This is a genomic window from Halocynthiibacter styelae (assembly GCF_016123485.1).
Taxonomy (GTDB): Bacteria; Pseudomonadota; Alphaproteobacteria; order Rhodobacterales; family Rhodobacteraceae; genus Halocynthiibacter; species Halocynthiibacter styelae.
On sequence record NZ_JADCKQ010000011.1, the window covers coordinates 1 to 115,343 of the forward strand.

104 protein-coding genes, 1 tRNA gene and 1 riboswitch (1 of these 106 running past the window's edge) are annotated in these 115,343 nt (G+C 55.7%); of the genes, 38 read left to right on the plus strand and 67 right to left on the minus strand.

The features are described from left to right. The 14 genes from H1D41_RS13780 to H1D41_RS13845 form a co-directional block, all read right to left on the minus strand. Positions 1-2,138 (minus strand): pre-peptidase C-terminal domain-containing protein (locus H1D41_RS13780; RefSeq protein WP_228849460.1); only part of this gene is annotated, 2,138 nt, incomplete at its 3' end. A 71-nt stretch (positions 2,139-2,209) separates the two neighbouring features. Further along, positions 2,210-2,539: a hypothetical protein gene (locus H1D41_RS13785; RefSeq protein ID WP_228849461.1), complete on the minus strand. Its 330-nt coding sequence runs from the start codon at positions 2,537-2,539 to the stop codon at positions 2,210-2,212. 527 nt (positions 2,540-3,066) lie between these two features. Next, a complete protein-coding gene (locus H1D41_RS13790) occupies positions 3,067-4,266 on the minus strand; it encodes a glycosyltransferase (RefSeq protein ID WP_228849462.1) in 1,200 nt (399 codons plus the stop codon). After that, a complete protein-coding gene (locus H1D41_RS13795) occupies positions 4,263-5,174 on the minus strand; it encodes an SGNH/GDSL hydrolase family protein (RefSeq protein WP_228849463.1) in 912 nt (303 codons plus the stop codon). The genes H1D41_RS13790 and H1D41_RS13795 overlap by 4 nt, the downstream gene beginning before the upstream one ends. Continuing rightward, complete coding sequence (locus H1D41_RS13800) at positions 5,171-6,151, minus strand: Gfo/Idh/MocA family protein (protein ID WP_228849464.1); 981 nt, start codon at positions 6,149-6,151, stop codon at positions 5,171-5,173. The genes H1D41_RS13795 and H1D41_RS13800 overlap by 4 nt, the downstream gene beginning before the upstream one ends. 22 nt (positions 6,152-6,173) lie before the next feature. After that, positions 6,174-7,124, minus strand: a complete 951-nt coding sequence (locus tag H1D41_RS13805) for a hypothetical protein (RefSeq protein WP_228849465.1) — start codon at positions 7,122-7,124, stop codon at positions 6,174-6,176. After that, complete coding sequence (locus H1D41_RS13810) at positions 7,118-7,921, minus strand: SDR family oxidoreductase (RefSeq protein ID WP_228849466.1); 804 nt, start codon at positions 7,919-7,921, stop codon at positions 7,118-7,120. The genes H1D41_RS13805 and H1D41_RS13810 overlap by 7 nt, the downstream gene beginning before the upstream one ends. Then, positions 7,914-8,618, minus strand: a complete 705-nt coding sequence (locus H1D41_RS13815; RefSeq protein ID WP_228849467.1) for an acylneuraminate cytidylyltransferase family protein — start codon at positions 8,616-8,618, stop codon at positions 7,914-7,916. The genes H1D41_RS13810 and H1D41_RS13815 overlap by 8 nt, the downstream gene beginning before the upstream one ends. Continuing rightward, complete coding sequence (locus tag H1D41_RS13820) at positions 8,615-9,601, minus strand: Gfo/Idh/MocA family protein (protein WP_228849468.1); 987 nt, start codon at positions 9,599-9,601, stop codon at positions 8,615-8,617. The genes H1D41_RS13815 and H1D41_RS13820 overlap by 4 nt, the downstream gene beginning before the upstream one ends. Continuing rightward, positions 9,598-10,224, minus strand: a complete 627-nt coding sequence (locus H1D41_RS13825; RefSeq protein WP_228849469.1) for a NeuD/PglB/VioB family sugar acetyltransferase — start codon at positions 10,222-10,224, stop codon at positions 9,598-9,600. The genes H1D41_RS13820 and H1D41_RS13825 overlap by 4 nt, the downstream gene beginning before the upstream one ends. Then, positions 10,217-11,233, minus strand: a complete 1,017-nt coding sequence (neuB, locus tag H1D41_RS13830; RefSeq protein ID WP_228849470.1) for an N-acetylneuraminate synthase — start codon at positions 11,231-11,233, stop codon at positions 10,217-10,219. Before neuB ends, H1D41_RS13825 begins: the two co-directional genes overlap by 8 nt. Positions 11,234-11,243: 10 nt before the next feature. After that, positions 11,244-12,488, minus strand: a complete 1,245-nt coding sequence (locus H1D41_RS13835) for a polysaccharide biosynthesis protein (RefSeq protein WP_228849471.1) — start codon at positions 12,486-12,488, stop codon at positions 11,244-11,246. Then, a complete protein-coding gene (locus tag H1D41_RS13840; RefSeq protein ID WP_228849472.1) occupies positions 12,485-13,555 on the minus strand; it encodes a nucleotidyltransferase family protein in 1,071 nt (356 codons plus the stop codon). The genes H1D41_RS13835 and H1D41_RS13840 overlap by 4 nt, the downstream gene beginning before the upstream one ends. Then, positions 13,552-14,718, minus strand: a complete 1,167-nt coding sequence (locus tag H1D41_RS13845) for a DegT/DnrJ/EryC1/StrS family aminotransferase (RefSeq protein WP_228849473.1) — start codon at positions 14,716-14,718, stop codon at positions 13,552-13,554. The genes H1D41_RS13840 and H1D41_RS13845 overlap by 4 nt, the downstream gene beginning before the upstream one ends. A 184-nt stretch (positions 14,719-14,902) precedes the next feature. Here H1D41_RS13845 and H1D41_RS13850 point away from each other — a divergent pair, with 184 nt between their 5' ends. Genes H1D41_RS13850 through H1D41_RS13865 form a run of 4 tightly spaced genes read left to right on the plus strand, consistent with a single transcriptional unit; the run spans position 14,903 to position 20,415 of the window. After that, positions 14,903-15,859 (plus strand): GNAT family N-acetyltransferase, encoded by a 957-nt coding sequence (locus H1D41_RS13850; RefSeq protein ID WP_228849474.1) that lies wholly within the window; start codon positions 14,903-14,905, stop codon positions 15,857-15,859. A 9-nt stretch (positions 15,860-15,868) separates the two neighbouring features. Further along, positions 15,869-17,035, plus strand: coding sequence for a UDP-N-acetylglucosamine 2-epimerase (gene neuC, locus H1D41_RS13855; protein ID WP_228849475.1), 1,167 nt, complete (start codon positions 15,869-15,871; stop codon positions 17,033-17,035). Between the two features lie 3 nt (positions 17,036-17,038). After that, the gene (locus H1D41_RS13860) at positions 17,039-17,722 is read left to right on the plus strand and encodes a PIG-L deacetylase family protein (RefSeq protein WP_228849476.1); all 684 of its coding nucleotides are present in this window, start codon (positions 17,039-17,041) and stop codon (positions 17,720-17,722) included. A gap of 26 nt (positions 17,723-17,748) precedes the next feature. After that, entirely contained in the window at positions 17,749-20,415 is a 2,667-nt protein-coding gene (locus tag H1D41_RS13865; RefSeq protein WP_228849477.1) for a hypothetical protein, read from the plus strand. Positions 20,416-20,800: 385 nt separating this feature from the next. Here H1D41_RS13865 and H1D41_RS13870 read toward each other — a convergent pair whose 3' ends face one another. Continuing rightward, on the minus strand, positions 20,801-21,889 hold the full coding sequence (locus H1D41_RS13870; RefSeq protein WP_228849478.1) for an alpha-2,8-polysialyltransferase family protein: 1,089 nt from the start codon (positions 21,887-21,889) through the stop codon (positions 20,801-20,803). A gap of 106 nt (positions 21,890-21,995) precedes the next feature. On the opposite strand from H1D41_RS13870, the gene H1D41_RS13875 reads away from it, so the two are divergent. Then, on the plus strand, positions 21,996-22,766 hold the full coding sequence (locus H1D41_RS13875) for a glycosyltransferase family 2 protein (RefSeq protein WP_228849479.1): 771 nt from the start codon (positions 21,996-21,998) through the stop codon (positions 22,764-22,766). A gap of 18 nt (positions 22,767-22,784) precedes the next feature. After that, complete coding sequence (locus H1D41_RS13880; protein ID WP_228849480.1) at positions 22,785-23,684, plus strand: hypothetical protein; 900 nt, start codon at positions 22,785-22,787, stop codon at positions 23,682-23,684. A gap of 441 nt (positions 23,685-24,125) precedes the next feature. Here the strand turns inward: H1D41_RS13880 and H1D41_RS13885 are convergent, their stop codons facing one another. Continuing rightward, the gene (locus tag H1D41_RS13885; protein ID WP_267473696.1) at positions 24,126-24,929 is read right to left on the minus strand and encodes an ABC transporter permease; all 804 of its coding nucleotides are present in this window, start codon (positions 24,927-24,929) and stop codon (positions 24,126-24,128) included. A 53-nt stretch (positions 24,930-24,982) separates the two neighbouring features. On the opposite strand from H1D41_RS13885, the gene H1D41_RS13890 reads away from it, so the two are divergent. Both H1D41_RS13890 and H1D41_RS13895 read left to right on the plus strand, forming a co-directional pair. Next, positions 24,983-26,179 (plus strand): sugar transporter, encoded by a 1,197-nt coding sequence (locus tag H1D41_RS13890; protein ID WP_228849482.1) that lies wholly within the window; start codon positions 24,983-24,985, stop codon positions 26,177-26,179. 6 nt (positions 26,180-26,185) lie between these two features. Further along, positions 26,186-26,857 carry an ABC transporter ATP-binding protein gene (locus H1D41_RS13895; RefSeq protein WP_228849483.1) on the plus strand — a complete coding sequence of 224 codons (672 nt, stop codon included), beginning with the start codon at positions 26,186-26,188 and terminating at the stop codon, positions 26,855-26,857. 492 nt (positions 26,858-27,349) lie between these two features. Here the strand turns inward: H1D41_RS13895 and H1D41_RS13900 are convergent, their stop codons facing one another. The 3 genes from H1D41_RS13900 to H1D41_RS13910 all read right to left on the minus strand — a co-directional run bounded on the left by H1D41_RS13900 (position 27,350) and on the right by H1D41_RS13910 (position 34,952). Beyond that, positions 27,350-30,088, minus strand: coding sequence for a calcium-binding protein (locus tag H1D41_RS13900; RefSeq protein WP_228849484.1), 2,739 nt, complete (start codon positions 30,086-30,088; stop codon positions 27,350-27,352). A 168-nt stretch (positions 30,089-30,256) separates the two neighbouring features. Beyond that, positions 30,257-33,325, minus strand: coding sequence for a DNA translocase FtsK (locus tag H1D41_RS13905; RefSeq protein ID WP_228849485.1), 3,069 nt, complete (start codon positions 33,323-33,325; stop codon positions 30,257-30,259). Between the two features lie 295 nt (positions 33,326-33,620). After that, entirely contained in the window at positions 33,621-34,952 is a 1,332-nt protein-coding gene (locus H1D41_RS13910; protein WP_228849486.1) for an amidase, read from the minus strand. A gap of 49 nt (positions 34,953-35,001) precedes the next feature. On the opposite strand from H1D41_RS13910, the gene H1D41_RS13915 reads away from it, so the two are divergent. Then, a complete protein-coding gene (locus H1D41_RS13915) occupies positions 35,002-36,264 on the plus strand; it encodes a UbiH/UbiF/VisC/COQ6 family ubiquinone biosynthesis hydroxylase (protein ID WP_394355412.1) in 1,263 nt (420 codons plus the stop codon). A gap of 9 nt (positions 36,265-36,273) precedes the next feature. Here the strand turns inward: H1D41_RS13915 and H1D41_RS13920 are convergent, their stop codons facing one another. From H1D41_RS13920 to H1D41_RS13930, 3 genes are read right to left on the minus strand one after another with little or no spacing between them, the layout of a single operon-like run. Beyond that, a complete protein-coding gene (locus tag H1D41_RS13920; protein WP_228849488.1) occupies positions 36,274-36,471 on the minus strand; it encodes a Trm112 family protein in 198 nt (65 codons plus the stop codon). Continuing rightward, on the minus strand, positions 36,468-37,103 hold the full coding sequence (locus tag H1D41_RS13925; protein WP_228849489.1) for an LON peptidase substrate-binding domain-containing protein: 636 nt from the start codon (positions 37,101-37,103) through the stop codon (positions 36,468-36,470). Before H1D41_RS13925 ends, H1D41_RS13920 begins: the two co-directional genes overlap by 4 nt. Positions 37,104-37,129: 26 nt before the next feature. Next, entirely contained in the window at positions 37,130-38,047 is a 918-nt protein-coding gene (locus H1D41_RS13930; RefSeq protein WP_228849490.1) for a thioredoxin family protein, read from the minus strand. 167 nt (positions 38,048-38,214) lie between these two features. Between H1D41_RS13930 and H1D41_RS13935 the strand changes: the two genes are divergently transcribed. Next, entirely contained in the window at positions 38,215-39,639 is a 1,425-nt protein-coding gene (locus tag H1D41_RS13935) for a DUF2793 domain-containing protein (protein ID WP_228849491.1), read from the plus strand. A gap of 33 nt (positions 39,640-39,672) precedes the next feature. Here H1D41_RS13935 and xth read toward each other — a convergent pair whose 3' ends face one another. Continuing rightward, positions 39,673-40,461: an exodeoxyribonuclease III gene (gene xth, locus H1D41_RS13940; protein ID WP_228849492.1), complete on the minus strand. Its 789-nt coding sequence runs from the start codon at positions 40,459-40,461 to the stop codon at positions 39,673-39,675. A 336-nt stretch (positions 40,462-40,797) separates the two neighbouring features. Between xth and H1D41_RS13945 the strand changes: the two genes are divergently transcribed. The 3 genes from H1D41_RS13945 (at position 40,798) to H1D41_RS13955 (ending at position 44,356) form a co-directional block, all read left to right on the plus strand. Next, positions 40,798-41,931 (plus strand): TauD/TfdA family dioxygenase, encoded by a 1,134-nt coding sequence (locus H1D41_RS13945; protein ID WP_228849493.1) that lies wholly within the window; start codon positions 40,798-40,800, stop codon positions 41,929-41,931. An 84-nt stretch (positions 41,932-42,015) separates the two neighbouring features. Further along, a complete protein-coding gene (locus H1D41_RS13950; RefSeq protein ID WP_228849494.1) occupies positions 42,016-43,245 on the plus strand; it encodes an MFS transporter in 1,230 nt (409 codons plus the stop codon). A gap of 436 nt (positions 43,246-43,681) precedes the next feature. Further along, a complete protein-coding gene (locus H1D41_RS13955; protein WP_228849495.1) occupies positions 43,682-44,356 on the plus strand; it encodes a LytTR family DNA-binding domain-containing protein in 675 nt (224 codons plus the stop codon). A 57-nt stretch (positions 44,357-44,413) separates the two neighbouring features. Here the strand turns inward: H1D41_RS13955 and H1D41_RS13960 are convergent, their stop codons facing one another. Next, a complete protein-coding gene (locus H1D41_RS13960) occupies positions 44,414-45,100 on the minus strand; it encodes a response regulator transcription factor (RefSeq protein WP_107498392.1) in 687 nt (228 codons plus the stop codon). Positions 45,101-45,289: 189 nt separating this feature from the next. Between H1D41_RS13960 and ribA the strand changes: the two genes are divergently transcribed. Continuing rightward, on the plus strand, positions 45,290-46,381 hold the full coding sequence (gene ribA / locus H1D41_RS13965; RefSeq protein ID WP_228849496.1) for a GTP cyclohydrolase II: 1,092 nt from the start codon (positions 45,290-45,292) through the stop codon (positions 46,379-46,381). Continuing rightward, positions 46,378-46,890, plus strand: coding sequence for a L,D-transpeptidase family protein (locus H1D41_RS13970; RefSeq protein WP_228849497.1), 513 nt, complete (start codon positions 46,378-46,380; stop codon positions 46,888-46,890). Before ribA ends, H1D41_RS13970 begins: the two co-directional genes overlap by 4 nt. Here the strand turns inward: H1D41_RS13970 and H1D41_RS13975 are convergent. Both H1D41_RS13975 and H1D41_RS13980 read right to left on the minus strand, forming a co-directional pair. Then, a complete protein-coding gene (locus H1D41_RS13975) occupies positions 46,881-47,534 on the minus strand; it encodes a YggS family pyridoxal phosphate-dependent enzyme (RefSeq protein WP_228849498.1) in 654 nt (217 codons plus the stop codon). The genes H1D41_RS13970 and H1D41_RS13975 overlap by 10 nt on opposite strands. Positions 47,535-47,635: 101 nt before the next feature. Continuing rightward, positions 47,636-48,589: a porin gene (locus H1D41_RS13980; RefSeq protein WP_228849499.1), complete on the minus strand. Its 954-nt coding sequence runs from the start codon at positions 48,587-48,589 to the stop codon at positions 47,636-47,638. A gap of 288 nt (positions 48,590-48,877) precedes the next feature. On the opposite strand from H1D41_RS13980, the gene H1D41_RS13985 reads away from it, so the two are divergent. The 5 genes from H1D41_RS13985 to H1D41_RS14005 all read left to right on the plus strand — a co-directional run bounded on the left by H1D41_RS13985 (position 48,878) and on the right by H1D41_RS14005 (position 54,139). Then, positions 48,878-49,387 carry a DUF3576 domain-containing protein gene (locus H1D41_RS13985; protein ID WP_228849500.1) on the plus strand — a complete coding sequence of 170 codons (510 nt, stop codon included), beginning with the start codon at positions 48,878-48,880 and terminating at the stop codon, positions 49,385-49,387. Positions 49,388-49,483: 96 nt separating this feature from the next. Then, a complete protein-coding gene (leuS, locus tag H1D41_RS13990) occupies positions 49,484-52,042 on the plus strand; it encodes a leucine--tRNA ligase (protein WP_228849501.1) in 2,559 nt (852 codons plus the stop codon). Then, a complete protein-coding gene (gene lptE / locus H1D41_RS13995; protein ID WP_228849502.1) occupies positions 52,029-52,517 on the plus strand; it encodes an LPS assembly lipoprotein LptE in 489 nt (162 codons plus the stop codon). Before leuS ends, lptE begins: the two co-directional genes overlap by 14 nt. Beyond that, a complete protein-coding gene (holA, locus tag H1D41_RS14000) occupies positions 52,514-53,536 on the plus strand; it encodes a DNA polymerase III subunit delta (protein ID WP_228849503.1) in 1,023 nt (340 codons plus the stop codon). Before lptE ends, holA begins: the two co-directional genes overlap by 4 nt. Positions 53,537-53,545: 9 nt before the next feature. Then, positions 53,546-54,139: a glutathione S-transferase family protein gene (locus H1D41_RS14005; RefSeq protein WP_228849504.1), complete on the plus strand. Its 594-nt coding sequence runs from the start codon at positions 53,546-53,548 to the stop codon at positions 54,137-54,139. Positions 54,140-54,258: 119 nt separating this feature from the next. Here H1D41_RS14005 and H1D41_RS14010 read toward each other — a convergent pair whose 3' ends face one another. From H1D41_RS14010 to H1D41_RS14025, 4 genes are all read right to left on the minus strand, one after another. Further along, complete coding sequence (locus H1D41_RS14010) at positions 54,259-55,410, minus strand: TIGR03862 family flavoprotein (protein ID WP_228849505.1); 1,152 nt, start codon at positions 55,408-55,410, stop codon at positions 54,259-54,261. Then, a complete protein-coding gene (locus tag H1D41_RS14015; protein WP_228849506.1) occupies positions 55,407-56,744 on the minus strand; it encodes a mechanosensitive ion channel family protein in 1,338 nt (445 codons plus the stop codon). The genes H1D41_RS14010 and H1D41_RS14015 overlap by 4 nt, the downstream gene beginning before the upstream one ends. Before the next feature lie 76 nt (positions 56,745-56,820). Then, entirely contained in the window at positions 56,821-57,435 is a 615-nt protein-coding gene (locus tag H1D41_RS14020; RefSeq protein ID WP_228849507.1) for an enoyl-CoA hydratase/isomerase family protein, read from the minus strand. Next, complete coding sequence (locus H1D41_RS14025) at positions 57,432-58,187, minus strand: SDR family oxidoreductase (RefSeq protein WP_107498378.1); 756 nt, start codon at positions 58,185-58,187, stop codon at positions 57,432-57,434. The genes H1D41_RS14020 and H1D41_RS14025 overlap by 4 nt, the downstream gene beginning before the upstream one ends. Positions 58,188-58,486: 299 nt before the next feature. On the opposite strand from H1D41_RS14025, the gene H1D41_RS14030 reads away from it, so the two are divergent. The 6 genes from H1D41_RS14030 (at position 58,487) to lpxK (ending at position 64,790) form a co-directional block, all read left to right on the plus strand. Then, positions 58,487-60,025: a DUF2125 domain-containing protein gene (locus H1D41_RS14030; RefSeq protein ID WP_228849508.1), complete on the plus strand. Its 1,539-nt coding sequence runs from the start codon at positions 58,487-58,489 to the stop codon at positions 60,023-60,025. Between the two features lie 120 nt (positions 60,026-60,145). Continuing rightward, positions 60,146-61,492 (plus strand): TldD/PmbA family protein, encoded by a 1,347-nt coding sequence (locus H1D41_RS14035; protein WP_228849509.1) that lies wholly within the window; start codon positions 60,146-60,148, stop codon positions 61,490-61,492. Beyond that, positions 61,479-62,270, plus strand: coding sequence for an inositol monophosphatase family protein (locus H1D41_RS14040; RefSeq protein ID WP_228849510.1), 792 nt, complete (start codon positions 61,479-61,481; stop codon positions 62,268-62,270). Before H1D41_RS14035 ends, H1D41_RS14040 begins: the two co-directional genes overlap by 14 nt. A gap of 63 nt (positions 62,271-62,333) precedes the next feature. Then, on the plus strand, positions 62,334-62,579 hold the full coding sequence (locus H1D41_RS14045; RefSeq protein ID WP_107498374.1) for a DUF4170 domain-containing protein: 246 nt from the start codon (positions 62,334-62,336) through the stop codon (positions 62,577-62,579). 50 nt (positions 62,580-62,629) lie between these two features. Beyond that, positions 62,630-63,802 (plus strand): 3-deoxy-D-manno-octulosonic acid transferase, encoded by a 1,173-nt coding sequence (locus H1D41_RS14050; protein WP_324250288.1) that lies wholly within the window; start codon positions 62,630-62,632, stop codon positions 63,800-63,802. Continuing rightward, positions 63,789-64,790 carry a tetraacyldisaccharide 4'-kinase gene (gene lpxK, locus H1D41_RS14055; protein ID WP_228849511.1) on the plus strand — a complete coding sequence of 334 codons (1,002 nt, stop codon included), beginning with the start codon at positions 63,789-63,791 and terminating at the stop codon, positions 64,788-64,790. Before H1D41_RS14050 ends, lpxK begins: the two co-directional genes overlap by 14 nt. Here lpxK and H1D41_RS14060 read toward each other — a convergent pair. The 3 genes from H1D41_RS14060 to H1D41_RS14070 are packed head-to-tail and all read right to left on the minus strand — an operon-like array spanning position 64,780 to position 67,142. Continuing rightward, complete coding sequence (locus H1D41_RS14060) at positions 64,780-65,922, minus strand: CaiB/BaiF CoA transferase family protein (protein WP_228849512.1); 1,143 nt, start codon at positions 65,920-65,922, stop codon at positions 64,780-64,782. The genes lpxK and H1D41_RS14060 overlap by 11 nt on opposite strands. Beyond that, entirely contained in the window at positions 65,919-66,596 is a 678-nt protein-coding gene (locus H1D41_RS14065; RefSeq protein WP_228849513.1) for a DsbA family protein, read from the minus strand. The genes H1D41_RS14060 and H1D41_RS14065 overlap by 4 nt, the downstream gene beginning before the upstream one ends. A 12-nt stretch (positions 66,597-66,608) precedes the next feature. Continuing rightward, the gene (locus H1D41_RS14070; RefSeq protein WP_228849514.1) at positions 66,609-67,142 is read right to left on the minus strand and encodes a DUF721 domain-containing protein; all 534 of its coding nucleotides are present in this window, start codon (positions 67,140-67,142) and stop codon (positions 66,609-66,611) included. Positions 67,143-67,206: 64 nt separating this feature from the next. Here H1D41_RS14070 and mutY point away from each other — a divergent pair, with 64 nt between their 5' ends. Together mutY and H1D41_RS14080 are read left to right on the plus strand one after the other, a co-directional pair. Next, the gene (gene mutY, locus H1D41_RS14075) at positions 67,207-68,256 is read left to right on the plus strand and encodes an A/G-specific adenine glycosylase (protein WP_228849515.1); all 1,050 of its coding nucleotides are present in this window, start codon (positions 67,207-67,209) and stop codon (positions 68,254-68,256) included. A 49-nt stretch (positions 68,257-68,305) separates the two neighbouring features. Continuing rightward, positions 68,306-69,439, plus strand: coding sequence for an alkane 1-monooxygenase (locus tag H1D41_RS14080; protein ID WP_228849516.1), 1,134 nt, complete (start codon positions 68,306-68,308; stop codon positions 69,437-69,439). A gap of 56 nt (positions 69,440-69,495) precedes the next feature. On the opposite strand, the gene H1D41_RS14085 is transcribed toward H1D41_RS14080, so the two are convergent. The 8 genes from H1D41_RS14085 to H1D41_RS14120 form a co-directional block, all read right to left on the minus strand. Next, positions 69,496-69,708, minus strand: a complete 213-nt coding sequence (locus tag H1D41_RS14085) for a hypothetical protein (RefSeq protein ID WP_107498366.1) — start codon at positions 69,706-69,708, stop codon at positions 69,496-69,498. A gap of 130 nt (positions 69,709-69,838) precedes the next feature. Next, a complete protein-coding gene (locus tag H1D41_RS14090) occupies positions 69,839-70,525 on the minus strand; it encodes a YjbF family lipoprotein (protein WP_228849517.1) in 687 nt (228 codons plus the stop codon). Next, complete coding sequence (locus tag H1D41_RS14095) at positions 70,522-72,642, minus strand: YjbH domain-containing protein (RefSeq protein WP_228849518.1); 2,121 nt, start codon at positions 72,640-72,642, stop codon at positions 70,522-70,524. The genes H1D41_RS14090 and H1D41_RS14095 overlap by 4 nt, the downstream gene beginning before the upstream one ends. A gap of 123 nt (positions 72,643-72,765) precedes the next feature. After that, a complete protein-coding gene (locus tag H1D41_RS14100; protein ID WP_228849519.1) occupies positions 72,766-74,652 on the minus strand; it encodes a polysaccharide biosynthesis protein in 1,887 nt (628 codons plus the stop codon). 151 nt (positions 74,653-74,803) lie between these two features. Next, positions 74,804-75,412: a sugar transferase gene (locus H1D41_RS14105; protein WP_228849520.1), complete on the minus strand. Its 609-nt coding sequence runs from the start codon at positions 75,410-75,412 to the stop codon at positions 74,804-74,806. Further along, complete coding sequence (locus tag H1D41_RS14110; RefSeq protein ID WP_228849521.1) at positions 75,409-76,281, minus strand: NAD-dependent epimerase/dehydratase family protein; 873 nt, start codon at positions 76,279-76,281, stop codon at positions 75,409-75,411. The genes H1D41_RS14105 and H1D41_RS14110 overlap by 4 nt, the downstream gene beginning before the upstream one ends. Positions 76,282-76,449: 168 nt before the next feature. Beyond that, the gene (locus H1D41_RS14115) at positions 76,450-77,553 is read right to left on the minus strand and encodes a site-specific DNA-methyltransferase (protein ID WP_228849577.1); all 1,104 of its coding nucleotides are present in this window, start codon (positions 77,551-77,553) and stop codon (positions 76,450-76,452) included. Positions 77,554-77,659: 106 nt separating this feature from the next. Then, entirely contained in the window at positions 77,660-78,316 is a 657-nt protein-coding gene (locus H1D41_RS14120; RefSeq protein ID WP_267473702.1) for a ribonuclease HII, read from the minus strand. Positions 78,317-79,042: 726 nt separating this feature from the next. Between H1D41_RS14120 and H1D41_RS14125 the strand changes: the two genes are divergently transcribed. Beyond that, the gene (locus H1D41_RS14125; RefSeq protein ID WP_228849523.1) at positions 79,043-79,303 is read left to right on the plus strand and encodes a Hint domain-containing protein; all 261 of its coding nucleotides are present in this window, start codon (positions 79,043-79,045) and stop codon (positions 79,301-79,303) included. Positions 79,304-79,375: 72 nt separating this feature from the next. On the opposite strand, the gene H1D41_RS14130 is transcribed toward H1D41_RS14125, so the two are convergent. After that, positions 79,376-79,771: a hypothetical protein gene (locus H1D41_RS14130; protein WP_107498356.1), complete on the minus strand. Its 396-nt coding sequence runs from the start codon at positions 79,769-79,771 to the stop codon at positions 79,376-79,378. Positions 79,772-79,924: 153 nt separating this feature from the next. Continuing rightward, the gene (locus H1D41_RS14135; protein WP_228849524.1) at positions 79,925-80,545 is read right to left on the minus strand and encodes a hypothetical protein; all 621 of its coding nucleotides are present in this window, start codon (positions 80,543-80,545) and stop codon (positions 79,925-79,927) included. A 257-nt stretch (positions 80,546-80,802) separates the two neighbouring features. Here H1D41_RS14135 and H1D41_RS14140 point away from each other — a divergent pair, with 257 nt between their 5' ends. Continuing rightward, positions 80,803-81,084, plus strand: coding sequence for a hypothetical protein (locus H1D41_RS14140; RefSeq protein WP_324250285.1), 282 nt, complete (start codon positions 80,803-80,805; stop codon positions 81,082-81,084). Positions 81,085-81,156: 72 nt separating this feature from the next. Here H1D41_RS14140 and H1D41_RS14145 read toward each other — a convergent pair whose 3' ends face one another. After that, on the minus strand, positions 81,157-81,879 hold the full coding sequence (locus H1D41_RS14145; RefSeq protein ID WP_228849525.1) for a hypothetical protein: 723 nt from the start codon (positions 81,877-81,879) through the stop codon (positions 81,157-81,159). Positions 81,880-82,075: 196 nt separating this feature from the next. On the opposite strand from H1D41_RS14145, the gene H1D41_RS14150 reads away from it, so the two are divergent. The 3 genes from H1D41_RS14150 (at position 82,076) to H1D41_RS14160 (ending at position 86,337) form a co-directional block, all read left to right on the plus strand. Continuing rightward, positions 82,076-82,777, plus strand: coding sequence for a winged helix-turn-helix domain-containing protein (locus H1D41_RS14150; protein ID WP_107498352.1), 702 nt, complete (start codon positions 82,076-82,078; stop codon positions 82,775-82,777). Between the two features lie 531 nt (positions 82,778-83,308). Next, positions 83,309-84,352, plus strand: coding sequence for a LacI family DNA-binding transcriptional regulator (locus H1D41_RS14155; protein WP_228849526.1), 1,044 nt, complete (start codon positions 83,309-83,311; stop codon positions 84,350-84,352). A gap of 38 nt (positions 84,353-84,390) precedes the next feature. Then, the gene (locus H1D41_RS14160; RefSeq protein ID WP_228849527.1) at positions 84,391-86,337 is read left to right on the plus strand and encodes a CocE/NonD family hydrolase; all 1,947 of its coding nucleotides are present in this window, start codon (positions 84,391-84,393) and stop codon (positions 86,335-86,337) included. 30 nt (positions 86,338-86,367) lie between these two features. On the opposite strand, the gene H1D41_RS14165 is transcribed toward H1D41_RS14160, so the two are convergent. From H1D41_RS14165 to H1D41_RS14205, 9 genes are all read right to left on the minus strand, one after another. After that, entirely contained in the window at positions 86,368-87,378 is a 1,011-nt protein-coding gene (locus H1D41_RS14165) for a KpsF/GutQ family sugar-phosphate isomerase (RefSeq protein WP_228849528.1), read from the minus strand. A 27-nt stretch (positions 87,379-87,405) separates the two neighbouring features. Beyond that, positions 87,406-88,455 (minus strand): tRNA epoxyqueuosine(34) reductase QueG, encoded by a 1,050-nt coding sequence (gene queG, locus H1D41_RS14170; protein WP_228849529.1) that lies wholly within the window; start codon positions 88,453-88,455, stop codon positions 87,406-87,408. A gap of 75 nt (positions 88,456-88,530) precedes the next feature. Continuing rightward, positions 88,531-89,196 (minus strand): FtsZ-binding protein FzlA, encoded by a 666-nt coding sequence (gene fzlA / locus H1D41_RS14175; protein ID WP_107498346.1) that lies wholly within the window; start codon positions 89,194-89,196, stop codon positions 88,531-88,533. 57 nt (positions 89,197-89,253) lie between these two features. Beyond that, positions 89,254-89,919 carry a monofunctional biosynthetic peptidoglycan transglycosylase gene (mtgA, locus tag H1D41_RS14180; RefSeq protein WP_394355414.1) on the minus strand — a complete coding sequence of 222 codons (666 nt, stop codon included), beginning with the start codon at positions 89,917-89,919 and terminating at the stop codon, positions 89,254-89,256. Positions 89,920-90,220: 301 nt separating this feature from the next. Beyond that, positions 90,221-94,747, minus strand: a complete 4,527-nt coding sequence (gltB, locus tag H1D41_RS14185; protein WP_228849530.1) for a glutamate synthase large subunit — start codon at positions 94,745-94,747, stop codon at positions 90,221-90,223. A gap of 58 nt (positions 94,748-94,805) precedes the next feature. Next, on the minus strand, positions 94,806-95,507 hold the full coding sequence (locus tag H1D41_RS14190; protein WP_228849531.1) for a hypothetical protein: 702 nt from the start codon (positions 95,505-95,507) through the stop codon (positions 94,806-94,808). Positions 95,508-95,533: 26 nt separating this feature from the next. After that, positions 95,534-96,238, minus strand: a complete 705-nt coding sequence (locus H1D41_RS14195; protein WP_228849532.1) for a hypothetical protein — start codon at positions 96,236-96,238, stop codon at positions 95,534-95,536. Continuing rightward, complete coding sequence (locus H1D41_RS14200; RefSeq protein WP_228849533.1) at positions 96,235-96,690, minus strand: GFA family protein; 456 nt, start codon at positions 96,688-96,690, stop codon at positions 96,235-96,237. The genes H1D41_RS14195 and H1D41_RS14200 overlap by 4 nt, the downstream gene beginning before the upstream one ends. 154 nt (positions 96,691-96,844) lie before the next feature. Next, complete coding sequence (locus tag H1D41_RS14205) at positions 96,845-98,278, minus strand: NAD(P)-dependent oxidoreductase (protein WP_228849534.1); 1,434 nt, start codon at positions 98,276-98,278, stop codon at positions 96,845-96,847. Between the two features lie 213 nt (positions 98,279-98,491). Here H1D41_RS14205 and H1D41_RS14210 point away from each other — a divergent pair, with 213 nt between their 5' ends. Then, a complete protein-coding gene (locus H1D41_RS14210; protein WP_228849535.1) occupies positions 98,492-99,295 on the plus strand; it encodes an undecaprenyl-diphosphate phosphatase in 804 nt (267 codons plus the stop codon). Here H1D41_RS14210 and H1D41_RS14215 read toward each other — a convergent pair whose 3' ends face one another. Then, positions 99,296-100,279 (minus strand): complex I NDUFA9 subunit family protein, encoded by a 984-nt coding sequence (locus tag H1D41_RS14215; RefSeq protein ID WP_228849536.1) that lies wholly within the window; start codon positions 100,277-100,279, stop codon positions 99,296-99,298. Between the two features lie 207 nt (positions 100,280-100,486). Here H1D41_RS14215 and H1D41_RS14220 point away from each other — a divergent pair. After that, positions 100,487-100,573 (plus strand) — tRNA-Leu (locus H1D41_RS14220). Between the two features lie 221 nt (positions 100,574-100,794). Here the strand turns inward: H1D41_RS14220 and H1D41_RS14225 are convergent. From H1D41_RS14225 to H1D41_RS14245, 6 genes are all read right to left on the minus strand, one after another. Continuing rightward, complete coding sequence (locus tag H1D41_RS14225; RefSeq protein WP_228849537.1) at positions 100,795-101,913, minus strand: hypothetical protein; 1,119 nt, start codon at positions 101,911-101,913, stop codon at positions 100,795-100,797. 232 nt (positions 101,914-102,145) lie between these two features. Beyond that, entirely contained in the window at positions 102,146-103,636 is a 1,491-nt protein-coding gene (locus tag H1D41_RS14230) for a YfjI family protein (protein ID WP_228849538.1), read from the minus strand. Further along, positions 103,633-104,502: a DUF7146 domain-containing protein gene (locus H1D41_RS14235; RefSeq protein ID WP_228849539.1), complete on the minus strand. Its 870-nt coding sequence runs from the start codon at positions 104,500-104,502 to the stop codon at positions 103,633-103,635. Before H1D41_RS14235 ends, H1D41_RS14230 begins: the two co-directional genes overlap by 4 nt. Beyond that, positions 104,499-104,792, minus strand: a complete 294-nt coding sequence (locus H1D41_RS14240) for a hypothetical protein (RefSeq protein ID WP_228849540.1) — start codon at positions 104,790-104,792, stop codon at positions 104,499-104,501. Before H1D41_RS14240 ends, H1D41_RS14235 begins: the two co-directional genes overlap by 4 nt. 99 nt (positions 104,793-104,891) lie before the next feature. Then, a complete protein-coding gene (locus tag H1D41_RS18510; protein WP_394355413.1) occupies positions 104,892-105,068 on the minus strand; it encodes a helix-turn-helix transcriptional regulator in 177 nt (58 codons plus the stop codon). Positions 105,069-105,605: 537 nt separating this feature from the next. Further along, a complete protein-coding gene (locus tag H1D41_RS14245) occupies positions 105,606-106,886 on the minus strand; it encodes a tyrosine-type recombinase/integrase (protein WP_324250286.1) in 1,281 nt (426 codons plus the stop codon). A gap of 297 nt (positions 106,887-107,183) precedes the next feature. After that, positions 107,184-107,281, plus strand: a riboswitch (TPP riboswitch). A gap of 39 nt (positions 107,282-107,320) precedes the next feature. Between H1D41_RS14245 and thiB the strand changes: the two genes are divergently transcribed. From thiB to H1D41_RS14260, 3 genes are read left to right on the plus strand one after another with little or no spacing between them, the layout of a single operon-like run. Beyond that, positions 107,321-108,307: a thiamine ABC transporter substrate binding subunit gene (thiB, locus tag H1D41_RS14250; RefSeq protein WP_228849542.1), complete on the plus strand. Its 987-nt coding sequence runs from the start codon at positions 107,321-107,323 to the stop codon at positions 108,305-108,307. Further along, on the plus strand, positions 108,283-109,848 hold the full coding sequence (locus tag H1D41_RS14255; RefSeq protein WP_228849543.1) for a thiamine/thiamine pyrophosphate ABC transporter permease ThiP: 1,566 nt from the start codon (positions 108,283-108,285) through the stop codon (positions 109,846-109,848). Before thiB ends, H1D41_RS14255 begins: the two co-directional genes overlap by 25 nt. After that, positions 109,835-110,527: a thiamine ABC transporter ATP-binding protein gene (locus H1D41_RS14260; protein ID WP_228849544.1), complete on the plus strand. Its 693-nt coding sequence runs from the start codon at positions 109,835-109,837 to the stop codon at positions 110,525-110,527. Before H1D41_RS14255 ends, H1D41_RS14260 begins: the two co-directional genes overlap by 14 nt. A 55-nt stretch (positions 110,528-110,582) precedes the next feature. Here H1D41_RS14260 and H1D41_RS14265 read toward each other — a convergent pair whose 3' ends face one another. The 7 genes from H1D41_RS14265 to H1D41_RS14295 all read right to left on the minus strand — a co-directional run. Beyond that, positions 110,583-111,380: a cytochrome c1 gene (locus H1D41_RS14265; RefSeq protein ID WP_228849545.1), complete on the minus strand. Its 798-nt coding sequence runs from the start codon at positions 111,378-111,380 to the stop codon at positions 110,583-110,585. Between the two features lie 15 nt (positions 111,381-111,395). Continuing rightward, a complete protein-coding gene (locus H1D41_RS14270) occupies positions 111,396-112,718 on the minus strand; it encodes a cytochrome b (protein WP_107496426.1) in 1,323 nt (440 codons plus the stop codon). Continuing rightward, a complete protein-coding gene (gene petA / locus H1D41_RS14275) occupies positions 112,718-113,290 on the minus strand; it encodes a ubiquinol-cytochrome c reductase iron-sulfur subunit (RefSeq protein ID WP_228849546.1) in 573 nt (190 codons plus the stop codon). Before petA ends, H1D41_RS14270 begins: the two co-directional genes overlap by 1 nt. 173 nt (positions 113,291-113,463) lie before the next feature. After that, positions 113,464-113,994 (minus strand): DUF4166 domain-containing protein, encoded by a 531-nt coding sequence (locus H1D41_RS14280; protein ID WP_228849547.1) that lies wholly within the window; start codon positions 113,992-113,994, stop codon positions 113,464-113,466. A gap of 10 nt (positions 113,995-114,004) precedes the next feature. Next, on the minus strand, positions 114,005-114,607 hold the full coding sequence (locus H1D41_RS14285; protein ID WP_228849548.1) for a glutathione S-transferase: 603 nt from the start codon (positions 114,605-114,607) through the stop codon (positions 114,005-114,007). Between the two features lie 12 nt (positions 114,608-114,619). Continuing rightward, entirely contained in the window at positions 114,620-114,904 is a 285-nt protein-coding gene (locus H1D41_RS14290) for a hypothetical protein (RefSeq protein WP_228849549.1), read from the minus strand. 51 nt (positions 114,905-114,955) lie between these two features. Further along, positions 114,956-115,343 carry the 3' portion of an FMN-binding negative transcriptional regulator gene (locus H1D41_RS14295; RefSeq protein WP_228849550.1) on the minus strand. Its footprint extends 236 nt past the window's final position, so 388 of the gene's 624 nt are visible here — the last part of the coding sequence; its start codon lies off the right edge, out of view; the stop codon is at positions 114,956-114,958.

The window sequence follows — 115,343 nt, forward strand, 5'->3', positions numbered from 1 at the left end:
ATTTTGTCATAATTGTTCTGGAAATCCACGATCTTGTCGTCGCCGCTATTGGCGAAAAAGACAAACTTATCCGCACCACCCCCACCGCTGAGCAAATCATTCCCCGCACCACCATAAAGGTCATCGGTACCGACCCCGCCATAAAGCGCGTCATTCCCACCCCGACCGAACAGATCGTCGGAACCATAATGCCCCCAGATCGCATTGTTGGCATGATCCCCCAAAAGCGAGTCGTTGAAGGCAGAACCGTAAAGCCGTTCGATGGAAATATAGGTATCCCCGATGGCATTTCCCCGATTGTTGGAACTATTCAAAAGGTCAGCCGTTACGCGTGAGCCACCAAGGTATTGCGCGCGATCATAGCCGGCACCGCCGTTGAGAACATCGCCTCCCGAGCCCCCGACAAGGACATCATTGCCCGCGCCACCGTAAAGCGCGTCGTTGCCCCCTCTGCCAGAGAGGAAATCGTTACCATTGTGTCCCCAGATCGCATTGGTGGCATGGTCACCATACAAACCATCCCCAAAGGCAGTGCCGTAGAGACGCTCAATGGAAATATACGTATCCCCGCTCGCGGCACCCGTATTATTGGAACTGTTGAGAAGGTCAGCCGTGACCGCAGATGCCCCAAGATATTGCGCGCGATCGACGCCGGTACCACCGTTGAGAACATCGCCCCCCGAACCCCCGACGAGAACATCATTACCCACACCACCATAAAGCGTGTCATTGCCACCGCCGCCACGGATGATGTTATTCGCATCATTCCCGGTCACGGTATCATCACCAGCACCAGTTGTGGCATTTTCAATGACAGTCCCAATCGCAATGTTAAACGCGCCGATATGGGTTCCGTAATCTGAAAAGATCCCTTCATTGAGGTTCAGGTTAATGTCTGTGCCGCTGTCTGCGAAACTCAGGTCAACCAGATCTGTACCACCCTGATCATACAGGGTGAAAGCCATGCGGTTGCCCGTAATTACGTCGGACGTTGCGCCGGTCGCCAGCGCATCAAACAGCGTATCCATGTAATTGCCGAGGTTTGAATTCAGGCCAAAAATGGTATTTCCGGCGGTTACCCCACTGGAGCCCGGCGCACCGTAGAAATCCTGGATCGCAAGAATATCAGCGATCATTGGCCCGGCAACATAGGAAAAAGATGCATCTACATTCGGGTTTTCAGTCTGGCTGAAGTAAGACATGACAGACACCTGATAGCTGTCATTTGAGAAGTAATTGTCCTGCCCAAAAGTTGCAGTCCCGTTATAGGGACCAAGATGGTGAAGCCCCAGGATATGCCCGAACTCATGCACATATGTCTGGAACGCATAGCTGTCCATCGTTGTGCCAAAGTCAAACCAGCTTTCCGACACCATCATTTCAATGCCGTTATTATTCCCCTGCGCGCCGTAGTAAGCCCAGGCCTGATAACCGTTTGGATTATCAGACGTCACATCGTTCAGATCATCCACCGTAACCATCTCGCCGGAGGTAACAATCTGGAAATCCACCCCCGCAACCATTTCCCATGCTTCCATCGCCCATTGGGCCATTTGCTGTCCAAGGTCTGTCAGCGCAGAAATATTGACGGTCACCGTGCTGGAGGAAACCATTGTCTCTGCGCCTTCCCCCTGGCCTTCATTCTGAAGATATTCAGAAAGCTCTTCATAGGTGCCATCTGAACCTGAAGGCGGCAGGATACTTTCTTCGACCTGCAACTGATAGCTGCCAGTCCGGGTGGAGTAGTAGCTGTCGACCATAATATAATAGGTCCCGGTCGCTGATGCGGTGAAGACTGCAGACGCATCAAACCCATTGCTGGAAGTACCATCATTATAGGTAATCAAATTGCCTGAACTGTCATAGATATGCAGATCAGTATCACTAAGAGTTCCACCGCCGGTAGATGAACCAAGTGCTGAAATCAGATAGCCCTGACCTGCCTCAAGCGTAATTTCAAATACGTCCTGCTCGCCCCCGAAAGAGATCGTGCCCGAGGTTGTGTCCCCGACAGCAACATCAGTCGCACCTGAACGTTCAAGCGCGGTCAGAGAAGATGTGTCTTCGCCAGACAGTGGGTGATCAGGGCCATGACGCATAGGGTCAAAGGTCTGGCTAAGGTTACAAATGATGCACATTTTTCAAGTCCTTTTATTTAATATTCGCAGCCAGCAGCGTGCAAAATAAAGATGATGACATTTTTCCCATCTCAGGGATTTTCCATCGCCCGGGACAGATCCGGGCTGGCATTCGCTACGATTCGGCGGGCAAACTCGGCGTCACTTTGACCTGCCCGGGGCGTAATTTGCCCCGCACCACCTGACCAGAACAGCTGGCCATGACCAGCACTGTCAAGTTCAAGCTTCAGGTCAAATGATCCATTGGGTTTGCGATCGGGGTTCATCCGGTAAACATATCCGGGCTTCAAGTCGGCCAGCGACTGTACGATCTCCTGGCAGAGCGACAGGCGGCCTTCACAGGTCAGCGTAACAATCGGACGGATTGGCTGGCGCGCATTGGCACCTGGTGAAAAGGTCATAAGTGATACTCCGAACAGAACACATATCAGAAGCAACGCAAAATAGCGGCTGCGCAATCTGCTGCTGGTACTGTGTTTCAATAGTATGTCCTGCCCTCTGATTACACTGAATATCTCGCGGCGCTGAACCGGAATACTCTGACATTCAGACATACACGAAAGGGCAAATTAAATACACTAAAGATTCACGGAAGACAGTCACATGTGATCCAGCCAACACATTTCGGGCCTGGCCGTTCCATAAACCTCTGTCTGTATACCAAACTGTGGCACCAGCCCCTTCCTGATCCTTCAACATCGACCATGTGATGTTCGTCCCTTTTCCCGGACAGCGGGGTACTTTCCCCCGCCCATGAACGGAACACCGCATTGTAAAGAAACCCAAAACATACACAAACAAACATCAAGCAGCGACTGTTGCGCGAAGGTACACTAGGGACGCTTTCCACAACCGGCAACGTCGTCATTCAGGCATCGGGTATAAACCCCGGAAACAGGGAGGGGGATTTCTAAGCTGGTGGTGGCGTCTATGACAGGCAATCGCGCACAAGGGTTTCCCATTTCATCGCGATTTTTTCGGCCTGATAGGTCTGAGCGATTTTTTGGGCACGCTGTCCAAGCTTCTCCAGATGGGCCGGATCGCTCAGCGCGCTGTGCAGACTTGCGGTCAGGGCAGCTTGCGGGGTGGGTGCGGGATCAATCAGAAAGCCGTCATGCCGGGACGTGATCAGCTGATTGATGCCTGCGCAATCGGCAAACCCCATAGCGGGAATTCCGTGGGCCATTGCCTCGGCTACGGACAACCCAAAGCCCTCGAATGCGGCGGGATGGCACAGCAGTCGCGCGCGATCATAGATGGCGCCAATATCGGACGTCACCCCGCATAGTCGCACCACATCACCCAGGCCATGAGCGGTGATTTGGGCACTCAAATCGGCGCGCAGATCACCTTCGCCATAGATGTCGACGCGCCATTCGGGGAAATCCTCGTGCAGCTGCGCCCATGCACCTATCAGAAGATGATAACGTTTTATGTCCGTCAGACGTCCGACTGCCAAAACGATATTTTCGCGGTCAGCGGGCTGCACGGGAGACGGGGAGAGGCGCTGCACAGGGTTAGGCATCACGGTGGTGCGAGTCTGCTCCTCCGCCGTGAGCCAGCGTTTAAAATCCTCGAGCAACACTGTGATTTTTGTGGCTCCCGACAGGGCCGCGCGCGCACGGGTGCGGTAGACGGGATTTTGATCCCAGCGGGGGCTATCCAATCCAAAATCATGTTCGGGGACGTTATGGGTAGACGCAATTACTGGTATATTCAGCGTCGCCACCGCACGCACCGCCGCCGTGATCGCTGGCGGCAGGAATGCAATCACCACATCAGGTGTTGTACGTTTTAGATGTTTGCGCACTGCGCGCTCGAACATGCCATGGGTCATCGCCCATTTGAGATGCCCGACCGGACCTGAATGGGGTATGCGTTTGAGCCTGCCTGCGGTTTTGTTGCCCCCCTCACGCGGGGTGCTTGTGATCGGACAAAGGTTGGTTATCGTGAGACCGCCTGTGTCAAACTGCGGGGCAGCGGGCGAAGTGTCGTAGATGACCAGATCAATCTCCATCCCCAGTTTGGCCAGGGAGACAGCCGTCTGAAGAAACATCCGCTCTGCGCCGCCCGTCAGCCCCAAGAGCTTTTGAATGACAAAAGTGACGCGGATCCTGGGGCTGCTCATCGGATATACGGATCACACTTTTTGCAAAACAGATCATGCCCGCCTTCAGCCAGATGCATGCCGTCAGCATTAAGCACACCGCGGTTTTGGGCCTGCCAGATATGACGATCCATATCCAAAAGCAGTGCGCCATGATCATGCACAGCGTGCATGATTTCCATGTTATACATTGCAAAGTTGCGGTTTATCCCAGGGGTGCCAGGCCAGGACCGTGCAGGCGGCAGGATAATTGATGTCAGAATGATATGACCGACATTGCGCGCGCGCAGCAGATGCACGATGACATCCAGATTTTCACGAAACTGCACCAGCGGCACATAATGGTGCGGCGGCAGACCCAAAATGATTTGCCTGCGGTATTTGCGCGAAAAATCAATGATCTTGTTACGGGTTGCAGGTGTTAAAAACCCCAGCGCAAGGCGCTCTGGTTCCAGAAACATGCGGTTGGCGCAATCGTTCAGACCGACATGCAGGATAAAGTGGCTGTCACGGCCCAGATCAGGATCGGCTGCCAGTGCGTCACGGACGTCTTTGGTGGTAAAAAATCGCTGGCAAAAGCTATCGACCGACAGATCGGGATATGTCTGGTCGATCAGTTTGGAATATGTCTGGACCGTCCCGTCAGGATCATCGGGGCGAGGCAGGCCAAGGCTATCGGCCATGATCAGAACCTTGCGCGTGCCATCTGTTTTTGGCGTAATCCCCGCGCGGAAGCGTTCACGTTCGCGGGCATAAGCGGCCTTCTCCGACGCGATCCGATCCGCCAGTGCAGTTGCATCGGCCAGATACAGCACACGGCTGCGTACAAGGCTGAACTCCTGCACTGCGATTTCCATTGTACCTTCTTGCGCATAGGCATGTGCGGCATCAATCTTTTCAGCTACTTCAGGTTCATAGGCGACGCTCATGTCTTGGCCTTTGTGTAGGAAGTACCCTTTCGGATCGCCTCATAGAAGACCATGTTCGCGCCGTGGGCCTCAAGAGACACCAGCCGCTGTTCATCCGCCCCTGTCAGGAACGCCGCCGTCTGACGCAACAATCCAGGCTTGAAGCTCTGATCGCAGGCATCGTCGATGACGTGATCAACTTCAGAAAAACTATCGTGTGTCTGGATGCGAAGCTTTTCCAGCGGCTGCATGATAATCCGCCGCTCGCGAGTGAGGACCTCCAGCCCCCAACGACCAGGTGACACCCAATTGGAATGCCACGCGATCGTAGCCCCGTCTTCACTGGCGCCGAAACCTGTGAACACACCCGCCTGCGGGTGCCAGTCAATGCCATCTTGAGCGGCGACGTGCGCCTCAAGGGTGTCAGGCGGACCAAAGAAGTGAAAGGCCAGGTCAATCACATGGGTCGAATTGCCGTAAAACCACGTCGACAGCTCGCGTTCAGGCTTGCCCAAAGCGCCGATTTTGCGCGTAGGTTCCGAAAAGTCAAACTTCACGCTGACAATGCCGCCATCCAGATCGATCAGGCGATCTGCCTCGATCACCGACGACAGGAAACGGCGGTTGTAGGCCACATAAACTTCTGCCCCGACTGCAGTGGCAACAGATTGCAGGCTTGCCATCTCTTCCATGTCCAGGGCGGCGGGTTTTTCAACCAGGAGGCGCTTGATGCCATGCCTCATCAGAGTCTGTGTCACCTCAGTCAGGGCGTGCGCGTTCACAGTCACAATGGCGGTGGCGTTCGGATCCACACCTTCCAGCTGGGTCACCAGATCGCCCGTGCCAGGGGTAAGGCCTGTTGCCGCCTCGAACGCTGCCGCCGATGCGGGGCTGCGCCCCAAAACCCTGGGCGTGACGCCCATTGACGTGAGGACGGCAGCATAGGCCTGGGCCATGCCGCCCGCGCCAACCAAAAGAACCTGACCGATATTGCTCATAATATTTCCTGATTTTTGCAGATTAGCTAATTGGGATAAGTGTATCATTGCCCGAAGGCAAATTCAGATGATCACACATCGCGCCAAGGTAGAGACGATGTTGCCGGGCAGACGCATTGTAAGGCGTCAGACCAGGATCGTCCGTTTGCAGAGCATCATCATAAAGATAAGGCATCCCCGAAACAAACTTTGTCCCGAATGGGACCGTTTGACCGCCTTCTGTTTTCGTATTGCCAAGCTCGTCAATCTGGATGTTGCGGCCTGCGTGGCGCACGGTGATGGCAATGGCCATGCCAGGCTCATCCGCGCAAGTTACCGATAGCTTGCCGCCATTGGCTGTCTTTGCGCACAGGGTACCAAAAATCTCGACCAGCCCGTCGCGTTTGCTTTGGGCGGTATCACTGTTCAGTTGCGACAGATCCACCTCTTTGAGGGGGCTGCCGTTGAGGAACTCTGCCAGGTCGAGGAAATGCACCGCATTGGAGGCCAGACCAAAGGCACTGCCTGTTACAGTGATGTCTGTGGGTGTGTCGCCTGCAAATTCGGCGGCCATGGCGCGGTAGTTGTCAAATCCGCGGCGGCCGCAGTTCACGAACCCTGCAATCTTGCGTTGCTCCAGATCACGTTCTACGGTGTCGAGTGCGGTCACCGTCTGGAACAATATCTTCTCGAACAGGATAGACGTCACATCGTGGTGCGTGACGATATCCTCATAAACCGACTGACGCACATCGGCGCGCGTTGTGATCACAGCAAGGTCAAACGCCTCACGCGTTTGCGGTAGCGCACCCAACAGGCGGTAACGTTCAGCGCCGTTCGCTTCCTCCGAGGTGATGAAATCGGTAATACGAGCGTGGCCCTGCGCAAATGGCTCCACGATGGTGATATGGGCAGGCGTTTTGAGTTGCGCCAAGGCTTGCAGGTGGCGAAAACCGATGTTCCCGCAGCCGCACAAAAGGATTTTCTTCACCATGCTGTCAGCCCTCCGTCGACGATCAGGTTTTGCCCCGTGATGTAGGATGATCCGTCGGATGCCAGAAAGGCCACCGCATCTGCGATCTCATGTGGTTCTCCCATGCGGTCCATCATGGTGCGGGCAGAGTAGTTGTTGATGAACGTGTCGTTCTGACCGCTGAAAATTCCACCTGGCGTGACGGCATTCACGCGCAGCCCGTTCTTGCCCCAATAGCTGGCGAGGTATTTCGTCAACCCCCAAAGCCCTGCCTTGGATGCCGAATAAATTGCGGGCGTGTTGATCGCGCGCCCCTCATATACAGCGCCGTCATAGATGCGCTGATCAGGGGCGGCGATGCCATAGATCGACAGGATGTTGATGATCGAGCCTGCGCCACGTTTGGCCATATCCCCACCAAAGACCTGCGCGCACATGGCAGGGCCTGTGAGGTTCACGCGCATGACGTAATCCCAATCCTCAAGGGGGAAGGTCTCAAACGGTTCAAAGAAATTGTCGGATTTTGTTGCCGCACCGCAGATCAGCACATCCACCACGCCCAGATCGCGCTCGACTTTTGCCTTGAGGTCAACAAGTGCCGCGCGATCGGAGACATCACAGGCATACCCGATGGCACGACCTGCCGCATCGGCACCCGCAGCTGATTTGGTCGCGCTCTCAAGGTCGCGGTCCACCACTGCAACGGCGTGGCCATCGCGGGTCAGGCGCCGGGTCATGGCTGTTCCAAGGAACCCGCCGCCACCTGTCAGTACAATGATTTTCGCAGCGGTCGGCGTGGACGAGAGTGTATCAGCCATGGTCGGTATCCTTATTGCGGGTCTCGTTCATCAGCAGTTGGACCAGTTTGAAATCGATTTCACTGTCGATGTCGACCGACCGTTCATGGGGCATTTTGTGAATACGGGTACGGCCAGCCCACAGCCCACCTGCCAGCGTGGCGCGGTGCCAGACATAGATGGAGGCATTCATGGAGTACACTGCTGGTGCGGCCTGGCGCGAGAACACACCGCCCTCAAGGGTTTTGACCAGACGGATGTTACCGTCTTCCTTGGCCTCAACCATGTTAAAATAGGGGTTCTTCTCCGCGACATAGCCCGTGATTACCGCATCTGTATCCTCACTCAGAAGGTCAATCGCGGCATCAATATCAGATTGCAGTCGCAGCGGCGAAGTAGGATCAAGGTCTATCACACGGTCCACGCGCACGCCGGATGCTTCGATTTGTTCGATCAGATGGATGATCACCTCCAGTTTACCCGCCTCAGAGGTGGCAAGGACGGCAGGGCGTTTGAAGGGGACACGTGCGCCATAATCGCGGGCGACTTGTGCAATCTCGTCATCGTCCGTCGATACATAGACATCATCAATCTGGTCACAGGCCAGTGCTTGCTCGATGGTATAGGCAATCAGCGGTTTGCCACAGAGCTCGCGCACGTTTTTGCGCGGCACGCCCTTTGATCCGCCGCGGGCGCAGATGGTGCAGATGGTTGTCATTGGGAGGACCCTTTGTCTCTGATCTCAATCGCGAGGCGGGTGCTGGCAATCCCGTCCTCAAGGCTTTGGGGATGGGGGAAGGTTGTATCGCAGGCGATGGCGGCGGCCATACTGTCGAACATGGCAAGATAGGTCTGGGTCACGTCAAAATCCTCAGGCGCTTGCGCGAGAGGTGTCACGCCCTCAGGCTTCAGGTGCTCCAGAGTGCCTGACAGATCCCAATGCAGACCTGACGCATCGCCGACAATCTCATAGTGCCGCAACCGTCGGCGCGAAACATAATCAAGGGCGATTTGCACAAACGGGCCGCCCTGCGCGCCCGACAGTACGGCCAGCGATGTGTCGTTTGCCTGCAGTGTAAGGTGGCTTTGATGGCCGCCCTTAGCAAAATCCATTTTCAGATCACCAAAGAACCAGCGCGCCACGTCGATCTCGTGCACCAGATCCATTTCGACCCCGCCACCGCGCGCAGCATCAGCAGAATAGCCTTTGGTGTAATCCTGATCAGGTCGCCAGGCGGGCAACCACAGACCGGCCGTAAAGCTTGCTCTGGCGATCTGTCCAAGTGTGCCACTGGCAATCAGGGCCTGCGCTTTTTGCAGGGAAGGCAGGTAACGGAAATTAAACCCCGAGACCCGCACAGCCGCAGGGGCGTTCTGCAATGCCTTCAACACCAAATCGCAATCGGTCATCGTAGAAACGATGGGCTTTTCCACAAGCAAGTGACAGCCTTTGGCGATCAGACGAGGCAGCAGGTCAATATGGTTGGCCGAAGGCGTGGCCAGAACGACCAGATCAATATCCATCTCCAGGATATGACCAGGGTCGCTGTGCAGAGTGGCACCCATAGCGCTTGCCTCTGCATCCGGGGCATCGCGATGGCGTAATACATGCAGATCGGCATCGGGAAACCGCGTGGCCAGATTGCGCAGATGCCGCCGCCCAATAGATCCAAGACCTATGACAAGTGCAGAGCCGATCATGATTCTTGCCCCCGGCGACCGATAAAGACCGTATTCGGGGCCACATCCGACAGCACCACGCATCCCGCACCAACAACCGCCCCATCCCCGATGCGCAACCCCTGGCGTACCACGCAGGCTGCACCGATCAGCACGTTGTCACCCACATGCACGTTACCCGTAAGCCGCGCGCCCGTTGCGATATGTGCGTTCTGACCGATGGTGTTGTGATGCTCGACTATAGCGCCGGTGTTCACAATAGCGCCGCACCCAATGGTTACCCCGGTCGCGACCACGCTTTGCGCTGCGATAAAACACCCGGAGCCGAGCTGCGCATTAGGCGAGACGCTGGCGTCTGGGTGAATGATTGTAGCAAGAGTATCGGTGTCCAGCCCTGCCAGGATCGCTGCGCGCCGTTGCGCTGATGCTGCGTCAACGAACCCCAGACCGATGGCACACATAGCCCCCCCAGCAAGGTACTTGCCCAGCGCACTGTCATCCCCCAGCCATTCGCCAAGCAGCGCATCACCACCAGCCTGCGGTGCGACATGCCCCGCAATCTGCCATCCAGCCAAATGCGCGGCTTCGGCGACGACACAGGCATGGCCGCCCGAACCGATAAGAATGAGAGGCGTATCAGGCATGAATATCGCCTGCGACTATTGGTGTATCTGCGGCCACATCTCGGGTCAGCACTGAGCCTATGACAAAATCCATCATCCGTGGCGCAAGCCCTGTACCTGGTCGCACCACCTTGAGGTCGGCGGCGGTCAAAACAGTGCCCTTGGGCAAATCATGCACGGCTGTGATGGACCGGCGGCCAACAAGTGCTGTTTGCTTTTCCGCTTCCGTAGGCCCTTTGCGCCCCGTGCCAATGGCAGCTTCGATCCGGCGGATACCCGCGACGAACTCCGCAAAATCATCAGGTTCCATCGAAGCTTTGTGATCCGGGCCCGGCAGGGTTTGATCAAGGGTAATATGCTTTTCGATCACCTTTGCTCCGCGCGCCACCGCCGCCCATGAAATCTCTGGCCCCAGTGTGTGATCGGACCATCCCACGGGCAAGCCAAAAGCCTGCGCCATCGTGTCCATCGCCGCCAGATTACAATCCTCGGGGGCCGCGGGATAGTTGGACACGCAATGCAGCAATGAGACGTCAACATCACCCGCAGACTGAATGGCATTCAAGGCCTCTTCCACCTCGCCGATGGTTCCCATACCCGTGGACAGAATGATCGGGCGCCCCTGTTTGGCCATGTAGGACAGCAGATCAAGATGCGTCAGGTCGCCCGAGCTGACCTTATAGGCGTTCACCCCGATCCGAGCGAGGACATCGACGGCGTCCTCACTGAAGGGTGTCGACAGAAACGCAATCCCCCTTTGCTGACAATAGGCGTTGAGTTTGGCAAAGGTGTCCTCCGACAACTCAAGCGCTTTGAGCATCGCAAACTGACTGTCGTTATTTTCGGTATTCGCACTTTGATAGGCGGCTTTTGCAGCACTTGCAGTGACCAGATCTGTGGCACGAAAGGTCTGAAACTTGACAGCATCGGCCTTGCAGGCGACGGCGGCATCAATCAGTTCACAGGCCAGATCAAACGATCCGTTATGGTTCACACCGATTTCAGCAATGATATAGCAAGGGTCATCCATAATGTGCGTCCTACACACGGGCGTCCAGCGATTTTGCGCTGGCGCGGTGGCTTTGGGCAAAGGCAGGCTCGACCGTTGCGATTGCATTTTTCAACACCTCTTCGGTGAGCGTTGTTTGCGGCTGGTCGCTCAGGAACCCGCGCAAGGTCTCGATAAAAGCGGGAAAGACGGCCGCGTCGGCGGGCGGCAGATAACCAATCTGCTCAAGCGAGGTGAAATCTCCGCGCGTCACGCTCTCACCTGCACCGATGAATTCTTCATAGGGCTTCTCCCCAGCGGTATCGAGCGGTGTAAGCAGCAAGGGATATTCGCCACGCGCCTTGCAGGTCGCGACCATGCTGCGTGCCTCATCCTCGTCACGGGTGACCCACGGCTTGAGACCCTGAGCATCCAGATACCATGTGGCCACATCCTGGAGCAGCACAAGATGCTCGGCAGGGTCAAGGGCTGGCACAATGACACTGCGGTCCTGACCAAGGAAGGCGGCAAGCGTGCACAGATGACCTGATTCATCAAGCGAGACAAAGAAGCGACGGCAGCCTTCGGGGCAGGCCATCGGCTGACCCGCGGCCTGGCGCATTTGCCAGCTTTGCAGCAAGGAGCCGTTGGACATCGCCACATTGGCAAAGCGCGCAGAGGTGATCCGGGTTTGCTGGGTCCACGCCAGATTGGGCGCAAACAATGCATGCTCCATCAGCCTTTTGGTCGCCCCCATCATCGAGCTGGGGTTTGCAGCTTTGTCTGTGGACACGCAAAAAAGGCCCTTCGGCGCACCGATCCCCTCAAGCCCCTGCGCCAGATCCACCAGCTTGAGCACGTTGGTCTCGAGCATGGCCAGGATGGAATAGGGATCTTTCTCGGAACGGACATGTTTGAGGGCGGCGAAGTTCAGCACATAGTCGTAGGGTTTGCTTTGTGCCGCCAGCCAGTGTTTGAACGGCGCGCCACCATAATCGAATGGCAGGGTCAACAACTCGTCCACCAGTACAGGCTCAGGCGCAGACCGCAGGGCACGAATGACCTCGGCCAGACCGTTCTCGTTGTGGTCGATCACATGTACCACCGAAGGGGCAAACCGCATGACATTGCGCAGCGTATGAAACCCGATAGAGCCAGCCCCACCAATGACCAGAATGCGCGACCCTTTGATTTTTTCCGACAGGGTGTCGTGAAAACGCAGGGAATCTTCGGTGAAAAAGCTGTTCTGTCGTCCTACGATACGGGAATCCAGGGTGGGCAGATGAAAGGATGTCACGACGTTTTACCTTCGAAAATAGCGCGGGCGCGGGAGAGCTCAGCAATGTCACCGATGTCTATCCAGCGGCCTTCGTGTACGAATGTGCCGCCGTGCATGTCAGACTGCTGAAGGTCCGTGAACAGGGTGGGCAGGTCATAGAATTTGCCTTCAGGGACTTTTCTCAGCACCGATTTGGACAGCATGTAATAGCCAGCGTTGATCTTGAATTGGATGGTGGGTTTTTCCTGCGCCTCGACGAAATCGCCTTCAGGGGACGTTTTGACCAGACCATAGGGCACGGTGTAATTGAAATTGCGCACCACCATCGTGGCATCCCAGTTGTTGCTCTGGTGCTGAAGACGCAACCCGTCCACGTCGATGTCGTTGAGGATATCACCGTTGAGACACAAGAAAGGCTCGGACAACTCTTCGACATCCACAAGGCTGAGCGCACCGCCCGTGCCCAGTCGTTTTTGCTCGTGTACATAAGAGATCGAAACGCCCAGCTGCGCACCATCGCCAAAGTGGTTCACGATCATCTCAGACAGATAGTTTGTCGACAGGACAAAGCGGGTCACGCCCTGATCGCGCAGCCCTTCGATGATGTGGCTCAGGATCGGTTTACCCCCCAGTTCCAGCATCGGTTTGGGGCAATCGTCGGTCAGCGGGGCCAGACGTTTGCCCAGCCCGCCCGCCATGATCACCGCTGTCAGCGACTTGGAATCGGAAGCAACCCACAGCACGAACAACGCCTCGATCTTGTTGTTGCGCACCAACGGCATGTATTCGACCCCGTGGCGTATCATCATGGCGCGGGCATCCACCACGGAGATGTCGGCTTCAATCTTCACGGGCGATCTGTTGACGACCTCGGAAGTCGGAATATGCACGTCATCGTTTTCCGACAGATAGCGCCTGATATCACCATCCGCGATCACGCCGACAAAGTCACCACCCTGTGCGGCCACAACAGGGACCAGTCGCAGGCCCGCGTTGCTCATAATGCGCATGGCATCCTGTATCGTCTGATCCTCGCGCACGCACAGCGCGGCCAAATCGTCGCCGTTGTAATTTGCCAGTCTCATGCGCGTGCTCCGTGGTTGTCCCAGAACGCTGCAGCTGCAGCAAGAACGGTAGCCTTGTCAGCATCCGGGATATGGGTGGAGCAAGGCAGCGGAAAGATACGTTCCCAAAGGTCTCCGGTCACGGGCATCGGCTCGGCCCACGCATCGAGATAGGGAGTTTGAAGATGAAGCGGTTTCCAGAAAGGGCGCAAATCAATGCCAGCCGCTTTCATATGCGCGCGGAATTTTGCCCCAATTTCGGGTGTATCGCCTGTGTACCAAAAACCAGAAAACCAGTGGCCGTTCTGGCCGTGCGGCGGTTCAGGAAATGCGCTGAGCACGGCGGAATTCGCCGCAAAATTGGCATAGGCATCGCGGATCGATTTCTTGGCCGCAAGAAAATCCTCCAGCCGCTCTAGCTGGGCCATACCAACGGCAGCCTGCAGATTGGTCATGCGGTAGTTATAGGCCACTATATCGTGGTCGTAATTCGCACCCACACGTCCTGTCGAGCTAAGATGTTTGATCCGCGCTATTAGAGCCTCATCCTGCGCGGCCACCGCACCTCCGCCGCCACATGTGACGGTCTTGTTGCCGTTGAAGGAATAGCACACCGCATCAACGCCCGTTGCACCCAGTGGCACCTGTGCGCCATAGGTTGTGCCGATCGCGGCGGCAGCATCTACAATCACCCGCAGGCCGAACTCTTTCGCCAACGCAATCAAGCCGTCGAAATCAGGCACAGCCCCCATGACCATGACAGGCATAATGGCGCGCAGGATTTTGCCGCTGGCGCGGTGCAGGCGCCCGTCGGGGTGTGCATCAGTCTGGCTCTCGATAGCGGCGCGGGCGCGGGCAGTATCCAACATCCAGTCACTGGCACCTACGTCGACCAGCCACACATCCGCGCGCGCATGACTGACGGAATTGGCGCTGGCAATAAACGTAAGGGAAGGAACCATCACCAGATCCCCCTCGCCAATGCCCAACCCTTCAAGCGCCAGATGCAACGCTGTAGTTCCACTGCACAAAACAGCGGCGGTGGATGTCCCGCTTAGTGCTGCGATACGCTCCTCAAAATCGTTTACAAACGGACCAACCGTAGAAACAAAAGTGGAGGTAATACAGTCTTGCAAATAAGCAGCTTCGTTTCCATTGAGATTCGGGACGGCGAGGGGGATCATAATAACAATATAACCTTCGAATTCTTATATTTCGGGGCGATCCGCAGCGTGTCGTAAACGCCCGTATCACTCACCCAAATCCTTAACACAGATGCAACGAGCAGACCACCTTGATTGACATCCGGCTCGGCTTCCTGGATATCTGTTACCCGAAAGCCGTTACGATGACAAGGACGCCAGACATATGACCAAAGGCTATGATATCCGTCCCTGGCAGCCTGGTGACGAGCATGCCATTCTGGATTTGTTTCACGCAAGTTTCGGGCGCAGACTGACACCTGAGTTCTGGCGCTGGCGGTTTAGCGATCACCCTGCGGGCGGCCCCCTGATCATGCTGGCATGGAAGGGTGACAGGCTGGCCGCGCATTACGGCGCAAGTCAGGCACCTCTGTATTATGAAGGAGAGGTGATCCCCTCGGCCATGTCCATGACCACGATGACCCACCCCGACGACCGCGGCCTGGGGCTGGTCGAAACGGTGGGCCAGGCGCTTTATGACAGCTTGCGCGGCGATGGATATGCAGCTGTATGGGGCTTTCCCAATGCGATGATCAACGCCACACGACAGCGTAAACTGGCATGGCAGCCGATTGACGATATCACGTCGCTATCGATGGCAGTTAAAACCACGCGCGTCCCAAAGATCGACCCGGCACTCAAGGTCGAAACAGTTGACGTGATCGATGCACGATTTTGGGAGGTTAAAAAGCGGGGCGCTCAGGCAGGTACTGTGATGGGTTTGCGCGATGCGGCCACGCTGGGCTGGCGGGTTGATCGCAATCCGATCAACACCTACACCCATTATGTCATTCCTGCGGGCGCTGGACAAATTGCAGGCTATGCGATCACCAAATCATTCGGCGATGCTGCCGTGGACATCGTGGACATCTGCGGCACGCAGGGTGCTCACGTGATGGCCCTTCTGGCAGAAATCCGCCAGCGTGCGGCCCGGGACGGGATCAAGCAGATGAACTGCTGGTCCCAGCGGATGGACCCGGCGCGCCTGCATCTTGAGCATTTTGGCTTTGCGGCCAGCGCCCCCGTGACGTATCTGGGCGGCAGAAGCTTTGTAAACACGATTAAGGATTTTACGGACTCGCGGAGCTGGCGTATCGCCATGCTCGATTCCGATCTCTACTGAAAGGCCACCATGACACGCCACGTTCACTTTCTCACAGGCATCCGCTCTGAATACGATATCCTTGCGCCTGTGATCAGCGCAGTCAACGCGACCGAAGGACTTGAAGCCAGCGTGATCGTGACGGGCGGCCACTTGAGCACGCGTTTGGGCAATTCGGTTAGTCAGATAGAAGCGGACGGTTTTCGCATTGCGGCACGCATCGACACCCTGCTGGCTTCTGACGGACTGTCAGGGCGGGTCAAAGGGGCAGCACTGCAGATGGCAGGCATGACCGATCTGTTCGCGATGGAGCGGCCTGATTTTCTGGTGGTGATGGGCGACCGAGAGGAATCCCTGACGGGCGCCGTGACGGGCCTCTATCATCATATCCCCGTGGTGCATCTGGGCGGGGGTGACCACGCCGAGGACGGCAATGTTGATAACCCGATCCGTCATGCAGTCTCTAAATTAGCGAACTTACACATGGCCACCACACCACTGAGCGGTGCGCGGCTGCGTGCATTGGGTGAGGAAGGCTGGCGGATTAATGTGGTGGGAGCCTCAGGCCTCGACCGACTGATCAGCACACCGCATATGGACCGCGCAGCGGTTGAGGGTGCGATGGGGCTGGAGTTCAACGGTGCGCCCTATGTCGTGTTCCTCTATCACCCCACAATTACCGATTTTTCCGCCGCGCGCGAACATATGGCCACCATATCGGAGGTCCTGGAAAACAGCGGTCTCAACATCGTGGCGATGATGCCCAACACCGATCCGGGCAATGATGCTGTCGTGGCTGAGTTGACAGCTCTGTCGGCGCGATGTGACCGGGTCAGACTTTTCTCATTTCTTGAGCGCATGACATTCGTCAATATGCTGCGCCATGCGTCTGCAATGGTGGGCAATTCCTCGGCGGGTATTCTTGAGGCCCCTACGCTGGGCCTGCCCACCGTGAACATTGGCAAGCGACAGCGCGGTCGCGAACATGCCAACAACGTCATTTTCACCGATTATGACCCCGCCGAAATTTCCAACGCGCTGACCAAAGTCACCACCGACCAAACGTTCCGCGCGCAAGTGGCCAAATGCGAGACACCTTACGGCGACGGCACGGCCAGCGCACGGATCGCGCAAGTTCTGGCGCAGACGGAAATCAACGCGGAACTGATGCACAAACGATTTATATTAGAAGGTTGAGGCATGTTTTCAGACGATCAAAAGGGCCCCGTTCTGGTGCTTGCACCGCATCCTGATGATGAGACGCTGGGGGCAGGTGGAGCCCTGCTGCGCGCAGCGGCGCAAGGGCGGGCGATACATTGGCTGATCGGCACCAAAATGCGCGCCGAAGACGGTTGGCCCGCCGAAAAGATGGCACTGCGCGATAAAGAGATCGAAACGGTGACCGAAGCGTTCGGATTTGCAAGCGTGCATATCTTACCCTTTCCCGCCGCTCGCCTGGACACACTGCCCATGGGCGACCTGGTTGCAGCCATCGGCGCCGTCGTGAAAGAGGTTGAGCCCGAAACCATCCTGCTTCCGCACCGCGGCGATGCGCACAGCGATCATGCAGCCCTGCATGAGGCGGGGGCAGCCTGTGCCAAGTGGTTCAGATACCCGTCGGTGCGCAACACGCTTGTCTATGAGGTGCTCTCCGAGACGGACGCCGCAGTGCAGGATGGCGAGAAATTCGAACCAAACGTTTTTGTCGACATCACGGATTTCCTTGAACGCAAGCTGGAGATCACCAGCATGTTCGGCGCTGAAATCCAACCGTTCCCCTTTCCTCGCAGCCTTCGGGCCGTGCGGGCACAAGCCGAAGTGCGCGGCGTTGCATGCGGCACGGCCGCTGCCGAGTGCTTTATGCTGTTGCGGTCAAACCAGTAGATACGATTACATCCAAAGGGTGCATTATGCCTTTCATTTCCCGGATACGTGGCCTGTTCAAGCAGGTGCGGACGTTGCCTAAAGCCTTTGCGCAAGCTAAAAAAGGGACGATTAAGCGCAAGCTGGTCACTCCGTTCAAGCAAAATATCCGCAAAGCGCGGATCAAGGCGTTCAGGATTTGGCTCAATATCTCCGACCGTGCAGTCGGGCCAGAGGCCAGCAATGTAACATTCTGGCGGGTACGCGACACACATGAATGGCCCAACGTCGAGACACGCCTTTTGCAACTTGCAGAGCAGCATCCCGATGCGCTCGCGCATTTCGTCGAGCAAAGCTATCAGGCCGCATGCAACCCTCACGTGATCATCAATCTGGCCCGCTCCGAGCTTAGCAGGGATGCTCTGCGCACATGCTTGATGAATGAGACCTTTGGAGCAGATTCAAACGCGCAGCAACGCATCCAACGCAGCCAGTTGTTGCTGGGGGCATTCATCGCGACGGCCACCCTATTACTCCCTGAGGAGAAAGCTGCGGCGTTCGCAGCGCAGGCCACCGAAATCAACCCGCAGAAAACCAAGGTGACGCGCAGCTTCATTGACTGTTGCGGCAAATCAATCACCGCAACACCGCACACAGACGCGCGGCGATATCTGCCTGCCTCGGGGTTCAGATCGCCCAAATCCCACCGCCTGATCATCGCCGCCTCAAACCGCCATGTTCCCACGCTGCCACTGCTGTTTCAGGGCGCGGAGAAGGTCACAGTGTTTATTCTCGATGATCTCTACGGGCGGGTCAGCTTTGAAGATCGGATGCAGCATTGCGGTGACTGTCAGGTCGATGTCGAGCATTTGCGCAGCAGAATCACCAGATTCAGCCCCGACTATCACCGCGTGCACGAAGATACGCGCGCGGCTGCCGAAAGTATCGTTCATGCGCTGGACGAGAGCACCCCAGATGCGTTTCCCATGACCGACATCGCAGGTACTGAGATTGCACTGGCGGATACGCTCTTCTTCCCCTGCCTTCAGTTTGTTGCTTTGGAAAAGCTGGTCACTTCGCCGGAGTTTGATCACATTGTCGTCGCCATGGGCGGCAGCAACACGGCGACACCTAAGGCCAATAGTGACTTTGTGCGCATGCTGTCTGGCATCGAAGAGCTGCGCAGCGATAACCGGGTCGAGGCGGTCTGCCTGTCCCCGAACACAGCGGGGCTCAACGCCTTTGCAGACCTGATGAAAGTGCTGTCGACGAAGCCAGATTTAAGCGTTGAAGCAGAGCCAGACAAACAGCCGCTGCTGCCTGCCATCAAAGCAATGCAAAATCGCATACAAGCAGTTCTGCCAACCTTTCCTGAGTGGCCGGAGACGGATAAACCGCGTGTTTTGCTCGCCACATCACAAGTCGCGGCCTACAACAGGTCCTCGGCGGCGTACAGCGAAATACTTGCAGATATCGGAAATCTGAAAATCGCGTTTTTGGGTGGAAACCTGATGGCGTTCAGTCAGTTGACAGATGAACGGATCCGCCCTGATACGATTGTACCCATGCCGCAGAGCGCACATCAGAGCGACAGACTCCTGCATGCCTGGCTCACCGAGTTTCTGGAAGAATATGTACATCATGTAGGCCCGTCCTATGTCGCCCATGTAATTTTAAACCGCTTGCCTTCAGTCGCGCGTGACGGGATCCTTGCCTATTTAACGCATGCCACCTTGTGTGATGCATGGTTCACGCGCCTCAAAGCCAATGACCAACTGCCCAAAATCGCTGTGTTAACCCCCTTTCGCAGTGTGCGCGTCACGGCATTTTCCGAGGCTGCACGGCGTCATAATGTGCCCACTATCGCGGTTGAGCCGCACGGCCTGAATGCCAGCTATTGCCGCTACAGCAAAGTGACGGCAGACTTTTACGGTGTGATCAGCCAGTTCTTTGCACAAGCCGCAGTTGACGGCTTTGGCATGTCGCTTGACCGTGCACCTGTGGTCGGGTCCCCACGTCTTGAGGCACCTGTCGACTATGATCTGGCAGAGCGTACCGCAACTGTCCGCGCCGAGCTGTCCGAGGCCAACGAGATTACATTCCCGCAGGGCAAACCCGTCTTTTCCTTCTTCTCCCAGCCCTCCGACTGGAGCCAGATCTCAGAGGTCTGGAGAATTATCCTTGAGGCGACAGATAACATTGACTGCACGCTCGTCCTTAAAACCCACCCCGAGGAGACGGCAAGCCGTGTTGCGGCCTATCACGCTATCGTACAAGAACTGAACGCAACCGCGCGTGTCGTAGTTCTTGAGGCGGATGCGATTGCGGTGATCGAGGCCTCTGATCTGGTCATGTCCGGGTACAGCGCCACCGTTCTTGAGGCCGCATTGTACCGCAGGCCCGTCTTCTGTGTAACCAACGGCGATACCCAATACCCCTTGAACCAGCACGAGATTATTGGCGGCCCACTTTTTTCCGACGCGCCATCCCTGCGCCGTGAGATCAACGCGCTGATCGAAAACCCGCAGCCCTATCATGATCTATGCTCCACATTTTTGCAGCGTGAGCCCCAGCTTTTGGAAGGGTTCGAAGGGCCGTTCAAAAAGCTTGTCAGTGATGTGATCGCTCTCCCACCCGAACGCGCGTTGCGCTCGGACGAAGCGCGCCCGAAATCCCTGTTTATCGACGGTCCACATCAGGTCTTTAAAATTTAGGGTAGCCGGTGGCGTGCAACACTCAGGTGATCCGGTTTAATTGGCAGTGCACTGTCACATGGATGACGCCTGCCCTGTCAAAGCTGTGCTTTTCTGGTTGGAGCGCACCCCTTCGCGCGCGTCATAAAGCAGTCGCCTTTGACGTTCTTGCGTTCAAAAGGGTGCAAGACGTAGCGTCTTTATTTGCATTCCGATTTTCAAAGGAAAATTTAGTTAAAATCGACTTCAGTTTGGCCTCTGCCAGCGCTGAGCGATCATCACGAGATACAGCGGAAATCGTTTCAGAGCGGATCACCCCACAACCAACAGCCTTCAGTTTGGTTTTCAGGAAATCGCTTGAAAACGTATGGTTCCGAGTATTCGACGTGAGTGCAATATCAGCTATTCACAAATGCTCCGGTATTTGCTCGCTTTCGCACGCTCGGGCCAGGTGTGCCAGGTTCTCCGGAAGCCCCGCACGCCACTGTTTCAGCCCCTGGACGGTAAACGCATCTGGTGTGAGCAGCTGAACCGCCTGATGCGCGATAGACCTATCCCCCTCTATCAAAGAGGCCGAACATATGGCGACGGCCAGATCAAACGGCGGCAAGCCAAGCGGCGCCCAAAGTTCAATGGGAAAATGCGCCGACAGCACCGAAGTACCCTCCAGCGGATAGGTTTTTTCTCTGGGGTGGAATTTAACGTACACTTCATACCCAAAGCGTGCCAGCTCATCGGCAATGTGTTGGTAAGATGCCCGGTTCTCAGGCGTACTGCACAATGCAACACCGTCCAACGGTTGAGTCAACAGCAGTGCACGTGGCTTTGATCCGGTGCCAAGAACGGGCCGTTCGGGAACAAAGATTGATCCCAAAAGCGCCGCTTCGCGCGGCGTGAGTCGCCCGAAAACATCTGGAAATGTGAGCTTGTGCCCTTTGTGGCGCACCGCGTGGGGCAGGTGCCCGGGTTTTGACACCTCGATAGCGTCAACCCATCGTTCCTCGCCCCAGACTTGTCGAAACGCAGGCAGCCCGACCAAGCATCGTATCATGGCTTTGGGCCATGCGACGGGAAAATCGACATAGTTGTTCAGGCCAGATTCGCGCATCACAATACGATCACAGCTCACCGATGCCGCCTTGGCGCAGAAAAGCCCCGAATGGTAGATATAGCCCACATCAAACCGCGCGCCGTTCAAAATCGGCAGCGGCCAGCCAGTCGCAACTTTGATACCCCGCAAACCGTCAAACCTGAGATTTCGCCGCGTCAGCTCTGTGAAGGGCACCCCACCGAACCGCTTGATCTGGGACGCGTCGCAGTCATAAAGAATATCAATATGGCCAAATGCAGCGCGCAGCCTGCTTTTCAAATCCGCAGACAACGGTGTTTCATCTTCAAGATACAGGATGCGTGCAGTAGCCCCCCGCCCAACAATATCCGCTAAAGCAAATACCAAATGGCGCAGATTGTTGCACAAATGAAATTCCAGGGACACGCAGTGTTACCTTTCGACTTGATCCTGCCTTAGACCCTATCGGTGAGCAGGCCCCCTAACACCCTTCAGGTCTATTGCGCATAACGCCTGAAGCGCATAGACGTCAATGATCAAACCTTTCAAGCGTGCCATGATTACTGTCTCCATTCTGATGCCTGCCTTCAACGCCGCACACACAATCGATGCAGCGATTGCTTCGGTCTGCGCCCAAAACGAACGAGATTGGCAACTTTTGGTGATCGACGATTCCTCTACGGATGCGACATGCGAAATCGTCTCTGCGCGAGCCCAGACAGATCCGCGCATCCGGCTGTTGCACAACACAGGCCCGCGCGGTGCAGCGTTTGCCCGCAACACAGGGCTTGAGGTGGCAACAGGGCGCTACATTGCGTTTCTGGATTCAGATGATCAATGGTTGCCAGATAAGCTGACCCAGCAGTTTGCGCTTCTGAAAGAGACCGGCGCGCCCCTATGCTATGGCGGATATTACGCCAAGCGCGAAGCTGGCCCAGGCAACACCATCAACGTACCACCGCACGTCACCTACGAGCAGCTGTTGAGAGGCAATGTAATCGGGTGCCTGACCGCAATCTACGACACCAGGATCTGCGGCAAGGTCCCAATGCCCCCCCTGAAGCGTCGCCATGATTTTGCGCTGTGGCTGCAAATTCTGAAAACCCACGGCCCCGCCTGCGGCGTCACCCGCCCCGTCGCGGTTTTGAGATTGGCCTCAGGCACGCTTTCTTCAAATAAGCTTGTGTCCAGCTATGACACGTGGCGTATGTACCGCGATATTGAAAAGCTCTCTGCCATGAAAAGTGCCGTGTATCTTTTCCGTCACCTCACGCAGCGTGTCTGGCGATATCGCAAACTGTAACCAGAAGCAGGATCTCCAATGCCAAAGGCCATTTTACACATCGGGACCATGAAAACCGGAACCACCTCTATCCAGGCGGCACTGGCCAACAATTGTGATGTGTTGAGCGATTGCGGTTACAGTTTTTTTGGTCCCCCGATGCGTCATTCTTCAATGCTGCAACCCGCTTTGAAAAGCATTGAAAAAAACACCGACAATCTGATCATCTCCGATGAGGGGCTATGGCATTTCGCAAACACCAGGCGTAGCGATACCGCCAAACTCGCTGAGCTTCTGTCAGGCTATGACGTCACCGTTCTGATCTATCTGCGCAGACCAGACAGCTTTTTGAACTCATGGTTCCAACAAGGGCTGAAAAGCGGCACAGGCTCGGGCACAATGACCGAATTTCTCGCCTCTTCATTTGTGAACACAGGGCTTCAGTTTGAAAAGCTCATTGCAAACTTCGACATGCTCTTTGGTCGCGGCAGCGTTCGCCTGCGCCCTTATGAGCACCCACAGCTGCATGGGGGCGATGCGGTTTCTGATTTCCTTCACACTGTTGATCTGCCTATCGAACGCTTCAACATTCCTAAGCGCTCAAATGAGACGCCGGATACGGATGATTTGCTTTTGCGCAGCCTGCTTCGCAGACCAAGCGATCACACGCAAAAGATGTCCGCACAGCTGGACAAAGTTGAAAAGCACCTTGACCGCTATGGCTACAAAGGCCGGCGCTATAGCTTGCTGACCAGGGAAGAGCTGACTCGTTTGAACGACACATACAAGCCAATCTTCCGCACACTTCAGGAGAAATATGGCGGCGGTGACAATTCTGATTTTTTCCAGTCATGGGCAAATCCGGATGATGTCAACGAGGGGTTGCTTGGCCTGCGCAAGACCCAGGAAGCCATCATGCGGTTGGCATCGATTAGATAACACGGCCCTGTACACGACAGCAGGGGGTAGGAAATCGATATGTGATTGGATTCTTCAGTTTCGATGGAATGAATTCACCCCTGTTTCCGGACAAACTAGTTCTTGGTTCTATGCGGCCATTGCCTCATGAGCCCGCCCGTACTGAGCGCCAATAACGGCAGCCCATTCTCGGAAACCTTATGCCTAACCTGTAAGTATCGTCTGGAATGGTCGGGCCAGGGCTTCGCCACCAAAGCGGATATTCAAGCCCGCGTCCAAAACTTCGCTGTCTCGTACAACTGCGAAAACATGCACAGCGCGACCAGCTTTCCCCGCCGAATGCGCACCGCCCACAAATCGTGCAACTCCCCGCACACCAAATCCCCAGCGCTAATCAGAAAAGGTCCGAAACCGGCAACAAGCAGGCCTCACCCTGACAGAGCGCTTTTTGATCGATATGATCTAGTTGTTAATAATGAACTTATTGGATGACCGCAGATTCACAAGCCCGATTGTCATAAGCGCGAGTGATACCAGAATGACGTACAACCACGAAATATATGGTGCTTCGTACTCGGGGTAGAAACCGACTCGCAATGTGCCAACAATATGGATTAGTGGATTCCACCAAAGCAGCGCCTGCATATCGTCGGGTAAGGTATCAAACAGGTAGAAAATCGCAGAGATAAAGAACATTGGCCTGCTGAGGATGCGCCAGATGTTACGCCAGGATGGAAATATTTCGAACAATGTCGCGTTGCACAACCCAACGGACGTCCCAATCATCAGGGCAAGACCGAACCCCGCAAACACATATCCAAACTCTGCAACCTGTGAACCTGTGTAAACAAGGAGGCCACCAAATACAAAGAATGCAGTTGTCATTTCCGTCAGGGATATCAATACGAACCGGCCCAGGATCACATCCGTATACGTAACGGCGGGGTAAAACAGCAGCGCTTTGTTCTGTGAAATGGCGGCTGAAATCTTTCCCTGACAGGTATTGTAAATGCCAAAGGGAATATATCCTGTCGCGTAAAACAACGGGAAACTGTACCCAAGGGGTGGCTGCCGAAAGATCAGGGAAAATGCAACGGTGAATACCAGAATAACACCGATTGGCTCAATTACAGCCCACAAATAGCCGAGAGACGAGCGACCGAATGTCGTTGTCATTTCACGCATGCACAGTGCTGCAATGACCCTTAAGGTCTGAAAGGGAACATGCCTGCGCTGAACGTTTTTTGTGGAGGAAGTCTTTCTCATGGCGTAACGTTATAGGTAATTGAACTTGGACACAATTGTTGTAGATGTTGGTTGTGCGTTCTAAAAATAGGTGCTGGAGTATGACAGCCAATTCAACGAAACAAGCGGGTAATGAGCAGGTTCGTCCATCGGTTCCGCTTCCGGCCCGGAAGGTAAAAATGCAAAGCCGGCACAAATTCCTGATCTGGTCATTTATGCTCGTTGTTCAGTTGCCCGTTGGATTGCTTGCACTTTATCTGGGTGTGTTCGCCACGCCTCAGTTTGCATCATCAATGTCGTTTTCTATTCGCTCAGAAGAGTTTGCGAACCCGTTTGATGCACTGTCTGGTCTTGGCGAGCTATCATCGGGTACTTCATCTGATGCGCAGATTGTCTTTGACTTTATTCGCAGCCAGAAAATCGTGCGGACTATTGATGAACAGCTCGGCTTGCGGGCCCTGTATTCAGCACCAGACAATGACCCGGTTTTTACAATTTCACCTGACGTTCCCGTAGAGAAACTGGTCCAGCACTGGCATAGTATGGTTCAGATCAATCTGGACAAGGGCAGCGGAATTGTCCGGGTGAAGGCATTTGCATTTAGCCCCGAAGACGCAAGACGTATCAACCACAATATTTTACAGCAGTCGCAGGAGCTGGTAGATCAGCTGAGTTTTCTGGCGCGTCAGGATGCAATTGGTTATGCCCAGGAGGATCTTGAAAGTGCTCGTGAACGTCTGAAAGTTGCGCGTCAGGAATTGAGTGAATTCCGCTCTTCTGCGCGCATTATTGATCCTACGATTGCTGTTCAAAGTCAGGGCGGGGTATCAGCTGCACTGCAACAACAGCTGGCTGATGCCTGGATTGAACTTGATTTGCTGACAGCCGCCACCACGCGTGAAGATGATCCGCGGCTTACGCAATTACGTCGACGGGTTGCTGCGATTGAAGGGCGGCTGGAGGAAGAACGGCAGGCTTTGGCCGGGAGTGCGAACAGTGGTATGGTCGAAATTGTCGGTCGTTTTGAAGCGCTTCTTGTCGAACGCGAATTTGCCGAGCAGGCTTTTGTGTCCGCCGCTGCCGCTTTTGATGTCGCGCGGGCAGATGCCGGACGCCGTACAAAATATCTCGCAGTTCATATTGAACCGACGCTGTCGGATACTGCACTTTACCCACGTTCCTGGGTGATTATCCCAATTGCCTTTGCCCTATTGCTGCTTAGCTGGGCTGTTGCAATCATGGTGGCATATTCCATCCGCGACCGAGGGTGACCTACTGTGATTGTGCTCGAAAACCTGACCAAAAGCTTTCTTCTCGGCGGGCAGCGAAAATATGTGGCACGGCAGATAAATGCGACATTCCCTGCGCGTACATCTGTTGCTCTGATTGGGCGAAATGGAGCAGGTAAGTCCACCCTGCTTAAGATCATTGGCGGAACAATGCGGCCGGATGCGGGCCAGGTATTAAGCGAAGGCGCGATTTCCTGGCAAATCGGTTTTGCCGGGAGCTTCCATCCAGAACTGACCGGCCTGCAAAATACTCGCTTTATTGCACGTGTGTATGGCGTGGATACCAGAGAGCTTGAAGACTATGTCAGTGATTTTGCAGAATTGGGATCAGCATTCAGGGCACCCGTTCGCACCTATAGTTCAGGTATGAGGGCCCGCCTGGCTTTTGGCGTGTCTATGGGGATCCCGTTTTCTTATTACCTGATTGATGAAGTGACTGCAGTGGGCGACAGGTCTTTTCGTGCAAAATGTACCGACGTGCTGAACGATCGCCTGAGTCAGGCTGGTTCAATTGTTGTGTCTCATAGCGCAAGCACATTGCGGTCAATTTGCTCGGCTGGTGCTGTTCTGGAAAATGGTATCCTCAGATATTTCGATGATATTGACGAGGCACTGGAAGTACATCGTGAGAATATGGGAGAGGAACCCAAACGGAAATGAAGAACACCACGCTGCAATCTTCGACATCGCCCAATTGGCCTTGTAGCAGTTCCGTTCTGGTCTCTGAACTCACTTGCGACCTTTCGTTCGAATGCCGGGGGCATTTACCACCCAGCGATGAATGACGGCGACGTGGGTTATAAAAGTTGTTGATATACTGAAATACTACGCCTTCTACCTGACCATGTGCGTCCAACATTCAAGTGCAGTTCCAGCAACTCTCCAGTCATACACAGCCGCCCATAATTTTTCAGGCTGAGGCCACTCGGCTCGCGGATCTGATCCAGAATGACCATATCATCATGCTGTCCCCGCTCATACTTACACACAAGCACTGCCTACCAGTGGCTGGCTCATCGACCATTCAACCGCCGTTGCTTAACTTGTCACTGTAGGATATGGGTTTCTGTGCAATGGGGTGCTTCCATCACGCCTGCTGTTTCGCAACGGCTCCCGGCCCAATGTTGTTTAGGCCGGGAAGGCTCAATTCCTCTAGATAAATACGATATCGTCCGAGACCGCTGTGATGGTTGTGTTCTCAACCGTGATTGTGCCCGAGCCATAATCTATGGTGGTATCACCATTCGCATAGGACAGGGTGAGGTCCTCAAGCATCAGACCGGAGATCTTGAGGTGGATTTTGTCATAATTGTTCTGGAAATCCACGATCTTGTCGTCGCCGCTATTGGCGAAAAAGACAAACTTATCCGCACCACCCCCACCGCTGAGCAAATCATTCCCCGCACCACCATAAAGGTCATCGGCACCGACCCCGCCATAAAGCGCGTCATTCCCACCCCGACCGAACAGATCGTCGGAACCATAATGCCCCCAGATCGCATTGTTGGCATGATCCCCCAAAAGTGAGTCGTTGAAGGCAGAACCGTAAAGCCGTTCGATGGAAAAATACGTATCCCCGATGGCATTTCCCCGATTGTTGGAACTATTCAAAAGATCAGCCGTTACGCGTGAGCCACCAAGGTATTGCGCGCGATCATAGCCGGCACCGCCGTTGAGAACATCGCCTCCCGAGCCCCCGACAAGGACATCATTGCCCGCGCCACCGTAAAGCGCGTCGTTGCCCCCTCTGCCAGAGAGGAAATCGTTACCATTGTGTCCCCAGATCGCATTGGTGGCATGGTCACCATACAAACCATCCCCAAAGGCAGTGCCGTAGAGGCGCTCAATGGAAATATACGTATCCCCGCTCGCGGCACCCGTATTATTGGAACTGTTGAGAAGGTCAGCCGTGACAGCAGATGCCCCAAGATATTGCGCGCGATCGACGCCGGTACCACCGTTGAGAACATCGCCCCCCGAACCCCCGACGAGAACGTCATTACCCACACCACCATAAAGCGTGTCATTGCCACCCCTGCCAGAGAGGAAGTCATTACCCTTGTCCCCCCAGATCGCGTTGTTGGCATGATCACCATACAAACCATCCCCAAAGGCAGTACCATAGAGGCGTTCGATGGAAAAATACGTATCCCCGCTCGCGACACCTGTATTGTTCGAACTGTTGAGAAGGTCAGCTATGACCGCAGATGCCCCAAGGTATTGCGCCCGATCAATGCCGGTACCACCATTAAGAACATCAGCACCATCCCCCCCTACGAGGACGTCATTGCCCGCGCCACCAAACATTGTATCACCTTGATCACCACCAATCAGAATGTCATCAGCGTCCGACCCGATCTGCTCATTTGTACCGATAAGCAGCGGTCGATTTGGATCTGTGAATTGGTCGCCAAAGATATCTTCAATCGTAATCGATGTCTGGTTCAGGGTTCTTACATGGATCTGTTCATCATTGAAATTCAGCGTAATCCCCCAGTCTTCCACAACATAACTGATCTGCCCGATGTAATAGAGCCAGTTAAAATGACTGAGATCCAGTCGGTCCACGCCGGGTTCAAAGTCCTGAATGATGTCAGTCACCCCATCTGCCTCGAAGACAAAGATATCCGCCCCAGCTCCGCCCCAGAGCACATCAGAACCCGACCCATCATAAAGAATATCCGCACCGTCACCGCCGTAGATATTATCATCCCCCGGGCCGCCATAAATCAGATCATCCCCACTGGTTCCGGTAATACTATCTTGCAGTGCAGTGCCATAAATGACGTCTCCGTAGTTCGCGGCAGAAAGAGAAAACTGCGTCACACCTGATTCATTGCCAGAGGTTACAAAAACCTGCACTTCATCACCCAGAACAACTGCCGAGATGGACGCAATGTTATCAAGTGTCGTGTTCAGTTCATCAGCAATGCTCTCCAGATGCAGCAATGTCCCGTCCGGCAGGATGGTAAACAGGCTGATACCGTCATCCCCGCCACCAGCCAGGACAAAGCCGCGATCCCCGATGGTGAAAGTTTCAATCACCGAAGCATTCTGAAAGCGGGTGTGCGATGTATCAATGATATGATCCGTTACATTCAGAATGCCGTTTCCTTCCACCCTGAGTACGCTGAGAGAGTTGCTGAGCGCCGACGCCACGATGACATAGCTTGCGCTACCTACCTCCAGCAGTTCCATTGCAAGTGGTGTGTTTATCCCCAGTTCAAGCGCTGCTCCGACAGTGTCGGACAAGCTGAGCGCCCCCGTTGCATCGTCAATGCTATAGATGCTGATCCCGTTCTCACCCGCCGATGTGACCAGCAGGAATGAATTCCCCCCGACACTGATCCGCAGCATATCCGTGATGTTTGTGCCGTAGCTGTCCTCTGTATCTGAAATGCTCAGCTCTGGCCGGGCCGTGATCTCTGTGCCAATTTCGAAAACCTGTATCTCATCCCCCGAGGCAGAGACGGCGTAATAATAGCTGGCTTGTACTGGTACTGCCCCTTCCGTAAGGGCCGCGAATTCTGCGGAACTTCCATCTCCTGGTAACAAAACCGGGGCTGTAGCACTTCCGTCTTCTTCCAGCGCATAAGCGATCAGGTTCCCGGAAGCATCCAGACCCGTGATCGCATATTCTACATTATTGAGTTCCAGAAAGGATAAGTCGGATGCTGCGAACAGTGTGGTGGTTTCATCATAAACGGCAGACCCCGCAAGCACCGCGATCTGCCCCTGTGTCAACGCATAGCTGATCAGACCGCCATTGATGCCGGATGTACCATATAAATAGACGCCCAGAGATGTCACAGAGACATGCATGCCAGTGATATTCTGGTCGATCCCATCCAAACCAGGCAGGATGACGCCCGTCAGTCCCAAGTATGCCATATTCCACCTTCACCCAATTTCTGAAGGTAGTCTGGGAATACAATGAAGCCCGCCGGGTACCGGATTTTGTTTAAATCATGTCTCTTGTTTAAGATTCTGAGCGAACCTTAACTTTGTTGTTTACGGTCTGTTAGGAAGGCCAGGACAAGACCTTCCCCACCGTGCGGCTTAATTCTGCTCTGGCACCAGTATCTCGCGCTTGCCGACATGGTTTGCAGCACTAACAAGACTTTCTTCTTCCATTTGCTCTACCAGACGCGCGGCTTTGTTATAGCCAATCGCCAGTTTCCGCTGGATGTAAGAAGTCGAACATTTGCGATCTTTGATCACAATCGCTACCGCCTGATCATACAGCGCGTCTTCACCATTGGTGTTGCCACCTGTGTTCAGACCAAGCACAGCGTCGATGTTGTCAGCCTTGTCATCATCCGGGCCATCCACCACGCCGCCAATATATTCAGGCGGGCCAAAGGCTTTCAGGTGGTTGACGATTTCTTCGACTTCTTCATCAGCACAGAACGGCCCGTGCACACGGGTAATCTTGGACCCACCCGCCATATACAGCATGTCACCCATGCCAAGCAGTTGTTCCGCGCCCTGTTCACCAAGGATGGTGCGGCTGTCGATCTTGGATGTCACCTGGAAGGAAATCCGGGTTGGGAAGTTTGCCTTAATCGTACCGGTGATCACATCCACAGACGGGCGCTGTGTCGCCATGATCAGGTGGATACCAGACGCACGCGCCATCTGCGCAAGACGTTGAATACAGGCTTCGATTTCCTTACCCGCCACCATCATCAGGTCAGCCATCTCATCAACGACCACCACGATATATGGCATTTTCTCGGGTTTGTTTTCTTCGGTTTCAAAGATCGGATCGCCGGTTTCTTCGTCAAATCCGGTCTGAACCGTACGTGAGAACATTTCATTCTTCGCCAGTGCATCTTCGACACGGCCGTTATAACCCGCAATGTTACGCACCCCCATGCGCGACATCTTGCGATAGCGTTCTTCCATCTCACCCACGACCCATTTCAGGGCCACAACCGCCTTTTTGGGGTCGGTCACAACAGGCGACAGCAGATGTGGGATGCCGTCATAAACGGACAGTTCCAGCATCTTCGGGTCAATCATGATCATCCGGCATTCATCCGGGGACAGCTTATACAGCAGCGACAGGATCATTGTGTTGATGGCAACCGATTTACCAGAACCCGTGGTACCCGCGATCAGCAGGTGAGGCATCTTGGCAAGGTTCGCAACAACCGGCGCACCGCCAATGTCTTTGCCCAGCGCAAGCGGCAGGCTGTGGCTGCCATCGCCAAAATCACGACCTGACAGGATCTCACGGAAACTGACCATTTCACGTTTTTCATTGGGCAGTTCGATACCGATCACGGACCGGCCCGGCACGGTGGACACACGCGCAGACAATGCGGACATGGAACGGGCGATATCATCCGCCAAACCAATCACACGGGACGCTTTCAGACCGGGCGCAGGTTCCAGTTCATACATGGTAACAACAGGGCCAGGGCGCACAGAAACGATTTCCCCTTTGACGCCATAGTCATCCAACACGCTTTCCAGCATGCGGGCGTTTTCTTCCAGGGCTTCATCAGACAGGTGATGGCGTTCAATGGTATCCGGGCTGGCCAGAAGGCTCAGCGGTGGGTTTTCATAGGTATCAGCCTGCTGGTCAAACTGCAGTTTTGGCTGCGCCTCAGCCTGGGCCTGGCGGGACGGTTGAGCCAGCTTGTTCGGCGCATGTTGCACCACAGCTTTCTGAACAGGCGGCTGTGGGATCTGCATCGGTGCCGCCATCTGTGGTACAGGCGCGGCCACAGGTGCTTCATCTTCCCAGGGCTCTGCGAAATCATCTTCCTGATATGCAGAGTAATCTTCCGGCAGCTCTTCAATCACCACATCATCGTGGTAATCCTGCATTGTTTCTTCTGCCTGGAAGGCCGACCAGTCATCCTGTTCCATCGGCGCAGGTTCTGCCACGGGCATTGGTGCCTCAACAGGGGCACGCAGAACGGGCGCGACAATAGGTGCAACAGGCTCCATAACGGGTTCCTGGCGGTTCAGCTGTGGTTCCGCACGCGTTGCTGCCGGGCGTGGCGCGGTATTGGCTTTCAGAACCGGCACACGACGGCGGCGGGCCTGGATGGCATCGGTGATCCGGGACTTAATACGATCCCCACCATCTTCATCCACAGGTGCATCATAGGCCGGCGGCTGTGTTTCCACGAGTTCCGGTTCAGGTGTGCGACGCAACAGAGATGCCAGCAGCCCGGGCTTTTCGACAGCTTCCGGTACGGGTTCTGCATATTGTGGTTCTGCATAGGCCTGAACCTGGGGTTCCACATATTCTGGTGTTGCGTATTGTTGATCCGAACGAACAACTTGTGCCGCCGCCCGTGCAGGGACAACGGGTGCAACAGGTTCATAGGCTTCGGGACCGTCATGAATGACAACCTCTTCCTGATGCAGACGCGCGTTTTCCTGCCGGGCAAGGCGCGCCTCATTCAGGGATTGCGCGGTTGCACCGGCTTTTTGCACACCCCGACCGATCAGTTTCATCACCAGCGCATAGCCCATCACCGCCCCAATAAAGAGGAAGCGACCAAAGCTGCGCAGTTCTTCCCGGGTGAACCCCAGGACAGGCAGCAACACAGCAATCATTGCCAATGCAGAGAGGATAGAAAGCAAGTTTACCCAGACGGCCAGGCCACCCAGGCTTTGCATCACGGAAATAACCGCACCGGAAATGACGTCACCAATGACGCCACCGGGGCCAAAACTATGCACCCACAGATCAGACGTGCCGACAGATGATGCAAAAACAGAAATCGACGCATACAGAGAAATCAGTGCAATCGCGACAGGCGCGAACAGAATGCGTGGCATGATGCGTTCTTCGCCATAGTGCAGCACATATCGCGTGCCCCAGGTCAGCAGAACCGCAACAATGCCCCAGCCACCCCAGCCAACCAGCGTGTAAATCATACCGGACAGGTAGGCACCGGGTGTGCCGAACATATTCTGCACAGGCCCATCTGACGCAACAAACATGCTTGGATCAGAGGGCGAATACGTCCAGAGCATCAGCGTAACAATTAGGCCCGCAATGATCATTCCCACGCCCATCAGTTCCTTGCCACGTTTTTCAAGCGCAGCCTGGGTGTTGCTGTCGAAAAGAGGATCACGTTGTCTGATCTGATAAGACGCCATTTTACCTGTCCTTACACATTCTCAGCCGCTTCACAGGGCGGATTTATACTTATTGGGATGAAAACCATCCGTCATCACTACACTTGCGGACATGGGGAAACACCCAGGTGAAGATACACCTGGTGCGTGGAATTCTATCAATAAAGAAAGGGGCTGCGCCCGCTCTTCTGAAACCATATCTGCCTCTGTTCCGGGATCGTTTCGCCCCGATTAAGACCAGAATACGGCGCAGATGGCTGTCTGTCCAGCCCGTGATGTGACCGGCGGGCAGAACCCGCCGATCTCTGTGACTCTTTTACGCCAGCGCCGCCTCTGCCGCAGCGCCAAGACGCAGCAGGCGTTCTTCGGTATCCGGCGGTGTCATCAGCGTAATACCGCAGGAAGGAACCCCGGTGGGCAGGGTCAGCGCGGTCAGCCCCATCAGATTGCCGATCCGCGTATTGCGCAGGGCGAGCAGGTTTTCGGTAATATAATAATCATGATCCGACATCAGCCGTTCCGCATTTGGCGGCAGAATGGGGGATGTCGGCATGATCACTGCATCATATTGCGCCACAGCGCTCAGGTAGCCCGCCCGCAGTTTTTCCATCTTCTGCCAGGCCGCGATATATTCCCCGGCGGACCAGGACTGACCCAGTTGAAACCGCCCCAGAATTTCAGGGAACATCACATCCGGGTTGGCCTCGATCACGTCTTTCCAGGTGCCCCAGGCCTCACTTGTATAAAGAATGCTGGTCAGTTCCATGATTTCGGCAACTTCCGGGATGTCCCCACGATCCACCTGGGCCTCTGCGGCCTGAAGCCGTTCAACCGCGCTTTGGAACGCAGCACCCGGTGCGTCACGCACGTCATCCATCGCGACGGTTTCCAGCACAAGGAAACGTTTACCCGCCAGATCCGCACCACGCAGATCCGCAGCTTTGCCACCTTCCATCAACGCCAGCAGCTGGGCGCAATCTTCAACAGAACGCGCCAGCGGGCCAACCGTATCAAACCAGGCGCAAAGCGGAACGACACCTTCAAGCGACAGGCGGCCCGAAGTGGTTTTCAGCCCCACAAGGTCATTCCAGGCCGCGGGGATACGCACGGATCCACCCGTATCAGATCCAATCGCGGCAGGCGCCAGACCAAAGGCAACCGATGCTGCTGCACCAGAACTGGACCCGCCGGACACAGCATCATGATCATTCACACAGGGTGAACTTGCCGTGATCGGGTTCAGCCCCAGGCCAGAAAAAGCCAGTTCGGACATATGGGTTTTACCCACACAGATCAGCCCGGCAGCGGTGGCGTTTTTCAGAACCTCCGCGTCCTCATCCGGGATACGATCCTTCAGCAAAGCCGTCCCGGCCTCTGTCGCAACACCTGCTGTATCAAACAGATCCTTCCAGGAAATCGGCACACCATCCAGCGCACTCAGTCGCGCGCCGCTTTTGGCGCGATCAGACGCAGCCTTCGCCTCCGCTATCGCACGGTCCCGCGTCAGGCGGGCGTAGATGCGATCAGACATCTCATGCGCTTCGATTGCATCCAGCACGGCCTCTGTCAGATCCACCGGGTCAATCTCACCCGCGCCAATCATCCGCCCAAGTTCACTTGCGGTCTTATCCTGCCAGTTCAGTGACATGCCTGCCCTCCCAAAATCATTTTCCCGGACGGTAGCGGCACTGGGGCGCATGGACAATCCCCGCACAGTCACGATAGTGGGTTTTATGACCTGCGACTCAGATATCCTGATTGCAGGCGGCGGGCTGAACGGCCCCTCGCTTGCGCTTGCCCTGGCCGATGGCGGCCTGAACGTAACCCTTGTGGATGCTGCCCCCGATGGTGCGCGCGAAACGCAGGGGTTTGACGGGCGCTGTTATGCGCTGGCGCTCGCGTCCCAGCGGCTGTTTCAGGCGATTGGCGTCTGGCCCCTGCTGGACGGCAATGCGCAACCCATCCTGAACGTCAAAGTCACCGATGGGCGCGCGGGCGAAGGGCCTGGTCCCTTTGTGATGGGGTTTGATCACGCCGAGATCGAAGAAGGCCCGACCGGCTATATGGTTGAGGATCGCTTTATTTCCGGTGCCCTGCGCGAAGCCGTTGAAAGGCACCCGTTGATCACAAAGATTTCTGACGCAAAGGCTATATCGCAACAGGTTGACGGTGCGATTGTCACCGTGGGCCTGGATGATGGCACAAGCCACACCACCCGCCTGCTGGTCGGTGCGGACGGGCGCGGCAGCGGTGTTGCGTCACGCGCAGGCATCAAACGTAACGGGCACAGTTATCATCAGACGGCAGTTGTCTGTTCCGTAGCACATGAAAAGCCGCACAACGCCACCGCACATCAGTTCTTCATGCCCGACGGGCCGCTTGCTATCCTGCCCTTGCCTGGTGACCATTCGTCCATTGTCTGGAGCACATCCGATGACACTGCCGCCCGTCTTGCCGGGCTGAGTGATGATGACTTCATGGAAGAACTGCGCCCGGTTTTTGGTGATTTCCTGGGCGATATTTCCCTGTCCGGGGTGCGCTTAACCTATCCCCTCAGCCTGTCTCTGGCTGAACATTTTGTCAAAGATCGCCTCGCCCTTGTTGGCGATGCCGCCCATGGTGTGCATCCTGTTGCCGGTCAGGGGCTGAACCTGGGTCTGCGCGATGTCGGGGCGCTGGCAGAAGTCGTGATTGAAGCCCGCCGCCGTGGTGAAGATTTCGCCGCCGTTGATGTGCTGGCCCGTTATGAACAATGGCGCCGCTGGGATACCACAGTCATGAGCGCCGGGATGGACGGCGTTGTGCGCCTGTTCTCAAACGACAACCCGATCCTGCGGGCAGCCCGCGGCATGGGCCTGGGTATCGTGAACGCCCTGCCCACCCTGCGCCGCAACTTCATCCGCGAAGCCGCTGGCCTGACCGGTGATCTGCCAAAACTGATGCAAGGCCGGCAGATCTGATATTCGCGTTCAGTCGATCCGGCGGGCTTCGTCGATCAGCATGACAGGAATGCCATTGCGGATCGGGAAAGCAAGGCGCGCAGCGCGGGAGATGAGTTCCTGGCGCTTCGCGTCATATTCCAGAGGCTGCTGTGTCTGCGGGCAGATCAGGGCTTCCAGCATACGCGGGGAAAATTCGGCGTGGGATGTCGGGGTTTTGTCATTCATTGGATGACCTCAGTATCAGAGCTGCTGTAGATCGCATATTCAAGCAATGCGGTCAGGGTTCTGCGCCGTTCTGCAAGATTTAGCGCCTCAAGCAAAGCCTGTTTTTCTTCAATGGAAAACGGGCAGAGCATCGACAGGCTATTGACCAGCATTTCTTCCTCAGCCCCCTGGAGCTGTTCCCAGTCGGTGCTGAGATCGCGGAGATCAAAGTAACGCTGCAGCAGTTTCAGAAATCCGGTACGGTCAAAGGACGGATCTTTCGACATGCTGCGACTGTCGCCCTCAAAATCCCGCCAGTTCACCTGGGCTTTCTTATAGGGATTGAAGCCTTCCTCAATCTGTTCAATCCGAAAGCGCGACACACCGGACAAGGTGATCATATAGCGATGATCTTCGGTTTCAGTGAAGGATGTCACACGCCCCACACAGCCAATCCGATGCAGGGCTTCGCTGTCGGCTTGCATCGGTTGTACTATCCCGATCAGCCGGTGATCACTGCGCAAAGTATCGTCAAGCATGGTCAGATACCGCGGCTCAAACACATGCAGCGACAATTTCGCCCGAGGCATAAGGATCGCCTCGGACAAAGGAAACAGCGGAATAACATCAGGAAGGTCGGCGGGAAGTATCATGAAACCACCTTAACCTGTTTATCTGATTACGCAAATATCATTGATGACAGGCGACGGCGGCCGTTCAGAACCACGGGATCTTCCGGTTTCAGCGCTTCAAAAACGGTGAACAACTGCGCCTTGGCGGCACCATCATTCCAGTCACGATCGCGACGGAACAGATCCAAAAGCATATCAACTGCACCCTCAGGATCGCCATTCGCATGCATTGCAACGGCCAGATCCAACCGGGCCTGGTGGTTGTTTTCATCCGTATCAAGTGCGGCGCGCAATTCTGTCAGCGGGCCGGCATCTGCGGCCTGTTTTGCCAGATCAAGCTGTGCAGCGGCGACTTCGATTTCAGAAGCGTCAGAAATCTCAGCAGGCACACCATTCAACGCGGCTTCGGCCTCATCCAGCTGATCCATCGCCAGATGTGCGCGGATCAGACCGCCCCAGGCTCCGGCGAAATTGCCATCTTCTTCCAGAATCGCAGCAAACGTCTGTGCCGCATCTTCTGCAGCCCCTTCGGCCAGCATTTCTTCCGCAGCGGCCACAGCATCAGCCAGACCATTATCTTCTTCCGGGGCCATCGCAGCCAGTTTGTCTACGAAGGCTTTGATTTCAGACGGCGGCAACGCGCCCTGAAAACCATCGACAGGCTTGCCTTCAAAGAACGCATACACAGTCGGGACAGACTGAATCTGCAACTGCCCGGCGATGCCCTGGTTCTTATCCACATCCAGTTTCACCATGCGGACTTTGCCACCGGCATCAGCCACTGCAGCTTCCAGCGCCGGACCCAGGGTTTTACAGGGGCCACACCAGGGCGCCCAGAAATCCACAATCACCGGTACAGTCTGACTGGCCTCAATCACATCCTGCATAAAGGTGGCTTCTGATCCGTCTTTGATCAGGTCTGCGGGTGCTTCTGGCGCGGCGGTTTCATTTCCAAATTCTAACATTCTCTGTCCCCTCTGGGTTTCCTCTTAGATGGCGTGAAAACAGATCGGTTTCAAGCCCTGCGCGTCACCTGGTCGGTTAACAGAACCTTTACCCCACGTGCCCGCACACAGCGGAACTGAAAGGAATTTCAGTCCAGATTTGCGCATTCACAGCAGAGGCAGACCCAATGACCAACACGCCAATCCTTTCGATGCCCTATATCGCGCCATCCCAGGCGCAAAAACACGTCACCCATAACGAGGCCCTGCGCCTGCTGGATGTTCTGGTTCAGCTGGTGGCGGACAGTCGCAGTGACACCACCCCGCCCCCTGCCCCGTCAGAAGGGCAGTGTTTTATCGTCGCCCCCGGCGCCACTGGCGACTGGGCCGGTCAGGACGAACAAATTGCCCTGCACGAAAATGGTGTCTGGATTTTCATTGCGCCGCAAAGCGGCTGGATCGCCATGATCACCGATACGATGGAACTGGCGGTTTTTGATGGTGCGGCCTGGGGCCCGGTGAAGGCCAACCTGACATCCGATGCCCTCAACAATCTTGTGCATATCGGTGTGAACACCTCTGCGGACGCAACCAACAAGCTTGCAGTCTCCGCTGACGCCACATTACTGAACCATGCAGGCGGTGGGCATCAGCTGAAGGTGAATAAGAACACCCCTGGTGACACCGCCAGCCTGCTGTTCCAAAGCGCCTGGACCGGCCACGCGGAAATGGGGTTAAGCGGCAACACGGATTTCACTGTTAAAGTCAGCGCAGACGGCGGCACCTGGTTCACGGCTATGGAAACCGATGGCGCAACCGGGCGCGTCAGCTTTCCGTCCGGTGGCGTGCGCCTCATGCTGGCCGCTCCGACCACCTGGTATGTGGACCCGGGCAACGGCAATGACAGCAACAGCGGGTTGTTTTCCGGCACCGGTGCCTTTGCAACCCTGCAACGCGCGGTGGATGAGGTTCTGTCGATTGATGCAGGCGGCCATGCGGTGACAATCCAGCTAGCCGATGACACTTACAATCTGACAAGCCCCGTTGTGATCGACCAGCCCCTGGTGGGCGGCGGTGAGATCATGATCACCGGCAACACGGCCTCGCCTTCTCTGGTTGCGCTGAACAGCAGTGCGGGCGTGTTTGATGTGATCGGTGCGGTTGTGTCCCTGTCTGGTGTTGAACTCAGCACCTCTGCCCCGGCAGAGGTTTGCATCAATGGGGCTGAAAATGCCCAGATCACCCTGTCAGAAATCGAATTCGGCACAGGCGGCAGCGCCCATATCAGCCTGCAGAATGCGGAATGCGAAGTGGTTGGCGATGTTGAAATCACCGGCGATGCTGACCGTCACATTGCCCTGGACCACAAAGCCGTTTTCCGCATGGAAGGTCAGACCCTGTCCCTGACCGGCGCCCCCGATTTCCCGACCGCCTTTATCGAAGCAAACAACGGTTCCGCCGCCAGTTTTGATGGCAACAGTTTTTCCGGCACCGCCAGCGGCCCGCGTTATGACATCAGCGTGCTGTCTTCGGTCAACACCTATGGCGCCGGGGTTTCCCATCTGCCCGGCGGCAGCGCTGGCAGCACCAGTGATGGCGGAATCTACGCTTAAATCAAAAGCCCCGGCAGTGACCGGGGCTTTTTCTTACAGATCAAATGTCGCGAAAACCGGCGCGTGGTCGGATGGTTTTTCCCATCCGCGCACATCGCGCAGAACCCGGCTGCTGTGATGGGTATTTTTAATATCATCCGACGCCCAGATGTGATCCAGACGGCGCCCTTTATCCGCCGTATCCCAATCCTTCGCGCGGTAAGACCACCAGCTGTACAGCTTACCTTCTGTAATATCGCCGCGCGTCACATCATGCCAGCCGCCGGAGTTGCGCACGTCTTCAAACAGTTCAACCTCAACAGGCGTGTGGCTGACAACTTTCAACAGTTTCTTATGGTCCCAGACGTCATCTTCGCCCGGGGCAATGTTCAGATCGCCAACCAGAATGGATTTCTCCGGACGGTTTGCGTTGAAATAGTCCCGCATCTCGGCAAAGAAATCGAGCTTCTGACCGAATTTCTCATTCACTTCACGGTCTGCCACATCCCCACCGGCAGGGGCGTACACATTGTGAACGGTCACACCATTTTCCAGCCGTCCCGCCACATGACGCGCATGACCGAGTGAGGCAAAGTCCTGCATGCCCGCTTCTTCCATCGGGATTTTAGACAGGATTGCAACGCCGTTGTATCCCTTCTGGCCACTGGCAACCATATGTTCATAGCCAAGCGCCCGAAAGCCATCCATCGGGATTTTATCTACGGGGCTTTTACATTCCTGCAAACACAGCACATCTGGTGCGTGTTCCTCCATCAGTTTCAGCACAATCGGTTCGCGCAGACGAACAGAGTTAATATTCCAGGTGGCAAGTGTGAAACTCATAGCGGCTCTCTTCTCAATTCATCCGGTTCCGTGCCCCGGGCGGGACAGGCAGAATAGTCCGCCGGATACTGCCCTGAACAGCCTGAATTGACCAGAAAAGAAAATATCAAATTCCAGTGCGCTGACGCAATTAACGCTTGCGCCCGATGATCAGCGAAGGCACATCGGGCGAAATCTTTCTGACGAAGGCTGGATTCGGATGCTTGTTGTTCTGGGGCGCTTGCCCGGACATCCATACACCAAGGTCCACGACTGGTGGCCACCCCCCGCGCAGACCCTGCGCGGCTGAAGCCGTATCATCCACTTCCTTAAAAATTCCCGTGTCAGGAGACTTCCATGACCAACGTAACTCTGTGCGCCGATACGGCCACTGTTGAACTGACTTTCACAAGCGGTGCCAAGGCCGCTTTCCCTTACATCTGGCTGGCCGACAACGACCCGGCGGGCTTTCATCCGCAGACCCAGGAACGCATCACCGACCTGACAGCGATCCCGCTTGATATCACAGTGACAACAGCTGAGATCACCGACAGCAACCTGGCCCTCACCTGGAGCGATGATCGCCAGGCCAGCACATTCGATCTTTCATGGCTCGAAGCCCATATCCCCGGACAGCGCGCCGCTGACCCTGCCCGCACAGGGTTTCACCACTGGCGCAAAGATCTGGGAGCGACAGGCATTCCCCGCGTCAATGCCAATGCGATCCTGACCTCAGATGAAACCCTGACCGACTGGCTGAAGCAAACGCAGATCTATGGCTATTCCATCGTCGAAGGCCTGGCTGACAACACCGAAGCAGGCATGGATGTCGCCCGGCGCATCGGTTTTCTGCGTCAGACCAACTTTGGCGTGACCTTTGAAGTCCAGTCCAAACCAAACCCCAACAACCTGGCCTATACGCCAATTGCCCTGCCCCTGCACACGGACCTGACCAACCAGGAACTACCGCCGGGCTTTCAGTTCCTGCACTGCCTTGCAAACGAGGCCCAGGGCGGCGGATCTTTGTTCTGTGACGGCTACGCCATCGCAGAAGATCTGCGCCAGAACGATCCGGAAGCATTCGAGTTGCTTTCAACTGTCTCTGTGCCCTTCCGTTTCCACGACGAAGACACCGACATCCGCAACCGCAAACGGGTGATCAATCTGAATGAAGACGGGCAGGTGATTGAAGTTTGTTTCAACGCCCACCTGGCCGATATCTTTGATCTGGAACCCGCCCTGATGACGCGTTTCTATCGCGCTTATCGCCGTTTCATGCAGATGACCCGGTCTGACGACTATCTGGTCACACTGAAGCTGAAAGGCGGGGAAATGGTGGTCTTTGACAACCGCCGTGTGATGCACGGGCGCAACGCCTTTGACCCGCAGACCGGTTTCCGCCATCTGCACGGCTGCTATGTTGACCGCGGCGAATTTGAAAGCCGGCTGCGCGTCCTGGCCCGCCCTGCCAAAACACAGGCCGCCGCCTGATCTGAACAACAAAAGGCCGGGATCATCCCCGGCCTTTTCCATTCCCTATTTGCCACGCCCTGAACACTGTGTCAGGCTGGTCACATGAATTTATTACGTACGAACCGCAATTACCGCCTTCTTTTTTCCGCCTCTTCAATCAGCAATCTCGGTGACGGTATCGCCGCCATGGCATTCCCATGGCTTGCGACGCTTCTGTCCCGTGATCCAATGGCGATTGCCATGGTCGCAATGGCATCACGTCTGCCCTGGCTTTTCTTTTCCCTGCCTGTCGGGGTTCTGACAGATCGCCTGGACCGCCGCCTGCTGATGGTGCAGGCGGATATCTTCCGGGTGATCCTGACATTGGGTGTTATTGCCCTGATCTTTTCCGCCGGCCCGCTGCCGGCTGCCAACAGCGCACATCTGATCTGGCTGTTGGCGGGTGCAGCTTTCCTGATCGGCACCGCCGAAGTCTTTCGCGACAATGCCGCGCAAACCATGCTGCCCTCTGTCGTGCATAAGGATCAGCTGGAAACCGCAAATGGCCAGATGTGGAGCGCCGAGCAAATCGCCGGTTCCTTCATTGGCCCGCCCCTGGCCGGTTTCCTGATCGCTTACTGGGTGCCCCTGCCCTTTGGCATCAATGCGCTGGCCTTTGCCCTGTCCGCCTGGGCGCTCTGGTGTGTTTCCATCACCCGTGTCGCGCCACCTGTACGACGCAAATTTATGACCGAGATGATGGAAGGTTTGCGCTGGATGTGGGCGCATAAAGTCATCCTGCGCTTTGCCCTGATGCTGGGGCTGCTTAATGCGTTTGCCACCATGACCATCACAGTCTTTGTGCTGTTTTCCCAGGAAGTCCTGCATCTGAACGCAACACAACACGGGCTTCTGATGACCGCAGGGGCATTTGGCGGTGTGGCCGGCGGGCTGCTTTGCCCGAAGATCATCAATCGCCTGGGCGCGCAGCGCAGCATTCACCTGGCACTGGCTTTATTCCCATTGCCTGCACTGATCATTTTTTTCACAGCATCCCCCCTGATCGCAGCAATCGCACTGTTTGCAGAAATGTTCGTCGCAATTTTATGGAACGTCGTAACGGTTTCTTATCGGCAGCGTTTTATACCCGATGCATTGCTCGGACGTGTGAATGCGATCTATCGCTTCTTTGGTTGGGGCATGATGCCGCTCGGCGCCCTGGCCGCAGGCCTTGTGGTTGAATTTGCAGAACCAGGCCTGGGCAGGGAATTCGCCTTGCGTTTGTCGTGGTGTATTGCAGCCCTGGGCTACGCAATAATGTTTGTGTATGGTCTGTTCCGACTAAAAATCTGACGGACAGAAACATAACTTCAAGACAGGTTGCGTCTATCGCCGGGCCACCGATAAAACGCACATCAGGAACTCATAAACACAGCCCGAACAGAATCAATCCGACGCAAACAGCAGCAGCGAATTCGTAGGTCACACCTATTAACAAAACACTCGTAACCGAACCTGACAAAATCTTAGTGCCATGTCTGACCCAGTAAAAAAAGGTAATTGCCGCGAAGTGCACCTATTTGTCACGAATGGTACACGCCTCCGGACTGACCTGTCTTCAGCGACACATTTCCTTCTTGGAAAGGTCACAATCGGCTGCGTAATCGGTTTTGCGGTTTTCCTCACCTCGTTCAAAAATCTGAAATTTGATGCCGAGGCGACGCTCATTTTCCGATTCTCCTACTGGCTTATGTGCGCATCACTCTGTGTTTTCCTCTGGTGGGTATTCATGGCGATTCTTTCAGTGACCTTCTGGCGCAAATGGCCGGACCGGGCGCTGCCAAGCCTGGCAATTTCCACCCTCGTTTCCTTTTGCATCGTCTGGATTGCCATCAGCATGTTAATCCTGTTCGATGTCGTTCCGGATTATTCCGTGATCAGCTACATCGAATTTGCGCGAAGCTGGATCTTCGTCGTGGGGTTTGAATTCTGTCTCGTAGTTTTTGTCTGGCCTGTTTACCAAAACAACCTGCGCGCTACGATGACTGCGGAAATCCCAACAGAACCACTTACGCCCCGCCCTGCCATGCCGGAGCTGAAATCAACCGACAATTATCTTGTTCAGATCGGTGATCTCACAGTGGATCACCGGATGCTTCTGACCATTCAGGCCCAGGAACATTATGTTGAACTCAGCTGTATCAACCGCAGTGATATGACCCGCATCAGCATCAGCAAAGCCGTGAAAGCGCTGGAAGGCGTCGATGGAATGCAGGTTCACCGATCCTGGTGGGTCGCCCGGCGCGCTGCGAAGCAGTTGAAGCGCGAAGCAGGAAAACTGGTGCTTGAGCTGAATTCAGGCGAAAATATACCTGTTTCCCGCGGACGAAGCGCGACTGTACGCACCTGGATGAAAACCATTCCACATGACGCAGGCGCTGTCGCAAAAAAAGACCCGGCATAAAGCCGGGCCAGTCCATAAGGGAGAGAAGTGCCATAACCCGGGCACCACGGGATTTCATCAGCTGACCAGACGATAACCGCCGGACTCAGTCACCAGCAGACGTGCGTTAGAGGGATCAGGTTCGATCTTCTGACGCAGACGATAAATATGAGTTTCCAGCGTGTGGGTGGTCACACCGGCATTGTAGCCCCAGACTTCATGCAACAGCACATCACGCGCCACCACACCATCGGCGGAACGGTACAGAAACTTCAGGATGTTGGTTTCTTTTTCGGTCAGACGAATCTTGCGATCATCTTCCGTCACCAGCATCTTGGTCGCAGGTTTGAACGTATATGGCCCAAGCTGGAACACTGCATCTTCAGACTGTTCATGCTGACGCAGCTGCGCCCGCACACGGGCCAGAAGCACCGGGAATTTGAACGGTTTGGTTACATAGTCATTCGCACCAGCATCCAGGCCCAGGATGGTATCGGCATCTGAATCATGGCCGGTCAGCATCAGGATCGGGCATTTCACACCCTGTTTGCGCATCAGACGGCAAAGTTCCCGACCGTCTGTATCCGGCAGACCCACATCCAGAATAACCAGATCGTAAATCGCTTCCCGCGCTTTTTCCATTGCACCCGCGCCGTCACCGGCTTCGAACACGTCGAAATCTTCGGTCATCACAAGTTGTTCTGCCAGGACCTCGCGCAGGTCCTCGTCATCGTCAACAAGCAGGATTTTCTTCAGGTTGCTCATGTTACTATCCTTGTTCAAACCGTCTTAGTGCTGCGTTGACTGTTAATTGAGTATGGCACAGTTATTTCACAAGAGGTCGAAACATTTTCTCACGCCCTCGTGTTTGACATACGATTTATGTTTCAATTTCCCTGGGAATTTCTTTATGTCTCAGGCAGACCTGTAACAATATAACGCGATGGCAAGCCGATGAACGCGCTTTTCCCGACTACAACTGAACGACTCGCGCGGGCCCGCGCGGATCTGCGCATGGGCGTTGCCATTGTCCTGACCGATGGCGATCAAAGCTTGCTGGCGATTGGGGCAGAGAACGTCAGCGCCGATCGGTTGGATGAAATGCGCGCCCTCGGGGACGTCAGCCTGACCCTGACAGCGCGCCGGGCCGAAACCCTGAAAATCCGTGCGTATGACGGTGACCTTGCCCGCCTGCGCCTGCCATCAGACGCCGGTGTCGCCTGGATCCGGGCCACCGCTGATCCCGCAGATGATCTGCTGCACCCGATGAAAGGCCCCTGGAGCGAACTGCGCGGCGGCGATTGTCAGCTGGCCCGTGCAAGTGTGCAACTGGCGAAATCTGCGCAAATCCTGCCTGCCATGCTCTGTGTACCAATTGAGGATGGGCGTGGTTTTGCCTCTGCCCATGATCTGACGGTGCTGGACGGGGCGGCAACTGAACTGCTGTTGAAGAACGGACACATCCTGACCCAGGTCGTGCATGCCCGCCTGCCTATGACCGTGTCCGAGGCCGGGCGTTTGCATATCTTCCGCACGGATGATGGATCCAGCGAACATTACGCGGTTGAAATCGGATCACCTGATCGCGATCAACCCGTCCTGACACGCCTGCATTCCGCCTGCTTCACCGGCGATGTGATTGGCTCGCTGAAATGCGATTGCGGCCCACAGCTGAACGCAGCCCTCGCCGCTATGGGTAAAAACGGTGCAGGCATTCTGCTGTATCTGAACCAGGAAGGCCGCGGCATTGGCCTTGCGAATAAGATGCGCGCCTATTCCCTGCAGGATCAGGGGTTTGACACGGTCGAAGCCAACCACCGTCTGGGTTTTGAAGACGATGAACGCGATTTCCGCACAGGCGCCGAGATCCTGAAAAAGCTGGGCTTTAAATCCGTACAGCTGATGACAAACAATCCCAATAAAGTCGCGAAGATGGAAGATATGGGGGTCAAAGTCACGGAACGTGTGCCTCTGAAAGTTGGGGAAACAGAACAAAACCGCGCCTATCTTGCGACCAAAGCAAAGAAATCAGGGCATCTGCTGTGACCCCAGGTGATCTGATCCTCACCCCGCGCGGCGTACGTTTCATGGGGCGTTACTTCCCCTGCAGTATCGGCAAAGGTGGCATTTCAGCGAATAAGCGCGAAGGTGACGGTGCCACACCCACCGGTATTCACAAAATTGTCGGCGGTTTCTATCGCCCGGATCGCATCGCCCCACCGCGCACAGCCCTGCCCATGATGCCACTGCGGCTGAATGATCTCTGGTCCGATGACGTGAAAGACGCGGAATACAATCACCTGGTCAACGGGCATAACTATAGTTTCAGCCATGAGAAACTGCGCCGCGCCGATCCGCTGTATGATCTGGTGCTGGTCACATCCTGGAACTGGCCGTGCGCCACACCCGGCAAAGGGTCAGCGATTTTCATCCATGAATGGCGCAGGCCCGGTTACGGCACCGAAGGCTGTGTCGCCTTCAGCCGCACGGATCTGCATTATATCGTGGAAAACCTGCGCCCCGGTGCGCGCCTGATCGTACCCGATCAGCCGTAATCACGCGCCCCGAAGATCGCGGATCCCACGCGCACATGTGTCGCCCCCTGGGCAATCGCGCGTTCAAAATCTCCGCTCATCCCCATGGACAGACCATCCACACCATTGCGTTCAGCAATTTTACGCAGCAGGGCAAAGTGCAGCGATGCTTCTTCATCCGCAGGCGGGATCGACATCAGGCCAACAATGGGCAGATCCAGCGCACGGCATTCCTGAATAAACGCATCCGCATCCGATGGCAGAATACCCGCTTTTTGCGGTTCTTCCCCAGTATTCACCTGGATAAACAGCTCGGGACAGTTGCCCAGCTCCTGTACCAGTCGCGCCAGAGTATTGGCAAGTTTCGGGCGATCAAGCGAATGGATCGCGTCAAACAGCTCCATCGCCTGCCGCGCTTTGTTGGTTTGCAGCGGCCCAAGCAGATGAACCTCAACGTCAGAAAACTCCTCACGAAACCCCGGCCATTTCCCGGCGGCTTCCTGCACTTTGTTTTCACCAAACAGACGATGGCCTCCGCGCAGAACAGCTTCGACCCGTTCATCAGGCTGCACTTTAGAAACCGCGATCAGCTTTGTGCTGCCCACAGCACGGCCAACCCGGTTTTCTTCTTTTTCAATTTTCGCGGTAATTTCTGAAAGTGACATACGCAGCCCCGTTGTTTCCGGGCTGATCTAACATCGCTTTATAACAAAAGAAAAGGGCCGGTCGAAACCAGCCCTTCCCTTATAAGAAATGTTCTTCTGAATTAGAAGGACATCGCCAGGCCCAGAGACCAAGAAGCTTGCTCACCAGCATCAGCAGAGATGTCGTTGGTGTAACCGAACTGAACAGCTGCGCCACCCAGATCGTAGTTTACAGCAATCGCGTAAGCATCAGTCTTGGTGCCGCCTACAGTTTCGAACTCACCGTAGTTTGCGTGAACCAGCAGAGCGCCGGAAGTGTAACCCAGGCCGATAGCCATGTGGCTGTCGTTGTCAGCTGCCAGAGTGCCATCCAGATCAGAGTAGTTCAGGATTGCGCGCAGGCCGTTTGCGAAAGTGGTGTCAACAGACAGACCAGTGTGCGCATTGGTGCCGTTGTCCTGGTAACCCAGACCCAGACCCAGATCCAGACCGCCCAGAGCAACGTTGTACTTAACACCCAGACCGAATGTGCTGTCTTCAGCAGGAGTATCAGCCATCTGAGCAGACAGAGCTACGCCGAAATCACCAAAGGTGTTGTCGTAACGCAGTACGTTGCCGTTTGGTGTGCCGTCCTGGCCGGAGTTGCCGTTGTAACCAACGTGAGTGGTGTGGTCGTCAGCAATGGAAGAACCCATGCCAACTTCCTGCATTGCCCAGTCCAGAGCGCCGTCAGTGTCACCCATGGTTACAGTGCCGAAACCACCGGAGATGAATACAGCAGCTTTGGTGCTGTTTGCGCCATCACGACCGGACTGAGTAGCACCGGATTCGTCGAGATCGATGGAAGCACCGAAAGTCAGGCCTGCATCGGTTTCACCGGACAGAGTGAAGCGCACGTCAACACCAGTGTGGAACTGAGTTTCGCCAGCAAATACGCTTGCGGAACCGCCAGCATCAGTCGCACGAGCGTCGCCGCCTACGAGACCCATTTCAGCCCAACCGGACAGAGATACTTCAGCAGAAGCAACGCCAGCGGTTGCTACGAGTGCGGTAGTCGCGAGAAGAATTTTGTTCATTTTGTTTCCCTCATGGAATTCAAAGGTGCATCCCAATTCAGGGGAATCTGAACCGGGTATGCTGTTGTTTCCCCATTTTCCCCCTCCGATTCAAGAAAAGCAGACAGCGCAAACAGAAAGACCCGCATAATGGTGCAGCTTTGCCACACCTCTGTCACAGCCCCAACACAAGCTCCGGGCGAAGATTTGCGCATACACACATGTACCCGCGTTATAAGAAGTGAAAATCCTTGCTCGCCCGCACAGGCCCCTGTAACAGGAAAGCGCAGGAAATTTTGAGGCGAGACAATGAAAACCGGCAAAACCTTTGCAAAGCTCAGCAGCATTGCTGCGATTCTTGTTCTGACAGCCTGTGATAACACAGGTCCTTCCAAGCCTCCGGTCTCCACAGAGAACCGTAACAACACCCCTGTCGATATTCAGGCGCGTCAGCGCATCGCCGGGCAGGGACGTGAAACCATCTGGGACATCTTTGACAACCAGTCTGATTCCAACACCACGCTTGAGGTGAACAAATACATCTGGCGTGCCAGCCTTGAAACGCTGAACTTCCTGCCGATTCAGACCGCTGATCCGTTTTCCGGCGTGATCTCTACCGGTTATGGCACCCCACCCGGTGGCGGCCGCAGCTACCGCGCGACGATCTATATCACCGATCCGGCCCTGGACGCACGTTCCCTGAACCTGTCCCTGCAAACATCCGGCGGTCGCGCCGTTGATGCAGACACCCGCCGCGCTGTGGAAGACGCGATTCTCACACGTGCCCGCCAGCTGCGCATTGCCGAAGGCAAACTGTAAGCCATTATAACGTCCGCTCTGGACCACCGCCCATTCACCGATTATGACCACGCCGGGCCCACTCGCCCGGCGTTTTCACGTAAAGGACCACCTGACATGTCCCGCTACACTGCATCTGAACTGGAACCCAAATGGCAGAAGGCCTGGGAAGAGGCCGGTGTTTTCACCGCCACCCGTGATGATTCCAAAGAAAAATACTACGTGCTGGAGATGTTCCCATATCCATCCGGCAAGCTGCATATGGGTCATGTGCGCAACTATACCATGGGCGACGTAATTTCGCGGTATAAGATGTCCTGCGGTTTCTCTGTGCTGCACCCGATGGGTTTTGACGCTTTTGGCATGCCTGCAGAAAATGCCGCGATGGCCATTGGCGGGCATCCGAAAACCTGGACCTATGAAAACATCGACACAATGGTCGAACAGATGAAACCGCTGGGCCTGTCTCTGGACTGGTCCCGCATGTTCGCCACCTGTGACGTAGAATATTACGGACAGCAACAGGCGCTGTTCCTCGATTTCCTTGAAAAAGGTCTGGTCTATCGTAAGAACGCCATCGTGAACTGGGATCCGGTGGATATGACCGTTCTGGCGAATGAACAGGTTGAAAACGGCTGTGGCTGGCGCTCCGGCGCCCCCGTTGAACGTCGTGAGCTGACGCAATGGTTCTTCAAGATCTCTGATTATTCGGACGAACTGCTGACTGCGCTGGACGGATTGGAAAACTGGCCTGCGAAAGTACGCCTGATGCAGGAAAACTGGATCGGCAAGTCACGCGGTCTGCAATTCAGCTTTGAACGTGTGGATGGCGAAGAACCCATCACCGTTTACACCACCCGCCCGGACACGCTGAACGGCGCAAGCTTTGTTGGTATCTCGCCGGATCACCCGATTTCCAAGGAACTTGAGGCCGATAATCCCGAAGTCGCGGCGATTCTTGCAGAAATGCGCAAGGGCGGCACCACGGAAGAAGCCATCGAGACCGCCGAAAAGCTGGGCTATGACACTGGTATCAAGGCGAAACACCCCCTGACCGGTGCGGAACTGCCCGTCTGGATCGCGAACTTTATCCTGATGGATTACGGCACAGGCGCAATCTTTGCCTGCCCGGCCCATGACCAACGCGACCTTGATTTCTGCCGCAAGTACGACCTGCCGGTGATCGACACATTCTTTGCGCTCGACAACGAAACCCCGGTTGAAAACGAAGCCTTCGTTCCGATGAAGTCCGAAAAAGTGAAATGGGTTAACCATTTTGCAGGCCTTGATGAGGCAACCGGTGAAGACGCCATCAACGTGACCATTGATCTGGCTGAAAAAGATGGCTGGGGCGAAGGTGTGACCAAGTTCCGCCTGCGCGACTGGGGCCTGTCCCGTCAGCGCTATTGGGGTTGCCCGATTCCCGTTGTGCATTGCGACAGCTGCGGCGTGGTGCCTGAGAAGAAAGAAAACCTGCCGATTGAACTGCCATTTGATGTCAGCTTTGATCAGCCAGGCAATCCGCTGGACCGTCACCCGACCTGGCGCGACTGTGCCTGCCCATCCTGTGGCGCGCCTGCGAAACGCGAAACCGATACGATGGATACTTTTGTGGATTCATCCTGGTATTTCGCCCGTTTCACCGCGCCAGATGCCGAAACACCAACCGATATGGCTGAGGCTGAATACTGGATGAATGTCGACCAGTATATCGGCGGCATTGAACATGCGATTCTGCATCTGCTTTATTCCCGCTTCTTTGCCCGTGCGATGCAGATCTGCGGCCACCTGCCAGACAAAGCGATTGAACCGTTTGATGCGCTGTTCACGCAGGGCATGGTGACTCATGAAATTTATGAGAACACCACACGCAAAACCCCCGAAGGGCGCACGCTGTATCACTACCCGGAAGAAGTCGAAAAACGCGACGGCAACACCTATGTTAAAGGCACGGATGAACAGTTGAAGGTTACGCCTTCTGCGAAAATGTCCAAATCCAAGAACAATGTGGTCGACCCGATTGAGATCATCAATTCCTACGGTGCTGATACCGCGCGTTGGTTTGTACTGTCCGATTCCCCGCCCGAACGTGACGTGGAATGGACAGCATCCGGTGCCGAAGCCGCTGCAAAACACCTGAACCGCGTCTGGAACCTCTGTGATCGCATTGGTGAGATGGACAAAGATGCAGCGGGTCAGGGCGATGAAGATCTGCTGCGCGAGGTCCACAAGGCGATCCGCGACGTGACCCTGGGTGTTGAAAGCTTCGGCTTTAACGCAGCGATTGCAAAGCTTTACGGTTTCACCAACACCATCCAGAAATGCAAAGCCAGCTATAAAGCACAGCGCGAAGCGATCATGACCCTTGCACAGCTGATGGCCCCGATGACCCCGCATCTGGCGGAAGATATCTGGGCACATCAGGGCGGCGAAGGTCTGGTGATCAACGCGCCATGGCCGAAAGCCGACGAATCTCTGCTGGTCGAATCTGCTGTCACCATGCCGATCCAGATCAACGGCAAACGCCGTGCGGAAATCAGCGTGCCTGTGGATATGGCAAAAGAAGAGATTGAAAAACTTGCGCTGGCCCATGATGCTGTGGTCAAGGCGCTCGACGGTGGCGCGCCAAAGAAACTGATCGTGGTTCCGGGACGCATTATCAATGTGGTTGTTTAAACGCCTCACCTTTACTCTCATGCTCACAGCCCTCACGGGCTGTGGCTTCACCCCTGCGCTTGCACCTGGGGACAGCGGATCTGCCCTGCCGGGACAAATCGAGATCATGGCACCGGATGACCGCAACAGTTTTGATGTCACCCGCCGTCTGGAAGAACGCCTGGGCCAGCCCCGCGATGTGAACTGGGATCTGAACTATACGCTGACCACAGATGAAGAAGGCGTTGGAATCACCCCGGAACAGGTGACCACCCGTTTCAACATTCATGGACAGGTGCATTTCACCGTAACCCTCAGCGGAACCGATCAGCAGGTGTTCAGCGGCCAGGTCCGGAACTCCACCAGCTATGCCGCCACCGGCAGCACGGTTTCCACCCTGACCGCAGAGCGCGACGCCCGCCAGCGCCTGATGTTCATCCTGGCAGATCAGCTTTATACACAACTGCTGCTGAACAGCGATCAGATCGTGCAATGAAACTGTCAGCGCGCGAGGCAACACGCTATTTCGCACAGCCGGATCCCGGTAAAACCGGCCTGTTGATCTACGGGCAAGACGCCATGCGCGTTGCCCTGAAACGCCAGCAGGTGATTGCCGCGCTTGTCGGACCAAAGGGCGAAGAAGAAATGCGCCTGACCCGGATCAACGGGGCAGAGTTGCGCAAGGATCCCGCACAGCTAAGCGACGCCGTGAAAGCCGTGGGGTTTTTCCCGGGCGCCCGTGTGGTCTTTGTCGAAGAAGCAACCGAATTCGCTTTCCCGGCACTTCAGACAGCCCTGGACGACTGGCAGGCGGGCGATGCGCAGGTTGTCGTGACCGCCAAAGCCCTGAAGGCCACATCCAAGATCCGCAAATTGTTTGAAGGCCATAACAATTCCTTCGCGGTTGGTATCTACGATGATCCCCCGGGACGCGAAGAAATCGAAGGTATGCTGAAGAAAGCGGGCCTGGCGGATGTGCCGCACGATGCGTTTGGCGTGATCGAAGATCTGTCACGCAGCCTTGATCCCGGCGATTTTGGCCAGGTGATTGAAAAGCTGGGCCTCTATAAGTTCCGGGATAACTCCCCGGTCACAGCCGAGGATATCGACGCCGTCGCCCCAACCTCCACCGAGGCAGCGCTGGACGATATGTTGAACATCGTCGCCGAGGCCCGCACCGCTGAAATCGGCCCACTGATGGCGCGTCTGCGCAGCCAGGGCGTCCTGCCCGTGACACTTTGCATTGGCACCATGCGCCATTTCCGTACGCTGCACGCTGCCGCCTCTGACCCGGGCGGGCCGTCTCAGGGTATTTCCCGGTTGCGTCCCCCGGTCTTTGGCCCGCGCCGCGACCGTATGACCCGGCAGGCGAATACCTGGGGCCTGCGCCGCCTTGAACAGGCCTTACAGATGCTGACAGAAACCGATCTGCAACTGCGTTCGGCATCCACCGCACCCGCCAATGCCGCGATGGAACGCACGCTTATCCGCCTTTCCATGCTTGCCAGACGATAGGAGCCTCACATGTATGAAGTCATCGGCGCAATCCGGTCCCGCACCCGTCGGGTTCTCTGGATGCTGGAAGAAATCGGCGCATCTTACACCCGCAACCCGGCGTCTGCCCGTTCAGACACCGCACGTGCAGTGAACCCAACCGGCAAAATCCCCGCGCTGATCGTTGACGGCACTGCCCTGACCGATTCCACCGCAATTGTGCAGTTCCTGGCAGATCGCCACGGGCAATTGACCTTTGAAACCGGTACGATTGAACGCGCGCAACAAGACGGGTTCACCCAGCTTGTTCTGGATGAATTTGATTCTGTCCTCTGGATGGCCGGGCGGCATGAACATTACCTGCCGGAAGAAGAACGCATCGCGGGCGTGCGTGACACCTGCGCAAAAGAACTGGCACGTAATATGGCCGCGCTTGCCCCACGTCTGGAAGGGCGTGAATTCCTGTTGGGGGATGTCATAACCGTCCCGGATCTGATCCTGACCCATTGTCTGGACTGGGCCCGCAGTGCCGGGTTTGAGATCTCTGAGCCTGTGCTGGAAGACTATCGCAAACGCCTGCGCAACCGCGATGCTTATCGCCGTACGCTGGCAATGAAAGAGTGATTTCAAACCGGGATGCAGGGCAACCCGCGGATTACCTTGCGCCTTATTTATAAGGTTAAAAATGCATTAAGCAGAGCCTGTCCGGCAGGTTTGGCTCTGTTTCAGAATTAACGCTTTCCTCACTGTTGCGAAATCCAGGCCGCCGCTGCACGCCCGGCATGGCGTCCGGTGGCAAGGCAGGCGGTGATCAGATAGCCGCCGGTCGGGGCTTCCCAATCCAGCATTTCCCCGGCACAGAAAAGCCCAGGTCGGTCTTGCAGCATCAGGCTCTGATCAAGCGCATTAAACCGCAAACCACCTGCCACAGAAATTGCTTCATCCAGCGGGCGCGGGCCTTCGTGGGGCAGGGGCATATGTTTGATCTGCGCGGCAGTGAATTCAGCCCCAACCTCGCGCAGCAGCGCAATCTTCACCGGGCTTAGCCCAACCTTACGCAGGTGATTGGTCATACTGTTTTTGCCCCGGGGTTTGTTCAGGCGCGCCTGCAGTTTCCCAGCATCCAGATCCGGCATCAGATCCAGGAACAGTTCCGCACCTTCGCGCATGTCCCGGGACACTGCATAAATCGCACTGCCTTCCAGCCCACGGGCAGAAATCACAAATTCACCCTTCACCTGATGCGCCCCGGCTTTCAGAACAACTGGTTTCACAGGCCTGCCAAAATGTTTCGCCATATGGTTCGACCAGGCTTTTTCAAACCCCATGTTCGCAGGCTTAAACGGTGCAACATCGGCGCCCATATGCTGCGTCCAGGCCCCATCCGACCCCAGCCGCGCCCAGCTGGCGCCGCCACAGGCAAGAACGGTTGCGTCCGGTGTCAGAATGTCTTCGCCACCCGCGCTAACGACCGAAACACCGCCTGGGGTGAAACCGTTCCAGCGGGTGCGGGTGCGCAGGGTCACGCCCAGCGCATCAAGCCGCACCAGCCAATTACGCAGCAAGGGGGATGCCTTCATCACCTTTGGGAACACCCGCCCGGAACTGCCGGTAAACACCTCCTGCCCCAGATCTTGCGCCCATGTTTTCACGGCCTCAGGCCCGAAGTCGCGCAGAATGTCTTGCAACAGATCTGGCGCATCGGGGAAAGCATTCAGAAACGCCTGTATCGGTTCATCTTTAGTCAGGTTCAGCCCGCTTTTCCCGGCCATCAGGAATTTGCGCGCGGGGCTGGGTTTTGCCTCGATCACTGTTACGGACACACCCGCCCGCGCCAGTTCTTCCGCCGCCACCAGCCCGGCCGGGCCGGCACCGATGACAAGCGCCGTTTTCATGTGGAAGCGATGGGCAGGCCGCCCTTAATTTCCACCACACGGTGCGGATATGGAATTTCAATGCCCGCGTCTTTCAACGCGTTCCAGACGATAAACATCACATCAGATGTGTATTTGTTTTCGCCGTCATCAAAGCCGTTGACCCAGAATTCCACCGCGAAATCAACGCCACTGTCGCCAAACCCGCGCAGCTCACAATCCGGCGGATAAGGGGTATCCAGCACGCCTTCGTGTTTTGCCACCGCAGCCTCGATAATATCCGGCACTTTGTTAATATCGGTGTCGTAGCTGACGGAAAATTCAACTTCATAACGGTTGGAAGACCCCTGATCGGAATAATTCACCACGCGGGTTGTGATGAAATCCTCGTTTGGCACCACAATCCAGCGGCCATCAAAGGTTTCCAGAAAAATCGCGCGCGCCGTCATTTTCACAATGGTCCCGGATTCGCCGCCGTCCAGTTCTACATAGTCCCCCACGGTCGCCTGACCTTCCAGCAGCAGGATCACGCCGGAAATGAAGTTCGACGCAATCTTTTGCAGACCAAAACCAAGGCCCACACCAATGGCGCCCCCCAGCACTGCAAGGGCAGACAGGTTGATCCCCATGATGTTCAGAAGCAGCAGGAAGGCGAGGCCGAAGATGAAGATCTCGGACGCTTTCACCGCCAGCTGACGGGTGGCAGGACGCAGTTCTTCCTGTTTCTGGATGTAAGTTGTGCTCTGGTCATTGGACCAGCGGCCCAGCCAGAACAGCAGCGCTCCGGCAATCACACCGCGCACCAGCGACATGACAGAAAAGCTGATATTGCCCAGCTGAATGATCGTGTTTGACAGGAAATCAATGGCAGGGTTCAGCAGGCCAAGCGTGTGCAGGGCCATGGCGGGCAAAAGCACATATCTGCCCAGCATCTTCAGGAAAGAATCCTTCACGATGTCCCGCACAAATGCCCGCACCGCCAGGAACAGAAAAACCCGTTTCCCAAAAGCAATCACTGCGCCGGACCCGAACAGGGAACGCGTCACACCTTCGCCCGCACCCGTGAACGCATAAGCCAGAAGCGGCAGCATCAGGGGCAGATAGATCAGCGCATAGCGGCGCAGACGTGCGACGATGTGTGTTTGTTCTTCGGGCGGCGTGACCAGGCGGACGATAACAGGCGTTGCCTTCCGCGTTACATACACAGCCAGGCCAAAGGCCAGAACCAACAGTGCAAACTGTGTCCAGGCCGCAGGGGACAATAGCCAGTCGCTGGCAATATCCCAGACCCAGAGCGCATATTCCTGCGCGGTCTCTACAATCCCGCCCTGGTTTTCAGCTGTTTCAATACTCACAATACTCTCCGGTCCTGGCACTCAGAATTTATGTGTGCATACAGTTTTTCGGTGAAATCTCAAGCTGAACGATACGTTAGCGCAGCATGTCCTTGATCGCCGCAACATGTGAGGCATCCGCATGACAGGGAATATCCGCCAGGGTGTGCGCTTCTGCCAGCAGATCGTCAGGCGCAAGAATGCCATCAATCAGGCCAAAGTTCAGGGCATCATCTGCCTCAACCTTCTGGCCGCTCATCAGGATCAGTTTTGCACGCGCCGGGCCAACCAGGGCTTTCAGCCGTCCGGGATCTGAAGGTTGCGGCAGAAAACCCAGCTTCATCACCGGATAGAAGAACTTTGCCCCGGGCACAGCGATGCGCAGATCACAGGCCAGCGCCATCCCCATGGCCCCGCCCGCAAGCGTGCCATTCAGGGCCGCAATCGTCAGACAGGGCGCGGCAGCGACAGCAGCGGAAAGACGTTCCCACAGGGGCGACGTCGCCAGCCCTGCGCGGGCTTCATCCAGATCGGCACCGGCGGAAAAGACTTTGCCCTCACCGGTCAGGATAATCGCCTTTACCCCTGAAACAGAGATTGATTCAAAGGTATCGCACAGAGTTTCCAGCATCGCAGCCGTCAGGGAATTTGCCTTATCCGGCCGGTTGATGGTGACGGTGCAAAGCGCACCGTCATTCTTTACATCAATCATTCAATCAGCCCTGCTGCACGGCGAATACCTTCATCACGCAGGGAAACTTCTGCCCCCCACCAGTCGCGCGCATCATCAGAACACATCCACAGCAAAACCTTCGCAGGCCAGTCTGCCGGAACATGGTCTTCCCATTCCAGCTGACTGACCGCATTGATGCCGGACACTTTGATGTCCTTCTGCATCTGCGTCGCCACAGTGCCCGGTGACAGTCCCATGATCCGCACACCCTTACCGCCGCTTTCCAGATGCGCCGCACGTGTCAGCATCGCGGTGCCAGCTTTTGAGGTGCAATAGGCGCTCCAGCCTTCCAGCGCGTTATGGGCCGCACCAGAACTGATCGTGATCACCGTGCCACGGCCCCGGCTTTCCATCCCCGGAACAACCGCACGCATACCGTAATAAACGCCCTTGGTGTTGATATCGATCGCCTTGCCCCAGGCTTCGGGATCAGAGGTGTTCAGCATCCCGATGGGATCAATCACACCTGCGTTGTTGATCAGAATATCAATCGGGCCAAAATGACGTTCGGCATGGGTGATCGCATTGACCATGTCAGGCCAGGACGACACATCCCCTGTCAGCGCCAGGGCATTTTCGCCAATATCCGCCGCGATTGCATTCACGGCATCGCCGGACCGGGCAAACAACACAACCTTTGCCCCCTGATCGGCAAACAAACGCGCCGCAGCTTCGCCGATCCCCCGGCTTGCCCCTGTGATAAATACGGTCTTCCCGGAAACTGTGGTCATTTCCTGCCTCCTTTTCAGCTTTACGGATATGTTAGAGCGGCTTTCCGCCCGGCAAAAGCGATTTTCCGCGCAGAATGTCGCAGGATCTTGAAAGAAATGCCCTGAACCCACAAATTCTTCACATGACGCAGAAACAACCCGGAATTTTCCCTCCCCTTCACACTCCGGCTTTGACTGTTTCTGCGATAAGTTGTGCCCCGGCATAATTCCGTCAGCCCCCCGTGGTAAGGTTTCCCCTCCTTGACCCGGTGGGGGGCTGCACGATAACTGGTTTCCAAATCCATCTGAAAGGCTTCATAATGAACCGCATTCTGACATTCAGCAGCCTCGCTGCGACTTCATCCATTCTGATGACCACAACCGCCCTTGCAGATATCACTGCATCTGAGGTCTGGCAGGCCTGGCAGGAAGATGCCGCCGCCATGGGCATGAGCCTGAATGGCGCATCCACCACTGAAACCGCATCCGGCCTGGACGTTTCCGCGATGGAATACACTGCGACCATCCCGCAGTTCGGTGAAATGGAAGCACCCCTGGAAATCCGCGCCGATCTGGGCAGCATGACTCTGACCGATAATGGCGACGGCACTGTTGGCCTGACCATCCCCGATAACCACACCATCGTTGTATCCTTCACCATGGGCGAAGACGGCGGTGCGTTTTCTGTTGATGCCGCATCTGAAGGCCGCGTGACCACGATCAGCGGTTCAACTGATGAGATGGTCTATGAAACCGCCACAGACAAAATGTCCTGGGAACTTGCAGACTGGTCCTTCACCGGAGGTGATGTTTCCACAGAGGATCTTGCACAGCTTGTGATCGAATTTGCCATGGCGATTGAGGGCCAGAGCAGCACATACACCGTTGACCGCACAAACGGTATTTCTGTCAGCGGCACCGATAACACCGCACAGCTTTCCTACAACATGAAGATGGAAACACCCGATGCGCAGGTGAATCAGAACGATTCCCTGGTACAGACCGGGATTCAGACTGCCGTTAGCATGACCCTGCCTGCAGGTCTTGATTTCACCAGCCCGGAAGGCGCGATCAATGCGCTGAGGGGTGGCCTGGGCTTTGCAGTTAAATCCACTGCCGAAACCAGCGTTCAGGAAGGCAACCAGATGTCGCCGCTTGGCCCTGTGCAAAGCAAAATCAACGCCAATGATGTGGCATTTGATATGACCGCAAATGGCGGACTGGTGCAGGTGATCGCCAATTATGGCGTAACTGCAATTGATGTGATTACCCCCATGATACCGCCTGTCAGCCTTGCGGCAGACGGTATGGCTGTCGACATGACCGTGCCGCTGATTTCTGATGGCTCCCGCGCGCGTTACATGGTGGCGCTGAACGATTTCACCCTGAACGATGAAATCTGGGGCATGTTTGACCCGACTTCCGTTCTGCCACGTGATGCAGCGCAACTGACCCTGGATCTGACGGCTGATCCTGCATGGCAGATTGATGTGCTGGATCTGGCAGCATGGGAAAATGTAAGCGAAGCAAACCTGCCGGTGAAACCAACCGACATTCGCCTGGATGCGTTTGAGCTGACCGTTGCGGGCGCAAGCCTTACCGGGACTGGCGCAATGAATGTGGATTACAGCGGCTTCGCACCACAACCAGCAGGTCACATTGATCTGGCGGCTTCTGGCCTGAATGGCTTGATGGACAACCTGGTGGCCATGGGGCTTTTGCCGGAAGATCAGGTTATGGGCGCGCGTATGATGATGGGTCTCTTTGCTGTTCCGGGTGAAGATGAAGATACGCTGAACTCCCGCCTTGAGATGAACGAAGAAGGCCATATTTTCGCCAATGGCCAGCGCCTGAAGTAAACCAGCTTCGGTCAAATGCAGGGCCGTCCCTTCCCGGGGCGGCCTTTTTTGTTGCGGAATATTCCTTGTGCGAAAGCCAGCGGGCAATTACCTGTAGCTGAAACAATAGACAGGCCCGATATGACACAGACCCTTTCCGACATCACCGACGCCCTGATCACTGCTGCCCGCAAAGCCGGGGCAGATCACGCAGATGCGCTGGCGGTGGAAGGGCAATCCGTTTCCATTGACGTACGCGACGGCGCTTTGGAACATGCGGAACGCTCTGAAGGCACGGACATCGGCCTGCGGGTGTTCATCGGCAAACGCACGGCGGTGGTTTCCTCTTCCGATACCCGCACTGACACCATCGCGCAAATGGCCGAACGTGCCGTTGCCATGGCGAAAGAAGCGCCGGAAGATCCCTGGACCGGGCTGGCTGAGACAGGTGAATTTGCCGCGCGTTTTGACGTCAGCGCGCTGGAGCTGGAAGACACATCAGACGAACCGTCGCCCAAAGCCCTGGAAGAAGACGCCTGCCGTGCCGAAGCAGCGGCCCAGGCGGTAGAAGGCATCACACAGGTGCAATCCGCCAGCGCCGGTTATGGGCGTCACAGCATTCACCTTGCGACCAGCAACGGATTTGGGGGTGGTTACGCCCGGACAAATCGCGGCATCTCCTGCGTAGCGATCACCGGCGAAGGCACCGGTATGGAACGCGATTACTATGGCGATTCCCGTATTTTCCAGAATGATCTGATCAGCCCGGAAGAGATCGGCCGCATTGCCGCCGAACGGACAGTGGAACGCAAAGGCGCGCGCAAGCCCGCCACTGGCACCTATCCCGTGATCTTTGACGAACGCATTTCCTCTTCCCTGATCGGGCATCTTCTGGGTGCTTCAAACGGTGCCTCCGTCGCACGCGGGTCCAGCTGGCTGAAAGACAGTCTTGGCGAACCGATTTTGCCAGAAGGCCTGACCCTGCGGGAAGATCCGCATCGCGCCCGCGTCGGCGGATCCCGCCCCTTTGATGGTGAAGGCATGGCGACACGTCCGCGCAATATCGTTGAAAACGGCGTGCTGACCGGCTGGACACTTGACCTGGCCACCGCCCGGCAACTGGGTATGGAAAGCACCGCCAGCGCCAGCCGTGGCACATCTTCCGGCCCGTCCCCTACCGCAGGCAATGTGACACTAACACAGGGGAATAAGACCCTTGAGGACCTGAAGCGCGACATGGGCACAGGCCTGTTGGTGACCTCAATGATCGGGTCCACCATCAACCCGAACACCGGCGATTATTCCCGGGGTGCATCTGGCTTCTGGATTGAAAACGGTGAACTTCAATACCCGGTGAATGAATGCACCATCGCGGGCAATCTGCGCGATATGCTGATGCGGATTATCCCGGCCAATGATGCGCGTACCCATCTGTCGCGCGTTGTGCCTTCGCTTATGATCGAAGGGATGACCCTTGCCGGTAGCTGATCTCAACCTTCTACGTGACGCGGCGCTTGCCAGCGGTGATATTGCGCGCAAATTCTGGCAGAAAGACCCGGATGTCACCGACAAACCCGATGGCGCGGGCCCGGTGACTGAGGCTGATCTGGCGATTGACCGGATGCTGCATACCGAGTTGCGCAGGGTGCGGCCGGATTATGGCTGGCTGTCGGAAGAGACCGAGGATGACAGCGCCCGCCTGAACCATGATCGTGTGTTTATCATTGATCCGATCGACGGCACGCGCGCGTTTATTCAGGGCGAGAAAAGCTTTTCTCATTCCCTGGCGATTGCCGAGAAGGGCGAAGTCATCGCTGCTGCGGTTTACCTGCCGATCCGGGATGAAATGTATCTGGCACACCGGGACGGAACCGCCACACTGAACGGCGCGCCAATTCAGGCCACACCCGCGCCGATGCAGGGCGCGAAAGTTCTGGGCGCAAAGCCGAATTTCGCACCTGAACACTGGCAAAATGATGAAACCCCACCGATTGAACGCCACTTCCGGTCTTCCCTTGCCTGGCGACTGTGCCTTGTGGCCGAGGGGCGCTTTGACGGTATGATCACCAACCGCGCGACCTGGGAATGGGACGTGGCCGCAGGCAGCCTGATTGCCGAACTGGCTGGGGCACAGGTGACGGATCTGGCAGGCGGCAAAGCACGCTTTAACAACCCGCATCCGAAACTGCGCGGGATGCTGGCGGCAGGGCCAGAACTGCATGATGGTCTGATCACACGGATTAAGCCCACATCCATCCCGGACTAAGCCCTTTCACCCAGTCAGGCTTTGGCGTAAATTGCCCCAAAATTCATATAAACAGAGGTTCCTATGACCCAACGCCTGCACCTTGTTTTTGGTGGTGAACTGACCGATCCGTCCAAAAACGTTTTCCGTGATGTGAATGATATCGATATCATCGGCATGTTCCCGGACTACGACAGCGCCTATAACGCCTGGAAATCCGCCGCACAGCGCACCGTCGATAACGCCCACATGCGCTATTTCATCGCCCATATTCACCGCCTGCGGGATGAGGCCACCGCCGCTTCCCCAACCGAGGAACTGGGCAACTGAAACCCTCGCTCAGCCTGAAACTTTACGAGGCCCTGAACCGGCGCAAACATCTGACCGGCGGGAACACCGCAGGCGATGCGCGCCCGGCGGGGCCTCTGGTCTGGCTGCACGCCTGTACGGAAACCCAGGCCATTGCTTTTGCGGAACTGGTTCTGCGCCTGGCTGAGGATCGGAATGATCTGTGGTTTCTGATCACCACGCAATCGCCCCATGTGAAATCGCGTCTTGATCAGCACCTGAAAATCACAACTCTGCCGCAGACATATCTGCTGCTGTTTGCGGGCGATGACGCCCGGATCGCTGCCCATTGGCGGCCCGATGTCTGCATCTGGACGGGCGGGCCTTCCCTGCCCTCGATGCTCAGTGAAATTGCGCAACATGCCCAGGTGATGTTGCTGGCAGATGCCGAAGCCGTCGGCACCGGCCCCGCTATTCCCGGATTGCGCAGATCAGTCCTCAGCTGTTTTGATCGCGCCTTTGCGATAGATGAAGAAAACCGCACCCGCATGCTGGTGATGTATCCGGATGAAGCCCGGATCGAAGCCCCTGGCCCCCTGCGCGAAGGCGTCTGCCCGCCCCCTTGCAATGACAGTGAACGCGAAGATATGACCCGCGCCCTTGCCGCCCGTCCTACGTGGCTGGCGGCGCTTTGTGCCGATGAAGAATTCGAAGCCGTCCTGAAAGCCCATGAACGTGCCCTGCGGTCTTCCCACCGCCTGCTGCTGGTGATCTGCCCTGCCCGTGAAGAAGACGGGTTGCGGATCAAAACCCTGGCCGAGGCACGCGGGCTTGTAGCCGGATTGCGATCAGACGGCGATGATCCTGAACAGGAACATCAGGTTTACATTGCAGATTTTCCCGAAGAAATCGGGCTTTGGTATCGCGTCGTGCCTGTCTGTTTTGTTGGCCAGACCCTGGCGGCCGGCCAGGCCCCGCAAATATTGCCCCCGGCAGCGCTTGGGTCCGCGCTGATCTATGGCCCGCTCATTCATTCCGCCCGCGCCCTGACCGATCAGCTGGAAGAACGCGGCGCATCCCTGCGGGTGAAAAACCCGCGTGCCCTGGCCGAAGCGGTGGTGCTTCTGCTTGCCCCGGATAAGGCCGCGCGCATGGCGCATAACGCCTGGGAAGCCGTCACTGAAGGCGCAGTTGTGCTGGATCGCCTGATGGATATCGCCGGTTCGGTTCTTGATGGCGGAGGCATACCCGATGCAAACCCCTGATTTCTGGTCCCGCAAACCCGGTTTGAAATCGCTGCTTCTGTCCCCCCTTGGCGCGCTTTACGCAGCAGGCACAAAACGCCGCCTTGCTAAAGGTGCGCCAGAACGCCTGTCCGTACCTGTCATCTGCGTTGGCAATCTGAACGCGGGCGGCACAGGCAAAACACCGGTCTGCATCTGGCTGGCGATGGAATTATCCGCCATGGGGATGAACCCCCATATCGTGTCCCGCGGTTATGGTGGCAAGCTGGAAGGACCAGTCCGGGTCAATGAACAGCGTCACAGCGCAGATGAAGTCGGGGATGAACCCCTGCTGCTGTCCGCCTTCGCACCCGTGACCGTTGCAAAAGATCGCGCCGCCGGCGCGAAAGCCGCGATTGCAGAGGGCGCGGGGGTGATCATTCTTGACGATGGCTTCCAAAACCCCGCGTTAGAGACTGATTTCGCCTTTATCGTCGTTGATGCGAAGGTCGGTTTTGGCAACGGGCGTTGCATTCCGGCTGGTCCATTGCGCGAACCGATCAGCATGGGTCTGCCCCGTGCTTCTGCACTTTTGCGCATTGGCGATGCCGAGGCGCAGGCAGATTTTGACACGCACTGGCAAGATGACATCAATCGGATCACCCCGGACCTGCCGCAATATCAGGGGCACCTTGAAACCCTGCAAACGGGCATGGATTGGGATAGCATGCCCGTCTTTGCTTTCGCCGGAATTGGTCGGCCTGAAAAGTTCTTTAAAACCCTGAAAGGCCTTGGTGCAGAACTGATCCATGCAGAGGCCCTGGCCGATCATCAACCTCTGTCTGATCGCCTGATGTCGCGCTTGTTAAGTGATGCGAAGACCCACGGTGCGCAGCTTGTGACCACGGAAAAAGACGCGGCCCGCTTGCCACAAAAATACCGGCAGAAAGTGTTAACTTTGCCCGTACGTTTGCAGATTGAAGGCGCAGATGCCCTGAAACAGAGCCTGATTGCGGCGATTAATCCTTAACCGCCGCCCAAAGGTTCGCACGAATCTCCGCGCCATGTTCATCCAGTGCAGGTGATGGTTTTTTCATCGCAAGTTCCGCATCAGAAAACACAACAGGCGCACGCACGGTTGGCACACCGTCCAGTTCATCCTGCATCCAACGGGCCTGCACCTGCGGATCAGCAAAGACTTCGCCCATATCATTGATCGGCCCGGCAGGTACGCCATGGGCTTCACAAGCGGTCAAAAGATCGGCTTTTGTGCGGGCCAGGGTCTTTTCCGTCAGACGCCGGGTCATCTCATCGCGGTTCTTCAGGCGATCCGCGTTTTTCAGATAATCCGGGGCTGTCGCCATCTCTTCGAGGTCCAAAAGCTGACATAGCCGCTGATACTGCCCGTCATTGCCCGTCGCGATGATCAGCCAGCCATCGGCACAGTCAAACACCTGATAAGGCGCAAGATTCTGATGTGCGTTGCCGATCCGCTGCGGGGAATTACCGGTGGTCAGATAGTTCATCCCCTGGTTCGCACCAATCGCCACCGCCACATCCAGCAAAGACATATCAATATGCTGGCCGGTGCCGGTTTCATGCCGCTGATGCAGCGCCGCCAGTATCGCCGTGACGCCGTAGAGACCCGTGAAAATATCGGTGACCGCAACGCCGACTTTCTGTGGCTGACCTTCGACCGCGCCTGTCACGCTCATCAACCCGGACATGCCCTGAATGATGTAGTCATAGCCCGCGCGATGGGCGTAGGGGCCGGTCTGGCCAAAACCTGTAACCGAACAGTAAATCAGACCCGGATTCACCTGCTTTAGTGTCTGATAATCCAGCCCGTATTTCGCCAGACCACCCAGTTTGAAATTTTCAATCAGGATGTCGGCATCCGCCACCAAGTCACGTATAAACGCCTGATCCGCGTCAGAGCGCAGATCAACCGCAACCGAATGTTTGCCCCGGTTGCAGCTGTGGAAATAGGATGCGGATCCGTCCCGTTCAACAAAGGGCGGCCCCCATTGGCGCGTGTCATCGCCGTCAAAACTTTCCAGCTTGATGACATCCGCGCCATAGTCTGCCAGCGTCTGACCCGCCCATGGACCAGCAAGTACACGGGCAAGTTCAATCACTTTCAGACCTTTGAGCGGGCTCATTCTGCGGGCAGCTCTGCGTCAATAAGTTCCGCCAGATCGGCATAGTTCATATTGCCGTATTTGGTGCCATTCACCAGCAGGGTCGGGGTGGAATTGATACCATCCGCTTCAGCGTTCTGCTGATAAACCGCCAGCATCGCGCGTGGCATATTTTCATCGGCAAAACAGGCGTCCAGTTCCGCGTCAGAAATACCAGCAGATTTTCCGATACCACGCAGATTTTCCACGATTTTCGCTGGGTCACTGCCATCCAGCCATTCACGCTGGGTGTTGTACAGCACATCCTGGATACCAAAGTAGCGCAGCGGACCGCCACAACGCGCCAGCATACCAGCCCAAAGACCAAAGCGGTCAAAATACACTTCGCGATACACAAAGCGCACTTTGCCGGTCTCGATGTAATTTGCCTTCAGCTGCGGCATCACGCTGGCATGGAATGTCGCACAATGCGGACAGGTGTAAGATGCATACTCCGTCACAGTGACAGGCGCGTTTTCATCACCAAGGACCAGTTCCAGCACGCCGGATGTATCAATATCACCGGCGTCCTGCGCATTCGCAGCGGATATTGGCGCGAAGGAAGTTGTGCCGGGCTGTGACCCGCGGCTCAGGAAAAAGGCGCCACTGCCAAAAAGCGCTGCTGCGCCCGTACCAAGAAGCATTCGTCTTTGCATGTCCATTCCTCTTCAGGATTTATGTCTGGATAAGATGTTTTCACCAAGCAACGCAAGGGCATCGTGCAGGGCCTGGTTTTCAACCCCAGCGACAGCCTCGCGCGCATCGTCTTTGATGTCCTGGCTAATGACCCGGGCCGGTTTTGCGCGGGGTTTTGGCTTGAACTGTACCTGCCCTTCGGCAAAGCCGGTGGCAGCTGTCTGTGTGATCCGCACTTTTGAAATGGCCGCATAACCATAGCAGGTGTTCACTTTCTCACGGATCTTTTCCGCCTGCATCTGCAGCAGCGGCGCATTTGCACCGGTGGTCAGAATTGTCAGGGTTGCCCCAACGCCCCCGCGCCCATATCCGATTTTCACCGGCAGGGCGGTTGCGGCGGTGTCTTCGCCAACAATTTCAGACCAATGCGTCAGCAGGCGCGAAACCGTAAAACCACGCCCTTCGCCCACCTTCCGGATCTGCTTTTCCAGCAGCGATCCGGTGCGGGTGAATTTACGCCCTTTCCGACGATACGGCGGCGTCTTTTTCTGCGTGTGTTTTTCCATTTCACCTGTATTGTATCCCGACCCGGGAGGGGCACCAGCGAAAAGACAGCCAGGGGCATAAAACTTGCGTGATATAGCCGATTTAAGTGCTGAGTTGCTGGAATGGTACGACGCGAATGCACGCGAAATGCCCTGGCGCACCGCACCCCATGCGCGAAAAAACGGCGTGATGCCAGACCCTTACCATATCTGGATGTCAGAAATCATGTTGCAGCAGACGACTGTTGCCGCCGTTAAGGAATATTTCCTGAAATTCACCCGTCTCTGGCCGACAGTACAGGATCTGGCCAATGCGGCGGATGAAGATGTCATGGCGGCCTGGGCCGGGCTTGGCTATTACGCCCGTGCGCGCAACCTTCTGAAATGCGCCCGCGTGGTGGTGGCGGATCATGGTGGCACTTTCCCAAATGATCATGCAGCCCTGCTGAAACTGCCCGGCATCGGGCCTTATACAGCGGCGGCCGTGTCTTCGATCGCCTTTGATCAGGCGCAGGCCGTTCTTGATGGCAATGTCGAACGGGTGATGTCGCGGCTGTATCGTGTCGACACGCCCCTGCCGGCGGCAAAGCCCGAACTGATGGATCTTGCCAGCGCCCTGACACCCGATCTGCGCCCCGGCGATTATGCCCAGGCCGTGATGGATCTGGGCGCAACCATCTGCACGCCAAAATCACCCGCCTGCGGGATCTGCCCCTGGATGAAACATTGCGACGGGCGCAAAGCTGGCGATCAGGCCGATTACCCAAAGAAAACACCGAAGAAACCCAAACCCACCCGTCACGGCATCGCCTATGTCGGACAGCGGGAAGACGGGGCTTTCCTTCTGGAACGCCGCCCGGAAAAAGGCCTGCTGGGCGGCATGCTGGGCTGGCCCGGTGCGGAATGGGGCGATGTCGCGCAGGAAGCCCCACCGGCTGACACCAACTGGACACCTCTGAATGAAGATGTGCGCCACACCTTCACGCATTTCCACCTGATCCTGCAAATCCGCGTGGCGCAACTGCCCATGGATTGCCCCGGCCTGTTCATCGCAAAACAGGACTTCAGCCCATCTGATCTGCCCACTGTGATGCGCAAGTGCTTTAACCTTGCGAAAACCTATATGTCACATTGATTGTCCGGGGCGTTTGCGTTTCTCTATCCCCGACCCGGGAGTTGTTACTATGTTATTCACGCCAAATGTAAGCCAGTTCACCAAAGCCCTGCCCTTCTGGATGAGCCTTCTGACCGTGCCGGTCGCCCTGCTGGGTGCCATTCACGGCGACTGGACAGTTTACCTGATGCCGCTCTTTGCATGGTACTTCTTTTCGATCCTCGATGCCTTCACCGGGCTGAACCTTGAAAACGCGGACCCTGAAACGGGTGAAGCCGATCTGTTCTGGTATCGCCTGATCACCATGATCTGGTTTCCGGTGCAATTCGTGACGGGCTTTTTCGTGCTCTGGTATGTGACACATACAGATCATCATTCCGTCTGGGAAATGATCGTACTGTTCTTTGGTATGGGGGTGATGTGTGGATCCGTCGGAATCGTGTATGCCCATGAATTGATGCACCAGAAGAACAGGCTTGAACGCACCCTTGGCGATCTTCTGCTGGCCATGGTTATGTACAGCCATTTCCGCAGTGAACATCTGCTGGTGCATCACCGCTATGTCGGCACGCCACGTGACACGGTAACCGCCCGCTATAACGAAGGGTTTCACAGGTTCTTCATGCGGGTTTTGTTTGAATCTGTGCGCTCTGCCTGGCAGGCAGAAGCCGCGATGCTGGAACGCAAGAACCTGCCGAAAGGCCACGCAAGCAACCCGTTTTACCGCTACTGGGCGATCCAGGGCGGCATGTTGTTACTGGCGGTTCTGCTGGGCGGTTTCTGGGGGCTTCTGCTGTTTCTCTGGCAGGCCTATATCGCGATCTGGCAGCTGGAGCTGACCAACTACGTTGAACACTATGGGCTGACACGGAAACATTTGGGTAACGGGAAATATGAACACGTCAAACCGCACCACAGCTGGAACGCTTCACATAAAGCGACCAACTGGCTGTTGATCAATCTGCAGCGTCATTCGGACCATCACTATAAACCGGATCGCCGCTTTCCGCTGCTTCAGAACTATGAAGAGGATCAGGCCCCACAACTACCTTACGGTTATCCGCTGATGGCGGTGGCTGCGATGATTCCGCCGGTCTGGCGCCGCATTATGAATCCGCGGGTCGGGGCCTGGCGCGAGAAATACTATCCGGAAATCAAAAGCTGGCTGGCCTATAAAAACGGCACAAACCCAATGCCACGCTGACATGAAAAAGGGCCCCGAAACGGAGCCCTTTAACGTAAATTCAGTAAGCGTAAAGCTTAGTGGCTGCTGTCGGAAGCAATCGCGATAACGGCTGCAACGCCGAGCAGAGCCAGAACAGTACCGCCGGAACCGAAGCTGCCGATGGAGCTTGCTGGATCTTCTTCAACAACAACGATAGTGTCGTCTGCTGGCAGAACTGGGTTACCTGCATAAGCAGCGGAAGTGGCCATAACTGCGGAGATCGCAGCAGCTGTGAAAATTTTGTTCATTGTTACTCTCCAGTGCACAATTGTGTGAAGCGGTTATTGCTGCGTCAAATTATAATGTCAAACACCGCAAAGGCGAAGCTTTTTCTTTCAGGCAAAATTATCACAACTTCACCGCAAAAAGATACCAAAACTACCCCTTAAGGCGAAACAGTTCGATGTACCCGCCCTCTGACCCTAACCACTGACGGCTACGTAGAATTTTCCCCGCATCATTGCGGAAATAGTGGTTTTCAACGCTTAAACCTTCAGACGTGCAGGTCTCAGTATATCGACGTGCTGAAAAAGACCGCTGTGCGATCACAAAGCGTTCAACATTATCCCGTCTCATGCGGCACGTAAGCGATACATCCCTGAACCCGGACAAAGGTGTCAAAAAGCGCATAGATTTCTGATATTGACCACCGCCGCCGGCAGCAAGGGCACGAATCGTTCCTGACATGTCGCTTGCAAACAAATCACCGCCAATACCACGCGTGGATACAACAACATCCGACCGGAAACTCAGGCCAATTCCTTCAGATGTATGATAAGTATCATACCCCCGTGCAGAAAATGCCAGCGTCATGCCAGACCAGACATCCCGCGTCAGAAGATGCCCTGCCAACGTCGGAGCAGACATCGCAGCGATCTGTTCCGGCCCAAAAGTTTGTTCGATATTGAACTCATTTACTTTTTCGGCACGTCCACCGCTGAACATATTACCGGCATTCTCAGCGATTGCAGGCAAAAGGCCGCGATCACTGCCGCCGCCACCGCCGCTGCATCCGCCAACGGTCATAATCACAAGAGCACCCAGAATCTGTATAGATTTTTTCATCGCAGGAAACGCCCCCAGCTTTCAGCTACTTCAGGATTATGATATTCACGCACCCTTTCGTACAAGCGCCCCTGCACATTCAGACGGGCACCCCCATCACGGTTAAACGGGCGTAGTGCGAAAGCAGATGTATCGCGCGTCGCCTGACCCGTCAGCGCCCCCAGAGGAATAGTAACCCGGATCCCTTTATCAAAGGAACCATCGCCAAACTCTTCATAGGAAGCATCTGTACGCGTCACAAATGCCCCTACGCGCCAGCCATTGGCAAATTCGCGATCAAGAGACAGTGTCGCGCCAATATCCCCTGCCAGATACCGGCCCACATCCAGTTGCGCGTGGTAGCCATTGTCAAAGCGGTAGTAGCCGGACAAAAACGCTGTTGTCGTGTCATAATCCTGGAAACCGAACTGCTGGTCATAGTCACGTTTCATAACGTGGTTGATCTCAGCACCAAACGCCAGGCGGCTGCCGACCGGCTTCCATAGAAGTTCCGTGGAAACGCCCCCAAACATGCTTTCCAGATAGCCGGCAGAGAAACGACCATAAAAGTTGCGTCCCGGACGGAAGACATAATCAAGTGTCAGACGTTCAATCGCAGGGCTGTTGTTTGCCGCGTACAGGCTGCGATCTGTCCGGACAACCGGCAGTGACGTGGTTTCAATATCGCCTTCATCATCACCATTGCCGATCACAAGCTGTGTCACAGAACCGTTCAGGGACAGGCCTGGCGCAATATCAACAGACCCGGACAGGCGCAAACCCACATCCGCCAGCAAGGGATTTTCAAGGCCGAAAAGCACCGCATTCACATAGGGGGTAATCCCCCAGTTCAGGCGCGGATAAAGCCCTTCGGCGATCACACCATCTTCAAGGCCAGTCGTGGCCGGATCATAAAAGTTCACGCGGGAATACAGGCTTTCGCCGCCATCCGGCGCATGTTCTGCCGCTTCCAGATCAGCCCGGTTAATTTCCAGCGCGGACAGTTCCATGCCCTGATCAACCGGAACCAGCCGGAACGTTGTGATCCGCTGCGGCATCAGATGCGTCATAATACGGGCAACTCGACCAAAAGCCTGGCTTTCCACCATATATCCCGGGTTCCTGAACCGCACGGTCGCGGTGCGGTCGCCAATATGCAGGGCTTCAAGTTCCAGTTCACTGGCTTCGAACACAGGTTTCGCAGCTTCAACGATCTGGCTGGTCACCTCAGAAGGCAGGCTTTGTTGCGCTGGCCAGCTCATGGCGGCGGCGCGTGCAGCCGGGTTAACAGGCAGAGGCGCGCTTTCATTCCCGGAACCCATCGCTGGGTTCTTAGGATTCAGCAGAACATTGAAACGCACCGCCGCTTCTGATCCGTAAAGGTAGAACAGACCCAGATCTACCGAAGGGCGGATCTGATAGGATGCACCAAAGTTCAGTGGTGACTTGCGTTCAATCAGCCCGCGCCCGACCTCTTCGATGTACCCGTCAGAGGAATATTCCGCCATCAGCCGCAAGCGATCCGTTGCCTGCCATTCCACGCCCCCGAACAAAGCAGCAGGTCCGTGGAACCAGCGATCAAAATTAAAGGTGCCGCCGGTGGGTTCAAAATCTGTGGGCCGGTCATCCAGACCAAGAGGGTTTGAGAAGGAATTGTAAGACCCAAGGCGTCCCCAACCGATCCCGCCGCTGACCCTCACCCGGTCGCCGAAATGCTTACTGGCGACAAGATATTCTGCGGAATTCAGCCCGGTTCCGACGAAATCCTGCAAACCAATCGTCAGAGACGGGCGCCAGTTGGTTTCATCCAACAGACGATACCGCAGATCAAAACTGCGGTCGTAATAAGTGTTCACACCGTTATTCGGCCAGTCCCGTGTGGCCGAATAACGGAAACTACCGCTCATCCGGTCAGAGATCTGAAAGGTCAGTGTGTTGCGGGAAATATTGCCAAAATGCGCTGTTGTCACAGACAGCTGGCCGTCTTCCAGGCTGGCCGATGATGGCATCTCGATGACGCCGGGCACCCCGGAGGTATTCAGAGTTGCAGGAAATCGCAGCTGTTCCGCAAGGGTTACAGATGGGACCATCGCGCCCAGGGCAAGAACCAGAATCCCTGTCGTTTTACCTGTCATCATTTCGCTGCCACCCGTGTCCGCACTCTAATTTTTTCATCTTCTCTCAGAACTGCGGCAGATCTGACAAGCCGGGAAATAATTCCACCTGACACTGGTGCAATTTCAGCACCTTCACCACGGGCCTTATCCGGTTTCGCTTTGCGTCGTTGCAGGCTTGTTTTGATCAGAAACCACCTGCATCAGCGCGGAAACCGCAGCATCTGCCTCACCCGCATCTACATGCTGACGCAAAGTTTTCATAGCGGCCGCAATTTCGATTTCCGACAGGGCATCTTCGCGCACACGGAAGATCTTTTCATCGCGGGTGATGATATCGCCTTCTGAGATAACCAGTTCTTCGTGCATTTTCTCGCCCGGACGCAGCCCCGTCACGTGAATTTCGATGTCGCCTTCAGGGTTCGCCTGATCACGTACAGTACAGCCGGCACTTTCAATCATCTGACGCGCCAGATCGCTTACAAGAACGGGTTCGCCCATATCCAGCACAAAGACTTCACCACCCCGGGCAAAACCGCCCGCACGCAGAACCAGCTGTGCCGCTTCCTGAACCGTCATGAAGTAGCGCGTGACATTTTCATCGGTCAGCATCACAGGACCACCACTGGCGATCTGTTCGCGGAAAATCGGCACCACAGAACCAGAGCTGCCCAGAACATTGCCAAAGCGCACAATAGAAAAGACAGTTTCACTGCTGCGCGCGGCCTGGTCCAGAATCAGAAGCTCTGCAAAACGCTTCGTCGCCCCCATAACAGAGGCCGGGCGCACTGCCTTATCCGTAGAGACCTGCACAAACCGGCGCACCCCCGCATCAACGGCAGCTTTGATCAGTACTTTCGTGCCAAACACGTTGTTGTGAATGCCTGCCAGGGGGTTTTGTTCAACCAGTGTGACATGTTTATAGGCCGCAGCGTGCAACACAACATCAACGCTGAAACGCTCAAAAACAGACGCCACGAAACCCTGATCGGTTATAGACCCCAGCACAGGCACAATTTCTGCACCAATGACTTCAGCCATCGCCAGAAGTTCGCGTTCAATCCGGAACAGTGAGAATTCACAATTGTCCAGAACAATCAGACGATCAGGCCGATAGGCCAGCACCTGACGGCAAAGTTCTGACCCAATGGATCCCCCCCCGCCTGAGACAAGAATTGTCCGGCTGCTATATTCCGCAGCTTCCGCAGCAAGGGCCCGCATATGTTGTTCCCGCCCAAGCCAGGCAGAGGTCGGAAAACTGACAAGCTTATCTGCGACACCCCGACTGTCGATCAGCTGCATGAAAGTCGGCAGGGATTTGACTTCAACCCCCTCCTTTTCGATGCGCTGCGCAATCGCATTTCTGCGCGTATAAGATGCGGAAGGAACCGCCAGAAGAACCTCATCGACCCGAAAGGCGGCACAGATCCGGGTTGTATCCTGACCGCGCCAGACAGGCAGGCCGGTGTGTGACATACCCTGCAAAGACATATCGTCGTCAAAAAAACCGACAACCGTTACATCGCGATCCTGCCGCAAAGCAACCGCCAGCTGGGATCCGGTCTTGCCCGCACCGTAAATCGCAATACGGCGCCCGGAAGGCGCTGCGTTATAGATTCTGACAAGAACGGCGATCATCGCAAGACGGCTGATCACATTCAGAAGGAAAAACGAAAGAGCAAAAATAAAATGAAAACCAAGAGCCAGATTAAGCTGCAGAACGCCAGCAAGCACCGCACTTGCACACCCAATACCAATAGAAAGGGTTGCCGATTTCCCAACTGCTGCGCCTTCAAAAGATCCAAGCCGCACATGCGCTGCCCCGCTCAGGGCTGAAACTGCGGCCGCAGCGACCGCCAGAGGCGGCAACAACCATAAAACTTCTGCCAGCATTTTTCCAGGCAGAACAGAATTCGCCTGCAAAACCAGACTCAAATAGAGAGCCGGCATCACCAGAAGCACATCTACAATTGTCAGAATGGCACGTTTTTGCCCTCGGGTAAGTGCGGTCACGACCGGTAATACAGAGTTCATCTTCTCGAACACCTCAAAAAATCCGGCAACCAGGCCGGCCCACACACCCTGTCCGTTCTCTGGGTTCTGGTCAGAGAAAAGACACCACATTCTGCTTATAGTCCGGCACTTAACAAAATGCCAACGGGCAGAAGATTTCTTATTTCAACCGTTACTTAACGAACACGCGTTTCACGGTGTCAGCGATCAACACGCAATCAAAACAGATGCTCTGGTGCCGTTGGTAAATCAGATCAAGGCCTGCCTTACGTGGCACACAACGTTCAGAATAGACACGATCTGTTTCCGCCCTGCTCTGACATTCCGCCAGAACCCGGGCTTCAAACTGGTGCATATGTAATGTCGCAAGCCCGGTCACCCCTGGGCGGCTTCGCAAAACGGCACGATACAGATCCGGAAACCGTTCAACATACTGACGCAGGGGCGGACGCGGGCCAACAAAGCTCATGTCACCTTTCAGAATATTGATCAGCTGCGGCAATTCATCCAGCCGATACCGCCGCAGACGCGCACCCAATGGGGTTATGCGTGCATCTTTATCCCCACCTGATACCCCGGTGTCACTTTCCACAACCGTCATCGTACGGAATTTCCACAGCAGAAAGCCCTGATCCACAGTTTTCATACGTTCCGAAAAATAGAAAACCGGCCCGCCTCCCTGGATCAGCATGACAATACAGACCCCGAGAATAACAGGCGCAAGAAACAACAGCAGCCAGACAGAGAATACAATATCAAACGCCCTCTTAATAACTGTCATGTCACATTCCCTTCCACTGCCGCCTGCAGACGTTTCCATTCTGCGATCATCTGATCAGGATGTGCCGCGTTTTCCGGCATCGTCACCAGGCCCTCAATCCGTTTTGTGTCCAGAACAACACGCGGAATGGCCTGTTCCGGCGCCGGTCGGGGCTGAAAACTGAACCCGCCAGCCTGCACCAGTGCGTCCATTGAAACAGTCCCGGGTGCAGAAACATTTAAGATTTGCGGCAAAGCATCACCGGCCAGGGCCCGGTCAAACAGTTGCGTCAGTATAGAGGTCAGGGTGATCGGCCCCATATAGCTGCGCTCAGGGAAGCCACCGCCTGCGAACTGATCCAGACCAATCGTGGTGCCCTTTGTGGCCCCTCCTATCAGCTGATCAGCACCGACAATATTACCAATACGCAGAATGACGGATCTGATCGGGCTTTGCGCCCGCAATATATCCTCTTCCATACGCTGCTTCGAAACACCGTAGTCAGAGACCGGCGTCAGAGCTTCCTCTTCTCTGTGTGCAACGTCTGATACGCCGTAAACAGCAGCGGATGAAACAAAGAACACATGACGGATGCCAACCTGTTCAGCGGCGGCCAGTGTCTTATTTGCCAGCACACTGTTGATGCTCATCGATCCGCCGGTGGCAGGTGTCACACCCGCCAGCGCAAAAACCACATCCCGCCCCTTCATCGCATTTGCAAGGGCATCAACGCCATCATCTGCCAGTGGATCAAGACAGATCCCGCCCGGCAATGGCGTACGGCTTTGCCAGATCACGCGGTGTTCACCGGCGATCTCAAACCCGGCCCGCAACATTTGCCCCACACGGCCAGAACCGCCCAGCGCCAGGATCTTTTTTTCCAAAGCCATCACCATATCACCTTATATATCTGCCAGATCATAAACCAAAAAGGCCCCGCTACAACAGGCAGCGGGGCAGGTATGTGCCGCGATCAATGTCGCAGGCACAGGCGGTAACCAGTTATTCTGTATTTACGCCTGCAGGGAAAAAGGCCCTGCAGGCGATTTCTGTGAACCTCAGTTCATCTCTGCACGGATCTGCTGACGCAGCAGATCAATTGGCACGGTTTTACCGTCTTTCTTATAGCACCAGTAGGTCCAGCCATTACAGCTTGGCGCGCCTTCCAGCTGCGCCCCCACCTGGTGAATAGAACCACTTACATCCGGGCCACCCACCAGGGTGCCGTCTGCACGCACTTTCGCCTTATGGCGCATGTTCATGGAATACAGCTCTTCACCCGGCAGCAGCATGCCACGTTCCACCAGCTGGCCAAACGGCACGCGTGGCTGGGCACGTTTGGACGCGGAAACCATCAGGCTTTCTTTGTCAAACTTACGCACTTTGGACAGACGTTTCGCAGCAACCTTACGGTAAGCTTCTTCGCGCTCAATACCGATAAAATCCCGGCCCAGCTTTTTCGCCACAGCACCGGTGGTGCCAGTGCCAAAGAACGGATCAAGCACAACGTCACCCGGGTTGGTCGCGCCAACCAGAACACGGTGCAGCAGGCTTTCCGGCTTCTGTGTCGGATGGGCTTTCTCGCCCGCTTCATTCTTCAGACGCTCACCACCGTTACAGATCGGCAGCACCCAGTCAGACCGCATCTGCGTGCCTTCATTCAGGGCTTTCAGCGCTTCATAGTTAAAGGTGCATTTGGAATCTTCGTTCTTACCAGCCCAGATCATTGTCTCATGGGCGTTGGTCAGACGTTTGCCGCGGAAGTTCGGCATTGGGTTGGATTTGCGCCAGACCACATCGTTCAGGATCCAGAACCCCTGGTTCTGCAGTTCAGAACCCACGCGGAAGATGTTGTGATAAGACCCGATCACCCAGATCGCACCATTTGGCTTCAGCACACGACGCGCGGCCGCCAGCCAGTCCTTGGTGAATTTGTCATAGGCCGCAAAGCTGGAAAACTGATCCCATTCATCGTCAACCGCATCCACTTTGGAATTATCGGGACGGTGAAGGTCACCCTTCAGCTGCAGGTTATAGGGGGGGTCGGCGAAAATCAGATCAACAGAACCTTCAGGAAGGCTGTTCATGATCTCAATGCAATCGCCCGCAAGTATTTCGTTCAGCGGCAATTCGACAGCCGCTTTTCTACTGGTTTTCTTCATATCTGCCTCAATATCCGGGTGTCTTTGGCGCACCTCGTGATTACCGACAAGCATGAGTCATCCAGGATTCCGCGTCAAATAATTTATTGCAACCTGGGGATAAGTTTTATTCTTGATACAAGATATTGTGTACTGGCTTGAAGGAACGCCGATGATGTGGTGTCACGCCGATGTCTTTCAGCGCCTCCTGGTGCATTTTTGTCGGATAGCCTGCGTTCTTCTCCCAGCCATAACCCGGGTATTCCTCCGCCAGATCCGCCATCAGATCATCCCGCAGGGTCTTTGCAATGATCGACGCCGCCGCGATGGATTGCGATTTCGCATCGCCCTTCACCACAGCCGAACAAGGCAGACCAACGCCGCGCGGTATCATATTGCCGTCAATCAACAAATAGTCCGGCTGGGGGTCCAGAGCCTCGACCGCGCGCAGCATCGCAATATGAGACGCCCGCAGGATATTATGTTCGTCAATCTCATCAACAGAGGCCTCACCCACACCAATCCAGGCGCTGCTTTCAATCTGTTCCACCAGGGCGCGGCGCTTCTTTTCAGACAGTTTCTTTGAATCGTTCAGCCCCTCAGGCACGTTTTCAATGTCCAACACCACAGCCGCTGCCATCACAGGCCCCGCCAATGGCCCCCGCCCGACTTCATCCACCCCCGCAATACGCAGGAACCCCTTTTCACGGGCGGCGGTTTCATAGCTCAGGTCGGGGGCGGGTTTTGCGGTTTTTTCAGTCATAGCTTTACAAACGCGATTCAGGCCTGGGGCACAATGCCTATTGTCCTCGTTCAATGGATGTTTCCCCCCTAATCCCTGTGATTGTAAACAGCAGCAATCTGCACCACACAATCTGGACTAGTGCACCGCTGAAAAACGCACCGAATTTCGCACCCAGGTTGCAGTTATGCCCCTTATTTATAACAATATATTGCCACATGACGGGCGGCTACCGAAGGCACTGCCACAGTATATTTAGTAAGTTTCTGGGGGGGGTAACTATGGCGAATACACACGACGTAAATTTCATCACATTTGATCAACTCACCGCGACAGGGAATATAGCACACTCGGGCTCAAATTTCATGTGGGCAGGTAACGGCTTCTTGCCTCCCGGTGGGTCTGTACCTGTTAGTGGAGGGGGCTAGACCCAGGGCACCCTGACATTTCACAGCCATAATTTCTCAACCTTATCCATTCGGGACAACGGCCCGCCAAATTCATCCACCGCTTCTACGACGTCAACCCCGAACACAGATCAGTTCCTTGACGATGACGGCAACGCCAGCCTGCAAACCGTAACCAACTCTCTCAGCCTCACAGGGGTCTTCGACAACGGTGGCGGTGCGGTCAACTTCACGACCCAGCCAGGTTGGTACATTGAAAATGAAAGCCAGTTCGTCCTGAAAGATCCGGTAACCGGAAAAGAATATCTGATTTCGACACCTGCGGTTAATCCTGTCTTGACGAACCTGAACCAGCACTACCTTGTCGGCGTTTCTTTTTTTTGAGGTGAAGTATTTCCATCTTGTGTTTGAAAACCACGAAATCATCTATGCGGAAGGGGCCGAAACGGAAAGCCTGCTGCTCAGCCCTTCAGTCCTGCTAAATCAGACCCCGGAGGGGCGCCAGGAGATTCAGGATCTTTTCGGCGATCAGATCGGCCAGCCTGGCGAAAGCATGCCAGCAGCCGCGTTTATCCCGAAAACCTATGAACAGCGGATGATCATCCGCCAACTCGCCGCATAGATCAACGGCTGGGGCCTTATCGTAAAACAACCGGACGGCGCATCAGTCACGATGCCCCGCCCCTTTTCTTATTCAGCGACTGACAACGGTATAGCCGTCATTCAGCAGGCAGCGTTCCGGGAAATAGGTCACACGGTTGCCCCGGCGATTGCGACCGCGACGCGCGCAATGTTCCGGCGGTGTCACCTGGGCTGCATGATTGTTCAGGCAGCGTTCGCCAAAGCCATATTCCGCCCGACGACCGCTGTTGAACCGGCGCAGGCATTGTTCTGGCAGGCGTTTGCGCGCGGCTTCCCGGCGGGCATCGCGTCGGTCATTGCGGTTATCAATGGCCACGGCAATGCCACCGATAACAGCCAGGCCAATCAGGGCCTTTGTCAGATCGTCATTCCCGGCACGGGCCTGGGATGCGAAGCCGGTAACGGCAAGTGCGGCGCCAAGGGCCAGGGCGGTGAAACTGCGAAACATGATGTGTACCTCTTCGTGGTGCGTCGGTTTGTGAAACCAATCTGGGCGCCCTCATGTCAGACAAACAATATCGGGCAGATGTTATCAGATACGACCCTTTGTTTTTATGGGTTTGCGGGGTGGCCGGGTCAGACCCACCCCGTTCTGTGCGGCTTACTTCCAGGTGGTGTAACCAATCCGAAGGCTGGCCGGGCTTCCGGCGGCATAATCATTCATACGGAACTGGCTGACGCGGCCCTCACTGGTTTTGACGCAGATGTAAGATCCAACCGGGATCGCCCGCACAGGCACGCTGTCGTAAGAGAAAGCCGCATTGGAACAGCCCAGGAAACCGCGATTGGTCCGGTCCCCCACCGCAATGGAAGCCCCGTTCAGCGGCGTCATAAATTTGCGGGTGCTGGTTTCCGCCTGGAACCAGAGATCGCCTCTGCTGTCAGATGCCAGGCCACCTTCGTCGAGGTCCGCAACCCAGGTCTGCGGAATATCAATGCCACCGGTGGAATAGGTTACAGGTGTCACAGGAACCAGGGTCGCGATATCCACAGGCGGGATATAGATCGGCGGAACTCCCACCACGCCTTCCTCCGCGGGAACAGGTTCTGGTGCAGCTTCGGCCTCGTCATCGTCGTCCATTGCATTGGCGATACCGGCAATCACGGCACCCACCAGCAGGGCTTTCAGGACATCTTCTTCATCCGCTTTCACAGGGGCGGTTGTGGCCGCTGTCAGTGCCAGAGAAGAAGCAACGAAAGATGTGATAAATTTGCGTGTCATAATGTTTTCCTTTGATGTTCGGGTGAAGCGCCCCCAGGATGCCGCACCGGATGAAGGTGATGGGAAAACATTGCCTGTTGGGGGAAAGCCGCTCAATAACAGCGGAAAGTTATCGGTTTACATTTATGATTTCAGCCACTTAACAGGATTCACCCGAAAGCCACAGTTTCAGACTGTCTGAAACTCTGCCTTTGCAAAATCCCCCGGGATCGGGTCTGATATTGAATAACGGCCCCAAAACACACATTGATCAGGATATGATGAAAACACTGACACTCACCCTTGCGCTGCTCAGCGCCACGCCTGCCACTGCGGGATGCTTTGCCGACTATAAGGCCAAGCAAGAAGACCCGCTGCGCCTGCATTATGGCGTGATTGAACTGCCTGCGGATGCCTGCAACGCCAATGCAGCGCAATCCATCATCTCTGGTCGGATTGGCCGGGACGGCTGGCAGTTGCTGAATGTGATCTCTGTCTTTGATGACAGCGGACTGGGTTCCCGTCAGTCAGAAGCCGCAGAATTCTATCTGCGTTACTGATCCTTTCAGCACGACAAAAGAAAACGCCCGTCAGGTTCCCCCGGCGGGCGTCTTTATGTTCGTGAGGCGGGATCAGTTCCAGGTGGTATAGCCCAGCACCAGAGAATAGGGCGAACCACGGCGGATCTCGTTCACACGGAATTCCGAAATCCGCCCCTCGCTGGTACGCACACAAATCCAGGATCCGACATTCACGCGGCTCATCGGCAGGCGGTTGCTGCTGTACCCCGCAGAAGCACATCCGTCTTTGCCACGACCGCGGTTACGGGCGTTTGAAATCTGCGCCCCATTGCGCGGTGTCATATAGCGTTCCGACGCTGTCACTGCCTGCAGCCAGACATCGCCCCGGGCTGTGTCCAGACGTCCACTGTCCAGATCAATCACATAAGTGCCCGGCACCTCCACACCGCCTGTCGAATGCACCGGAGGCGTAGCCCGGACAACGGCGCGCCCCTGGCAGGCAAAACCGCGGTTGTTCGCGGTGCAATCTTCGCCTTCCGGTTCATAACGCTGAATGGTCCCGGCCGCGCCATATTCACAGATCAGCGCATTCTGCCCGCCAATCCGCCCGACACGCGTGCCGCTTAACCGTTCCCCAATCGGGGTGGTCCACCAGTCAGACGGCAGCCGGTCCGTAATCGTCCGGTTCGCCCATTCCAGCGGGCAATCCATCGTATAGGCCTGGGCCCTCACAGGTTCCGCCGCCAGCACTGTCAAACCGGCCACAGTCGCCATGCCCAGAACCATTGCTTTCAGCGTGGTAAGTTTCCCAAAATGTAATCTCAACTTTGTCATCTCAATTTCCTCTGCTAAATAGTGCGGATTATCCGCAAGTCCGGGATCAGAAAAATACATGCCCGGCGACCGCTCAATATCACTCTGATGTTATCATATATCAGGCCCGTTTTAAACATTTGTCCGCCGATGCCCCTTTGGCGAGACTTGATTTCCCCGGTGCTTCGCCGGACAATATCCGTCAGGAGGGCAGTTCATGCCAAAATCAGAAAAAATCGCCAAACTGCCCGTTTCCGGCACTCAGGTCGTCACCATTGGAATCAGCCTGATTGTGCTGATCCTTCTGATTGTTGCGGTGGTTCTGTTCTATAACCTGCCCGACGCCAACGCCTTCAACGCGCGTGTGGAACGGATCTTTGTGGAAAACACATCCCTGACCGATCCCGGCGATATCCGCTTTCTCGAAGTCCTTGCGCAATCCGGCACCGCCTTCCAGGAAACTCTGGGATCTTACCGCAGCGCCATCTTTGTGCTGCTCGTCTTCGCCACCGCCATGATGATCGCCGCCCTTGTGTTCCTCGTCACCATCGTCGCCCTGAACCGCCGCCTCTCTGCGGTGGAACGTGCCGGCATTCAGGTGTCATCCCTGATGATTTCCCGCGAAGAAAACACGGTTTATCTGAACAATATGGAATTCAAACTGACCGAGGCCGCGCTTGAAACCATCTCCGTCCTGGCCGAAGCCCGCATGGATGACGAAGTTCTGTCCGGCGCCGAAATCGAAGGCATGATTTCAGGCCGGTCCCCATCCGACTGTGAAGAAGCCGCCGGTGCCACCCGCATCAAACGCCTGCGCGACACGCTGGGTAATCAGATGGTCAGCGACCTGCTGGTCAAAAACATCGCCCGCCGTGGCTATATGCTGGCCATCGAAAAAGACGTGATCCGGATGGTGTAACCCCCTCTCGACGCCCTGCCAAAAACCTGAGGAACCCGATGCGCATTCTAAATGTATACCCGCCTGCTATTGTGATCACACTTTGTACAGTGAACTCATCTCCAGCAGCGTGCTATGATGTCGCGTCACCCTCCTTCCCCCTTTCAATTGTTGAAATATGTCACGACACAGGGTGCTCCCAAGCCGTGTTGCAGCGAACATGTGGCAATATTCATTACTCCTCTGAAGAATATGATTCTGACGGCAATACATGGCTTTTCAGGGTCAAAACTAATGAAACACAACAAGAGTTCTCAATTGAGATCCCAACTTCTACTTCAGTTGCTCCAATGTACGCACGGCAAATATCTTGCACAGCAATAAGTGCCCCCACAGCGTGTCGCTTCATCAATAGCGTTCTTGTAGGCATCAATTGATCTTGTAACTCACTAGAGCCAGCTCTCATTTCTCAGCCACATAATTCAAACCATAGATTTCCGTGCTGACAGGCGCTAACAATGGTTTAACAGTTACAAAAGGCCTGCGTACCCAATGACCTCCACACCTTCGGAACCGCCCAGACGCCCCCTGACTTTGCGTGATGTATCTGAGGCCTCCGGGGTCAGTGAAATGACGGTGTCCCGCGTGCTGCGCAATCGCGGCGATGTATCGGAACGCACCCGTGAAAAAGTCCGCGCTGCCGCCAAAGAACTGGGCTACGTGCCCAATAAGATCGCCGGGGCGCTTGCCTCGCAGCGCGTGAATCTTGTCGCCGTGATCATCCCGTCCATGTCCAATATGGTCTTCCCCGACGTCATGACCGGCATTACCGAAGTGCTGGATGGCAGCGGGCTGCAACCTGTTATCGGCATCACCGGCTATCGGCCGGAAAAGGAAGAACAGGTTCTGTATGAAATGCTGTCCTGGCGGCCTTCCGGCGTGATCATTGCCGGTCTGGAACATACGGATGCGTCCCGCGCCATGATGCAGAACGCTGACATTCCCGTGGTCGAAATCATGGATGTGGATGGCAAGCCGATTGATTCCATGGTCGGCATTTCCCACCGTCGCGCAGGCCGTGAAATGGCCAAGGCGATCATCAAAGCGGGTTACGAAAACATCGGCTTCCTTGGCACGAAAATGCCGCTGGATCACCGAGCGCGCAAACGGTTCGAAGGTTTCACAGAAGCGCTCGCCAAAGCGGGCCTGGAAATCCAGGATAAGGAATTCTACTCCGGTGGTTCGGCCCTAGCCAAAGGCCGCGAGATGACCGAAGCCATTCTGAAACGTTCCCCCGAACTGGATTTCCTCTACTATTCAAACGACATGATCGGCGCGGGCGGGCTTCTGCATTGCCTCAGCAAGGGCATCGACGTGCCCGGCCAGATCGGTCTTGCCGGGTTCAACGGCGTGGAACTGCTGCAGGGTCTGCCCGTACAGCTGGCCACCATGGACGCGGGACGTTCTGAAATCGGGCGCAAAGCTGCGGAAATCATCATTCGCCGCAATACGCCGGATCAGGATCACGCCCCGGAACGCCTGGAAATCTCCCCGGTTATTCAGTTTGGCGAAACACTGAAGCGCCGACGGAAATAAAGCACCGCAAATAAGACACTAATTCAGGGAATATCGCGATGTCTCAGCCCCACAACGTCACCATTGATCGCGATATGGGCATTGCCCTGCCGGACGGCACGCGCCTGTCTGCCCAGGTCTGGATGCCCGATGGCCCCGGCCCCTTCCCCGCGATCCTGGAATATCTGCCCTACCGCAAATCCGACGGCACCGCCGCACGTGATCATGGTATGCATCTGGCCTTTGCACAGCAGGGCTATGTCAGCATCCGGGTGGATCGGCGCGGCACCGGCGACAGTGAGGGCAGCTTTGACGATGAGTATTCGGAAGAAGAACTGTCAGACGGCGAAGACATTATCGCCTGGATCGCGGACCAGACCTGGTGCAATGGCAATGTCGGCATTCAGGGCATCTCCTGGGGTGGCTTCAACGGGCTGCAACTGGCCGCCCGTCGCCCGCCTGCACTAAAGGCGGTGATCTCCATCGGCACCACCGTCAATCGCTACACCGATGACATCCACTACAAGGGCGGCATTCAGCTGTCTGAAAACATCGGCTGGGTGGCAACGGCGACCTCCTGGAATTCCATGCCGCCCGACCCCGCACTGATTGAAAACTGGCGCGAGATCTGGCTGAAACGTCTGGAAAACGCCCCGAACCTTGGCAAGATCTGGACGGAACATAAGAACCGCGATGATTACTGGAAACATGGTTCCGTCTGCGAAGATTACAGCGTCATCACGACACCAACCCTGATCATGGGCGGTCAGCTGGATGGCTATCGCAACGCCATGTCCGAACTGGTTGAAAACGGGCCCGGTGTGGTCAAAGGCGTGCTTGGCCCCTGGAACCACAAATACCCGCATATTTCGACGATTTCCCCTGCAACAGACTATATTGGCGATGCGCTGAACTGGTGGGATCGCTGGCTGAAAGGCGTGGAAAACAGTGCCGAAAATGATCCGGCCTACCGCGCCTATATCATGGACAGCTGCACGCCCGATCCCGCGCTGAAAGCCCGCCCCGGGCGCTGGGTGTCTGAGGCAGACTGGCCCTCAGACAATGTAACCGTGCAAACCCACAAGCTCTGCGATGCGCCGCAAAAGATCACCACCGATCTGCTTTGCGGTCAGGGCTGCGGCGAATACTTCCCCTTCGGCTTTGGCCCCGGCGAATTGCCGGATGATCAGACCGCCGACAACGCCCGTTCGCTTTGCTTTGATGTGTCCGTCCCTGAAACCACCGACATCCTCGGCGCCTCCACTGTCAACCTGACCATCGCCGCAGATCAACCCCGCGCGCAAGTGGTCGTCCGTCTTTGCGATGAACGCCCCGACGGCACATCCGCCCTGATCACCCTTGGCATGCTCAACCTGCGCCATCACCAGGGATCAGACACAATGCGCGATCTCACCCCCGGTGAGCCTGTAACAGTCTCTATTCCACTGGATCATAGCGCATACCGTCTGCCCGCCGGCCATAAGCTGCGCGTTGCCATTTCCCCCAGCTACTGGCCCTACGCCTGGCCTGAAGCCGCACCTGCGACGCTGACCGTTCACAAAGCCAGCCTTACGCTACCCTGCCGCAAAACCATCGCTGACAGCGATGAATGGCACTATGATACGCCTCGCCCGATGGAAGCCCGCGACATTCAGATGAACGAGATCGGGAAAGAGGAAAAACAGCGGAAAACAGACCCTATTACCGGGGAATCCACGCTTGTCATCCGATCCGGGCGCAATGAGGTGACGGATCAGATCAATGATTTGACCACAGGATCAGAGATGTCAGAGATCTGGACTATTCACCCAGACAATCCCGCCTCTGCCCGCGTCGAAATCATCTGGCAACGCTGGCTGAAACGCGATGGTGTCACCGCCCACAGCCACCTGGTCACCCGACAGACCACTTCTGCGGATCACTTCCACATTGAACAGGACTTCACTGTTTCAGAGAACGGCGAACAGGTGTTTCAACGCATGACCAAAGACGATATCGCACGCTGAAACAGGGTCTGACACAGGGGAATTGGCCGATCAGGCCACCCCAAGGTTCAGAAGCTGCAGCAGGGTCAGCACACCCACTGGCTTGCCGTCTTCCAGCACATAAGCAGCCGAAATCTTGTTCTTCTGCATCCGCGCCAGCGCACCCGCCGCCAGCATATCTTTGCTCAGGCAGATCGGATCAGCTGTCATAATCTCAGACGCTTTGGTTTCCCGCATCGCCGCCTGCATGCTGGTGTCAGAACTTTCCGCCAGATAGCGCCGCAGATCACCATCCGTGACAACCCCGATCAGATCGCCCGCATCATTCGTGATCCCGACGATGCCCAGGTTCTTCCCCCAGATGCCGGACACCACGTCAAACACCACCTGATCCTGCCCAACCAATGGCATATCGTCGCCTTTCGACATGATCTCACCCACATCGGTCAGGGACGCGCCCAGCTTGCCGCCAGGATGGAAATCAAAGAAGGATTTCTCACTGAACCCACGCGCGCGCAGCAATGCCACCGCCAGCGCATCACCAATCGCCAGCTGCAACAGCGTCGATGTCGTCGGCGCAAGATTATGCGGGCAGGCTTCGGGTGATTTCGGCAGGGCAATCGCCACATTCGCAGCCTTCGCCAGCGTGCTTTGCGCATTACCGGAAATAGAAATCAGCGGCACCCGGAAACGGCGGCAGTAGGTGGCCAGATCGCCAAGTTCACGGGTTTCCCCGGACCAGGACAGCATCAGCACCACATCATCCTTTGTAATCATCCCCAGATCGCCATGGCTGGCTTCCGCAGGATGCACAAAAAACGCAGGCGTGCCCGTTGATGCAAAAGTCGCCGCCAGCTTACAGCCGATATGCCCGCTTTTCCCCATTCCGCTGACGATCAACCGGCCCTTCATCGCCAGAATAGTCTCTAACGCAGGCGTAAGCGCCTCTGTCAGGGCCTGATCTGGGGCATCAGGCGCAAGGTGATCTTCCAGAACACGAATGCCGTGGCGAAAAGCTGTCAGCGCCTCGCGGATGTTCTCAATATGCCCGGTGTCACTCATGTCGTCGCCCTCATGCTTTGCCCCTGCTTACCCGCCCGCGCCCGGCTGATCAAGCTGCGCCACCGCCCAGCGCGCCGCATCGGCGACAGTGGCATCGTCATCCTCAACCAGGCCCTGCGCCACCGTCCGCAAATCTGCCCGCCCGGAATTGCCAATCGCATACAGCACATTGCGCACAAAGCGGTTCCGGCCCACGCGTTTGATCGGTGATCCCGAAAAGAACGCCCGGAACCCGGCATCATCCAGCACAGCAAGTTCTGCCAGCTCAGGCCCCAGCAGCTCAGGCCGCGCATGATACCGCATCTCAGACGCATCCTGCGCGAATTTGTTCCAGGGACAGGCCGCCAGACAATCATCACAGCCATAAATCCGGTTGCCCAGCATCGGGCGCAATTCTTCATCCACCGGCCCGTGATGTTCAATCGTCAGGTAAGAAATACAACGCCGCGCATCCAGTTGATAGGGCGCGGGAAAAGCCCCGGTCGGACAGACATCCAGACAAGCCCGGCAAGACCCGCAACTGTCCCGCCCCGCGTCATCCGGTTCAAGCTCAGCAGTTGTGAAAATCGCGCCCAGAAAAAACCAGCTGCCCAGTTCATGCCCAACAAGGTTGGTATGCTTCCCCTGCCAGCCCAGCCCGGCCGCAGCGCCCAGGGGCTTTTCCATCACCGGCGCCGTATCGACAAAAACCTTAATCTGCGTGTCCGGTTCCTGTTCAATCAGCCAGCGCCCGACACGTTTCAGACGTTTCTTCACAATGTCATGGTAATCGCGGTTCTGCGCATATACCGAAATCGCCGCCCGGTCTTTATGCTTCAGAACCTCACGCGGGTCATGTTCAGGCGTGTACACCTCGGCCAGCATCACCACAGATTTTGCCTCAGGCCACAAGGTCTCCGGGCTGCCCCGCCAATGCATCCGCTCGGCCATCCAGGCCATCTGCCCGTGCCGTCCGGCATCAACATATTGCTGCAAGCGTTCCGCAATCTGTGGCACCGCATCCGGACGACAGACCCCCATCTGCGCAAAACCTGCCTCAATGGCATAATCCTGCAATCGCGCCTTCAACCCGTCCATTTTGTCTCTCCAAATATTCCCGGGGGGAATCCTGAAAGGATGGGGGGCAGGCAGCCCCCCTGTAGGGGCTGCGGCTTAAAAATCAAGGTCAGCATAATGCTGCGGGGGCGGGAAACCAGACACCTGATCGACCAGAATAGATCGGAACGCCGGGCGGGATTTAATCTTGGCGTACCAGTCTTTCACAGTGGGTGAACGGTTCCAGTCCACATCAGAAATATAGTCTAACGCAGAGAAATGCGCCGCCGCCGCGAAATCCGCAAGCGTCATAACATCCCCCGCCAGCCAGCGCCGCTGATCCAGTAGCCAGGCCATATAATCAATATGAAACTTGATCGCCTTCGCACCCGCTTTCACATTGGTACTGTCAGGATAACCCGCCTTGGTGATCTTCTTGTTCACCCGCTCATACAGCAGCTTTGATGTCACCTCGTGGTGAAACTTATCGTCAAACCAGGACACAAGCCGGCGCACCTCATAGCGTGCTTCTGGCGCCTGGGGCATCAGGGACGGCGTCGGGAACTGTTCTTCAATATATTCACAGATCGCCGCACTTTCCGCGAGCAGTTTTCCGTCCATCTTCAGAACAGGTACTTTTCCGGCAGGGTTCCGGCGCATGAAATCAGCGTCACGTTCCCAGTAGCGTTCTTCCACCAGCTCAACCTCAAGCCTCTTTTCCGCAAGGCTCAGGCGAATCTTGCGACAGAAGGGGGAAAGGGGGGCGTGATAAAGACGGATCATTTCGGTATTATGCTCTTTGAATGGTGTTCTTTTCTTTCGCCCGAAGTGTGCCTGAAATCAAGGCGCAAAACAATCGGCGCGTCCATCTGCACGGATCAGATCCGCGCCACCTGCAACAGAAGACGCCCGCTGACGCTGCCAGTTGCCCGGCTGACTGGCCGACCGCCCCTTGGGATCTGGCAGAACTGTGGTTAGCCGCGCGGCCTGACGGGCGGACAGATCTCTGGCATTCACACCAAAATAATGCACGGCTGCGGCTTCTACACCAAAGACGCCTTCGTCGAACTCTGCCACATTCAGGTACACTTCCAGAATACGTTCTTTTGACCAGATAAGTTCAACCATCGGCGTCAGCATGGCCTCAAGCCCTTTGCGCAGCCAGCTGCGCCCTTGCCAGAGATAGACATTCTTCACAACCTGCTGGCTGATCGTAGATCCACCCCGGCGCGCGCCACCAGACAAAGCATCACGAATCGCATCCGTGTCGAAGCCCCAGTGATTGCAGAAGTTCGCATCTTCCGCCGCCACAGCGGACCGGGCCATGACCGGGGCAATCTCATCCATACGCACCCATGCGTGATCCAGCTGCCCCAGGCGATGGGTTTCCGAAATCATGTAAGGGGTCATGCGGGGATTGATGACAAGATAGAACAAAGCCGCCAGCACATTGATCGCCAGAAGCGCGCCAAAGATCCGCACCGGCCAGCGCAACCAGCGCCAGATTTTTGACCAGCGGGAAGGCTGCGTCTTTTTGGTGGATTTGCGCGGCTTGCGCGTCGATTTGGACGAAGAAGGTTTCTTCGCCGTCGCCCGCTTTGCGCTGCTCTCCCCGGATTTACCAGTGGGTTTTTTTGTCGTTTTCTCTGTCACCTCTAAGCAATCCCATATGCAGGCGGGCAAGGTCAACCGGAAGCCTGTGACATAGCAAATCATCGCCAGGGTGCAGCCCGGAAACTTTCAAAGTTTCCGTCCCCTTTTCTTTGAAAGAAAAGGGCCGGCGCATCGCTGCAACCGGCCCTTTGTTTTACTCTGCTGCAACCGCTTCCAACGGGGCCGGCAGATGGATCAGCATTTCTTTCGGACAGATCTGCAGGAAGTTCCCACGCTCGGATTCCCAGTGTTGCAGGATCTCCCCTGCTTTCTGACTTCCGGTCTCATCGTAATGGTTCTCAATCAGCCCTTTCAGCTGATCTTCCCAGTGCGCGTGACCAATCGGATTCACCACCAGAGTTTCCATATTCATCATCTTCGCAGATGTGCCCTCAGGGTCATAAATATAGGCCATCCCCCCGGTCATACCGGCACCGAAGTTTGCGCCAATGGACCCCAGGATCACCGCAACCCCACCGGTCATATATTCACAACCGTTGGAACCACAGCCCTCGACCACCACGCTCGCACCGGAATTGCGTACAGCAAACCGTTCACCGGCACGACCTGCCGCCAGCAGTGTCCCGGCGGTTGCGCCATACAGCACAGTGTTGCCGATGATCGTGTTTTCAGACGCCTTCAGCGGTGAATTCATCGGCGGACGCACCACAACCATGCCACCGGACAGACCTTTGCCGACATAGTCATTCGCATCACCCGACACTTCGATCTTCAGGCCCGGGGCCGCGAAAGCGCCCAGCGCCTGACCGGCAGAACCAGTCAGTTTTACGGTCAGGTGATCCTGTTGCAGGGAATTGCGCATCCCAAAGTTCTGCACAATATGGCTGGATGTCCGTGTGCCCACAGTCCGATGCGTGTTCTGCACCGCGTAATGCAGCTGCATCTTTTCGCCATCGTTCAGGAAACGCGCCGCATCGCGGACAATCTCCGCATCCAGCGTATCCGGCACCACATTGCGTTCCTTATCGCGGTTATAGACGATATCGCCCGCGCCATTCACCGTGATCAGAAGCGGGTTCAGGTCCAGATCGTCCAGATGGGCCGAACCACGGGACACCTGCGTCAGCAGATCCGCGCGACCAATCACCTCATCCAGGGACCGGGCACCAAGAGACGCCAGGATCTCACGTACTTCCTGCGCGTAGAAGGTGATCAGGTTCACGACTTTATCGGCATTGCCGGTAAATTTCGCCCGCAGATCATCGCGCTGGGTACAGACGCCGACTGGGCAAGTGTTGGACTGGCACTGACGCACCATGATACAGCCCATAGCGATCAGCGCGGCGGTGCCGATGCCGTATTCTTCCGCCCCCATCATCGCAGCCATCACAATGTCACGGCCCGTGCGCAGACCACCATCGGTGCGCAATGTCACACGATCCCGCAGGTTGTTCATCGCCAGAACCTGATGCGCTTCTGTCAGGCCCATTTCCCACGGCAGACCCGCATATTTGATCGAGGTCGCAGGCGACGCACCGGTGCCGCCATTGTGGCCGGACACCAGGATAATATCCGCCTTCGCCTTGGCCACACCAGCGGCAATCGTGCCAACACCACTTGAGGCCACCAGTTTCACAGTCACCTTACAGCGCGGGTTGATCTGCTTCAGATCGTAAATCAGCTGCGCCAGGTCTTCGATAGAATAGATATCGTGGTGCGGTGGCGGTGAAATCAGGGTCACGCCTTTGGTGGAATGACGCAGACGCGCGATCAGATCGGTCACTTTCATGCCCGGCAGCTGCCCGCCTTCGCCCGGTTTCGCACCCTGGGCCACTTTGATTTCCAGCTCTTCACACTGGTTCAGATATTCCGCAGTCACACCAAAACGACCGGAGGCCACCTGTTTGATCTTCGCAGATGGGTTGTCACCATTGGCTTCCGGCACGAAATGCGCCGGATCTTCGCCGCCCTCACCACTGTCAGATTTCGCGCCAATCCGGTTCATCGCCACGTTCAAAGTTTTATGCGCCTCAGGTGACAGCGCACCAAGGGACATGCCCGGGGTGACAAAGCGTTGGCGAATAGAGGTAATGCTTTCCACCTCTTCAATCGGCACAGGCGCGCCCATCGGCTTCACATCCAGCAGATCACGCAAATGGATCGGAGGCAGGCTGCGCATTTTTTCACTGTATTTCTTCCACAGCTCAAAGCTTGCGGTGTTACAGGCGCTTTGCAGCAGATGCATGCTTTGCGCTTCCCAGGCGTGGGTTTCACCGGATTTACGCGACTTATAGAAGCCGCCCACAGGCAGAACATTCGCGCCCATAAAGGCCTTTGCGTGCACTTGTTCCAGCTTACGCTGAATACCGGTGATCCCGATCCCGGAAATCCGGCTGGTCATGCCAGGGAAATATTCCGCAACCATCGCGCGCGACAGGCCAACAGCTTCAAAGTTCAGACCACCGCGATAGCTCGAGATCACAGAAATCCCCATCTTCGCCATGATCTTAAGCAGGCCCTGATCAATCGCATTGCGATAATGCGCCACCGCTTCGGTCAGGGAACAGTCAAGCAAACCACGGTCCACACGGTCTGCCAGGGAATCCTCTGCCAGATAGGCGTTCACGATCGTTGCACCACAGCCGATCAGCACCGCAAAGTAATGCGGGTCCAGACATTCGGCAGACCGCACGTTCAGCGATGTGAAAGTGCGCAGGCCTTTGCGGGTCAGCCAGGAATGCACAGCAGAGGTCGCCAGAATCATCGGCATACCGATGCGATCATCCCCCAGCGCCATATCAGACAGAACAATGTGGCCCGCACCGGAACGCACAGCTTCTTCCGCCTCTTTCCGGATCCGGGCAAGCGCATCCGCAAGCGTGCCATCTTTTGGGAAGGTGCAGTCAATATCAGCCATCGGCGCGTTGAATTCACCCATCAGCTTTTCAAACTGCGCATTGCCGACAAACGGGCTTTCCAGAACCAGAATTTCGGTCTGGCTGCTGTCTTCGTCCAGCACGTTCTTCAGGTTGCCGAACCGCGTCTTCAACGACATCACCCGGAATTCACGCAGTGAATCAATCGGCGGGTTCGTGACCTGGGAAAACGCCTGACGGAAGAAATGGCTTAGCGGGCGGTACTGGTTCGACAGAACCGCAGACGGCGTGTCATCCCCCATAGATGCCAGCGCTTCTTTCCCGTCTTCCGCCATTGGGGCCAGGATATGTTCCAGCTCTTCCATGGTGAAACCCGCAGCGATCTGACGCGTGCGCAGCTCTTCACCACTGAACACAGCTTTTTCTTCAATCGCGGCCAGAACGTCTTCGGTTTCAACGATCTTACCAACCCATTCACCAAACGGGCGGGACGCGGCCAGCGTATCTTTGATTTCTGTATCGCCGTAGAATTTGCCTTCCTGCATATCGACAGCAATCATCTGGCCTGGGCCAAGCGCGCCTTTCTGAACGACGGTTTCCTCGTCAATCGGCACCATGCCCGCCTCAGACCCTGCGATCAGCAGGCCATCACCGGTGATGACATAACGCATCGGGCGCAGACCAGACCGGTCCACCCCGGCAGACACCCAGCGCCCATCGGTCATCGCCAGTGCGGCGGGGCCGTCCCATGGTTCCATCACGGAATTGCAGTAGGAATACATATCAACCCAGGCTTTCGGCAGGCCCGTGGTGCTTTTTGACCAGGCTTCCGGCACCAGCATGGTTTTCGCCATCGGCGCAGAACGTCCCGCACGCACCAGAAGTTCAAACACACCATCCAGCGCAGCCGAATCCGACGCACCGCTGGAAACGATAGGCTTAATATCCCCCGCACGATCCCCAAAGAAGGCAGACGCCATGCGGATTTCATGGGATTTCAGCCAGTTGAGGTTGCCCTTCAGCGTGTTGATTTCCCCGTTATGCGCCAGCATACGGAACGGCTGTGCCAGCCACCACTGTGGGAAAGTGTTGGTGGAATAACGCTGGTGATAAATCGCAAATGACGACTTAAAGCGTTCATCCATCAGATCCGGGTAAAACACCGCAACCTGTTCCGCCAGCATCATGCCTTTGTAAATGATCGAACGGCAGGACAAAGACGCAAGATACAGCTCCGGCACGCCAGCACGCTGCGCGGCTTTCTCAATCCGGCGACGAATGATGTACAGTTCACGTTCAAATGTTTCCTCATCCACACCTTTGGAATTGGAAATCAGGATCTGTTCGATCTCAGGGCGGGTTGCATTCGCTTTCTCACCCAGACAGGTCACATCCACCGGCACATGGCGCCAGCCATAGATGTAATAGCCCATCTCAAGCACTTCGGTTTCGACAATCGTCCGGCAGGTTTCCTGCGCCCCGAAATCCGTACGCGGCAGGAAAACCTGACCAACCGCCACCAGTTCATCCATACGTGGTTCATGACCGGTGCGGCGGATCTGGTCGTAAAAGAACATCACAGGGATCTGCACATGGATACCCGCGCCATCGCCGGTCTTGCCATCCGCGTCCACTGCACCCCGGTGCCAGATCGCCTTCAGGGCATCAATGCCCGCATCCACAACCTGACGGCTTGGTTTTCCGTCGATGGAAACAACAAGCCCCACCCCGCAGGAAGAATGCTCTTCTTCCTCACGGTAAAGACTGTTTTCAGCCATCCACTGACGCTTCGCCTCTTCCGCGCGCACCCAGTTCTCGTCATATGTTGTCTTGGTCTTCGTCATTTTGGATGTCCTTCTCAGGGTGCCCGGTTGGGGCATAGTGGGTGGTATTCTTGTGGTGCTATTGCCCATCCGGGGCAAGCAGTTGAGTGAAGCGAAAGCTCATGCGAGCATCGACCGTGCGTTTGAAGCCGGATTTTTCTGTGATCGTCACCGGTTGTTCAAGAAGGGCAAAGTTCAGCCAGGCACGCCCTGAAAACGGTTCTTCTGCCCCCCTCCAGTTGCGGTGAAATTCGCTTTTCAGACCGGAGAACAGAAGTGTCTCAGCAGGAAGTATGCCCGCCCCCTGTCCGGTGTAATCTTCTGTATCAAAGGAAATTGTCCAGGTTCCGCTGACCGGCGTGACCGCCAGAAAAGAAAAACAACCTTCCATCTCAAACGAGAAATCGATTGCCGGCAAGGCAACATCCCGCAACACACGCGCTTCGCGATCCGGCGCATCGTCCGGAACATAGAAATCCCCGCTTGATCTCAACAGATCATTTCTTTCGACCTGGCGATGACGACCTGGTTGCAAATAACTATAGTCGATAAGCACGGTTTCGGTTTCATACAGCAACCGCCCTTCCCAGTATGGCTGGATTGCCGCCACCGGATACTCTTCTAACTCGCCCGTCAAACGGCCCGGAACAGCGAATATGTCCTCACATTCAAATCCGGGATCTTCCAACCGCTCAAACCGGGCGGTATCCTGATCAACCGCGCCAAAGTCGAACGCACCAGCCGCAACGGGCACAGCCAGGCAGAACGCGGAAAATATCATCCGTGTCATCATTTTGTGCCGCTGCATCATCCGGCCCTCATCACATCAGCCAGTGATGACATCATCGCGCCGCAGCCAAATTGCGGGGTGTCGCTGAGGAAACCATCTTCGCCAGAACGGGAAAACGTCAGGGGTGAGGAATTATAAGCTTCCCAGGCCCCGCCATTGTTACGAAAGTGCCCTTCCCCGCCGATGAACAGGTTAAACTCTTCCAGAACATATTCCTGCCCACGGCCCTCAAACACGTTGGATCCGGTGGTTTCGCTGATCTGATAATTCGTCTCAAGCAGGCGCTGGCCGTCGATCTCTACCACTTCGCCGGTCAGTACATCCTGCCCAACCACATGTCGTCGCGCAGGCATAGCCCCGGGATAGCCGACCACTTCAAAGAAATCGAAGCTGTCTTCGCCTGTGTCGCGCAGACGGCTCATGGACTGCAGATCTTTCTCCGGCTTGCTCATGGTGTTTTCAAAACCATCGATCAGATTTCGGGAATACATCCAGCGATATTCACTATCCATCTGCGATATATAAACCGGCCCGTCTTCCCCCATGGAATAGCGCCATTTCACACCCTCTGACTCGCCCTCACAGGACCAGTAGTGTTCCACCTGGCAATCCGTAGACTGCACCGTCAGAAAGGCTACACATCCCGCGGGCGGCGTAACGGTACCCGCGAAAGACGCCATCGGCGCAACGATCATCGCGGCAAAAGCACATGCAAATTTCATGAAATATCTCCCTGGTCGCTACCTAAAACTGAAAATTTCTCAACACATTCCTGGCGCGTCATCACTGTGCGCCCCTCACCCACGTAGGCAAAACTCGCAGGCTTATGATCAATGTAAATCTCACTGGTCATGGTGAAATCATCGGCCTTATCAAACAGTCCCAGCGGGATTTCATAGTTCCCCGCCCATTTGCTGTCCATGGTCACACGAAACCACAGACCTGTGCCGCAGTTCTGACACCAGGCCCGTTCCGCCCAGTCGGAACTCTGACGCACAGCAATATTCTCGCGCCCGTCCCAGGTGACATTACCTTCTGGCACAGACACCCCAAGCAGGGCAGAGCCCGTCCAGCGGCGGCACATTTCACAATGGCAGGTGCCATACTCCGTAGGCACATCACGGGCGGTAAAGCGCACATCGCCGCACATGCACTGGCCAGTATGGTCTGTCATCGCTTTACCCTCCGTTTACTTTTGTCAAATTACAGTCAGCCAGGCTGACCTTACCAAAATATTAAAACCCCCGATGCCCTTCCGGGCAGCCTTAAAGATTTTAAAGTCCGGCTTTCTGAGACCTTAAAAACTTTAAAGTCTCAGAAGATTTCACTCATTCAGCCGCGATGTTCGCCGCTGCGTTCAGGTTCTCCAGAATGTTCTGCGCGGCGTCACGCCCGTCCTTGATCGCCCAGACAACAAGGCTTGCGCCCCGGGCAATATCGCCCACGGCCCAAACACCCGGCAGGCGGGTCTGATGGGTTGCGCCATCGGTCAGAACCGTGCCCCAGCGGGTCACTTCCAGTTCCGGTGTATTCCAAAGCGTCGGCAGATCTTCCGGTTCAAACCCCAGGGCTTTGATCACCAGATCGGCACCTTCCACGTAGTCCGCACCTTCGATCACTTCAGGGCTTTGACGGCCAGACGCATCCGGTGCGCCAAGGCGCATCTTCTGCACCATCACACCTGCGACAGGGTCACCGGTGAAGCCTTTTGGCGCGGCAAGCCAGACGAATTCCACGCCCTCTTCTTCCGCGTTCTGCGTTTCCCGCACAGACCCCGGCATGTTCGCGCGGTCCCGACGGTACAGGCATTTCACACTGGTCGCGCCCTGACGGATCGCGGTGCGCACGCAGTCCATTGCAGTGTCACCACCACCGATGACAACCACGCGCTTGCCCTCGGCGTTCAGTTCACCACTATCATAGGCTGCGACCGTGTCACCAAAGCTCTGGCGATTGCTGGCAGACAGGTAATCCAGCGCCTTCACAAGCCCTTTCGCACCGGCACCGGGACCACCCAGATCACGGGATTTATAAACACCGGTCGCAAGCACCACTGCATTGTATTTGTTACGAATTTCTTCAAATCCGATGTCTTCACCAACGTTGCAATCCATCACGAATTGCACGCCGCCCTCCTTCAACTGATCGATCCGGCGCATCACCACATCTTTTTCCAGCTTAAAGCCCGGGATACCATAGGTCAGCAGCCCGCCGCCACGATCATAGCGATCATAAACCGTCACCTGCACACCGGCTTTGCGCAACATATCTGCCGCTGCCAGACCACCAGGGCCGGCACCGATCACAGCAACGGATTCCTCACGTTCGCGACGTGGTTTGTTTGGGGTGACCCAGCCCTCTTTCCAGGCGGTATCGGTGATGTATTTCTCAACTGCACCGATGGTCACAGTGTCATGGCCGGATTGTTCAATCACACAGCTGCCTTCACACAGGCGATCCTGGGGGCAGATACGGCCACAGATTTCCGGGAAAGTGTTGGTGGCCTGAGACATCTCATAGGCTTCACGCAGACGGCCGGTCGCGGTCAGACGCAGCCAGTCTGGGATGTTATTCTGCAGCGGGCAGTGATCCTGACAATAGGGCACGCCACACTGGCTGCAACGGCTTGCCTGCTCTTCAGCCTTCTCCCGCGCGAACTCCGCGTAAATCTCATTGAAGTCCTCATTACGTACACCTGCATCACGTTTTTCAGGCATGTCACGGGATACAGTGACAAATTTAAGCATCGGGTTCTCGGCCATGGCTATTCTCCGCTGTGGTCTCGCCCTTCTATACAAGGGGTCAGCAAGTTAAAAGTCATTATTGCTGACCTATAATGTGATTTTATGGTGCAAAGTACGATATGCGACATTTTTGAGCAGCACCTTAAGTCAGCAAGACTTACCTACATGCTTTCTGATGTCTTTTCGAATCAACCAGGATAATGTGAAGAAAAACTGATTCGAGCGTGCACCATGTCCCTGTTTCATCTGTTTCTTGTCGCCATTATCCAGGGCCTGACAGAATTCCTTCCGGTCTCTTCCTCCGGCCACCTTATCCTTTTACCGGTCCTGACCGGGGCCGAGGATCAAGGGCAAGTGATCGACGTTGCAGTTCACCTGGGCACCCTGATTGCCGTGGTCATTTTCTTCTGGCGCGAAGTATCAGAAGCCGCCCTTGGCCTGCCCCGCCTGGCCACGGGCAAAGCAGATACCCCCGGATCAAAGCTTGCCCTTCTGCTGATCATCGCAACCATCCCCGCCATCATTTTCGGCCTGATGCTGAAACTGACCGGCCTGGATGATATGATGCGATCCATCAAAGTAATTGGCTTTACGATGATCGGCTTTGGCATCGTGCTGTATATCGCCGACCAGAAAGGCCCGACCAAACGCAACGCGGCCAGCTGGGGCCTGCGAGATGCAATTGTTATGGGCCTTTGGCAGGCCGTGGCGCTGATCCCCGGCACATCCCGTTCTGGCGCAACCATTACCGGCGCACGCAGCCTTGGCTTCAACCGCGAAGATGCGGCGCGCCTGTCTATGCTGATGTCGATCCCGACAATTCTGGCTGCAGGCGGATTGCTGGGCCTGGAAGTCGCCACCACTGCTAATATGCAGGCGGTGAAAGACGGCGCGGTTGCCGCCGCCTTCGCCTGCGTAGCCGCCCTTCTGGCGCTGACCCTGATGATGCGCCTGCTGCGCAGCGTCAGCTACACGCCCTATGTGATCTACCGGATCGGCCTGGGCGTGGTGCTGTTGTGGTTCGCCTACGCCTGATCAGTCGCGCAGATTAGCAGCTGAATCGCGGATGTCGTCATATTGCCCGGACGGACGATAACGCCACAGATATTCCGACAGGACGCTATCCATGCGCACCGGATCAATGCCCAGATCCGCAAGGGTTTTCGCACCTTCCGACACAACATTGTCATCCGCCAGGGACCGCAGCTGATCGCGTGTCATCAGGAAGTTCGGGATTGCCCCAAGAGAAAGCATTTCAATCAGGGACAAAGCACCAGCTTTGATATGCGCGATAAACATCGGAAGACCGATGAGAATACGTTTACGGTATGACACCTCAAGCGCCTTTTCCATTGCCTCGCGGAAGGTAATCACCTCAGCCCCGCCTAACTCATAAACGCCTGGCGCAGCAGCACTGGTCGCGCCAGCAACCGCAGCCTTCGCCACATCATCCACATAGACCGGCTGGAATTTCGTGGAACCGGCAAAAACTGGCATCACAGGGGTGAAACGTGACAGGCCCGCGATCTTGTTAAAGAAACCATCTTCCGGACCAAAGATCACGGAAGGGCGCAGGATCACGGCATCATGGAAATGCGCCAGAACATTCGCTTCGCCCGCTGCCTTGCTTTGCTGATATTTGCTGGTGCTCTCGGCACTCGCACCAATGGCAGACAGATGTACCAGACGCGCAATCCCTTCTTCCGCCGCAATACGTGCGATGCGTCCGGCGCCCTCAGACTGCACCGCGTCAAAACTTTGCCTGCCGCTTTCGTCCAGAATACCAACACAGTTCACAACCGCATCCGCCCCCTGCATCACCGCACGCACAGAGGCATCATCGCGGATATTGCAGAACACAGGTTCCACCTGGCCTGGGGTGCCATAGGGCTTCACATGCAGGGATTCATTCGGGCGACGCCCGGCCACACGCACACGCCAGCCTTCTTTCGCCATGCGTCGTGCAATATAGCGACCGACAAAACCGGCACCGCCGAAGATCGTGACTAATCCGCTCATTGGGTATCCTCCGGGAATTTCCTGACACAGGCATAGCTTTCTGCACCCGCACAGACAAGATTAAACCCGGCGATTTACCCCGCGACCAAAACACTTTGCGGTACTCAGATGCAGTAAACGCGAAGAATCTTAAAGATTCACAAAAAACCTGCGTTTTCGCATTGACACCCCCCGCCCACAGGTCTAAATCCGCCCTCACCAACCCGTGCCCAGATGGCGGAATTGGTAGACGCGCTAGCTTCAGGTGCTAGTGTCCGTATGGACGTGGAGGTTCGAGTCCTCTTCTGGGCACCAATTTTCAGATAAAATTTGTTGAAAATCAATCACCTACCTTGTGTGATGATTTCCCATTCCCCACATGTTCCCCAATTTTTCATGAATAGCATGGAACAAAATTCAGTTTAGAAAAGCTGATTTTAAACCACCCGCTTTCGCGCACGAATATATCTACGCTCGAAAGCAGGGAGCTCCACCTTTCCTTAATAAAGGAAATAGCGCAGTAGCCGCCAAGGTACCTACAGCCCAAAGTCAAATAATCGAGAAGAATATCTTTCCCTCAAACAATCCACACTAGATCCACACTCATCTCGGCGAGACAGCCAACTTCGTTGAGCAGTAATTAAGTCTTGGCGGACAACACCAGTACTGGCATTCCTCAACTGAACATAGACCCGGCTCAAAACTCGGTCATAAGGCCATAATTCAGGAGAACCACAGAGGGTTAATTCGGTCACACTTTCTGCCTTACCGCAATCAAAGCTAGGACCGACCAGTCCCGTACTCAATGAGTTCGCCCTCAACCTCTGCTCCGCTGCCAAACACCAACGAACAAGACTCTCCGTCTCTCTATCCGCATTGGAAGCATCCATATATCCCCCCAAAAGATTTACGAAAACTTCCTCTCCAAATAGATTGTGTCCACGTGACAGGAGCCTACGTGCCTCATTGGTCCAAAAAACCTCGCCAACATCAAACAATTCTGAGCAATGATTCGCCAAACCAACATACCCAACAACTTGGCGAGTTATTCTGTGAGGTGAAGGCCTTTCGGAAGGTGCAATCACACGCTCACCATTATCGACGTAAACGTCTATGTCCAAAAGTTGGGCGACAAAGGGAGTAATGGGCAACAGCGGCTCATCAGGCCGTGCAATCGTAAAATATTCAACAACCTGAGTATTTAGACCTAGTTCATTTAGGTATGCACCAATTCTGGCATTTGCCACACCCGATTCACGAATATTGTGCCCCCCGTCTTGCTCAGCCCCAATCTGGTATGCTGCATGGACACTAATATCTGCCAGTTGAGACATATACCGCTGAGAGCCAGAAATCCACATTACCGCGCAAATAGAGTGACAGCCCTCCCCTTCACCAACAACTGTTGCAAACCCTCTCAAAGCAATATCTGCAGCTATTGAAAGGCCCTCAGCAACGCTCCCTCCTTCAGACTCCAACAAAATCACCGCATTCGGAACTTCCCTAGACATCCTAAAGAAAGCACTCGCGTCTCCCTCAATAATTGGTCCTTTAACGAAAATAAATGTTCGCCCTCCCTCACTGTAGCTCTCGAATGTCGCAGCCACTGAAGAAGATGAACATAAGATGCAAGTTAAACACCCTACTACCAGCATAAGATGGAGCCTGCTGAATAGCTCAGATAGTTTCAAATACATAAATCAACCTATCTTCTATGAGTTTTGAGTTTTCATCGCAAAATGCGAACAGCAATAATATGGACCTTAAACACCTGCCCCGTTGTTCTCGCAATATTATTTAACATGACAGCACTGCGTTTCTCGCGTTTTCAGCGTTTTCACTGCCCAACAAAGCGCAGGAAACGCAGAAAACGCAACGTGCCACGCGCTATTCCCTTATAATTCGATAAGCAAGTTTTCTGGATTTTCCATTGACCACCACCCCGACAGGTAGCGGCACAACCCAACCGTAACTTTCCAGTATTTTCAAGGCTTCTTTAATCTTATGCGTTTCTCGCAATGCGTTAGGGCCACGATTCAAAATCTGGCTCGGCAGAACAATATCTTCAGCCCAACTATTCAGAAGCCAACGCCGCAATGTTTCAGCCCGGTCTATTTTTTCAGATACAACAGCAGCATTTGCGAGACGCACAACCTCTGAAAGATAGAAGCGCGCCAATGTAATCGCATCAGCCATAACGGCAACGGATACGGTATTGGCTTCAGTGCTTGCCCATAAGGTCTGCACAGCGGCAATACGTGCGGCCTGTTCGGCGCTCTTGCTCGCGTAGGGCGTAACATGGCAAAACTTATCACCGGGGCGCTGGGCGCGCTCTGTTTCCTGATAGTATTCCCACAGCAAGCCCTTTGCACTTTCTGACATCTTCAGGATAGCGGGTTCCAATTGGTTGCGCGTCCCTTCACGCAAAGGCATCTGCGCGCCCAAATACCCACTTAGCTTTGCCGAAAAGCGGGCAAGCACAGCGTCACTTTCGGGATTATATCCGACCCTGGTTCGCCGCCCAATATTGCTTTCTGGTTCACAAATTAGAAAGCGCGCAAGAAACCCTTGCCCATTTGCGATAGGGTCTGCCAGCAAGGGGCGCACGGCAACAGGTTGCGCCATCATATGAGATGCAAGCCGCCTACCTCTGAGGGTAGAAGCACCATCACCCGCCCGCGTTCGGTTTATCGGCGTTCCATCCCAAAGCCCCGAAAGCCCAGCGCAGGTTTTAAGTCTGTTTTCACCATTCATTGCGTGGCCACCAAAGAACCCCCCGCCTTCATCCGTAAATAGACCAAGTGAAGGGTGGCCCAGCGCGTACAGCTTTACCAATCCTTCAAATGTTGGATCCGTTGCTGTGCGGTTAGGCGAAAGCGGAAGCTCAGGACGGCGCATCATTGCCTTCAAATCTGCACGCGCTTCAACTGCTTTCCCGCCTGCGCCACTGGCAGCCCTGATAAGTTTGGTTTCTTGTGCTTCATACAGTTTGATTTCCCGTTCAGCATCTGCAAGCGTGCAAGCATAATCCACGGCACGCTGGTCTTCAAAATCTCGCAACCCCGCCATAAGCAATTTATCACACCCCGTTTTGCGTTCACCAGATCGGGCAATCGTCAGGCAAAACAGAGACGAAGGGGCCGTACCACCAAGGGTCTCAACATCGGCAAAACCCTGAACCGCCAGAGAGGCAATAGAAAGGGCGCTCTGGGCTGCTATCGCAACAGGTGCTTGCGTTTTATCCTCTACGGCCTCAACAGCCTCTCTAAGCACGCCCAGCGCCTCAACGGGGTAATCTTCCCCCTTTGGTATGTCGCGAACAAGGGGTTGCGGGCCTTCAACTTGCACCTCTTGCAGATGGTTAGGTTCAGCATTCATTGCGCACCACCTCTCAGCATCAGAACGTCGTTCCAATCCTTGCCGCAAGGCGCTGGCAAAATGCTGACTTCCCAACCCAAGGCCATTGCGCGCCTCATCAATACCTGCCCTGCATTCCCGCCAGCGGGGTCGCCATCCGTCGCAATGACAAGCTTGCGGAAACCTTGGGGTAATCTAAGGGATTTCATTCCTGATGTGGAAAGGCACGACCACACCACAGAGGAGCCAGAAAGCATCCCTGACATAAGCGACAACCCTGTTTCTATGCCCTCACACACGACCAACTTGTCACGACCATCAGACAAGCGCACAGCACCGCCAGCGCACGATCCCAACATCATTTTAGCACTGCAAACAAGGCGACCACCCTGACCATTCAGAAAGGTTCTGTGAAGACCCCCAACAGGCTGCACATTTGCAACCATTGCCGGAAGATGCTGGGCGCTGGGCGCATGGAACAGATTCGGCATGAAACGCAGGCTCGATGGCAGGTCGCAAGTTATGCCTCTATTGCGTAGATAAGACTCTGCAAGCGTGCCTTTTATTGGCCTCGCATTTCGCCAGATTGCCCTTGCCCGCTTCACATTATCAGACGCCGTAAAAGAAGGCGCACCCACTTCGCACCACCGGGGTTTCAGGTTCTCGCAGGTTTCAGGTTCTGAAAACTGAAGAACATCCAACAGATCGGTAAATTCACAGCCGGATTTAAAGCAATGCAGCAAGAGCTTGCCTTCCTTGATATTAAAGCTAAGGGCATTTTGATCGGGGCGCTGTTCTGGCTGACAGATCGGACAGGGGGCTTGCCCCTGACCGTTCTTCCAATATCCGCCCAGCGCACGCACGACTGAAGATATATCGGACATCATTTGGCATCCTCCTTCAGCGATTTGGCAGAAGGGGGAAAGTTCAGGTCGCACAGGCGCGTTCCCGGCTTCAGCCAGTAATACCGAATTTTGTCCTTTCCCCGGTATTCGCGCTCAATTGGCCAATCGTATTGATTTGCCAGCACCTCGATTATTGCCGCAAGCCGCCAGCAATCAACGTGCCTGATCGTCGTTCTGTGTGACAGCACTTCGCCAGAAAGCAGAGCGCTACAGACATAAAAGCGCTGCGTTCGGTCCGCAAACCAACGCGTATCGTTTGACTTATCAGTCATAGAGATATCCTCTCATAATGACCGCGACCCGGATAAAGGCACAGTTTTCCCGTTCACGCCCCGCAAGGCGTGTTACTTTATCCGGTACGGCTGATTTCATTATTCGGGCGCGTTGCCCGTGATCCACTGGTCAATCGCAGTTACTTCCAGAAGCACTGCGCCCCCCCTTTTTATTGGGGAGAGTTCACCCGCTTCAAAAGCGCGGTAGAATGTCGATCGAGAGAGGGAATAAATCTCAACGGCTCGGTTAATCCGAATATACTTCGGTGTCTTCAATGGTCTGACTCCTGTCAGTTACGCCATCTCAGAAATTCCAAACCGGGGTTGATATGTCTCACCAAACATGAACATCATGTGAGCAAGAAAGACTCAAACCGGAAGGTAACTTCCTTTGGCTTTTTCGTATTTGCCCCCCATTTGGCGAAAGTTGTTCAGGCCTAGCCTAGGGGGGGGCACTCTTAAGTGTAATGAAACACTATGCCACAGCATAAACAAACCGCCCGCTCTCGCAAGGGCACGGGCCGTTTTGTTTATTGGCGCTCGGTGATTTTGCGGCCCAAATGTGGACCGCATCTAAATATTTGTTAACACATCCCAACCCGTTGTTTGCATGTAATAAATACATAACATATTCGTATCTCATGCACATACGCGGCACAGGTGGATATTGAAATCATTAGGTTATTTTTCCCGGAGAGAGAATGCCACAATGCGCGCCAATGTTCACGATTTTCCCCATTCCAATGTATCCATTTTGTGGTCCAAAAAAAAATTCATTTTTCTTGCAATCCATGCCGCTGAAACGACAAAATCTCAGCCGTTTCGCCGAAACGGTGACAAGTGAATTACATCCGACGATTCGTCCTCACCCTGAATGATTCGCCCCCATGCGCGCAACAGTTCCAATCTCTGATCCAGAAAATCACTTCGGCTATAGCTGCGCTCAACAATGCTACCGATGGAATGCGCCAGGGCCGTTTCAGCCACCGCGTAAGAATTAGGATAGACCTCAGAAACCCACGACCGGAAACAGGCACGCACGCCATGGGGTCGATAAGGTTCCGACCACTTCCAGCGTTTTTCACATTCACGCATGATGTTCTCTAGGGCCTGGTCACTGATAACCGGAACGCGCTTTCCACTGGCTGGCTCACCATCACGTTTAGATGAAAACAAATAACCGCCCCGACAATCGTCCACAGATCGCGATACAAGGGCTTTCATTTCATCCGTAAGCGGCACCCTGAAATCATCCGTTTTACCTTCCTTGCCCTTCATCTTTTCACCGGGCACAGTCCACACATCACCTTCAAATTCGCTTATATGGGCCATACGCACGGGTTTCAGGCGCACACCCCCACCAAGTAAGAGGTAGAGCATCAGGGCGCGCTGCACGGTGTTCTCAGGGTCCAGAGACTGATACAGTCTCGCGGCCTCTGCCACTGGCAGCGCCGGGTGCGGCACAGGTTTGTGAGTTACAGCCCCCAAGCGCACCTTTGCATTCGGGATGGCATTCAGATCGACAGACAGCCCGCTTGCCGCTGCGTACTTCATAATCGTTGAAAGGCGGTTCAGGGCTTTCTTTGCTGTTGGGTGCTTGCTGTGCCAGATCGGGGATAAAGCCTTGTGAATATCCGCCTGTGAGATTGCCTCAACATCCATATGGCCCAGCGCTGGTAAGATATAAAGCTTCACAGGGCTTTCCCAGCGCCCGGCCTGCCCGCCATCCTTTAGCGTAGCTTTTATAGATTCAAACGCTTCCGGCGCGATATCTGCGAGTGTTTTGGTATTGAGTTTGCTTTGTTGCTCACGTTCCAGGCGCTCAATTTCATCATGAGGCTTGCCGCCTGTCGCTTTCATCCATGCAGCCCAGCGGTCACGTGCTGCACGCGCATCTTTCAAGCTAACCGCCTCCACAGACCCCAACCCCAAATCCCAACGCTTTTTTAGATATGTATAACGGTAAACCCACGACCCTCTGGCACGGCCATCGTCCCCCAACCCTTTTGAGTAAAGATAAAGCCCCCCACCATCGGAATACTTTTGTTCGGTGGCATTCTTTAAAATGTTCGGTGGCAACTTGCCCATATACATTCCCCATATATTCCCCACGAAGCATTGCTATACAGCGAAGCAGCATGACACAAGGAGAAACAATAATTGTACCAATAATCCTTATTTTGAAGGGGATCCTCAAACAGTATGGATTGAGGTGAAATACTAGGGAATACATACTTCGGTGCATCTTTTGGGCACCAATTTACCAAAAAAATGTAGATCGCGATTATGCCAACTGGCACTTTTCGCACGCACTTTGCGATCCAGCTTTATCCCTGCATAAGTCCAGTTCCCCACAACTTCTTGCACATCGTCCCTGCAGTGGCTAAACATCCTCTTACCTCGGGGGGCCAATATGGCTGAGATGCGCAAGCGGACCCGTAGAACCTGAACCGGTTAAGACCGGCGGAGGGAAGGTTGAGACAACGCTCATCCAGACATCCGCCCGTCGGCAATGAAAAGGATGAGATATGAAATATCTTACACTCGCCGCGGGACTTTGTGCAGCTACAGCAGCAAGCGCAGAGACACCCGTTCTGAACGTCTACACCTATGACAGCTTCACGTCTGACTGGGGCCCCGGCCCCGCGATTGAGGCCGCCTTCGAAGACATCTGCAACTGCGACCTGCAATTTTCAGCCGTTGGGGATGGTGCCGCCCTGATCGCGCGCCTGAACCTGGAAGGCGATCATTCTGAAGCAGACGTTGTACTGGGCATCGACACAAACCTGGCGGATCAGGCCCTGGCCGATCAGTTCTTTGTGCCGCATACGCTGGAAAACCCTACGCTGACTCTGCCGATAGAATGGGACAACGCGACCTACGTGCCATATGACTGGGGCTATTTCGCCTTTATCTATGACAACACCAAAACCGACTCTGTTCCTGCGAATTTCCGTGATCTGGCCGCGTCAGATCTGAAAATCGTGATCCAGGATCCGCGCTCTTCCACCCCCGGCCTTGGCCTGATGATGTGGGTCAAAGCCGCATATGGCGACGAAGCACCCGCAATCTGGGCGGACCTGTCCGACAACATCGTGACCGTAACCAAAGGCTGGTCCGAATCCTACGGCATGTTCCTTGAAGGCGAAGCTGACATGGCCCTGTCTTACACAACATCCCCGGCCTACCATCTGATCGCGGAAGACGATGCGTCCAAATCCGCAGTCGCCTTTGACGAAGGTCACTATATGCAGATCGAAGTCGCAGCCGTGACCAAATCCGCAGATCAGCCCGAACTGGCGCAACAGTTCCTGGAATTCATGATTTCAGACGCGGCGCAAACCATCCTGCCAACCACCAACTGGATGTACCCGGCCGCAACCCCGACCGCCGGCCTGCCGGAAGGTTTCGAAACCCTGACCGTCCCTGAAAAATCCCTGCTGATCCCGGCAGAAGACGCAGGTAGCGTGCGCGAAGCCGCGCTGACAGAGTGGCTCGACGCGCTGTCTCAATAATCAGCCCGCTTGGGCTTTGGGGGGCGGCTGCGGCTGCCCTCTTGCTGTTTCTGACCCTCGGAACACTCGCCGCTGTCGCCTGGCAGGCGGAATTTACCCGGGGTCTCGGGCGCGCGGACATCGCCGCCCTGCGTTTTACCCTGATCCAGGCTTTCTTCTCGGCACTCTTGTCCGTCGCCCTCGCTATTCCGGTGGCCCGCGCCCTGGCCCGGCGGCAATTCCCCGGACGTCAGATCCTGATTACTCTGCTTGGCGCGCCCTTCATCCTGCCGGTGATCGTCGCGGTCCTGGGCCTGCTGGCGGTGTTTGGCCGGGCGGGTATCTTTAACCAGATGCTGAACGCTTTCGGCTTTGAAACAGTCTCTGTATATGGGTTTTCCGGCGTTTTGCTGGCCCATGTGTTTTTCAACCTGCCACTTGCCACCCGCCTGATACTGCAAAGCTGGCTTGCGATTCCTGCGGAACGTTTCCGCCTTGCGCAAAGCCTGGGATTTGCCCCGCGTGATATGTTCCGCCAGATTGAATGGCCCATGCTGCGCGAAGTCATTCCTGGTATTTTCGCGGTGATTTTTCTGATCTGCACCACAAGTTTCGCCGTCGCCCTGACCCTGGGAGGCGGTCCAAAGGCAACGACAATTGAACTGGCAATCTACCAGGCCCTGCGCAGTGACTTTGCCCCCGGGAAAGCCGCCCTGCTGTCGTCCATTCAATTCCTGCTTTGCACCCTGGCCGCGTGGAGCGCCTGGTATTTCACCCGTCATCAGGATGCAGCCGCCGGGTTTGATCGCGCTGTGCAACGCAGTGACGCCGGGGCGGTTGGCCTGCGCATTCAGGACGGGCTTTGCCTGGGATTCGCAGCGTTTTTTGTGATCCTGCCGCTGGCCATGGTGATCAAATCCGGGCTGACGGGCATTCTGAATATGCCCGATGTGGTCTGGTGGGCAGCACTGCGGTCGGTCCTGATGGCGATCGCATCTTCCATCGTGATGCTTTCCCTGGTTCTGCCGCTGGCACAGATCGCCGCGAAAGAAAAACGCGCCTGGCCCGAAGCGATTGCCTATCTGTCTGTGTCTGCCTCACCGCTGGTCATCGGGACCGGGCTGTTCATCCTGCTGAACCCTTATTTCAGCCCCCGCGATCTCGCCCTGCCCGTCACCATTATCGTGAATGCAGCCATGGCGATTCCTTTTGCATTGCGCGGGCTTCTGCCCGCCATGCGCGAGGTCGAGGCAAGCTATGCCCCGCTTGCCGATCAGCTGGGCATGGCAGGGTTTGCCCGCTTTCGCCTGCTCACCCTGCCCCGTATCCGCCGCCCTCTGGGCTTTGCCCTGGGTCTGACCGCCGCGCTGTCCATGGGTGACCTTGGCGTGGTCGCCCTGTTTGCCGATCCTGATGCAGGTACACTGCCCCTGATGATCTATCGTCTGATGGGGGCTTACCGCATGGAACAGGCGGCCGGTGCCGCGCTGCTATTGCTGATTCTCAGCCTTGCGCTGTTTATGATTTTTGACCGGGGAGGTCAGAAGAATGCTGACACTTGAAAATGTGCAGATCACCCAGGGCAGCTTTTCCCTGCACGCAGATTTCACAATTGCACCCGACACAAAAACCGCCGTGATCGGGGCCTCTGGCGGGGGGAAATCAACCCTGCTGTCTGCGCTTGCCGGTTTTCTGACACCGGCCAGGGGCCGCATTCGTTGGAACAGTGACGATCTGACCACCCAGCCCCCGGCGAAACGTCCGATCAGTATGATTTTTCAGGACAACAACCTGTTCCCCCATCTGACTGCAGCGCAGAATGTGGGTCTGGGCATTTCCCCGGCGCTGCGCCTGACACAGGCGGACCATCAGCGTGTGTCAGACGCGCTGGTGCGTGTCGGACTGGCAGAGATGGCCACGCGTAAACCCGCAGCCCTGTCCGGTGGGCAGATCGCGCGCGTGGCGCTGGCCCGTCTGCTTGTGCAGGGGAACCCGGTGATTCTGCTGGATGAACCCTTTGCCGCCCTTGGCCCGGCGATGCGGGCTGAAATGCTGGATCTTGTGGCAGAGCTGGTCGCTGAAACCAAAGCGACCCTGTTGATGGTCAGCCATGATCCCGAAGATGCAAAACGCATTGCTGATCAGATCATACTGGTTGCCGATCAGATCGCGCATCCGCCCATAGAAACGAACCATCTGTTCAATGATCCCCCCGAAGCCATGCGCAACTGGATGGGCTAAAACGAAAAAACCCCGCCAGATCCGGCGGGGTTTTCTTTTGATTGCTTAGCGATGCTTATGCGTCGCCGCGCAGCTTTTTACCTTTAACCGGCGCCCAGAGACGCTTGTTGGTCAGGTACAGCAGCACAGAAAGCAACACGAGGAACGCAACGCCGACAAAGCCGACTTGTTTCCGCGCCATCATCTTAGGCTCAGCGGTCCACATCAGGAAGGCAGAGACGTCTTTCGCCATCTGTTCCACAGTGGCCGGTGTGCCATCTGCATATTCAACGATGTCGTCAGACAGAGGGGGCGCCATAGAAATCAGACCGCCTGCGAATGTGTCGTTCCCATACAGGAAGTTGCCATTCGATTCCTCATCGTGACCATTGTAGTGGGTCAGCAGAGACGCGATATATTCCGCACCGCCCATACCGTAAACGATCTGGTTGATACCCAGGCCAGCAGGACCGTGGAAACCAGCACGTGCCTTCGCCATCAGGGTCAGGTCAGGTGCGCCGGCGCCGGTGTTCTCAGGGAACTTGTCCGCTGGTGTCGCCGCACGGTAATCGTCGATTTCCGGATCATAGATCTGAATGGTCTCTGCATAGGCACGAGCCTGATCCCCGGTATAAGCCGGACCACCTTCATCAGCCAGGTTGCGGAAATACAGATACTGCAGACCATGACAGGCAGAACAGACTTCGGTGTAAACCTGAAGGCCACGCTGAAGCTGATCACGATCGAAGGTCCCGAAGGGGCCCTCGAAAGAGAATTCATAGTCTGTGATCGCCTGTTCGCCACCGCCAGCAGCCATTGCGCCGGATGTGAGACCCAGTGTCAGTGCTGCAGAGATCAGAAGTTTCTTCATCATAATCCTGATCCTTTCTTAGTTGGCGGATTTGTCAGCGCCCGGGTAGTGGGCGTTGAAATCGGCTTCGATGGTTTCGGGTTGTGCTTCCGGCTTCTCGATCACACCCAGAAGCGGCAGGATCACGAAGAAGTAAGCGAACCAGTAAGTCGCTGCGATCAGTGAGATCCAGTCATATGGGAAGTCAGTCGGACGCGCGCCAACCCACATCAGAACGAAGAAGTCGACAACCAGAACGGCGAACCACATGCGGAACATCGGACGGTAACGACCGGAACGTACGGAGGATGTATCAAGCCAAGGGGCCAGAGCCATCGCAACGATCGCACCGAACATCGCCAGAACACCGAAGAATTTCGCATCAACGATACCACCGGTCAGAATTTCAACCAGTTGTACGGCCCATACTTCTGCAGTGAAGGCACGCAGGATCGCGTAGAACGGCAGGAAGTACCATTCAGGAACGATGTGTGCAGGTGTCGCCAGAGCATTCGCAGGAATGTAGTTATCCGGGTGACCCAGATAGTTTGGCATAAAGCCAACCACAGCCCAGAACACTGTCAGGATAACAGCCAGAGCGAAGAGATCTTTGATCACAAAGTAAGGCCAGAACGGCAGTGTGTCTTTTTTCACTTCTTCCAGATTCTTCTTACGCACTTCAACACCGGTTGGGTTGTTGTTGCCTGTGTGGTGGAAAGCCCAGATGTGAACAATCACAAGGCCTGCAATCACAAACGGCAGCAGATAGTGCAGAGAGAAGAAGCGGTTCAGAGCAGGCTGACCAACAGCACCAGCACCCAGAAGCCAGGTTTGCAGCGCTTCACCAACGCCCGGAACAGCGCCGAACAGGCCGGTGATAACCGCAGTCCCGTGGAAAGACATCTGACCCCATGGCAGAACATAACCCATAAAGGCTGTGCCCATCATCAGAAGGTAGATCAGCATGCCGATCACCCATGTGATTTCACGTGGTGCTTTGTAAGACCCGTAGTAGAGACCACGGAAGATGTGGGCGTAAACAGCCACGAAGAACAGCGACGCGCCGTTCATGTGGGCATAGCGGATCATGTGCCCGCCGTTTACGTCACGCATGATGTGTTCGATAGACGCAAAGGCCAGATCAACATGCGGTGTGTAATGCATCACAAGGATAATACCTGTGACGATCTGCAGAGCCAGACAGAAGGTCAGGACAATGCCCCAGATCCACATCCAGTTCAGGTTTTTCGGTGTAGGTGCTGTCAGAGTAACATAGAGCAGACCAACAATCGGCAGACGGGAATCAACCCATTTTTCGATGCCTGTCTTTGGCTCATATGCGTCGTGTGGAAGACCGGACATTATGCTTCCTCCCCAAGCTGAACAGTATTTTCGTCAACAAAGCTTGCAACCGGAACCGGCAGGTTCTCTGGTGCCGGGCCTTTGCGGATACGGCCAGAGGTATCATAGTGGGAACCGTGGCATGGGCAGAACCAGCCGTGGAATTCACCAGCGCCATCCCCCAGCGGAACACAACCAAGGTGGGTACAGACACCCATCATGACCAACCATTTGCCTTCTTCATCCAGCGAACGGTTCTGATCGGCTGCATCTGCACCGATGCTGCGGTTTTCATTGCGGGCTTCTGCATCGATGAGTTCACCCATCTCAACAGCGCGGGCTTCTGCGATTTCCTCATCCGTCCGGTGACGGATGAAAACCGGTTTGCCCTGCCATTTTACAGTCAGCTGTGTGCCGGGTGCGACCCCGGAAATATCTACTCGGATAGAGGCCAGAGCCAGCACGTCCGCGCTTGGATTCATCTGATTGACCAGCGGCAGAGCAACTGCGCCAGCTGCAACTGCGGCGGTGCCACCAGTCGCGTAATAGAGAAAATCCCGACGGGTGCCTTCGTGATCATCTGTGTGGGACACGAGTGTTTCTCCCTTTCAGGTACCGTTGAGTGCCATAACGACGACAAACCACGCGTAAACGTGGCCTTCGGCGGTGTTTAGCCCGCCATTTGCGCTACGTCCAGCAGACATTAGATGCAGAAAGCAATTTATGCGCATTTGTCGCGGTATTTGCGGCATATTTGTTGCCTGTTTCAGTCGGGTATCAGCCAGCCGCAATACCCCACGATCTGCCCGATCAGGGGCAGATGCACAGCAACATCAAAGTGAAAGCGCCCGTCGGCCTCATATTCAAAACTGTCGCCACCTGGCAGCAGGAATTTCGGCAGGGGAACCCCCAGAAACGCCCAGCGCCGGGGAATCAGATAAAGCCGCCCGTCCCGCACAACGACAGCGAGGGCCACATGGATCGCCCCGAATTGCTCAACCAGCAGCCCGTCATTCCGTCCCTGCCCCGGGGCCTGATATGTATGGAACTTATACCCACCAAAATCGCGTTCCCACAGCTCACCCTTTTCATCCGGCGTGAACATCACAGACACAGGCCCGTCAAAATCTTTCGTGGGAAAGCCTGAAATCCTGGCCGCGAACCGTGCAAAAGCATTCCGCCCCGCCCGCGCCTCAACCCGCCCGGACCAGCGACGTTGTTCAGCACTGCCATGCAATTTCTGCACCTGTTCAGGCAACCGGTCAAAATCAGCGCCCATGATTGCGCGATAAAGCACTTTATTCACCTCAGCCTGGCACAGTCGCCAGCATGGATGGCCGTGCGGAAAACGCTTCAAACCACGCCGCCAAGTCCGGCCGTCCGGCGCGCCAGTTGCGGTCGGCGTTGCGCAGGTCCAGATAACCCAGCGCGCAGGCAACCGCGATTTGCCCGGCGTTCAGAGGCGCATTCATCAGATCCATATAGTCGCGCTCAATCACATCAAGCGCCTGGGCGATCTTCACCCACTGCCCTTCGACCCAGGCCTCAAAACGGATTTCTTCCGGACGCAGACGCCATTCATAGGCCATCAACAGGGCTGCATCGATCACACCTTCACCGGTCGCCTCAAGCGTCTGGATGCGCCAGGTGTCATCACTGCCATACAGTCTGGCATTTGCACGTGCATCTAGGTAACGGCAGAGAATACGGCTGTCATAAATCGCCTGCCCGTCCTCAGTCACCAGGGCCGGAACTTTGCTGAGAGGGTTCACCGCAGCAAACCCCTCCGCCGGATCAAGCGGCGTGCCAGAAGTTGTCACAAGTTCCACATCCCCCAGCTGCCCGGTTTCATGAAGAACCACCATCACTTTACGCACATAAGGAGAAGTCGGAGAGTGATAGAGTTTCATGATCAGATCCTGTCAGTCGGTTTTTCGGAATTTCACGCGGCCAAACCCGCTGGCATCAATCTCTATCCCCGGGCCTGATTTGCCAAGCCTGATAATGCGGCGAAAACGTCCGGTCGCATTGATCTGCCCGGGTTCATGCCGCAGGGAAATGCCTTCTTCCACTTTATCATGGGCATCTTCTTCCGACTGATCCCGCCGTCCAATGCGGACTGCCCGGGTGAACGCATAGGTCGCAAGCGCAACCGTGCCATAGCGCAGGGCAAAACCGGTGATCACGGGCAAAGCAGGTACAGGCATATCAGATCCTCCTGCTTGCAATCATGCCCGCGCGCCCCGGTCCCTGTCGAGTCAGGCGTCACCCGCCTCGCGCATCAGGCGGGCAATTGCCTGTGGATCCTGGCCAAAACCAGCACCCTCCAGCCCGTCCGCCGCGCCATTGCGTGCGGTTTCGCCCTTGTTCTGACCCAGCTTCCAGGTGCCATCCACCGCATCAATCCGAAAACGCACCGGCACAATCATCCGCATCATGCGGCCCAGCGCATCCGGCGTCATTTTATCATTGCTCCAGGGAGGCTTCGGCAACAGGCGGGCTTCAAAATATGCGGCCAGTTCATCCAGATGTGCGCGCAGATCTTCCTGCGGACGCAAAGACAATTCACCACGCAGATGCACCGCAACATAATTCCAGGTCGGCACCTGATCCTCGGTGCCGTACCAATCGGGCGAAATATAAGCA

What these genes read in the sequence shown, in the direction of transcription:
- H1D41_RS13915 (WP_394355412.1), top strand. Translation starts at nt 35,002, where the DNA reads ATGGACAATCCCCGCACAGTCACGATAGTGGGTTTTATGACCTGCGAC.
- H1D41_RS14190 (WP_228849531.1), bottom strand. Translation starts at nt 95,507, where the DNA reads ATGATATTTTCCGCGTTCTGCCTGGCTGTGCCCGTTGCGGCTGGTGCG.
- H1D41_RS13845 (WP_228849473.1), bottom strand. Translation starts at nt 14,718, where the DNA reads ATGATCCCCCTCGCCGTCCCGAATCTCAATGGAAACGAAGCTGCTTAT.
- H1D41_RS14240 (WP_228849540.1), bottom strand. Translation starts at nt 104,792, where the DNA reads ATGACTGATAAGTCAAACGATACGCGTTGGTTTGCGGACCGAACGCAG.
- neuB (WP_228849470.1), bottom strand. Translation starts at nt 11,233, where the DNA reads ATGGATGACCCTTGCTATATCATTGCTGAAATCGGTGTGAACCATAAC.
- ribA (WP_228849496.1), top strand. Translation starts at nt 45,290, where the DNA reads ATGAACGCGCTTTTCCCGACTACAACTGAACGACTCGCGCGGGCCCGC.
- lpxK (WP_228849511.1), top strand. Translation starts at nt 63,789, where the DNA reads ATGCAAACCCCTGATTTCTGGTCCCGCAAACCCGGTTTGAAATCGCTG.
- H1D41_RS13980 (WP_228849499.1), bottom strand. Translation starts at nt 48,589, where the DNA reads ATGAACAAAATTCTTCTCGCGACTACCGCACTCGTAGCAACCGCTGGC.
- leuS (WP_228849501.1), top strand. Translation starts at nt 49,484, where the DNA reads ATGTCCCGCTACACTGCATCTGAACTGGAACCCAAATGGCAGAAGGCC.
- fzlA (WP_107498346.1), bottom strand. Translation starts at nt 89,196, where the DNA reads ATGATCCGTCTTTATCACGCCCCCCTTTCCCCCTTCTGTCGCAAGATT.
- H1D41_RS13985 (WP_228849500.1), top strand. Translation starts at nt 48,878, where the DNA reads ATGAAAACCGGCAAAACCTTTGCAAAGCTCAGCAGCATTGCTGCGATT.
- H1D41_RS14045 (WP_107498374.1), top strand. Translation starts at nt 62,334, where the DNA reads ATGACCCAACGCCTGCACCTTGTTTTTGGTGGTGAACTGACCGATCCG.
- H1D41_RS13935 (WP_228849491.1), top strand. Translation starts at nt 38,215, where the DNA reads ATGACCAACACGCCAATCCTTTCGATGCCCTATATCGCGCCATCCCAG.
- H1D41_RS13800 (WP_228849464.1), bottom strand. Translation starts at nt 6,151, where the DNA reads ATGAGCAATATCGGTCAGGTTCTTTTGGTTGGCGCGGGCGGCATGGCC.
- queG (WP_228849529.1), bottom strand. Translation starts at nt 88,455, where the DNA reads ATGGACGGGTTGAAGGCGCGATTGCAGGATTATGCCATTGAGGCAGGT.
- H1D41_RS14060 (WP_228849512.1), bottom strand. Translation starts at nt 65,922, where the DNA reads ATGAGCCCGCTCAAAGGTCTGAAAGTGATTGAACTTGCCCGTGTACTT.
- H1D41_RS14260 (WP_228849544.1), top strand. Translation starts at nt 109,835, where the DNA reads ATGCTGACACTTGAAAATGTGCAGATCACCCAGGGCAGCTTTTCCCTG.
- H1D41_RS13875 (WP_228849479.1), top strand. Translation starts at nt 21,996, where the DNA reads ATGATCAAACCTTTCAAGCGTGCCATGATTACTGTCTCCATTCTGATG.
- H1D41_RS13925 (WP_228849489.1), bottom strand. Translation starts at nt 37,103, where the DNA reads ATGATACTTCCCGCCGACCTTCCTGATGTTATTCCGCTGTTTCCTTTG.
- H1D41_RS14205 (WP_228849534.1), bottom strand. Translation starts at nt 98,278, where the DNA reads ATGGCCGAGAACCCGATGCTTAAATTTGTCACTGTATCCCGTGACATG.
- H1D41_RS14215 (WP_228849536.1), bottom strand. Translation starts at nt 100,279, where the DNA reads ATGAGCGGATTAGTCACGATCTTCGGCGGTGCCGGTTTTGTCGGTCGC.
- H1D41_RS14225 (WP_228849537.1), bottom strand. Translation starts at nt 101,913, where the DNA reads ATGCTGGTAGTAGGGTGTTTAACTTGCATCTTATGTTCATCTTCTTCA.
- H1D41_RS13885 (WP_267473696.1), bottom strand. Translation starts at nt 24,929, where the DNA reads ATGAGAAAGACTTCCTCCACAAAAAACGTTCAGCGCAGGCATGTTCCC.
- H1D41_RS14010 (WP_228849505.1), bottom strand. Translation starts at nt 55,410, where the DNA reads ATGAAAACGGCGCTTGTCATCGGTGCCGGCCCGGCCGGGCTGGTGGCG.
- H1D41_RS14035 (WP_228849509.1), top strand. Translation starts at nt 60,146, where the DNA reads ATGACACAGACCCTTTCCGACATCACCGACGCCCTGATCACTGCTGCC.
- H1D41_RS14140 (WP_324250285.1), top strand. Translation starts at nt 80,803, where the DNA reads ATGATGAAAACACTGACACTCACCCTTGCGCTGCTCAGCGCCACGCCT.
- H1D41_RS14195 (WP_228849532.1), bottom strand. Translation starts at nt 96,238, where the DNA reads ATGAAATTTGCATGTGCTTTTGCCGCGATGATCGTTGCGCCGATGGCG.
- H1D41_RS13950 (WP_228849494.1), top strand. Translation starts at nt 42,016, where the DNA reads ATGAATTTATTACGTACGAACCGCAATTACCGCCTTCTTTTTTCCGCC.
- H1D41_RS14005 (WP_228849504.1), top strand. Translation starts at nt 53,546, where the DNA reads ATGTATGAAGTCATCGGCGCAATCCGGTCCCGCACCCGTCGGGTTCTC.
- H1D41_RS14285 (WP_228849548.1), bottom strand. Translation starts at nt 114,607, where the DNA reads ATGAAACTCTATCACTCTCCGACTTCTCCTTATGTGCGTAAAGTGATG.
- H1D41_RS14235 (WP_228849539.1), bottom strand. Translation starts at nt 104,502, where the DNA reads ATGATGTCCGATATATCTTCAGTCGTGCGTGCGCTGGGCGGATATTGG.
- H1D41_RS14065 (WP_228849513.1), bottom strand. Translation starts at nt 66,596, where the DNA reads ATGCAAAGACGAATGCTTCTTGGTACGGGCGCAGCAGCGCTTTTTGGC.
- neuC (WP_228849475.1), top strand. Translation starts at nt 15,869, where the DNA reads ATGACACGCCACGTTCACTTTCTCACAGGCATCCGCTCTGAATACGAT.
- H1D41_RS14115 (WP_228849577.1), bottom strand. Translation starts at nt 77,553, where the DNA reads ATGAAGAAAACCAGTAGAAAAGCGGCTGTCGAATTGCCGCTGAACGAA.
- H1D41_RS14070 (WP_228849514.1), bottom strand. Translation starts at nt 67,142, where the DNA reads ATGGAAAAACACACGCAGAAAAAGACGCCGCCGTATCGTCGGAAAGGG.
- H1D41_RS14020 (WP_228849507.1), bottom strand. Translation starts at nt 57,435, where the DNA reads ATGATTGATGTAAAGAATGACGGTGCGCTTTGCACCGTCACCATCAAC.
- H1D41_RS13860 (WP_228849476.1), top strand. Translation starts at nt 17,039, where the DNA reads ATGTTTTCAGACGATCAAAAGGGCCCCGTTCTGGTGCTTGCACCGCAT.
- H1D41_RS13905 (WP_228849485.1), bottom strand. Translation starts at nt 33,325, where the DNA reads ATGGCGTCTTATCAGATCAGACAACGTGATCCTCTTTTCGACAGCAAC.
- H1D41_RS13960 (WP_107498392.1), bottom strand. Translation starts at nt 45,100, where the DNA reads ATGAGCAACCTGAAGAAAATCCTGCTTGTTGACGATGACGAGGACCTG.
- H1D41_RS14245 (WP_324250286.1), bottom strand. Translation starts at nt 106,886, where the DNA reads ATGTATATGGGCAAGTTGCCACCGAACATTTTAAAGAATGCCACCGAA.
- H1D41_RS13840 (WP_228849472.1), bottom strand. Translation starts at nt 13,555, where the DNA reads ATGAGACTGGCAAATTACAACGGCGACGATTTGGCCGCGCTGTGCGTG.
- H1D41_RS13790 (WP_228849462.1), bottom strand. Translation starts at nt 4,266, where the DNA reads ATGAGCAGCCCCAGGATCCGCGTCACTTTTGTCATTCAAAAGCTCTTG.
- H1D41_RS14290 (WP_228849549.1), bottom strand. Translation starts at nt 114,904, where the DNA reads ATGCCTGTACCTGCTTTGCCCGTGATCACCGGTTTTGCCCTGCGCTAT.
- H1D41_RS13920 (WP_228849488.1), bottom strand. Translation starts at nt 36,471, where the DNA reads ATGAATGACAAAACCCCGACATCCCACGCCGAATTTTCCCCGCGTATG.
- H1D41_RS13810 (WP_228849466.1), bottom strand. Translation starts at nt 7,921, where the DNA reads ATGGCTGATACACTCTCGTCCACGCCGACCGCTGCGAAAATCATTGTA.
- H1D41_RS14130 (WP_107498356.1), bottom strand. Translation starts at nt 79,771, where the DNA reads ATGTTTCGCAGTTTCACCGCCCTGGCCCTTGGCGCCGCACTTGCCGTT.
- H1D41_RS13865 (WP_228849477.1), top strand. Translation starts at nt 17,749, where the DNA reads ATGCCTTTCATTTCCCGGATACGTGGCCTGTTCAAGCAGGTGCGGACG.
- xth (WP_228849492.1), bottom strand. Translation starts at nt 40,461, where the DNA reads ATGAGTTTCACACTTGCCACCTGGAATATTAACTCTGTTCGTCTGCGC.
- H1D41_RS13975 (WP_228849498.1), bottom strand. Translation starts at nt 47,534, where the DNA reads ATGTCACTTTCAGAAATTACCGCGAAAATTGAAAAAGAAGAAAACCGG.
- H1D41_RS14160 (WP_228849527.1), top strand. Translation starts at nt 84,391, where the DNA reads ATGTCTCAGCCCCACAACGTCACCATTGATCGCGATATGGGCATTGCC.
- H1D41_RS14100 (WP_228849519.1), bottom strand. Translation starts at nt 74,652, where the DNA reads ATGAACTCTGTATTACCGGTCGTGACCGCACTTACCCGAGGGCAAAAA.
- H1D41_RS13955 (WP_228849495.1), top strand. Translation starts at nt 43,682, where the DNA reads ATGGCGATTCTTTCAGTGACCTTCTGGCGCAAATGGCCGGACCGGGCG.
- H1D41_RS14135 (WP_228849524.1), bottom strand. Translation starts at nt 80,545, where the DNA reads ATGACACGCAAATTTATCACATCTTTCGTTGCTTCTTCTCTGGCACTG.
- H1D41_RS14145 (WP_228849525.1), bottom strand. Translation starts at nt 81,879, where the DNA reads ATGACAAAGTTGAGATTACATTTTGGGAAACTTACCACGCTGAAAGCA.
- H1D41_RS13880 (WP_228849480.1), top strand. Translation starts at nt 22,785, where the DNA reads ATGCCAAAGGCCATTTTACACATCGGGACCATGAAAACCGGAACCACC.
- H1D41_RS14095 (WP_228849518.1), bottom strand. Translation starts at nt 72,642, where the DNA reads ATGATGACAGGTAAAACGACAGGGATTCTGGTTCTTGCCCTGGGCGCG.
- H1D41_RS14165 (WP_228849528.1), bottom strand. Translation starts at nt 87,378, where the DNA reads ATGAGTGACACCGGGCATATTGAGAACATCCGCGAGGCGCTGACAGCT.
- H1D41_RS13900 (WP_228849484.1), bottom strand. Translation starts at nt 30,088, where the DNA reads ATGGCATACTTGGGACTGACGGGCGTCATCCTGCCTGGTTTGGATGGG.
- H1D41_RS14090 (WP_228849517.1), bottom strand. Translation starts at nt 70,525, where the DNA reads ATGAAAAAATCTATACAGATTCTGGGTGCTCTTGTGATTATGACCGTT.
- H1D41_RS14030 (WP_228849508.1), top strand. Translation starts at nt 58,487, where the DNA reads ATGAACCGCATTCTGACATTCAGCAGCCTCGCTGCGACTTCATCCATT.
- H1D41_RS14210 (WP_228849535.1), top strand. Translation starts at nt 98,492, where the DNA reads ATGTCCCTGTTTCATCTGTTTCTTGTCGCCATTATCCAGGGCCTGACA.
- lptE (WP_228849502.1), top strand. Translation starts at nt 52,029, where the DNA reads ATGTGGTTGTTTAAACGCCTCACCTTTACTCTCATGCTCACAGCCCTC.
- H1D41_RS13805 (WP_228849465.1), bottom strand. Translation starts at nt 7,124, where the DNA reads ATGGTGAAGAAAATCCTTTTGTGCGGCTGCGGGAACATCGGTTTTCGC.
- H1D41_RS14080 (WP_228849516.1), top strand. Translation starts at nt 68,306, where the DNA reads ATGTTATTCACGCCAAATGTAAGCCAGTTCACCAAAGCCCTGCCCTTC.
- H1D41_RS14150 (WP_107498352.1), top strand. Translation starts at nt 82,076, where the DNA reads ATGCCAAAATCAGAAAAAATCGCCAAACTGCCCGTTTCCGGCACTCAG.
- H1D41_RS14155 (WP_228849526.1), top strand. Translation starts at nt 83,309, where the DNA reads ATGACCTCCACACCTTCGGAACCGCCCAGACGCCCCCTGACTTTGCGT.
- H1D41_RS14270 (WP_107496426.1), bottom strand. Translation starts at nt 112,718, where the DNA reads ATGTCCGGTCTTCCACACGACGCATATGAGCCAAAGACAGGCATCGAA.
- H1D41_RS14105 (WP_228849520.1), bottom strand. Translation starts at nt 75,412, where the DNA reads ATGACAGTTATTAAGAGGGCGTTTGATATTGTATTCTCTGTCTGGCTG.
- H1D41_RS14230 (WP_228849538.1), bottom strand. Translation starts at nt 103,636, where the DNA reads ATGAATGCTGAACCTAACCATCTGCAAGAGGTGCAAGTTGAAGGCCCG.
- H1D41_RS14110 (WP_228849521.1), bottom strand. Translation starts at nt 76,281, where the DNA reads ATGGCTTTGGAAAAAAAGATCCTGGCGCTGGGCGGTTCTGGCCGTGTG.
- H1D41_RS13785 (WP_228849461.1), bottom strand. Translation starts at nt 2,539, where the DNA reads ATGACCTTTTCACCAGGTGCCAATGCGCGCCAGCCAATCCGTCCGATT.
- thiB (WP_228849542.1), top strand. Translation starts at nt 107,321, where the DNA reads ATGAAATATCTTACACTCGCCGCGGGACTTTGTGCAGCTACAGCAGCA.
- H1D41_RS13795 (WP_228849463.1), bottom strand. Translation starts at nt 5,174, where the DNA reads ATGAGCGTCGCCTATGAACCTGAAGTAGCTGAAAAGATTGATGCCGCA.
- H1D41_RS13820 (WP_228849468.1), bottom strand. Translation starts at nt 9,601, where the DNA reads ATGATCGGCTCTGCACTTGTCATAGGTCTTGGATCTATTGGGCGGCGG.
- H1D41_RS14200 (WP_228849533.1), bottom strand. Translation starts at nt 96,690, where the DNA reads ATGACAGACCATACTGGCCAGTGCATGTGCGGCGATGTGCGCTTTACC.
- H1D41_RS13815 (WP_228849467.1), bottom strand. Translation starts at nt 8,618, where the DNA reads ATGACAACCATCTGCACCATCTGCGCCCGCGGCGGATCAAAGGGCGTG.
- H1D41_RS13825 (WP_228849469.1), bottom strand. Translation starts at nt 10,224, where the DNA reads ATGCCTGATACGCCTCTCATTCTTATCGGTTCGGGCGGCCATGCCTGT.
- H1D41_RS14085 (WP_107498366.1), bottom strand. Translation starts at nt 69,708, where the DNA reads ATGAACAAAATTTTCACAGCTGCTGCGATCTCCGCAGTTATGGCCACT.
- H1D41_RS13850 (WP_228849474.1), top strand. Translation starts at nt 14,903, where the DNA reads ATGACCAAAGGCTATGATATCCGTCCCTGGCAGCCTGGTGACGAGCAT.
- H1D41_RS14025 (WP_107498378.1), bottom strand. Translation starts at nt 58,187, where the DNA reads ATGACCACAGTTTCCGGGAAGACCGTATTTATCACAGGGGCAAGCCGG.
- holA (WP_228849503.1), top strand. Translation starts at nt 52,514, where the DNA reads ATGAAACTGTCAGCGCGCGAGGCAACACGCTATTTCGCACAGCCGGAT.
- H1D41_RS13945 (WP_228849493.1), top strand. Translation starts at nt 40,798, where the DNA reads ATGACCAACGTAACTCTGTGCGCCGATACGGCCACTGTTGAACTGACT.
- H1D41_RS14265 (WP_228849545.1), bottom strand. Translation starts at nt 111,380, where the DNA reads ATGATGAAGAAACTTCTGATCTCTGCAGCACTGACACTGGGTCTCACA.
- H1D41_RS13910 (WP_228849486.1), bottom strand. Translation starts at nt 34,952, where the DNA reads ATGTCACTGAACTGGCAGGATAAGACCGCAAGTGAACTTGGGCGGATG.
- gltB (WP_228849530.1), bottom strand. Translation starts at nt 94,747, where the DNA reads ATGACGAAGACCAAGACAACATATGACGAGAACTGGGTGCGCGCGGAA.
- H1D41_RS13930 (WP_228849490.1), bottom strand. Translation starts at nt 38,047, where the DNA reads ATGTTAGAATTTGGAAATGAAACCGCCGCGCCAGAAGCACCCGCAGAC.